The sequence below is a fragment of the Paenibacillus sp. P13VS genome (assembly GCF_015143645.1).
GTDB classification, from domain to species: domain Bacteria; phylum Bacillota; class Bacilli; order Paenibacillales; family Paenibacillaceae; genus Paenibacillus; species Paenibacillus xylanilyticus_A.
The window spans coordinates 1-115,343 of sequence record NZ_WYEV01000014.1 but is presented as its reverse complement, the minus strand read 5'-3'; the positions used below and the strand labels follow the sequence as shown (position 1 = coordinate 115,343).

Genomic DNA, 115,343 nt, shown 5'->3' with positions numbered 1-115,343 from the left:
TCCATTATACTGGGCACGAACGAAGGCATCGCTGTACCATACACCGTCTTTGACGTTGCTGAAGGTATCACTCGGGAGCGGTTGTTTGATAAAACGAATCGCATCCAGGTTCAGATCGAGACCATCGGTAATCAGCTGCACTCCTTGTGCGGTATTTAATTGCTGTTCCGGTTTGAACAAGCTGTCGCTCACTCCCTTGATCAATCCATCCTGATGCAGAGCTTCAATTTTGTCAGCACCTGCAATACCTTGAAGGTCAGTAAAATGGGCTTGAGCAGCGTTAATCGGGCCAGCACTCAGGGAGAGTGTGAGCAGTGCTCCGGCAGTAATAGTGGCTAGTATATTTTTTTTCATGTTGAAATCGCCTCACTTTTCTAGGGAGTCCCTTTGTATAAAAGCTATTTGCCCCTATAGACGACCCTTGTCTAAAAAAGGTTGCTGCATTTTTCCAACAGATGATTCGTTTTGTTTCAAGTAACAAGGGAATGCATAACTAACCCTTGGATTTGTTGCGATACTCCGTGGGTGAACGTCCCATCATTTTGCTGAACAGTCGTGAGAAATAATAAGGGTCCTTGAACCCCAGCTCAGTGCTGATCTGTTTGACGGTCCAGTCCGTAAAATCAAGATAGCGGCAGGAATGCTGGATTTTGAGTCGCAGGAAATAGTCTATGGGTGAATGTCCGGTTGCCTGCTTGAATAGTTGTGAATAATGGGGTGCCGATAGCTGGGCCTGTGCGGCGAGCTCCTTTAACGTCAAACCGCGCTCCAGATGTTCCAGCATATACTGGACCGATTGTTCTGCCGCTCGTTTGCTGCTGATCATGCTGACCCCTGTTCCCTGACCATAGGCCAGCATGCCGAGCATATAGCCTGTGATCTGCGAAGCGTATATCATGGCTTGAAGGGAGTACCCGGTTTCCAGTGCATCATAGCATTCATGGAACAGCTCCAGCCATTTGGGGGCTTTGGAAGGAGCGATGGCAGAGATTTTATTGGCCAGGAGCAGTTCAATATAGGTAGAAGCGTGTTCGCCGCGCAGATGAATCCAGTAGATGCTCCAGGGTTCTGCCGCATTAGCCCCGTAAACGTGGGCCATATATGCAGGCAAGATGACCAGGTCACCTGCATGTACAACTTGTGGTTTGCTGCCATCTAATTCGTACCATCCTGTTCCTTGTACGCAATACATGAGAATATGGGAGTCACATCCTTGAGGCCGATCCCGGTAATGATGCTCCGCTTCATGGAAATATCCGATATCCGTAACGTACAGCCCTGCAGTTACTGGGTATCGAGCTGCTTCTTCGAGCAGCGGATCAGGCAGTACAACGAGTTTTTGCATAGGGAATCCGGCAGATTTGCGCAGTGTGGTTGTACGGTTGTAAGGTCTCATACTTGTATTATGGTGAGGGAGAATGGGGGAGTCAATGTCGAATATGCAAGCGTTCACAGAAATATCATGATCTTGAGAACGTTGCGTCTGTTCCGATGAAGCAGAAGCCGTTGAATTGGGTAAGTACATTATAGTGGAAACATCAATCCAGAGCATGAACCGACTCATGAAGAGAGATAGACGTAGAATTGGAAAAGAGAAGGAGAGATGAGAGATATGGAACGAACAGCTGCGAATGAAACCTTTTTCTATACAGGAACTTATGCATCAGCGGATCAACCAGGGATTGTGCTGTGCGCACTGGATGCAGATACAGGTGAGATGAGAATCGTCAGTCACACAGAGGGTGTAGACAACCCATCCTATCTCGCATTATGTCCAGATGCTAACTGTCTGTACGTTGCGAGTGAAACCGATGAGGGAGAGGTGCTGGTATATCGCAGGGATACGGCAACGAGCGAACTGCATCTGATGGATCGCAAACTGACCAAAGGGGCTTCTCCTTGTTATGTGTCGGTCACCGAGGACGGCAAATGGGTTCTGACTTCGAACTACAGCAGTGGGAGTGTGAATGTATTCCCGGTAGGGGATCAAGGGACGCTTGAAGAGATGAGCGCACTGGTTGAACATACAGGCAGAGGGAAGAACGATGATCGTCAGGAAGGACCTCATGCTCATTCCATACAGCCGGACCCGTCCGGACAGTATGCGGTCGTATGTGATCTTGGGCTCGACCAGATTATTGTTTACCGTATGGAAGAAGGAAGGCTGGTCACACACCGCGAAACGAATCAGCCCCCTGGTTCTGGTCCAAGACATTTGGTTTTCCATCCGAGTGGGAAGTGGGCATATGTCATTAATGAGCTGAGCAACACGGTTACCGCATTCATGTATGATGAGCGGAGAGGTGAGTTCAATTCGCAGCAGCATATCTCCACACTGCCTGAGGGGCATTCGGGAGAAGGAACAGCTGCAGATATTCGTGTATCCCCTTGCGGCCGTTTCCTGTACGCTTCCAACCGCGGCGATGACAGCATCGTGCTGTATCATATTGATCAAGAATCCGGAAAATTGGAAGCCGTGGAATGGACGTCGACCATCGGTCAGACTCCTCGCAACTTCAATTTGCTGCCAGGCGGCATTCTGCTCGTGGCCAATCAGGATAGCAACAATATTGTTGCATTTCAAATGGATGGGGAAGACGGGCGCCTGACGCACAATGGATTCAAGCTCGAAGTGTCACGTCCGGTATGCATTACGCCTGTGGTATAAGCTGCAGTGCTGCAATAAGCAAATTCAAATCCAATGAACTCAAGACCATGCATGGGCCTAATCCAGCATGGTCTTTTTTTTTTATAATTCAACCTATCCGAAGAGTTCAACGTATCCCAAAGAATACAAAATCAAAGTCCTTACGACACGAAATTACTAATTTAGACCTATAGATGGAATTAAATGTTTAATTTAGAATGAAAATATTAAAGCGCTTACATAAAGATGACGCTAAAGGGACAACGGGCTTACCAATTCCATTTGGGGAGGCTATTATTCTATGTTGAATCGATTGTCTTGGAGAAGGACGCTGCGAATTGCCGGAATAGCCCTGCTAAGTTCAGCCATGCTGACGACTGCGTTTGGACTGGGGAACACACCGGTAACCGAGGCGGCGGGTACGCGTCAGATGGAGTTCCTGGACCGTGGGGTGGTTGCGGTAAAGACAGGTACGGGTGTGTTTGTCAGCTGGCGTCTTTTGGGTACGGAAGGATCCAATGTTTCATTCAATGTATATCGGGATGGAACCAAAGTGAACGCATCCCCCATAACCAATAGTACGAACCTTCAGGATGCCAGTGGGACAAGCAGTTCGAAATATACGGTTCGGGCCGTAGTGGGAGGAACCGAGCAGGCAGCTTCGGCAGCTGCGAGTGTATGGGGAAACAACTACCTGTCTGTGCCCCTCAGCATTCCGGCGGGCGGGACAACACCGGATGGGGTGGCTTACACGTATAGCGCCAATGATGCCAGTGCAGGTGATCTGGACGGCGACGGGGAGTATGAACTAATCGTGAAGTGGGACCCTTCCAACTCCAAGGATAACTCTCAGAGTGGATATACCGGTGAAGTATTTATCGATGCCTATAAATTGAACGGGACACGTTTATGGCGAATTAGCCTCGGCAAAAATATCCGCGCAGGTGCTCATTATACCCAGTTCATGGTGTATGACCTGGACGGCGACGGCAAAGCAGAGGTAGCGATGAAAACGGCTGATGGCAGCAAGGATGGCACCGGTACGGTCATTGGCGATGCCAGCAAGGATTACCGCAATTCCAGCGGATACGTTCTATCCGGACCGGAATTCCTGACCATCTTCAACGGGCAGACGGGCAAAGCCCTGTCCACAGTGAACTATGAACCGGCACGTGGCAACGTATCCGATTGGGGAGATAATTATGGCAACCGGGTTGATCGCTTTCTTGCAGCGATTGCCTATCTGGATGGAGAACGTCCAAGTCTGGTCATGGCACGTGGATACTACACGCGTACGGTGCTTGTAGCCTACAACTGGCGGAATGGGCAGCTGACGAAGCAGTGGGACATTCGATTCGAATACATCCGGCAATGCCGGGTATGCCGGTCAGGGAAATCATAATCTGAGCGTAGCGGACGTGGATGGCGACGGCAAGGATGAGATTATCTATGGTGCCATGGCGGTGGATGATAACGGAAAAGGGTTGTACACGACAGGGCTTCATCATGGCGACGCCATGCATCTAAGTGACCTGGACCCCGACCGTGCCGGGCTGGAGGTATTTCAGGTTCATGAGACCCCGTCCAATGCGGGAGTTGAATTCCGTGATGCACGTACAGGGCAGCTGATCTGGGGCATACCTACAACAAAGGATATCGGACGCGGCATGGCAGCGGATATCGACCCGAGATATAAGGGGGCTGAGGTTTGGGCAGACGGTGGTCTGTATACAGCCAAAGGACAGAAGATTGGAACAACCTTGCCTTCATCCACGAATTTTGGCATCTGGTGGGATGGAGATCTGCTGCGGGAACTGCTGGACAGCAACCGAATCGATAAGTGGGACTATGCCAACAGCAAAACGGTTAATTTGCTGACAGCTTCAGGTGTCTCCTCCAATAACGGTACAAAATCCACACCGAATCTGCAGGCTGACCTGTTCGGGGACTGGAGGGAAGAGGTGGTATGGCGGACAAGCGATAGCTCTGCGCTGCGGATTTACACCACAACTGCGGTCACGGACAAGCGGATTTATACCCTGATGCATGATCCGGTGTATCGTCTTGGTATCGCATGGCAAAATGTTGCCTATAATCAACCACCCCACACCGGTTTTTATTTGGGTGAAGGCATGAGCACGCCACCGGTACCCAATATTCATTACGCCGGAAAATAGGAGATAAGCATAAGCTGCGGCTACCATAGCAAGATTCAATGTTAATCCGTTATTCTGCCTGATCCGAGGACAACAGGGGCATCCTGTTGTCCATTTTTCATTCCATGTCAATCGAATAGAAATCCGGAACAAATCGGAAAAAACGTTTGACAGGCCAGAGGGCTGCCCTTATGATATGCATATAACTTACTAAACAGGTAGGAATAATAAAAATGATTGCTTTAACTATTGCGGCAGCAGTCATTACAGTCAGAGAAGAGTAATTTGAACAGAATAACGTTCTAACCGTATCGACGGAGGAACACCGCAGCACATCATTTCTGGATGAAGCATACACGGCCTTGGGTCGGCATGACTTTGTGAGGGAGAAGTGTGCTTGGTGGTTCCTCCGTCTTTTGTTCTTTTTCGGTGCGTTCCATACTGTTCAGCCTGCCTGAGGTAGTCATTGCAGAACCATTCTGGGGGGAGTGTTGTTTATGAAAAAGAGAATTCATAAGGGTATTCTGGTTGGTCTGGCATTGGTATTAACAGGGGTATTGGCAGCGTGCGGCGCGGAGAGCAGCGGTTCCAGTGCAGCAGGAACATCGGGAGAGCAGGATAGCGGTAAGGAAACGGCCAAAGCCATCGAGCTGCTGAATGTATCCTATGATCCGACGCGGGAGCTGTATGAGCAATATAACAAGGCGTTTGCAGCGTATTGGCAAAAAGAAAAAGGCCAGGAAGTGACGATCAAGCAGTCACACGGCGGTTCCGGTAAACAGAGTCGTTCCGTGATCGATGGCTTGGACGCAGATATCGTTACACTGGCATTGGGATATGATATCGACGCGATCGAGGATAAAGGGCTGATTAATGCGGGCTGGCAGGATAAATACGAGCACAACAGCTCCCCATATACCTCAACCATTGTATTTTTGGTACGCAAAGGCAATCCGAAAGGCATTAAGGACTGGGATGATCTGATCAAAGGGGATACCCAGGTGATTACCCCCAATCCGAAGACGTCCGGTGGAGCAAGATGGAATTACCTGGCGGCATGGGGATATGCACTGAAGAAAAACAACAATGATGAGGAGAAGGCGAAGGAATTCGTTAGTGAACTCTTCAAGCATGCACCTGTACTTGATTCCGGGGCTCGTGGCTCTACGACAACATTTGTTGAACGTGGTATCGGTGATGTGCTGCTGGCCTGGGAGAACGAAGCGTTCTTATCGGTAAAAGAGCTGGGTCCGGACAAATTCGATATCGTTGTTCCTTCCGTTAGTATCTTGGCTGAACCACCTGTAGCGATCGTGGATAAAAATGCAGACAAAAAAGGCAGCCGCGAGGTCGCAGACGCTTATCTGAAGTATCTGTATAGCGAAGAGGGGCAGACCATTGCCGCGGAAAATTACTATCGCCCGACGCTGGATAGCGTGAAGGAGAAATTCAAAGACCAATTCCCGGATGTTGAATTGTTTACCCTGAATGATGTATTTGGCACTTGGCGGGATACGCAGGCCAAACACTTTAACGACGGCGGGATCTTTGACCAGATCTACGTTCCAGGCAGCTAATGTTGGATACAAATAGAGCTCACCGCCATGTAAGCGGCCAACCAGCCCTACCGGCTGAAGGCAGAGAGGATGAACGTCCATGAGCAAGGTGATGGTGGCCCGGAGACGCACACTGCCGGGCTTCGGATTGACAATGGGGTACAGTGTGTTCTACCTGAGCCTGGTTGTACTTATTCCACTGACAGCGTTGATCTTTAACTCCACGGGCCTGACCTGGTCCACGTTAATTGAGACAGCAAGTAACCCCCGGGTGCTTGCTTCTTTCAAGGTTAGCTTCCTGACGGCAGGAGTCGCTGCTTTGATTAATCTGGTTCTTGGGCTGCTCCTGGCTTGGGTGCTGGTCCGATACGAATTCCCAGGCAAGCGCCTGTTTGATGCGGTCATTGATCTGCCATTCGCCCTGCCTACTGCAGTGGCAGGTGTTGCCCTTACGGCTCTGTATGCCGGAAATGGATGGATAGGGCAGCTGGTGGAGCCTTTGGGTATCAAGCTGGCGTATTCGCAGGCAGGCATTACCTTGGCACTGATGTTTATCGGCATTCCGTTTGTTGTACGTACGGTACAGCCGGTTCTGGAAGAGCTGGAGGCCGAAGTGGAAGAGGCAGCCGCGACGTTGGGAGCAGGGAGATGGGGCATTTTTCGGACGATATTGCTGCCGGACCTGATCCCGCCGCTGCTGACCGGGTTTGCACTTGCTTTTGCCAGAGGCATTGGGGAATATGGATCAGTCGTATTTATCTCAGGCAACATGCCGATGAAAACGGAGATTGCACCCCTGCTGATTATGGCGAAGCTGGAGCAGTTTGATTACGCAGGAGCTACGGCTGTAGCCTTGCTGCTGCTGCTGGTTTCTTTTGTCCTGCTGCTGGTAATCAACTCCCTTCAGCGCTGGAGCAGGAAGGCAGGCCGGGCTTAGGCGTAATAAGCCAACCTTAAACCAAAAGGAGGTACATATGATGGCGGGTTCTGTTCCAATAACGCCTGCTCCCCAAGTGCGAACCGGTCCGGGGCCAAACCGTGCAACGACGGAAGCTCCATGGGTCAAATGGCTGTTGATCGGACTGGCAAGTCTGGTACTGCTGTGGCTGCTTATTTTGCCACTAATCATTGTAATGATGGAAGCACTGAAGCAAGGGTGGGGTGTCTATATTGCAGCTCTTACCGAACCGGATGCCATGTCTGCCCTGAAGCTGACACTGCTGGTAGCGGCGATTACCGTACCGCTGAATACGATATTTGGTGTAGCTGCAGCCTGGGTCATCACCAAGTTCCAGTTCAAGGGAAAGGGAATCATGATCACGTTAATTGATCTTCCCTTCTCCATCTCGCCAGTGGTGGGCGGGTTGATCTTTGTACTGGTATTTGGCTCCAATGGCTGGTTTGGTCCGTGGCTGGCAGAGCATGATATCAAAATTATTTTTGCCTTGCCTGGTATCATCATCGCAACGCTGTTTATTACCTTTCCTTTTGTGGCACGAGAACTCATTCCATTAATGGAGGATCAGGGTACGAGGGAAGAGGAGGCAGCAGTTACGCTCGGCGCTTCGGGATGGCGCATCTTCTGGAATGTCACGCTGCCCAACATCAAGTGGGGGCTGCTGTACGGCATCATTCTGTGTAATGCCCGTGCGATGGGCGAGTTCGGAGCTGTATCGGTGGTGTCGGGACATATTCGCGGAGAGACGAATACACTGCCGCTGCATGTCGAGATTTTATACAACGAGTACCAGTTCTCGGCATCGTTCGCTGTCGCTTCCTTATTACTGATCCTGGCTCTGGCAACGCTGCTGCTCAAGAGCTGGCTGGGACACAGAACGGTTTCAGAGAAGTAGTTGAGGGTCCGAATTTCGGCCCTCTTTCCAGCCTTTTTGGAAGTTCTCACGAGTTCAATATCATTCATTTACATTTCTTAAAAATACAGATTGACAGCTAATGGAAGCCCTGCTAATGTATAAACCAAGTATATGGGTTGGATAAGAATGAATTATAAGTCGGACGGATGATCACGCGTCAATCATATAGCGGGCAGCAGCCCGGGAAGAGGAGGCGGCTCTATGGCTAAGCCGTTAAAAGTGGATGAGGTATGGATGGATCGAATTGCCGGACAGCTGAATGACATGGAGTTTGGCTCGCTTCACATCGTTGTACATGAAGGTCAGATTGTGCAGATGGAGCGGACTGAACGCAAACGATTTGAGAACACGCCCTCAGGCAGCACCTCCAAATCCGGCAGCACTGCACGAAGCAGCTCCCCCCGCTCATTGCGCGGATCGAACGCAAGTGCGAAGGGGTAGAGACTGAGGCGGCATCAGGAAGCACAGATTGAAGCATAGGCTTAGTGTGAGTTACCCATAAGTTTTCCAAAGAACACGTATTCTTTCGAAAACTCGTGGGTAGTTCATGCTTTTAAAGGGATAATGCGGCCAAACTATTTCTTGGAACTTTTCTCCATTCGCCCGTTATACCATTTATTGGCTTCAGTCAGTACCTGCTGCCCGCCTGCTTCCATAAATTCCTCCACGAAGGGTTCAAAGCTTTCAACAGGCTGATCCCCCGTAATGATGGAGATGTATGCCCTGTCCCTCATATGGATCAACTCAGATGAATATCGAATCAGGGCAGGGGTGGCCACCTCCAGTTGATTATAAATACCATTCTCCGTCAATCCCTCAGATGCAGCCCACTGCTCCCGTTTGCCGATGGATGCACCTGGAACAGCCATGCCAATGCTGGAGCCGATCATATTGGTGTAATTCTCCATACGGTTATATGGGGGCAGAATGTGAAATTCCCCTGAAGATGAAGAGCTCCAGTCCCAGTGCTTTCCTGGAAGGCCATATTCCATTTTGATCTGCTCTGCCGGATCGGAGTTTGCACTGACATAATCGAGAATTTCAAGGATTTTTTCCAGTTTGCCAGGCTCCTTGACCGCATCGGCCCCGATTGTAATGAAACTCATCAGCAGATTGTAACCTTTGGAGCCACGGAGTCCATCAGGCCCTGTAACAGGAGGACCGAATTCAACGTCTGCAGTTGCGTTCTTCTGCTGGAGTTCATGGACATTGAACATGGCTTCAACGGGAATTTCCTCGTCCTTTTCATTAAGGATGCTATAATCTCCGTCTTGAGTCCAATGATAATAATTGCCCATGGAGGTCATTCCAATTCTGCTATTAATAAACGCGTGGGACAAATGTTTATAGCCACCTTTATTTTCACCAGTTATGAATTCGGGATCGATAATCCCGTCCTGATACCACTTCTGCAGATAAGCCAAGGCATTCTTCATCTCTGGTTCCAATGCGCCGATCACGAGTTGGTCATTTTTTTGGTTAAAGTACAGCTGCTCGGTAAAAACGGACTGCCCAAAAGCACCAAAAACGACATTCATGCCCTCTTTGGATAACCCGTATGTATCCTGTTGCCCATTTCCGTCAGGGTCACCTTTGGCGAATGCATACATAACCTTCTCAAATTCCTCTAATGTCCGCGGAATATCGAGACCGAGTTTCTCCAGCCAGTCTTGCCGATATACAACAGGGGTCCGGTAGATATTAGTCTGATTGATGACCGGTATTCCATATAAGGCACCATTTATTTTTCCGTACTCCAAGTAACGTGAATCATAATCCCGGATTCGCTTCACAATATGAGGCGCATGTTCTTCTAGTACGTCCACGGGGATTTCTGCTAACACCCCTTGCATCTGATATTTAAGCAGGTCATGTGGCTGCCTGATCCGAAGAAGATCCGGTATGTTCCCTTGAGCGAGCTCCAAGTCCAGCAGGTCCTCATAGCGTCTGTTCTCCAGGTTCCACACCTCCAGATTCACATCAAAAAGATCCTCAATATAGGTAATCATCTCGGCATCCTCAGGAACAGGGGTATTCTGATGCATAGTCCAGGAAATCGTATACGGCGGCTCTGTATCCTTCTCTGACTCATAAGCAGGATTGTGCTGCTGCATTTGAGCGCGTTGTTCGCCCAAAACGGTGCAGCCGCTCAAGCATATGACAAGGATAACGGTTGTGATCGATAGACACAGAGCTCTTGAAAGGTTGAGGTTCATAGCAGCTCCTTTTCATCATTTGATAACTGGATCAATGTCCAAGGTTAGGAATAACCCTTCGGCCAATCAGTTCATCAGACTGCGCATGAAGGTTTTCGGTGTACAGCCGTGAATTTCTTTGAACTTCTTAATGAAGTAAGCAGAGGTACGGTATCCAACCGTGCTCGCAACCTGCTCAATAGTAAATTCCTGCTTGGCGATGAGTTCGCGTGCGCGTTCCATTCTCTGATTGGTGACATATTCTGAATAGGCCATGCCTGTCTCTTCCTTGAAGATCTTACTAAGGTATTTGGGACTGATAAACACTTGTTCGGCGACATGATCCAGCGTGAGATCGCCCGAAAGATGCTCGCGAACGTAAGCTTTAACAGCTGAAATGGTATCTGGACTCCTGACCTCGCTTCGTTTCTCCATATGTGTGATAAATTCGGTTACGAGATGAGTCAACCATTCCGAATACCGGTTGATATTGTAGAACGAGGAATATTGCTTGTATACATTCATGGAGCTCGCCTCGGCGGGCTGCCAGCGCACCTGACTAATGCAGTCAGCGTATATGGAAACCATTTTTAATAAAATTATGCGGCTGTATTCAGCTGAATAGGGACCTGCCTTGATGGTCGATACCACATCCTGAATGGCCTGAATCGTACCGTCCATATCACGGGATTGCAGCTTCTTCTCAAAATTCATGAGGTACGTGTCCGGAATCTCCAAACCGCTGGTTTCCCTTTGCAGAAGATCAAGGTCTTGAATGGCGGATAGAGCGGGAAAGAAATAGCTGTATTGAATCAAGGCGTTCGCCTCATGATAGCTTGTGTGAATCTTCGTGAAATGCTCTACCCAGCCGCCTAAGGACACAGCGAAATCCAGACTGAACCGGCTTCTCGCCTCGGAATGAATAAAGCTTACAATGTGATCCGAAACAGGCTCTTCGCATTGGTTCGTACAGATGATCACGGCTATTTTGTGATCCTGCAGTTCCTCCGCAAGCAGCTTGGTTTCAGCCATTTCTGCTGTCTCCAGCTGCTGAATCATCGTGTACAACGTATGCTGCAATTGTCGTGGCTGCAATTCCTTCCACTTCTCGCTGACGGGGTCAATGACGATGCAGCGATAGCGGGAATAGGCCATCGACACCCGAACAGATTGCAGCTGTTCCGTGAGTTCCTCGGTTGTAAATCGGTTATTTAACATATTCAGCATAATACTGTGTCTAATCATTTTGTGATTGGCCTGCAGCGTTTCTTCCAGACTATCAACTTTAATGGAAAGGTTGCTGATAGCCGAATCGATGAATCGATATTCATTCTGCTTCAGGCTGCTGGGGCTATCTACCCTGGCCTTGATATTATTCAGGATCCGCTTAAGAGGACTGTAGTTGGCTACGGTGAAGCCGAACGACATGGCTATCCCAACCGCTACAGCGATCAAACCCAGAAGCGCAGAGACCTCCTTTAGGCTATCCAGCTTATAATAGAAGCTTTTATTCGGGGTGGTTGTGTACATTCTCCATCCATTTTCTTCGAATTGCTCATGGGAAACAACATAAGCATCATGATTAAATATTGGCGTGAAGCTCTCGCCGGAAGAAGGACTGGAGAGCAGCGACTGAAGCAGATTCTCGCTCGTGGAGCTGCCTAACATTGATTTATCAGCGGCAGATATGACGACCCCACGCTGATCTACGATGTATGTATTTTCATAGTCTGCAGGAATCATATTACGAATCAGCTGACTGATCGTCGATTCTTTGATATCAATCGCAACCATGACCTTACTGTCTTGTCCAGAGGACTGAAATGGATAACTGTGAACATAGGAGATTAGAGGCATCGTGCTACTCTGTTCGGGTGATTCAATATAAGTGTCCTCGGGAACCATACGTGTCTGCATCCATAAGGAGCTTCTGTCACTCTTTTTCATCGCTTTAATCCAGTCGTAGGCAGTATCTTCGCTCGAAGGATTGACCTCATGGAGCTGCAGCCCATATACAGAAGAGATCATGAAATGATTCTCTGTATCGTACACATGAATGGCCTGAATCAGGTCGGAATAATTCTGCACCTGACTTTTGAGCAGCTGCTCGATGTCCAGAATTTTGCTGTGGTTTCCTTGCAGGCTATCGAGCTGAATGCTGACAGGGCTGCCCAGGGCAAGAGAAAGATAGACCTGATTCACCTTATCGATAACGGAGGTCTCAATATAATTGACGGCGCTTTGCAGCTGTAATTGTTTGTTGATCCGAATCTCTTTGCTGTATTGATGGGAGAAGAAGAGATATAAGATAGAGCCGAAAAGAAGCGCAATAACAAGGACGACAGCAAGATAGGAAAAAACCATCCTGGATCTCACCGACTGGAAGAGCTTGCGCATTCTTTTTTCCTCCTTCATCACTGGTTTCTAGACAACTTCATCATTATATAATAGCCCCGGCACTAGAAATCATGTTGATCGAAATTTAACAAACACCCCCTGAACAATTTACCTTCCGTTAATCTAAATTTACAAACAACAGCACTCTAGATGACGATTCTATGATTCAATCTATTTTTTGGAGAATGCACCGGCCAAAACGTACGAATTTGATATAAAACGGAATTTGTTCTATAGATGCCAGGCTCCCCCGAGTGCTAAAGTAACCCCAGATCAGACACGGAATGAATGGAGACGATCCTACACATTCGCTGATGAAATTGAAAATTACGATTATGGGAGCGTGTATTTGCAGGCCATGAGAAAACCACTAAAAAAATCACTGGCATTACTTCTAATGTTGTCTATGGTAAGCCCAACGTTTGCAGATCGGAGCTTTGCAGCCGATCAGAAGATTCAGTTTTCTGATATTAAGGGACACTGGGCGGAAGCGAACATTCAAGCATGGGGTGATGAAGGACTGATCCGGGGTTATCTGGATCGTTCATTCAAACCAAACAACGAGATTACGAGAGCAGAATTTATGAATCTGGTGAATGGTGCTTTTGGATATGCAGGACAAGCTGCCATTAACTTTAATGATGTTTCTGAGGATGCATGGTATTATCAGGCCGTTTCTACAGCTAGTGCGGCTGGATATATGGATGGTTATGCGGATCAAACGATGAAACCTCAACATCCGATCACACGTCAGGAAGCGGCCAAAATCATTGCTGGCATTCTGAATCTGGACCTGAATGAGGGAGCTGCGAATGCATTTAGCGATGCTTCGTCCATTGCGGATTGGAGCAAAGGAGCTGTAGGCGGAACTGCCGCAGCAAAAATTATTTCCGGATATTCGGATGGAAGCTTCAAACCCCTTCAATCCATCACACGTGCAGAAGCTGTAAGTGCACTTTTTAATGCCTTGGAAATAGACTCTAACGCAGATGCTAAACCATTCAAGCCAAAGGGCTCGGCTAATGTGCTGAATGTGGAACCCCCTGCCGAAGAAGCTCGTCTGTCTGCAGTGGAACATGGAGGCAATGCGGACGACGGCACGTTGAAAAATATTGCGGCAACGAATCCATTTATTGATATCTTGGACGGTTTCGAACAAGTCTGGTCCATGAACCAATCGGAATGGAGAGATGGGACAGCTGCGACGAAGCCGGGAGTTAAGGGAGAGGTTGCAAAGTATGGCGATGGACCGACCCCCTATTATGATGGCTTTAAAAATGATCAAAAGACAGCCGTCGCCGACCAAAAAACATTCGCAAACGAGGAAATTCGAAATCAAGCGACTTGGGTCGCTAACATCAAATATGTAGAAGATGTGACGCAAAATCGTACCGATGAAGAGGCGTTAGCAGCCTATTACGATGACCAGAGAGATAAGATCTACAGTATGATGGAAGCTTTTGGCCCACTGGCTAACACATATGTAGATATCGTTAAGCCAACGACAAGCGTCGAAAGAGATATCAAGGATATGGATGTTGTCTTGACAGAAGAAACGGCAGAAGACCAAAGCCAGGGAATGGGAAGTGATTGGGCTAAAACGGAGCTTGCAGACATGGTAGCTCTGGTGGATCTGGTTCGATTCAAAATTCCTTCCTCCTCCAACCCTTCGAAATACTTCTACTCTTCCCCAAGACCATGGAGAATGAATTCGAACGGAGAAGTGAAAGAGGTTGTTGATGAGAATGGTTTGGCTGTGTGGGAAACCTTAGGTAAGGGTGAAGTGACAGAAGAGCCTTTGGCTTCAGGAGGAACAAAAACAACGGGAGAAAAGCATTTCCAACAATACGAAAGCAACGTGGAAATTATCCCTGCATTAAGCTATGTACGAAGAATAGCGGAGGATGGACGAGGTAAGGATGGAGCATTCCCAAGCGGTCATACCAGTGCTTCGTATCTGTCTGTGCTTCCTTTTGCCTACGCCACGCCAGAACGATTCTCTGAATTTTTAACAAGAGCTGCTCAAATGGGTGAAAATCGCATTGTGACCGGGATGCACTCGCCGCTTGATGTGATAGGTGCAAGAATTCAAGCGACAGCTATGGCAGCATATGCATTCAACAAGGGAGAAAACCAGGAATTGATGGAAAAGGCATATACCAATGCAGGAGAAGTGTTCGGAGCATTGGCAGAAAAAGAAAATATGAGTTTGTACGAATATGCACACACGGTAACAGAGGATTATACCTTCAAAAGTGCATATGACGAAAAGAAATGGGAAGATCATGATGCCAATAAAGCCTTCTATCGCGATAAACTCACATATGGACTGCCACAAACAGGAATCAAAGGTTTGGCTCCTGAAGTGCCATTAGGAGCAGAGGCGCTATTGAAGACACGCCAGCCTTATTTGAACGATGAGCAGCGTAGAGAAGTGTTGTATACGACATCCATTGATTCCGGTTATCCGGTTCTGGACGAGTCTAACGGTTGGGGCAGATTGGACTTGGTGACGGCAGCGGATGGCTACGGTGCATTCATAAACAATGTAACTGTGGATATGGATGCTTCCAAAGGGCGCTTCAATGCAGAGGATTGGTGGAGAAATGATATCTCCGGCAGTGGGATGCTGACGAAAAAGGGAACAGGAACACTTACCATGACAGGCAATAACAGTTACACAGGCGGAACGCTGCTGCAGGCAGGAACGCTGGTGGCTGAATCTGCAACTGCCTTTGGTCTAGGTGATCTGTATGTGGAGAATGGAAAAGTCATCGTTCATGCGGATGGAGCACTAAAATTAAACAGAAACCTTACCATGGACAATGGAACGTTGGAATTGGTTATGGACGATGATAACAGTCAAGTTAATGTTGGCAAAAAGCTGTATCTGGATGGAGGAAACCTCAATCTGGACTTGTCCAACTATAAGATCGAAGGTTCCAAGAATATAACTTTAATGACGGCTGGCGTAATTAAAGGTGAATTCGACCAAGTCACTGCGGATGGTTATGACGTTCAGGTTACTTACGAAAAGGATCGCATCATTGCACATGTTGTAGCGAAATAAGCTAATTCATTTTACCAAAGCAATACTATTCTTATATGGAAAAGGACTGAACTACGTTGTAGTTCAGTCCTTTTTACATCTCGAGCAACACGCAGGATTCAGTCGTGAGAGTTCTGGTTTACCCATTTGATTATTATAGATTACATGAAAAAAGGGCATGGTCCTCACGATTCGCCCGTGTAGGCACCAGCTTTACGTGCTGCACTCACTTCGATTTCAGTAGGTGGCTCATTCGTTGGCTCCAGCTCGGTATGACCTACATAAGGGCGATCACTACGTGGGCGAGTTCCAGTAAACCCGAAACCTGAAACGAACAGGATCAGCTGTAATCCCAAGGCATAAGGAGCAGCAGCAGTCCCAATCAGATGGAGCAGCGAGCATAGCATGATCAGCAAGAAGAGTATTTTGTTCACTGTACCTGATGGTTCGCGGCGCAGGCTGGCCCAGAGCAGATAACCATACATTATGGCAATCATTAAGGAAACAGCACGCAACCACGGGAGGACGCTCTCCCATGAATCTACGGAAACGTCCAACAGTCGCTGGCGGAACACAAGATCAGCAACCAGAAACAGGGTAGCTGCCAGTGCAGCCGGTTCGGCCAGAGGCCGAAAGATTGTCCAGATGGCCTCGCCCCAATGATCTGTTCGGTTATCTTGACCGAGTTCATCTGATAATGCGGTGCATTCTCGTTCCAATGCTCTGTGCATCAGCGCGAGTCTGGCAGGATCATGCTCCTTGATGCAATCGCGGATCTGATCCTGTAACGTAGAGGAGAGGTCAGATGCCGATTTGCAGGCCAGCATGGCCATGAACAGATCCTGTTGTTCATTTTCAGAGAATGCATACTTTTTATGTTCCAGAATGGTGAGTTTTCCCAATAGGTTTGTGCTTATGTATAATGTATCTTGTATCCTTCGCATTCGCCTTTCGTGGCTGCGGCGGACTTCAGTGGCAGACCATATATATATCCAGAGCAGCAGAGCTATGACGCCAAACAGCACAGCCTCAGCGCCGGGGCGCGTTAGCAGCTCATCGATCCAGGGTTGAAACACACGTTTTCCTCCTTTGCATAAACTTGACGTATCTTGAAACACGCTTCACGTAAGCTTTCTCTCACTATTACACAGGAAGTAGATGAATTCAAGCAGAAAGGGGCACAATTCATGGACCAGATCAGCATTGAACACATTCCACCGACAGCAGCAGAGTATCTTGCCTTGCGACAAATTGCGGGTCTCAGTGCGATGAGCAAGGAGGGAGCAGAAATTGGACTGCCAAACAGTCTTTTTGCCGTATATTTACGCGATGGAGATGCACTCGTAGGTATGGGCAGGGTTATTGGGGATGGCGGTTGTTTCTTTCAGGTGGTGGATATTGCGGTTCACCCGGATGTTCAAGGCAGGGGATATGGCAAGTTGATTATGAGCGAGATCATGAAATACTTGCGTGAACATGTGCCTGCACGAGGCTTGGTGAGTCTTCTTGCGGATGTACCTGCAGATCGCCTGTACTCCCAATTTGGTTTCACCTATACCAGCCCGAAATCGGAAGGCATGTGGTGGAGGCAAGGGGAGGATGGACTTAAATAAGTAAACATCCCGGTTTTGAAGCCGCCATAGCGGCTTTCTTTGCTATGTAAAAGATGCATTGGATGCAGAAGATAGGTGCAGCGTTGCTTATTGGATGTGTGAATTCTTGTCGGTTTATTAACATTGGTTTACAAGTGAGTACAGACGGTTTAAGATGGCGTGAGCCGTTTAAGGTATATAACAATAGGATTAAGTATTACAATATAACGGTATGTTGACTAGATGATATCTAATGAATAGAGGGATAAGATATGAAAGTTGCGATTTTTGGAGCGACCGGAACGATTGGAAAGACGATACTGTGGGAGCTGATGGACCGCGGGCATGAAGTGACTGCGATTGTGCGTGATCCGTCCAAAGTGGAGATGGTTCATGAACGTCTGCGTGTGGAAAAGGGAGATTTGCTGAACCCGGATCAGGTAGCCGATTTTACAGCAGGCCAGGAAGCTGTCGTTAGTGCCTATGGTCCGAAATTCGGAGAAGAAGAGGAACTGCTGGAAGTTACACGTTCACTGATTGAGGGTGTTCGCCGCGGCAAAGCCAGCCGTCTGGTTGTTGTTGGCGGAGCTGGCAGCTTGCTGACCGATTCCGGTGAGATGCTTATGGATACCCCTGGATTTCCGGAGGAAGTTAGAACCCTGGCGAAGGCACATTTGGATGCGTATGGCTTAATCGAGGAATCGGATATCCACTGGACGTATATGAGCCCGGCGGCAACAATTACATCCGGACCGCGGACAGGCCATTTCCGGATCGGGATGAATCGTTTGGTGACCGATGATCTGGGAGAGAGCACGATCTCGGTTGGCGACTTTGCTGCGGCATTGGTGGATGAGCTTGATGATCCGCAGTTTATTGGTTCCCGTTTTACGGTAGCTTATTAAGGGAGAGTTTGCCCGGAGCTAGTAGAATCGAATAAAGATAAACGCAGAATGAGAAGTTACTCAAGTTACTCACCGGGGAGGGATGAACCTTGTTTATCGTCACCGCTGAACAGATGCGAGCTGTAGATGAGCATACCATCCACAAGCTGGGCATTCCTGCTGCCAGTCTGATGGAGAACGCGGGCAGAGCCATAGCGGAGGAAGTTATCGCCTTGTGCCGGGAAGAGGCTGTAGGCGGTAGAGTGGTGGAACAAAGGCGCCGGGAGCAGGGAGAGGCACAGCGGGCACACACCGGGCCCGGTGATCGCCAAGGCTCCGGGGGCGACATCATCGCCGATCCGGCGCTGGTGATGGCGCACCCCGCTGATCAGCATTGGTACATGCTGATCGGTAAGGGCAATAATGGCGGGGACGGGCTGGTTGCTGCCCGCCATCTGCTTGAGGCAGGGCTCGGCGTGACCTTGATCTACGCCGATGCGCCCGAGTCACTGCGGGGCGAAGCCGCAGTGCAGCGGGATGCCGCTGCGCAGCTCGGCATCCCTGCCCTTGTCCACGGCCGTGAAGCCGTGGACTTCAGCCGGTGCACAGGCATCGTGGATGCACTGCTGGGCACCGGCTCGCAGGGGGCGCCGCGGGGAGCCTACGCGGCGCTGATTGAGGCGGCGAACGACAGCGGTAAGCCTATCGTCTCCGCCGATGTGCCAAGCGGGCTGAATGCCGACACCGGGGAGGTATATGAGCCCTGCATTCAAGCCCGGGTGACTGTATGCCTCGCGCTGCTGAAGCGCGGGCTTGTACAGTATCCGGGCGCGACGGCCGCGGGGCGCATCGTGGTGCGCGCTATCGGCATTCCGGCATGGCTTGCGCCGGACCATGGTCCTTCCGTTCGTCTGTTGACGGAGGAAGTAATGCGCGGTGCCCTGAAGGTGGACACGGATCGTCTGCGGGCACCGGACGGGCACAAGGGTACCTACGGCCACGTATTGCTGGTCGCAGGCAGTCTGCCGATGAGCGGCGCAGGTCTGCTCTCGGCCAAGGCTGCGCTGCGCGCGGGCTGCGGACTTGCCACATGGGCACTGCCCGCGGCACTGCTGCCGCATGTCATCGGCAGTGTGCCTGAACTCATGCTCGCAGCCGCCGCAGATGGCGACAGCGGCGAGTGGAACGCGGCTTCCGCCGAAGCTGTGCTTCGTCTTGCGGAGAGCCGCGACGTGATTGCAACCGGGCCAGGCCTCGGCCGCTTCGAGGGCGACACTGGCTGGCTGCGCCGCCTGTGGCAGCAGACGGATCGCCCGCTCGTCATCGACGCGGACGCCCTCAACATGCTCGCAGACGCGGGCCCAAACGGGCCTCTCGACTGGGGCCGGCGCAGTGCGGCGACCATTCTGACGCCGCACCCCGGAGAGATGGGCCGCCTGCTGGGCATGCCGACCCCCGAAGTGCAGCGTGACCGAATTGGTCACGCTGCACGGTACGCCCGCGAGCAGGGCGTGACCCTGGTGCTCAAAGGAGCACGAACGGTCATCGCAACGCCTTCCGGCGAGGCGTACATTAACACCACCGGGCACGCCGGCATGGCAACGGGCGGCGCCGGGGACGTATTGACCGGCATTATCGCCGGTCTGCTCGCTCAAGGACTCAGCGCGGAGCAGGCAGCCGCTTTTGGTGTATACCTGCACGGCCAGGCCGCCGAGCAGGCTGCGCAGCTGCGCGGCGACCCGGCGTCTCTGCTGGCAGGAGACATCATTGATGCCCTGTGATGGTCTTCGCTGAGAGAGCCTTAACCTGCGTGAACTGAATAATAATCTGTGTAAACACAGGCTCATTAAAGAAACCTCCACTTCTCTCATACCAAGAGAAGTGGAGGTTTCTTGTTTAGACTAGTGAGCTGAGGCATACCTTTACAAGCGGAAACGCTGCAGCTCCTGATGCATTTCCTCACTGATGTCACGCAGCGATTTGACCTTGATGCTGGCCTCTTCAAACGAGCGCTGCTGTTCCGTCGTCGAAGCCGTAATCTCTTCACTGCTGGCAGCTGATTGCTGCGTAATCGCACTGATGTTTTCAATGGCCTGCTGTACCTGTGTACTTAGCTGACTGGACAGCTGCATATCTTCGGCCAGCTGGTTAATGCCCGTACTGATCTGTTCTACGCTGTCACGAATAGCGGAGAAGGAATCCCGGGTTTGTCCGGTCGCCTTTTCCTGTTCAGCGAAGAGCTGTATACTCTGCATCACAGAACCTTTCACCTTGTCCATAGCGCTTGTGATTTCACCCACAGCCGCATAGATATGCTGCACGGATTGTGCAGATTGCTCTGCGAGCTTGTTGACTTCTCCTGCAACCACGGCGAAACCACGACCGGCTTCGCCGGCACGAGCCGCTTCGATTGAAGCGTTCAGGGAGAGCAGCGTGGTCTGCTTGGCGATCTCGGACACATAGCCTGTCATCGTGGTAATGCGCGCTGCGCTTTCTTCCAGCTCCTGCACAGTCTGTTCAACCTCAGCCATGGCGATTCGGTTCATTTCAGCGAGGCGAAGCTGCTCCTCAATAGCCGTGTGTCCTTCCTCAACGGTGCTCATCACCTCGTTGCCATGGATCGCCGATTGGGAAGTGGCATGAAGGTTGCTGCCGAACGTGTGCTGCATCTTGTCCACGACCATTACCGTTTCACTCAGATCCTCCGCAATCTTCTGGCTGCCGATGGACAGCTCTTCCGTCGTACGGGAGACCTGCTGCACAATGGCCTGCATGGTGTCGTTGCCGCGGTCAATGTCCTGAGCCATGCCATCCACCCGTTTTCCGGCGGTATCAATCGATTGGATAATGTTTCGAATATTCTCAGTCATGAGACGGAAGGAGCGATTCAGCTCATCCAATTCATCCTTGCCCCGGGTTTCAGGCAGCTGCTGGGTAAGGTCGCCAGCTGCAATCTGTCCTGCGGCGTTCTTCAGCACTCCAATACGTTTGGCTAGCTTCCGGGAAGTATACATGTTGAACAGCATGGCAGCGACGAGCAGGAGAACAGCACCGCCCAATGCAATTTGCCAAGTTTGCTGTATGTCCTGCTCCAGATTAATCGTGTATTGATCATACCGTTCCTTGGTTATTTCATCGAGCATGTAAATATCATTTTGAATGCCCTGCACACGTGTGCTGTACCGTTTGGCTTCCGAGCTGTCCAAGGCTTGCATGGCTTCAGTTGCTCCCTGATCCAGTGCAGTCAGTTTCGTCTGAATGGACCCCATCAGTCGAAGTTGCTCGTCGGTTTCCAGTAATCCTTCGCTAAGTTCCTGAATCATCGTTTTACCTTCGTCCAACAAGCTGCGTACGGCATTCTGGTTGCCGGCTGTCATCGAAAAAGAGAATACATCCAACGCCTGCTGGGTCTGAATCTGATTGGCTTTAAGCTCACTGACCTTGAGCATGGCAGGCACCAGATTTTGATTTTTGGCGTTGATGCCCAGTAACTGAAAAATGATATAGGCTACCAACACAAGACATAAAAGTAATGAAATTAACGCATTAATAATCAGTTTGCCTTGCAATTTCATAAGCGTATCTCCTCTAATCCGTCGATTTAGGGTTCAAGCGTAATTTTGGTTTTGCCGGATATGATTTCAGCTTTCCGATCTTCGAAGATTTGCTGCTGTTCCGCACTGAGTGTGATGTTATGTAATGCGGTCAGGCCTACGGCATCTTCTGCCAGCCCCTCAACCATGTTCTGCTCCGGGAAGGAGTGATTGTTTTTCGTAAACGTGTTAACAGCGTTGTAGATGGAGACATTGACATTTTTCAGCATCGAGGTGAGGACAGCCTTTTCCGCCAAAAAGAATTGATCCGTATCCACACCGATGGCGTATTTCCCCAACTTCTGAATTTCGGTTAGTGAGCCTACGCCGGTGAGGCCTGCTGCGACATAAATAACATCGACGTCTTGCTCCTGGATCATCCTCGCTGCGAGCTCCTCACCAAGCTTCGAATTGCCGAAGTCTCCTGCATAAACGACCTGAACTGTAGCCTCCGGATTAACCGCCTGCACCCCTTGCTCGAAACCCTGTTGAAAATCGCGGAGAAGAGGGATCTCCATTCCGCCCAAAAAGCCTACGTGATTCTCGGTTGTCGCGAAGCCAGCGATCATGCCGGCAAGATAACTGCCTTCTTCACTGCGGAATGACATGGAGGTCACATTTGGCAATTCGGAGTGTCCGTCGACAATAAGAAACTGCTGCTCCGGATATTGCTCAGCGACCTTTTCGAGATCAGGCAGAAGAGTGTCGCTAAGTCCGATAATCAAGTCCACACCATCCTGAGCGAATTGCTCAAATGCGGTTTCTGTGGTTAGATCTTTTCCGGGCTCTTTATAATCAAACCGAATCGTGTTTTCATTTCTGGCCTGAACCAGTCCTTCAAAAGCAGCATCATTGAATGAACGATCGCCAAGGCCAACTTCAGTAAGGACAATACCTACTTTGGTCCGCTCGTCCGCTGCCGTTTCATTTTCTGTGGAAGAACATGCCCCCAGCATCAAAACCATGACAATCAAAATCATGCTCCATAAAGCCCGGGTGACCCTTTTTGTTTTCATGTTATACCCTCGTTTCTATAGATGTGTGATGTGAGAGGTGAGTCTTTTGCCCTATATGTATATCGGCCAGGAGGAGGTTGGGGATTATGGTTGATGCTGAAAATTTACGAAAATCTTAATTGATTTCATGATTTATTCATTTCTGTTACAAAATCTGGCAGGGTTGATTAACATACCGTACCTCCATGCCGATGATCTAATCCAAAAAGGCAAAGAAAAGATCAGTGAATGATCTCTTCTTTGCCTTTTTGATCTGGAATATCTAGTGATGGGAGGATGATAGCGATTCATGAATGGTCCGCCATCCTCTATATATCAACGGTTTCTCCTGCCGCCGAAGCAAATGGTCAGCTTAAGGTTGCTTCTGCCTACGATACTGCTCACTAAAAATTCTGTTTTATGCTGAGCTGTATTACCATGCAGCCACCGATCCATCTGTCCGGCTTTCGGTGCCAGCGCATAGTACCCCGCTGCCCGGGTCACGCCATATAATCTGGCCGCGTCCAAACATGGAAGGGTCGAGAGCAACCTGAATATCATGCCCTTTACGGGCAAGTGCTTGTGCAATATGCTGCGGAAAGCCGGTCTCCACCAGTATCGTTTTGCCTTTGGTCCACTGCCACCTTGGAGAATCCAGTGCTGCCTGCGGATTCAAGTGGAAGTCTACGGTGTTCATGACAACCTGCACATGGCCCTGAGGCTGCATGAAACCGCCCATGACCCCGAATGGGCCAACTGCTTCATCACCGCGCGTAAGGAATCCTGGAATGATCGTATGATAGGTGCGTTTGCCTGGTTCCAGGGCGTTTGCATGATTCGGATCGAGAGAGAAATTGTGGCCCCGATTTTGCAGGGCGATACCTGTTCCCGGTACGACCAGCCCGGAGCCGAAGCCCATATAATTGCTCTGAATGAAGGAAACCATGTTGCCTTCACCGTCAGCCGCAGCGAGGTATACCGTACCGCTTCCCTTTGGATCGCCTGCTTCAGGCAGGCGTGCCACGTCCCCAATGAGTTTGCGCCGCTCTTCCGCGTACGCTTCGGATAGGAGCTCCTTCACCGTCACGCCCATCTTCCGTTCTTCGGTTATATATTTCTCTCCATCGGCGAATGCGAGTTTCATCGCTTCGAGCTGTCTGTGATACCCGATCACGGATTCTTTTTCATCAAAGTCGAATCCTTTGAGCAGATTGAGCGCTGCGAGGGCAATCAGTCCCTGACCGTTTGGCGGGATCTCCCAGACATCGTAGCCACGATAGGAAACCGAGATGGGATCGACCCATTCAGGCTGAAAGGCCGCCAGGTCCTCTTTGGTCAGGTAGCCGCCATGCTCTGCCATAAACGAATGAATGCGCTCTGCCAGTTCTCCTTCGTAAAAGTCACGTGCGCCGCTCTCGCCGATTCGGCGAAGCGTATTCGCGTGATCCGGCGAACGCCACATCTCGCCCGCGGCCGGAACACGCCCGCCTGGAGCGAATGTCTCAAGCCAGGCACGCCCTGCTGCCGCATCACCCTGGCGTGCATAAATGTCCGCTGCCCGTGCCCAGTGGCGCGCCAGCCCAGGCGCAAGCGGGTAACCTTCCTCCGCGTATCGGATAGCCGGTTCCAGCGCTTCCGCCAGCGTGAGCCGCCCGAAGCGGCGGCTCAGCTCAGCCCAGCCTGCCGGTGCGCCAGGCACCGTCACCGGTATGACCCCAAGCTTCGGCATCTCCGAATGGCCTGCCGCCTTGAGCGCCTCAATGGATATGCCCTGAGGCGCAGGACCGCTGGCATTCAGGCCGTGCAGCTTGCCCTCGGTCCAGACGAGGGCAAAGGCATCGCCCCCAATGCCATTGGACGTTGGCTCCAGCACGGTGAGCGCAGCAGCCGTTGCGATCGCGGCATCAATGGCGTTGCCGCCTTTTTTTAACACATCCAGACCTGCTTGTGCTGCAAGAGGCTGCGAAGTGGCGACCATGCCTTTGTTGGCATAGACGGGCACACGATAAGAGGGGTACGGTTGATAGAGTGGATCGTAGTTCATCAGACGGTTCAGCTCCTTGTCCCAAGATGTCAGGTTCCGGTATACCGGATGCTTTAACTCCTAACCCACTTCGGAACAAGATCCTGATTCTCCTGCTGAACTTGCCAAATTCAACCTGACATGGACGATAGATCGATTAAGTAAATACACCATATTTTTGCTTCATACCTATTGGTTTTCACCACGCCTGACCTTAGGTGGTCACCATATCGCCGCCATTGATATGAATGCATTCACCGGTTACGTACGACGAATCACGCGATCCGAGATAAACATAGGCCGCTGCCAGCTCATATGGTTGGCCTGCACGACCCATTGGCGTTTCGGTTCCAAATACCTGCACATCTTCAGCAGAGAAGCTGGAGGGAATGAGAGGGGTCCAGATTGGACCAGGAGCTACACAATTAACCCGAATTCCCTGAGAAGCCAGTGATTTGGCGAGTACGCGTGTCAGCGAGACAACAGCCCCTTTGGTTGAGGAGTAGTCAATCAGCTGCACATTGCCCTTATAGGCTGTAATGGAAGCCGTGTTGATGATGGAAGCTCCTTTGCACATATGCGGGAGAGCAGCCTGAATCAGAAAAAAATAGGAAAACACATTCGTCTGGAACGTATGATAGAGCTGTTCCTCCGTAATGTCGACAATACTCGGCTGCACATACTGCACCGCATGATTGTTGACCAGAATATCTATTTTCCCGAAAGTTTCCATTGTAGAACGAATGACCGCATCACAGTTTTTCTTCAGCCGAAGGTCGATCTCAATGAGCAGACAGCGCTGGCCCAGCTCTACAATACGATCCCGAGTCCACTCGGCATCCGTCCGTTCATACAGGTAAGCAATGACAATATCGGCACCTTCCTTGGCATAAGCAATGGCTGCGGCTCTGCCGATTCCACTGTCCCCACCCGTAATGATGGCTACTTTGCCATCCAGTTTGCAGCTGCCAATGTAAGCCGGATCCTCGCTAATGGGTTCAGGTACCATGAGTGTTTCCAGACCTGGCTGCCGATCCTGGTGCTGGGGTGGAAATGCCAGTTTTTGCTCTTTGCAGACCGTCTTCTCACCATAAAAAGGGTAGACAGGATTCATTCGTTTTGCATCCTCCTCGAGCATTCATTGATATGCCTAAGCTATGCGTTCGCCCAGAAGAAGGTGCGGTGAGAGAAGAAGTCATTTGTTTTTTGAAGGAGAAATATACCATAATAAGGATGTGAGTAATCAAAATAGTGGAGGTGTCAGGAGCGAGTGAATATACAGGGAATTAATCATCTGTGCTTTTCCGTATCCAATCTGGAACGATCCATTACCTTCTATGAGCAGGCTCTCGGTGCCCGGATTCAAGTGAAGGGCCGCAAGCTGGCGTATTTTGAACTGGCTGGTCTCTGGATCGCTTTGAATCAGGAGGATGTTATCCGCAATTATACGGAACGAACCTATACACATATTGCCTTCACCGTGAAGGAAGAGGAGTTTGATACCTCTGTGCAAGAGCTAAAGGCAGCAGGGGCCGATATTCTTCCTGGCAGAGCGCGCAATCCCAGAGATGCAAGGTCTGTTTATTTTACCGATCCCGATGGTCATCTGTTCGAACTGCACACAGGCACCATGAAACAAAGACTGGATTATTATCGTGAAGATAAACCACATATGACTTTTTATACATGATAACGCAATGTAAATGGAGGTAAATGGGGATTAACGTATTTAAAGTCACTGCAATTATCCGTAAAATACGTCTTAGGTTCGCCGAGTATATACGATATGGTCTGCTGCCAAATCATACACAAGGAGAGATGGACGTGGAGAGTAAAGGATTCAAGCTGCAAGGAATTGCAAGTGGACTCTGTATGGCAACGGTTGTGGTCATTTCATTCTTTACAGGGCAGCTTCAAGCTTCAGGAGGAGTTCTGCAGCCTCAGGGAGACTTGAGCCATGTATATAAACATATTCAGGAAGAGGTAACTCCACTCGATTTGAATGATCCTGTCCCAGATTTTAAATCCGTTTAGAAATAATGGAAAACGGGTCTCCAGTTCCGAGAGCCCGTTTCCGAAAGTGGATCTGACTTACAACTGTGAGTTGTTAGGTGAAGATCAGGATCACATTTATCTGATATATGACTTGTAGTCATCAAATTCCATTTTTTGTTTTTGCTTGCTTAACTGAAGTATCTGGTGGCTGATGTCAGCCTCACGTTCGGCATGAATACGTTTTAGGAGATCGTGGCTCATCCGAAGAAAATAATATCCTTCATCAGAGTTGTCCTTCTCATGGAATACCAAGCCGAGGAGACGATATAATTTTGCCCGTAGGACCCCTTCATCTCGCAGCTCCAGCAACTGTAGAGCTTCTTTGATGACAGTCTCTGCTTGCTGTAGTTCGCGCTCTTCCAAATAAATTTTACTGATTTCCTCCAATATGGAAGCCTTCTTGTGGGGCAGATTGCGTTCGTCGTAAATTCCGGCGCATTCACCCAGCAAGGGAAGGGCTTCTTTTTTTTGCCCCATATGAAGCTGTATGACCGCAAGGTTATGGAGCGCCAGGACATAGGACTCACTTCTTGCCAGTTTATATGAATCTACCGATTTTTTGGTCCAATCGTAACTTAACTGCATGTGATCGTCTTGTTCAGACATATAATAGGCTTTTCCCAAACCAAGCGTAATCTCACCATAGAGCTCCGGCTGGCCTGCCATGCGGGCTTCTTTCTCTGCCTTGAGATAGAACTCCAATCCCTGATCAACGTTTCCTAGACGCAAATGGGTAGTTCCAAGATAGATCAGCGCGCGTATATGTTCATCCTGTAGGTATTTTAGTCGGCTGCTGTAGGTATACGCCTGTTCATAAAATTTGCGGGCAGCATGGAACAACTCAGAATGAAAAGCTGCGCGTCCCATTTCCAAATAGTACTGGACAATTCGCTCTCTATCTCCGGTGCGAGTTACGATAAATGCTGCGGCTTCACCATTGTCCAAGGCCTGACGGTATTCTCCCAGTCGATTATAGCTTCGCATGATGAGAAGATAGGCTTCAGTCTGGTCGAGTACATCTTTGGTCAGTGTGAGCACATTATGGGCCATCCGGATGCAGGCACGATCGTTGCGCTCCTTATAATACAACTTTGCCTTATCCAGTACGGCTTCTCCAATATCGGTATCTGTCGCTGTACTTTCCCCCAAAAAATACTCCATGGGTGTATTCAATCGTCTGGCTATGATTTTCAACATTCGCTGAGAGGGGACGGCTCTACCTTTTTCAATGAGACTGATATAAGAGCGTGTCATATCCTCGCCTGCCAGTTGTTTTTGGGATAGTCCAAGCTGCTCCCGGATTTCCCGGATTTTAGGTCCGAGCATGATCATTTCACCGTCCCTTAAATAAAGATTGAGATATTACTAGCATTGTGATTTGTATGTTGATCATGTGGTGGGCAGAAGCAGGGGTAAGGAGTGTAAGAGGTCCATTTACCTCCATTTACAGTTTAAATACGATTTGGAAGATTATAGAATGATAGTATCTTAGATGAAAGGAGGAATACCAATGGTCATTAAAGCGACTCCAATTACATTGGAACAATTGAAAAACAAAGAACTGGAAGCGACCCAATCGGATGTGAACGTGCTGGATGAAACACGTGAAGTCAGTGCTCGTGCGGCAGCAGCTCGTGCAGCGGCGGCTCGTGCGGCGGCAGCCCGTGCAGCAGCGGCCCGTGCAGCAGCAGCCCGTGCAGCAGCAGCCCGTGCATAATCTCCTATACTTATTATTACATGATGGTTAGATCAATAGATGAGAGCTTCTGAACGAAGCTCTCTCCCTGTATTCAGAGCGCTCCGTATGAAGGGTATAACGAGGTGTCCGAAACCGATGCATATCAACCAAATCTGGTCTTACATTCCGGAGTTCGCTGTTCCTGTCCGGGAGTTAAATGAACATCTCGGACTCAAAAATGCTCAGACCAAAGTCATGGAGAAAATTCATGGTCTGAAACAGGTCCGGCAAGATAAGGGCGGTGATCTGACTTCACTTCTCGGGCGAGTGCTCGCCCAGGTGGTCAACAGTCCGGTGGTCGTTCCGTCTTCCATTAAGTATATCATTTATTGTCATACAATTCAGGAAAATTTCCCCTTTCCTATGAAGGTGCTTCAAGGCTTGAAACAAGCGTACGGATTGCAGCATGCAATTGCTTTTTCGCTGACGCAGCAAAATTGCGCTTCGGGTCTAATTGCATTGGATGTCGCAGCCACGTTGTTGCCTTCACTGGAAGAGGATGATCATATTTTAATCTTGACGGGTGAGAAAACATTCAGTCCGATTGTGCAGCTTATTCCCAATACAACGGTTATGGGAGAGGCTGCCGCGGCTGTTCTGATTGGAAATTCCAAAAGCGGAAGCCGGATGATCGGACTAAGGAATGTGACCTTGGGGCAATTTTGCAATGTGCTGACAGGGGATCCGGAGACGTTAAAAGAATTCCAGGAAATTTATACACCACAGTTATGTGAAGTCATTGTCCAGGCAGTCAACCGAACCGGGCTCACGATGCAGGATATACGTTATATTGTTCCGCATAATGTGAATCTCTCTTCATGGAAAAAGGTTGCTGCAGCGTTGTCTTTTCCGTTGGAACGTGTATACACCTCCAATGTGCCAGAGATCGGACACTGTTTCTGTTCCGATCCATATATCAATCTGAAAGAAATTTCAGATTTGCAACTTCTACAGAGGGATGACTACTATTTGCTCGTCACCGTTGGTCTTGGAGCTACATTTAGCGTGGCAGTAATGCAGTATGCAGGAATGGGAGGTGGCGTAGTTGACCACGCTGTTATCTGACTTTTCGATCAAGCTGAAGCGTGCACTCACAGGTAGAGAGGATGCGGTATTGGTTTATCTGAACAATTTCGAAGTCGAGGAATACTGGAATGAGCAAGGGGTACTGAAGCTGCCTTCTCTAAGTATTGGATCTGCTTCAGACGTAGTGAACCGGATGGAGGAGCTGGGTGTCTTTCTCGCAGGAGAACAGGACGTTGTTCTGCTGAAGAGTTTGCCAGATCCCGGTTTTGTGGCAGATGCCCGCGCGGTTGGATTCGGGCGTTCCCGATTTATTGCAACAGCGTCTAATGAACCGGGGATGAACATTACTGCCAGCATCCTGCATTGTCCGCGTACGTTGAAGGAACTGCGCGAACTGGCTCATGATCGTAGCATTCAGACGTATCTGGTTCCGTTCGGGGTCTCAGATCAGGAAGAGGAATTATCCCGTCAGACAGGCATTCCCCTTGCAGTGCCCCCAGCGAATGTATTTCGTAAGGTCAATGACAAGGGTTATGCCCGGCGTCTTAATGCCGAACTTGGCATACGCCAGATTCCCGGCTGTGAATGTTCTTCACTGGAAGAGCTGTCCTCGGGATTTGAACATTTGAAGTCTGTATTGGAACAAGGCGGCAGACTGGTATTGAAAGATTCGATGGGTGTATCCGGGAAAGGCATTACCGTTATTGCTGAGGAGTCCCGCTTCCGCAAATGCATGAGTTTGCTCGAAAAGCAGGCTAGCAAAAATGGGACAAGAACAGTCAATTATGTGTTGGAACAATGGATCAACAAGACCTGTGACTTGAACTACCAGATTTTAATTGACCGAACTGGTGAGATTGAGTTTCTCGGTGTTAAGGAATCCTTGGTTGAACAGGGAGTGCATCAAGGGCATTTAATGCCGCCGCGCCTGGATAATAACCAGATTGCAGTTATTCAGGATGCTGCATTCCGTATTGGAGCAGCACTTCATAGAGACGGATATTATGGCATAGCCGGTATTGATGCCATTCTCGATGAAGACGGAAGTGTGTGGCCGAACCTGGAAATCAATGCAAGGTTTAATATGTCTACCTATCAGATCAATATCCAGAACCGCTGGATTTCGGACGGCATGTTCGGACTGGCTAAGAAATATGCACTCCGGCTGAAAGAGCCGCTGGAGTACGAGGACTTACGGTCCGTGCTTGGACAGCTGCTATTTGATCCATTAAAAGGCGAAGGCTTGCTGATTAACAACTTTGCTACCGTTAATGCTGCATTCAAAAGCACAGGCAGCCTATTCTCAGGCCGTCTGTATGGCGTAATTATTGCGCATTCGGAGGAACAGTTGCGAGCAACTGATATTGCAGTGGAAGCAGCACTAACTACCATAAACGAGGTGAAATAAATGTCAGGGGAATACCATATTCAGCAAGTTGCCATCTCCGAAATTGCTGAGCGCTTCGGCACACCATTGTATGTATATGATGGCGATGTATTGGAGCAAGTCTATCAGGAACTTCGAGGATTGCTTACGCCAAAAGTAGAGCTGTTCTATTCCCTTAAAGCCAATCCCAATATCTCCATTGTTCATTTGTTGCACGAGCTTGGAGCTCGGGCTGAGGTTTGTTCCATGACCGAGTTACATACGGCGCTTGAAGCGGGTGTGAAGCCTGAGCAGATTATTTTTCTAGGACCAGGTAAGAGTGCTGCTGAGATTATCGCATGTGTAAGGCAGGGCATTTACGCCATCGTATGCGAATCATTTCAGGAGCTTGAGCGCATTGAAGCAATTGCAGCGGAAGAAGGGCGAATTGTGCAGGTCGCACTGAGAATCAATCCTTCGTTTGCCGTAAAAGGATCCCGTCTGACCATGGGCGGCAAACCGCGCCAGTTTGGTATCGACGAGAACCATGTGATTCAAGGAAAGGAAAAGTTTGAACGTTGCTCACATGTGGATATTATGGGACTGCATGTCTATATGGGAACTCGCATGCTTGAAGTGGAGCCCATTGTGCAAAACACACGCCACATTTTGGAACTGGCCGAACGGATTGAGCAGCATTTGGGCATCAAACTGCGCATGGTCGATGTGGGTGGGGGCTTGGGAGTTCCGTATCATGAAGGGGAAGAGCCGCTCTCCGTAGGTTCGTTAACGGAGCAATTGAATCCGTTGTTTGATGAGTATAAAGCGAATCATCCTGACACCCGTTTGTTTATGGAGCTGGGTCGTTATCTGGTGGGCAAAAGCGGTATGCTTGTGAGCCGTGCACTGTATGTCAAACAATCGTACGGAGAAACCTTTATCGTTACGGATGGAGGGACGAACTGCCATATGGCAGCAGTCGGTATCGGATCGTTTGTGAAGCGGAATTTTCCGATGGCTTCTCTGACACGTTATGGTGAATCCCCGGTAGCGGAGTACAACATCACGGGACCACTCTGTACCCCAAACGATGTGATTGGTAAACGAGTGAATCTGCCTTATGTTGCTCAAGGAGATCTGATTGGAGTATTTCATTCTGGTGCTTACGGTCCTACAGCTTCTCCGACCCATTTCCTGAGCCATGGCAGCCCTGCAGAAGTGATGGTCAGCGGGGGAGAGGTGCATCTGATTCGGGAGAGAGATACACCTCAGGATATGCTGGGCAAACAACGTTTAATCCATGTTTCACCGTCAGCAGTAACTAACCTATGAGGAGAGATGATAATCATGACCACTGCATTATTGCTTGAAGAGATTAAGGGAGCCCTTGCCGAAGTGTTGAATATGGAAGCGGACCAGGCTATTAACCTAAATACGTCTTTATTTGACGAGCTTCATCTGGACTCTACATCCGTTCTAGAGCTGTTGATGACATTGGAAGATCGGATTGATGGTTTGGAAATCGACCCGGACGAATTGGAACCCGATGTTTTTGATACAGTGGGTTCACTGGCTGCATACATTGAGAAGCAGCTTGTAGCTGTCTGATGGCGGCGCCTGTTGCCATCCGGGACATGAAAGTCAGGCTTTTTGCAGACAAGCAGCCTCCGTTTGAGCACCCGGAGTTATTGCGATTCCATCAGGATATGCTAGCGAATTCACCTGTAGAGGCTCGCTTCGAACTACTGAAGGAGCACAATAACAATGCTTATCATGACATGAGCACAGAACTTCTCGAAGAAACCGGGATTGATCAGATCATGAAGGAGGTCGATATTCTCCTACTGGCCTACAATTTCCCAAACATACGTCCCGATATTTCAATTGTAAATTATCTAATGGACCGCTACCAAGCCCGTTTCCTCAGCTTTGCTGTGAATGATCTGGGTTTTGGTGCTCCTTTTGCCGCACTGCATATGCTTCAGCATTATTTGAGCAATGGCGGCTATAAAAAAGGCATACTGCTGGTCTTGGACCAAACGGCACTTCCTTATGAAACGGATGAAATCAGTGAGGCTCCAGGTCCAGATACAGCCGCGGTCATGGTTCTGGATCAGTTGTCAGGAACAGGTCTTTCACTTCTGGGCGTAGAGATGAGGTATGCAGAGGAATCAATTGAGAAGACGGCAGCACGGGTGCTGGATGGATTATGCAGTCAGGTTTCAGTTGACCCGAAACAGATCGCTTTATTGGTCCATCCATTACTGGAGCAGCAAGTGAAGGAAGCCTCATGGTTCCATGAAACAGGCCGGAGAGGAAGTTATGACCCTTCGCGCTGGAGTGCTGCCCCGTTCTTTGCTCTCGAAGAACTTCTCCAGGAGAGAGACAGGGATCAATATGTATGTCTGATGCATCTGGAGCAGGCGGATTCATTTGTCTATGCACTCCTCATTCGTACAGGCGAGGCAGAAGAGATGCAGTTGTAATCCGGAGGAGGCAATGAATATGGGATTCGGCATTGTGGATATCGGCGTATATTTGCCCGATCAGATCGAGGAACCTGAAGTCATACTGGAAAAGATGGGGCTGGGTAAGGGGGAACTTCAGTTACTGCGTAAGTATCATCAACTGAAGGGTGTCCCTATTACTGATCCGAATCGATTCCTGGATGACTCGATGATTCAGGCCATCCGTCACCTTGAGGATAGGCACCCCCTGCCTGCGATAGACCTTGTCCTCTATGCCCACTCTGCACATGTGCAGGCACCTGGAGATTATTTGCCTTTACAGCGGGCTCTTCGTCAGTTCGCCCTGGAACATGTGCCGTTCTATAGCATCTCACATATGAACTGTGCTTCATCGATAGCCGCTCTTCAATGGCTTGAACGAATATCCCTTACGCAGCCGGAGATTGGCCATGTACTGTTGGTTTGTGCCGATCAGTTCAATTTTTTGCCATCTGAATGGAGATATATCCGCAAATCGACGATATTGGGTGACTCTGCTGTAGCGGTCCTGCTAAGTAGAGATGAGGGGAAGCATGTTATACAGGCTACTCACATGCTAAGAGATACGCGGTTCCATAACGGATATTATGCCGAGGCAGAAGAGATGGCGTCGTTTAACAAGTTGTATGTGGATCATATCATTCAAGGCATGGAAGAGCTGCTGTCAGCGGAGGGATTGACACTTCGGGACGTGGATCATATCTTCCCTCATAATGTGAATTTCACGACCTGGAAGGAGTTCTCCAAACGTACGGGTATTGAGCAAGAACGGATCTATCTGGACAATATTCCCCGGATCGGGCATACGTTCTCAACTGATGCGTTCATTAATCTGAGTTCAGGGCTGGAGAGTAATTGGGTATGCCATGAGGGACGGTCCGTACTGGTCAGCATTGGGCTGGGCAGCTTTTTTGGATTTGCACTGATTGAGCATGGAAGGGCAGATAATGAGCATGGAGGAGGAGTGTAAATGTCAGTCGTGGATTCACATATGGCAGGTACTGCGCCCGGTGGAGTCAATTCAGCGGGACGTGCAGTTCCTCCTATTGCAAAACTGTTGGAAAGTGCAACAATACGATACCAGGGGCATCCGGTATTCCTTTCCCGAGGGACGTATGTATTGGTTACCCGCGAGCTCGTTGAAGAGCTGCCTTTCGTCTGGCATGAAGGAACTGACCGCATGTATGAATGGAATCAGATCCAGGTTAGTCAGGTGGACGATCCAATGTTGGAACCATCTCTTCAGCTGTATCACATTCAGGTGCCCATTGGAACAGAACAGGATGAGACCCTGCTTAAGGAGCAGGTATTCGATACGACTGGTCTGACGAAGCAGATGCTCCAGTTCCGCGTGGAACTGTGCAGGGCAGGATTGGAGCAAGTACGATTACATTTGTCCAGTCGCACATCAGGGGGGCAGTCCACTCTTCAGCATCAGTTAGTGAAGGGCATGATAGCCGACATTCTGACGGTACTATACATGGCTGAGACTGTGCCTTCAGGACCATTCGCCATGGATCAAGCTCATATTTCACCTGATCGGACAATTACCTGGGTACATCGAGAGCTTGATGAGGCTTTCCGTCTTGTCCAGCGTCTTGGTGGTGGATTCGGTTACCTGAGGCAGGGGATATCAGCCTATGTGTACACCGGTCAACTGGTCAAAAATATAATGCTGGATGCCAAGGAGGACTGCTAATGATAAAACCATCCACAATTGCTGTGTTTGAACAGGAAATGAGGAAGTATGCAGCCGAATTGCGCGAAATCGGCCTTGTAATAGATCGTGAGCCTGAGCGGATCACTGAATTCACGAATCTGGAATCCATACGAACCATTAATCGCATGATGATCCCCCCGGAATATGGAGGTGAGCCCATCGTGACTGTAGGCCAAGAGCGATATTATGGACTTTCCTGCCTGGAGAGGGTGATCGCCATTGAGCAGCTTTCGGCAGGTGACGCAGGTGTTTTTCTGGGAAGTCCAGGTCCGTCCATGTCCAGCGTGATTATTTCGGCTCTGGCGGATCCACAGCAGAAGGAACGGTATTATTCTCATTTTCTTAAAGGAACAGCATGGTCTTTCTTTGCTCTGACAGAACCTGAAAAAGGTTCAGATGCCACCGAAATTGGCACACGCATTTCACGTAATGGAGAAGGCAGGCTGGAGCTGAACGGACAAAAGTTTTATATCGGAAATGGGCACCGTGCCAGCATTGGACTGGTATTTGCCCAGACGAACCGAACGCCGCTGGGAATACAGATTGCGCTGGTAGACAAGTCAATCCGTGGTTTTACTGCTAAGCCGCTCGATACGATGGGTGTAAGAGGGGTACAGCTAAGTCACCTGACGTTTGATGCTTGTCAGCTGGAGGAGCACGATATAATTGGACGTCATCTAAGTCCGACCAAACGCGGATTGTGGGGGGCTCTTCAAACCTTTCACCGGATGCGGCCGGGCGTAGCAGCACTCGCTTTAGGTGTGGCTCAAGCAGCGTTTGATTACGTCAGAGAGCAGAGATCCTTCTTCAAGGAAAGGGAGAAGCTGGAGCTGGAGCAGATTGAAATGCGATTGCATGCACTTCGCAGCATGATTCGCAGTGCAGCAGCAGAGATTGATGCAGATGTGCAGAAAGGGTATCTGGCTTCCCTTAGCAAAATCCGGGCCGGAGCCCTTGCCGAGGAGGCAACAGAGCTTGCACTGGATCTAATGGGCCCGGGTTCCATGCATGAGCATCCGTTATTGAATAAGTGGTATCGCGATGCAAGGGCTTTTGAGTTCATGGAGGGCACCACCTCCATCCAGAAGATCAACGTCTTCCAGGCCTACGCTAACGGAAAAATGAAGCATGCCTGATGTTCATAGCCTCAACCGCCGGACGTCTGTATTTGTAAATCATATCTGTTGGATTACTGCTGAAGATCACTTGTATACCTTGGATAAACCGGATGTGGAAGATTACTATTACCTATCTCCACATATATATATGGAGGAACACTATTATGGAAAATCCACTTTGCGTACCCGATCCCTGTTATCCGCTGGAAGGCGTTTAACTGCAGGGGATCTTGCGCTCATTGCCATGGAATCCTTATCTGAAAATGCAGAACAGTGGGATGTGTTGATATTGGCGCAGACTTATCCTGATCGTTATGCGATGAATCCACCACTGGCTCGTATCCTGGAATCGACTTCATGGAAGGTGGATTATCCGCTTGCTTTTTCCCATCTGGGAGCACTGGCGGGTTTGGAAGGAATTCAGGCAGCCCGGTGGACCTTGATGGGAGATCAAAGGGGAGCACTGGTTCTAACGGAGCAGCGTGTACTGGAGAGTGGACGTGGATTTTTAACGAGGCAGGGATGCTCGCAAACGGGTGTACCCGGAGAACGATCGGATATGGCTGTTGCTTTGGACTTAAGCAAGGAGACGGGAGCACTGGAAGTGGACTACATGGGGAAGGTATTCATGAATTCAGCTGAAGGAAGGAGTATCTCCGAAAAGGTCAGCTCTATTCTTGAAGAGCTGATGAATTCCTGTCAGGCAAATCACGTGATTGTCCAGTCTAGCCTGGCATCACGCATTTGTATAGACGGAGAACAGCAGCTTCATCCAGTAAAAACTTTTGGAATACCCCATAGAGATTATCAAAGTGGTGATGTATGGATACAGCTTGGAGAACAACTTCAGAATGGAAGCATCCGTCCAGGTGAACGTGTTCTGCTTGTCGCTTGGGATGGAGGCTGTTTGTTGTCTGCGTCCTGCGCATTTGTTACAAGGCAACCCAACCTCTCGAAGCTCCCGCTTCACTCGGAAGTCGGAACAACATGACATGAGGAGGTGCTTGACCGTGCAAGGCCTGGATTATACTTCTGGATCCGTGAACAGATTGTTGATTCGCACCGCAATACCAATGCTTCTCGCTTCTTTGGTCAATGTCACAACGCAGCTAGTTAACGTATTCTTCATGGGCCATACAAGCCAGACCGTACTGTACGTGTTATCGCTCTATATCCCCATTTCCTTCGTTATGATTGCCATTGTGGAAGCAACACAGCTGTCTGTTCAGGTTGCTGTATCCCGCAGCCGAGCAGAGGGTTCCCCATACTTTACGCAGTTGTTTGCCCACATGATGGGCAGTGCCGGAGTGTTGGCCATTGTAATGGGGGGGCTGGTGATGCTGCTATCACCCTTGCTGTCCTGGTTTTATGCCGTTCCGAGTGATGTCCGGCCGCTGTTTGCATTCTATGTAGCTGGCATGATGGCTGCAGGTGTGCCTGCTGTACTCGCAGCAGCCAGCGGGGCTGCCTTGAGAGGACTTGGCAGGGCACAAGCCGCATCGTGGAATGCTGTTGGTACGGCGTTACTGAATATTCTGCTTGTGTATTGGTTTGTCTCCGTAGTTGGTTTCGATCTAAAGGGGATTATCTATGCCAATCTCATCTCTTCCACGTTGTCCCTGTTTATCTCTATTCTAATTTTATTTGTGCGGAAAGAACTGGTTTCTGTAAGGCTTGCGTTTGTACAGAGGCACCTTATTGTGCTCCGGCAGGTCGGCATTCCGGTATTTATCTCATACTGTCTAATTTTTGTAAGTACATTTTTTTTCAATAAAATTGTTAGCCATTTTGGTGAAGGGGTCGTGGCTGGATTCGGTGTGGGTTACCGCATACAGACCATGGCAATCTTGCCTGGCATAGTCATCGGGTCCGCCATTGGAATCCTGATTAATCATAACCTTCAACAGGCACATCGGCCGAGAGCATATGAAAGTTACCGCAGGGGCCTTATGCAGTCATTTATCATTTATGCCGTAATCTCTGTAGTGATCTGGATCTGGCGGGAGCCTCTTACCGCTCTTCTGATCGCGGATCCCGTATCGCGTACTGAAGCTGCACGGTATCTTGCGATCGTTGCCCTTTCCTATCTCACCATGGGTCCCATGATGACCACTTTGCTTACCATGGAACAGAGTGGAAGGGGGTATCAGGCTCTCTTATTAAACGCGGTGTATTTCCTGCTAATCATTACGGCAGGTTGGGTGTTAACGCGAGTATTTAATCAGGTTGTCTATTTTTATAGTGTGATAGCTTCCGTTAACGCGGCCAGTCTATTCTGCCTCATACCCGTACTTCGGATGTTCAAGCGTGAGTACGCAGAACAGTCTGTACCCGGAGGGGTAGGTCTGGAAGGGCAGGAGGTCATAAACGGCCAGAGTTATTCAACACAGTCATGAAATAAATTATTAAATAACAGGGGGCCCTCTTATGAAAGATCTGGAACCTGTATATCTGGTGCGTCGCCTCGGGGATGCATTAATCGCTGCTGATAACTCGTTCAGCCAGTTTTATCAGATCGAGCAAGCTGAAGAACTGGAACCGCGCCTTGTACCGCAGCTCGCAGGTATTGCACCGCCAGTGGTCCCCTTTTTTTCACTGGAGCCACTTGTTAGCCACGTTTCTCCTTGTCTGTATATTCTGGGTATACCTTATGCTGGAGGTACGAGCATGGAGGAATCCAAGGTTGGGGAGTTTGAACAAAGTCTGCGGGCTGAATCCTGGAAAAAGGTATTATACCCGGCCCTGACGGAGTCCCGGTTATCGGGGTTAACTGATATTGGCAATGGTCAGCGATTGCTAGAATTCATAAGCATGCAGGATCTGGGATCCTGCGTACCTTGTGAACATGAGGGAGATTACTTCTATATGGAAGGACTCCGATCAGCACTGCATTACACTCAAGCAGAAAAGGCTTTATTGTGCTGTATTGGTGGCGATCATTCCATCACGTATTCCATTCTGAAATCCATGCTCAGCCAAACGAGCGGGAAGATCATTTTGGTTCAGTTTGATGCTCACCATGACTGCGGGGTAGATGCCATTCATCAGGAGCAGGTGAACCATTCCAATTTTGTTAGGCATTTGCTTGAAGAGGATAACATTGCTGCGATTGTACAAATTGGCCTGCGTGGCCTGCGCTCTTTGGATCAGATGTACAGCCATCCTAAGTTGATCCAGATTTCGGCGGAGCAGATGACTCCAGAGAGAGTGCGTACAGTTCTGGCTGAGACTCAGCAGACACATCAGGCAGAAGCGGCGTATTTATCGTTTGATCTCGATTGCCTTGATCCAGGAAGTTTTCCTTATGTCGATTTTCCCATTAGCGGAGGACCCACCTGGTTTAATACCCGAGATTGTGTTGTCTCTGCATTGGAGTCTCCTTTGCCCTTTGTCGGATTTGATATGGTGGAGGGACAAGGAGTGGAACATGAGGTGCAGATTCCTGGTCAATATGAAATAGCTTTGAGGATGCTCACCTACATGATGGATGGAATGTACCGGAATTGGGAACGCCACAGGAACGATACCCATGAAGCCGTTGGCGTGTCATTAGCAGGGAGTTCAGTTTCAATCTCACAATTTTCGAAGGAGACAAGCCGATGATGGATTTCAAATCATTGTACACCCTGCATCATGAACAGGTCGAAGACGAGCTGCATAAGGAACGGGAGGGGGGAATCCATTTGGGTTCCTTCTATGCCTTGATGAACATTGTTAAGGAGTTCAAGCCGTTACAACCAAAGGTGGCTGCTGAATCGATCTGGATTGATTATCTTGCCTTCTTGCGTACCATTGACGAACACAAAAAAAGTCCTTACTCCTTTCTGGAATGGGATGAGGTGGAGGGACGTGAACATCTGCGGGCCACCTTACAGGAAGGTGGTGCACTTTTAACCTGGCATTATGGGTTTGTCAGACACAATATGATTACGATTGGACAAGAGATTCGTGCGGGTCACATGTCGGCCAAACTTCCATTTTACCTCATCGCAGAGCGGGAAACGGTAGAACAGGAGAAGAAGCTGTCCGGCTGGGATGCCATCCGAAAGTATGCGGGAGCAGAACTGCTTAATGCAGAGGATGAGATGATCGGGATCAGGCTGTATTCCCACCTGCGCAAGGGAGGATCCTTTAGTCTTTTTGTGGATGGACAGACCGGATACAATACGGATAATCATGCGGCAAACATTCCTTTTCTCAGTTCAAGGATTCGTACCAGAAGTGGAATTTTCCGTATTCTGGCCAAGACGAAGAAGCCGGTATGCCCTTATTTTATGACGTTAACCGAAGACTTTCGCTCCAAAATTGTGTTCCTTCCACCTGTCATTCTGGATGAGGATGTCCCATTTGCTGCCGACCGAATTTACGAACCATTTCGCAAACAGCTGCTGGCACAGCCGGCTTTATGGCGTTTTTGGGACAGGCATCATCAGCAGGTTGTTCAGTGGGGAGATGAAGAAAGGCCTGATACAACTGACACAGCTAGTCAAGTCGATTGGATATCCAGGCCGCTAGAAGGTTTTGGTCAACTTGGCCTGAATACAGCTAGCGGTACAGTCTACAGTCTGGACTCATAGCTGGAATGAAAGGGGGAGCAGGGATGCAGTCTTTTATGACAGAGGAACGTAACAACTTGTCAGCGCACATTTTGTCCACGCACAAATATGCCAATCACTATGTACATATCAGTCTGATCAATCCACAGAACAGCATACCCGCAGCGGCATTTGTTGTAATTGTCCGTCTTTTGATGAATCATTCCCGAAGGTTTCCGTCCAGATCTTTGATTCAAAGACAGCTATGGTCGCTGAATGGTGCTGAATTCAGATATCAATTTGAGTACAAAGGGAACAATCAGATAGCAACTTTGATGCTTCGTGTGCCTGATGTATCTGGTTCCATGCCTGAAACAAACCTAAAGCATGCGCTAGAATTCCTTGCAGCTCTACTTTATGAACCAGCTTTTGGAGATGAAGGAAAGTTCAATGAGAGTAAGGTACAGGAAGCGATTGCATGGGCTCAGCAGCATAGGGATTATGATTCATCCGAATGGGACAAGGTTGTGCAGGGGCGTTGTCTAGAATGGCTGGGGTATGAGGATATAAGCCGGCTGCAGCAGCTTGAACCAACGGAACTGTTTGCTGATGGAGTGGAATGGGTTCAGTGGTACCGGATGTTAATCCGTAACCCCATTCATATTCATGTGGTTGGCAATGTGCAACGTGATCGGATTGCAAACCACATTTGGGATCAATTTATAATTCGGGACCCCGATGCGTATACCGTGCGATTCGCCGAACAAAATCAGACAGGGATTGATGCCCGGCTGCCGAAGGTGCAATCACTGGCTGGAATTCAGCAGATGCCGGAGAACCAGGAGCATCCAGAGGTTAAACAGGAGGCAGGATCCATGATGATGGAACGGATGGATATCCACCAGTGCAAAATCAATGTTGCCTACAGCACAGGCATTCGGTTCGGATCGCCTTTATATCCTGCTTTGTTTGTATTCCACACATTATTTGGTGCCACGCCTGCCTCCCGTCTTCAGATTGAATTGCGAGAACGGCAGCAGAGGGTGTATCAGATCAGCAGCCAACTTGATGATTACCGGGAAACCCTGCATATTACGACGGGGACCAGCAGCGCTCATGTGGCTGAAGTTCTGGAAGGCATCGACTCCGAGTGGAGCAGGCTCTGTGATGGGGAGATTTCTGTGAAGGAGCTGTATACAACGGTTCAGAATGTGATGCATTTTGTGCAGGTTGGTTTCGATATGCCGCAGCAGATCATTGCCAATCATATAGATTTTATTCTGACCGGAAGTGAAATGACTACGGCTCAATTCTTACAGGGGATTGCTGAAGTTACCCCCGAATCTGTGGTATCCGTTGCCTCTGGACTGAAGAAGCAGGTCACCTGGATTCTTTACCCCGAGAATGAATGAATATTCCGCATAGTCACAAGGAGGTGAAAGGATGAATATTACCGTGCCTCATGCCCCTTTTCGTCGTCGTTTATCCAATGGGCTGTTTGTAAATATCTTTCCGCAGCCGGATTATCGGCACACGTTTGTTTCATGGTCTGTGCCTTATGGTTCGATTCATGATATCGACGCAGCGGGTACTGCCCATTTTCTGGAGCACATGATGTTCTATAATCCGGATAAACAGGATCTAAAGGCATTGTTTCACGCTGAAGGTGCTTCAACCTCTGCATTAACACGTTACGATGTAACGACATTTCAGTTGGCATGTACAGGCAATTTGATTAGCAGTTTGGAACTGTTAATGAGTACGCTTGCGACTCCGTACTTTACCCGAGAGGATGTGGAGCGTGAAAGGGCGGCCATTCACCAGGAGCTGGCGATGTACGAAGATCAGCCGTCTTGGCTGGCTTTGCAGCAGATGCTGTTGATGATGTATGGCGCAGGGCACCCAATTGCTAAGGATGTTGCGGGTACAACAGAGAGTGTCGACGCTATAACCATAGAAGGATTGACCGCAGCGTATAACACACAATACCAAACTTCCCGTATGGCCGTTTCTGTGGCAGGGCCGGTAAATCCTTTTGAAATCATGGATCTATTGGAGAGATATCCGGCAGATGTACAACAGAAGGCGTTCCACGCTCCGTTCAGTCAGCCTGCTCAGAATCAGGAGGGGAATGATAATTATCGGGAAATCCATTACGGATTGCCCGTGCCGCTTGTACGCTTCGGTTTTCGGGCAGGGAGCCCGCCTACGCGGTTGGAGGATCAGGCAGCATTGATGATTGGTTTGGAAGCATTGCTGGGTGAGACATCAACTTTTTTTGCAGATTGTGTGTCATCAGGTTTACTTGGCAACGGAACCGAATGGGATCACTACTACAGGCAGGATTTTGCCTTTTCCAATGCTTGTGGTTACTCTGTGGCTCCGTACGAATTGTATCATAAGGTTGCCGAGCAATGCCGCCGTGTTACTGTTGAATCCTTCTCCCTGGATAATCTTGAACATGCCCGTATGAAGTGGATGAGCAGCTATTATGCAGATATGGATTCATTAAAAAAGCGCTGCATGCACATTTCCGAATATGAAGTGATCGGACTGAATTACATGCAATTGGGAGAGTGTGCGATGGCTTTGACGGATGAGGAGGTTCGGGTTCAACTGAAACGTATGGTGAATCCCGAGGATCTTCAAATGTCGGTTGTTCGTTAGCTATACAGTTGTGAAGGAGGCGGATTATCCTGATGCAGAGTGTATGCTTAAGAACGCAGGATTTTATGCTAGACATGGGTTTCTTCCCATCAGGTGCTAGGTCCACAAGTTTTCGGGCAGATGAAGTACACATCTGGACATGTCCTCTTCCTGATCAGGAGGAGGACTCTTTGTCGACATTGGATATGGACATGTTTCTATTAAGTCCGGATGAAAAGGAACGCGTACATAGCAAAAAGAAGACATCTTTACTTGCAGCCCATAGTTTGGCGATCTCTAGGACTTTTCTGAGATATGTACTAGCACACTACATGCGTGAGAAAGCTTCGAATATTTTGATCAAATATGGTTCAGCAGGCAAGCCATATGTTAAGGGAGGACCACAGTTCAACCTGTCTCATACTCAGGGAGTATCTGTGCTTGCAGTAACTGCACACAACGCGCTTGGCGTTGATGTGGAATATGTACGTCCACTGCTACACAAGGATGCCATCATCAAGCGATTTTTGACCGAAGATGAGAGACAATATGTACTGGAAAATAGGAGTGATGAGCATGAAACTAGAAGGCGGCTATGGCATGTGCTTACGAGAAAAGAGGCTTGGATTAAGGCTTGTGGTCAGTCGTTGTGTGGACGATGGCGATCACTAAACACATGGTGTGCCAAGAAGGATGATCGGGATGTGAGGGCGCTTGAGGGACAGCAGTATGTGTTGCAGTCACTGGATGTAGGTCAGGACTACTCCGCCTCCCTTTGCGTGACAGGAAACAGAAAAGCCTCTGTACGTTGGATGAATACAACGGAGGGCATAAGACGTTAGCAACAATGATAAAGGAATATGACATGAGTATTGTGTAAACAATGGAATTTCCTGTAATATGGACAAATATACCTTAATTCACCACCGTTAAATACTTTTGTTCATTCCTAAGGAGGTTTGTCATGCTTCAGTTTCCCAAACCGGATGTAGAGCAGTATTTCCAGACGTATCGCATTTCGCACTTTGCCGTATCGGCTGACGAGAAACGTTTGTTTTTTGACAGCAATCTGAACGGTGAACCGAATATTTGGGCGATGGATCTGCCGGGTGGCTACCCGTATCCCTTGACGTATTTGAACCAGAGCAGTCAGTTTATTAAGCCTGATCCGCTTGGGCGTCATATTCTCACGGGGTTTGATCGGGACGGCGATGAGAACTACCATCTATATGCGCTTAAACCGGAGGGTGGCGTGCCGCTGCCCATTGTGCCTGCTGAGCCGAATGACCGCTGTTATTTCTCGGAATTGTCCGAGGATGGACAGCGACTGTATTACGTGACGAGTGCGGGTAACCCGAATTATCTCAATTCACGTCGACGCGATCTGGAAACAGGTGAGGATGTGCTATTGTACAGCGGGGAAGAGGCTACAAGCTACTTGGTTGCGGTAAGTCCTGACGAGAAGAGCTTCGTTATTGTGAAAATGTATTCCAATACGTATCAGACAGCCCACCTGCACTTGGAAGGGGAGATGATATCCATTCTGCCCGATTCGGAGAGACAGAGCCAGGTATCTGAAATTCTATTTGCAGATGACCATCGCCTTTTGCTCGTCACCAATGATAAGGAAGAATACTCTTATGTGGCTGAATATAGACTGGATACCCGCGAGTTCCGACCTTTGTGCAAAATTGAAGGGGAGGACGTGGAGATGATTCGCTGGCATAAGGCATCGGAGACATTGTATTTCTGGACGCTTACAGGTACGGAAAACCGAATGTACATCCTGGGCAAAGATGCTGCACAGCCGCGTCGTCTCGACATGCCTTTGGATACGGTAGAACAGACGCGCGTAACCAAAGCGGGCAATGTGTACATTCTTGGGCGGGGTGCGATTCAGCCGCATAATATCTACCGATTGACTGCGGGGAGTGATTCTTGGGAATCACTCACGGCCAACCGGGTGACAGGGCTTGATCCGGATGATCTGGTCTATCCTGACCTGGTTCGGTACAACTCCTATGATGGGCTGGAAATCGAGGCACTTTTCTTTAAAGCCAAGCCGGAGCAGGCCAACGGTTACACGGTGTTCTGGCCGCATGGTGGACCACAGGCCTCCGAGGCCAAGTTTTTCCGGCCGATGTTCCAGCTGATGCTGGCACAGGGCTATCATATTTTTGCGCCAAACTTCCGTGGAAGCACCGGATATGGTGCCGAGTTTGTGAAGATGGTAGAGAGAGATTGGGGCGAGGGGCCAAGGCTTGACTGTGTTGCCGGCATACATTGGCTGTTTGACCAAGGCATCTCCTCACCGGATCGCCTGTTTGTGGTTGGAGGCAGTTATGGCGGGTACATGACGCTGCTGCTTGCGGGTCGCCATCCCGAGCTGTTCCGGGCAGCAGTCGATATCTTTGGGCCAAGCAACCTGTTTACGTTCCTGGAATCGGTCCCTGAGGATTGGAAACCGATGATGGATAACTGGCTCGGTGACCCCGTCCGTGACCGTGAGCGGCTAACGAAGGACTCGCCCATCACTTATCTTGACCAGATGGTGAATCCGATGCTGGTCATTCAAGGCGCGAATGATCCAAGGGTTGTGAAGGCCGAATCGGATCAGATCGTGGCGGCACTTCAGGATAAGGGCGTAGACGTGGAGTATATCGTATTGGACGATGAGGGTCACGGCTTCTCCAGAAAGGCGAATGAGATTCTTGTGTATCGGCGGATGCTGGAGTTTCTGCAGAAGCATCAGGAAGCGCCTGTAACGCAAGCCCAAGCTTAACTTATCGTCTAACAATGTAGATAGCAAGACACGATAAAAAAACGACCGAAGCAGGGGCAGTCCCTGATTTCGGCCGTTTTTTGGTTTATTCTTTTTCGTTGCATACAGATCGGCTGCTCTAATCAATTAATGCAAGCGCAGAATCGATATAGCGCTGTGCCCAGACTGCAAAAGGCAGATCCGCCTCCCATGTGACCCGATTGGTTGCTTTGGCTTCGCCCCATACGAGAATACGCTGATAGAGCAGATGGATCCCTAAACGAACGGCGAAGTGTTTGCATCGCTCTTCATCGTTAGCGCAGACAAGTTCCCGGTAAGTGTGCAGAAAACGTTTGGCGAGCTCGGGCTGATTTTTATGTATATACATGGCTGTCATTTTGGTCAGATCTGCCGTACCGTCCCCGAAATAAGAAGTAGTAAAATCGAACAGGCCGCTAATGCGCCAGTCGGAAGCATGGCTGCCAACCTTCTGGATGACAAAGTTCTCCACCTTGAAATCGCCCATGACAAATCCCGGAACGGGCATGGCCTCAAATGCAGCCTCTGCAAGCCTAAGCTGTTCGTCCACCCAAGCTATATCTGCATCCGTAATGACAGAGTACTTCTGGGCATCCAGCAGCCAGTGACGGATGGTTCCATACAGCCAGTCGAGATAAGTACCCGCAAAAGGAACGATTCGTTCTGCTATGGGGTCATACTCGCCTGCATCCGGTACTTTCCATCGATGCAGTTCGACCAGGCTATGGGCGAGCATGGAGGCAATCTCTTCTTGCTCATCCTGCCCGAGGGCGGCCTGGAGCGAAGAATCATACAGGTGTTTTCCCGGTAAACGGGGCATGATCGCGTAACTCCAGCCCAGCAAGTCCGTGTTTTTTTGCAGCAGGTAGGGGACGGGTACAGGAATAGCGGCGTGCTCAGCTAACTGCTGTGCAAAAAATTGTTCTTCCTGCAGCTGCCCAACATACAGCGGGTTGCCCTTCAAAATATACTCCCCTTGAGAGGTACGGATGAGCAGTGTCTGGCCCATGACTCCCTTTTCGGTTTGTTTATATTCTTCAAGGATTCCCAGGTCGAATTCATGGAGTGCTTCTTGAAGTGAAGAGAATGAAACATCGCCAATTTGGTTGGTAGCAAAATAAATTCGGGTTGTCATAAGGGCCTCCTGCCGGTTTAGTCCTCGTCCTCTTCATCCAGATCAAATGTTTCCTCATCCACCAGTCCACGAACAAATGCTTCAAAGTTGGGTGCCAGGTAAGTGATCTCATAGTCATCTTCCTGATCTACATGGACAACGCAGGGCTCCCCCTGCGGGCCACAGAAACGATAATCCAGCATCACGACGTCATGACCGGCAGATGGACAGTCACAGATCACAATGCCCAGATCAGGGTATCCCCAGTCCTCAATCATGAAGCGACTTCCCATTTCTCCGGCAAGGGAATAGGACTTGATATGCCCAATGCCCATGATGCCGGAAATGGCGATATGATCTTCCGCCCAGGATGTAGCTTCTTCTGTAGGGAAAACGGTGCGTGCAGGAACTCCACCATTTTGAGTGTTCATTAATTGAATATAGGAAGCAGGCAGTTTGTACCCCAGTTCCTGCTCGGTAGAGATGATTTGGCTTTCATCAAAAGGAGAAGAAACATAGCTGCTCTGTGCATAGTCACTCTGCTCCCAAAATGTGGAGGGATCATAGGAGCCTGAAGCTGCTCTAAGATGGTTCTGCATTCCACTTTGGTCCCATTCAGCCAGCTTCTCTAGATGATGCTGCCGGTCTCGCTGCATTTTGATAAGTTTGGAACGGGTTGAACTCAAAAACTCGAGTGTTGATTCGTCATAGGGCTGAAGCCGGTCAGCCTGTTCAAATGCTTGTAATGCCTGATCGTATAAGGCCATATGGTAATAGGCATAACCCAGACGAAATTGCCAGAGTGGATCCCATTTGCCTTGTTCTTCAACAGACTTAAGCTGCTGAATGGCTTCACGGTGCCGTGCACTATTGTTATATGCTCTCGCTAGATGACCTGTCAGGTCATAATTCCGATCGGGTACAGGGATCTGTTCAATGCGTTTGATAATGAGACCAAACAGGTCCTGTTCGTGCCAGGTGTTCAATTGATCAAGCAGTTCTCGTTCCATCCTTTAGCCTCATTTCAATAGGAGATTCAAACCTTCTCCATTATATCCCAGAATTTTCATCCATGGGGAGAAGGGTACAAAACGTAACAAAAACACTCCCACCCAGGGAGTGTTTTATGGATATATTGTGTCTTCTGTTCGCGATATCTGAACTTACAAATCGTCGAATCCGTTGTCGTCGCCGACTTTACCATAGTTACGGGATTTCGCCTCGAAGAAGTCTGTTTTTGTTGCATTGAGTGCTTCATCAGAGAAAGGCTTGATCCAAGGCATGCAGTTTACATCGACGCCTTCGTATGCTTTATCCATGCCCATAAGACGCAGACGTTTGTTGGCGATGTATTTGATGTAATCTTCCAACTCGTTCAGGTCAATTCCACGAACATTGCTGAGCGTGTAGTGTGCCCAGTTGGTTTCCAGCTCGACAGCACGGTCGATTGTTTTATAGATATAGTCCATGTTCTCAGGTGTGTTCAGTTCAGGGAAATCAACAAGCAGCTGTTTGAACACTTCAGCGAAGAAGTAGCAGTGCTGATTCTCATCACGCTGAATGTAAGAGATCATCTGGCTGGTTGCCATCATCTTCTGGTCACGAGCCAAATTGTAGAAGAAGGCGAATGTACTGTAGAAGAAAATACCTTCAAGTACGAGGTCGGCTACCATGGCTTGGAAGAATGTCTGTGGAGACGGCTCGTCCCGGAAGCTTTGATAGATATCGGCGATAAACCGGTTGCGGTCAAGCAGTACGGGATCATTTTTCCAATATTCAAAAATCTCTTTTTGCTCCCGCTCAGATACGATGGAAGACAGAACGTAGGAGTACGATTGGTTATGAACGACTTCCTGTTGTCCGATAATGGCCGAGATCGCTTCGAGGGAAGAATCGGTGAAGTAGCGTTTAACATCACCTACAAACATCGTTTGCATGGAATCGAGTACAGCCAGCAGGGAAATGTTGATTTTGAATGTACGCTGTTCTTCCGGATCCAGTTGGGCGAATTGGGAAGCATCCTTCGACATTGGAATTTCGTCAGCGATCCAGTGGTTGAGCAGCAGTACTTTGTACAGCTTGTACATATGAGGCATACGAATGTCGTTCCAGTTCAGAATCCCGGAGCATTCACCTTCAATAATTCGAGTCGATTGGTTAGGTGCTTCTGTATTGAAAATTTTCTGTACTTGCATAATCCGTTCACTCCTCAATTCAAACTTTTAGTTCAGGCATCTATATCAACATCGCTGGGATGCTGTGATCGTAATTTGGGCAAAAAAGTACCAGGGCAGCGCCATTTTGCAATCAAAACAGGATGCCCTGGGGTCATCGTGAATCTAGTATTCTATCGATCAGCTTGCGCAGGAGTCACATTCTTCAATCGTCAATGCACGGCTGCGAACATAATAGGTCGATTTCAGACCCGCTCTCCAGGCATGCAGATGCAGTTCAAGGAACTCCGTTGCTTTGATATCAGGACGGACATACAGGTTGAAGCTTTGTCCCTGATCGACGTGACGTTGACGGGCAGAAGCCATGTTGATGGAAGCATGCTGATCCACCAGGAAGGCCGTTTTATAGTACCAGATGGTTTTGTCCGACAGGTCTGGTGCCGGGTTGGCAATCTTGTACGTTGTTTTCTCTTCATAGGACAACAGCTCATAGAGCGGGTCGATACTTGCAGTAGATCCGGCAATGATGGATGTTGAACCGTTAGGTGCGATCGCGAACATCCATGCGTTACGTACACCGTTTTGCTGAACTTCAGCCTGCAGCTCTTTCCACTGTTCGGTCGTTACGAATTCGCCTACGCGCTCACCCGTTGTGTAATCACGCTGCTCGAAGTATTTGCCGCTCTCCCAGTCGGAACCTTTGAATTTCGGATAGTGTCCTTTTTCCTTGGACAGTTCCATGCTGGCTTTGACGAGCAGGTAGTTGATTTTTTCGTACAGGTTATCGTTATAGGTTACAGCCTCATCGGATTCCCAACGGATGCCCTCAAGAGCAAGCAGGTGGTGAAGTCCGAATGTACCCAAACCTACGGCACGGTATTGGCTGTTGGTATATTGGGCTTGCAGTACTTCAATGTTGTTAATGTCAATAACGTTATCCAGCATGCGAACCTGAATCGGTACCAGACGCTCCAGTACGTTATGAGGCACGGCACGTGCCAAATGAATGGAGTTCAGGTTGCAGACGACGAAGTCGCCAGGCACTTTGGAAATTACGATGCGTGTTTGACCATCCTTGGTTACAAGCTCTTCTTTTTCTACTACCGTTGCAGATTGGTTCTGCATGATTTCGGTACAGAGGTTGGAAGAGTACACCATGCCGTGGGCACTGTTCGGGTTGGAACGGTTAACCGTATCGCGATAGAACATATAAGGCGTACCTGTTTCAAGCTGAGATTTCATGACACGTTTCATAATATCGATGGCTTGTACCGTAATACGGGACAACAGCGGGTGGTTTACCGCTTCTTCATACTTTTCGCGGAATGTGCCTGCGCCGAAGGACTCGTCATAGAAATCTTCCAAGCCAAGTGCGCGGCCATTTTCGTCTTTCCAGCCCATGATCTTTTTCGTTTCATGCGGGCAGAAGAGGCTCCACTCACCGCGGCTGGCTACACGTTCCATGAACAGGTCAGGCAGACATACGCCGTGGAATACGTCATGTGCACGCATCCGCTCGTCCCCGTTGTTCAGCTTCAGATCCAGGAACGCCAAAATGTCTTTGTGGAAGACGTCCAGGTAAACGGCAATTGCCCCTTTGCGTGTTCCGAGCTGATCTACGCTAACAGCTGTATTATTCAATTGGCGAATCCAAGGGATTACGCCGGAGCTTGTGTTTTTGTGACCACGGATGTCCGAACCACGGGCTCTGACTTTACCGAGGTACACACCAATACCGCCGCCCATTTTGCTAAGTCTGGCTACATCGGTATTGGAATCGAAGATGCCTTCAAGGGAATCGTCCACAGTATCGATAAAGCAGCTGGAGAGTTGTCCGGCCACTTTTTTACCTGCATTGGACATGGTAGGTGTGGCAGCCGTCATATACATGTTGCTCATCGCCCAATAAGCTTCCTTAACCAGATGCATGCGGTTCTCTGCAGGCTCCTGGTGCATCAGGTACATGGCGATAACCATGTAGCGCTCTTGAGGCAGCTCCATTACTTTGCCGTCAAAGTCATTTGCGAGATAGCGTTCTGCCAGCGTGAGCAAGCCGATGTAGTCAAAGAGCAAATCGTTGCGGTAATCAATGCATTCCGCCAGTTCATCAATTTGTTCTTTGGTGTAGCACTCCAAAAGTTCTTCACGGTAGATGCCTTTTTTCACAAGGTCTACAAGGAGAGGGTAGAATGCACCATAAGGCTCGTCCGGATAAGATTTGTATCTACGGTTGGTAGCCGCTTTTTTGTATAGGGAAGTAAGCAGTGAGCGTGCCGCTGCAAATTTCCAGTTCGGCTCCTCTTTGGTTACCAGTTCCAGTGCGCTCATCATAAAAGCGTTACTGATCTCGTCTCCGGTGACTTCGTCACGACGAAGTTTGCTGTTAACCCCGCGTACCAAACGTTCCTTGTCCAGCATGTCCAGTCCTTCCAGAATACGGTCGGCATATACCGAGATACGCATATCGTCAAAGGCAAGCTGGCGGTTGTTCGGCTTGATCACAACTTGTGGCATGAATATTCCTCGCTTTCGCATGATTAAGAGATAAATTGGAGAAATTCTTATATTAAGAATTGAGTGTCTTCTTACGGTGAGAAAAAAATAGGTACATCAGGGTGGACTGTTGTGGTGACAGTTTGCGCATGCAAAGACCCCATAACATAGGAGCAGCTTCAGAACATGATCATATAAAAAGCACTCCCCGCCTGACGGCCTGAAAATGCCCATGATTGCACTGGCTTCCTGACAGTCGCAAATATATGTCGACCGCAAGGTGCTATTATGTAAGGTTATGTCCATATCTAGTTGCGACTGTCATAGAGGCAACCGGGTGCAGTCCAAACAGCCCCGTTAACCTCGGCGTCAGTTCTGTTTCGAGAAAGCGATTTTCACCTACAGGGACGTGCCTTTGAAGGTGATTCCATCCTGTTTTTCGCGAAATTGCAGAAGATGACTTTCAGAAGTGGGGAAACGCTTTGTCACTACATTTTGTTGCTGTTATCCTACTCTAACCCAACATCTTGTGTTTGTAAACAGGTTCAGCACACTAAAACGTAATTCCGAGTATACCATTTACGGCATGAATCCGCAAAGGAAAAGGACTGGAAGATTTGAAGATTATTCAAAAAAAATTTTTGTTCAAATGGAATGACGTCTTCACGTCAGTTTGAATTGTGACGCCTTCAACTGGTAAAATAAAAATAGTCAAAATTGCGCTAAATATAGCGACAACGGTAATTAACGAAGCTAAGGGAGGCGGAGCAGGATGGCAATAGCAGAAGTGACCGTAATTCCAATTGGAACAGGAACGACCAGTCTAAGCAGTTATGTGGCCGACATGCAGGCCGTATTGGAAAACCAGCGTGGCATTACATATCAGTTGACTTCAATGAGCACTATTATCGAAGGACCGCTGAACGAGGTCTTCACAGCCATAGCGGCTTTGCATGAAGCTCCGTTTCTATCGGGTGCCGAGCGGGTCTCTACATCCGTTAAGATTGACGATCGGCGGGATAAACCGGATGCCTCCAGCATACAGAAGCTGCAATCCGTTCAGGACAAGCTGGCATCCCGTGAGGTACGTCCGAATTAGGGGTTAGGATGGGAATTGGGTTGAAATGGGACTGATTTAATACTTCACCAAATGCAAGCACCTCAGGTGTTTGCATTTTTTGTGTTTATACAACGGAAACTTCCATGGAGAATGTAGTTAAACCAAGAGGGCACTTCGCTCTCCTTTGGGGACACTAGCCCATTTTTATCTAGAGCCCGGTCTGGGAAAGGACTTCTGCATATAGTGAACTGTACCTCAAATCAAAGGAGGGTTTTACATGAGTGGAGTTGTAGGTGGATACGGCGGAGCATGGACATCGACTGGTGCCATTTTGGTTCTCTTCATCCTGTTGGTCATCATCACTAAATCTTTCTGGGTATAATAGCATTTATTAGCCCCACACACGAATTCTCTGGTAAAGGGGGGTTCTCCATGAGCGAAGTCGGAGGCGTAGGATACGGCGGCTGGACATCGACTGGAGCCATCTTGGTTCTGTTCATTCTCCTCGTCATCATCACTAAATCTTTCTGGGTGTAATATAGCGAACTCTGCCGGTCACCCGGCAGGGTTTTTTTGGGCTGTGGACAAGCTGGACGGGTGGCTGGGATAGAAGAAGCATACAGAAATCAGATGAAAAAAACACAGGTAAATTCCACGCCAGTCCAAGGCGAAAAGTGCCCATTTTATGCAAATGAGGGCCATAGCCCGGTCCAGCCGTAGGCAAAATACATAGCTTAGGGGTGTAGGCAAATGCTAAGGAGGAATGAACAATGAGCGAAGTTAAACTGAATTCACCGAACGGACAGGGACACGTATACGGACATATGGGAGGTTATGAAAACATGCAGGGTTACCCATACACAGGTCACGAAATGTACGGTTACGGCTGCGGAACAATGCCGCATGGATACGGATATGGATACGGGTACGGGTACGGACACCATGCGAACCAGGCTCCAATCGTGCACGGTTATGGTTACAGCAAAGGCTGTGGAACTTCTTATGGTCACGGTGGGGGAAGCTGGGGATCCATGGGTACCATTTTGGTGCTGTTCATCCTGCTGGTCATTATCTCCAAAACCATGTTCATCTAAGTAAGAACTTTTCGACAAAGATCGGATAATTAAATTTAAATAATATGTAATCAGACATGGAAAAGCACCCGGAACCCAATTCCGGGTGCTTGGTTTGTGTATGTTTTCAATCTTCTCAAGAATAAGTGACTTCCAAAACAACAAAAGCCCTACCTCTCTTTTGTCCTTGCGGCTCCGATGACCGCGCCAGTGTGAATGGGAAAATCTTGTGAAACTCTGTTATACCGGGTTAATGTGATTCAGGTTCTTCAATCTCCATAGGTTGGTTGTACATATTCGCTGCGGTCGCAGCATGAAGAAAATATTCCGGGGTTAAAAGAAGATAGAAAATCAGTTGAGGTTTAATTCCAACTTTAAGAGTATACCACAGTCTGTAATTTTTTGCAAGATAAAGGAAGGATGGAGTGTTTCGCGAGGAGAAAATCATGAAAAGTTTTCAGATTTTTTCTTCCATAAGGTAATCCTCTTCAAATGTTTTTTCGTAGGTTATAATGTTGAGGGAGATCAAGAAAGGGGCCCTCGCATGACTGAATCAATGGAGGACAGCAGGTTAATGCAACAGATCGCAGAGAGGGATGCATCTGCACTGGAGCTTTTATATGACCGCTATGAGCGGGCAGTGTATTCGTTTGCCTATCGGATCGTAGGTGATCCCATGACGGCAGAAGAAACGGTACAGGAACTGTTCCTGCGAGTCTGGAATAACGCAGAACGATACGAGGCCTCCCAGGGGAAGCTAACCACATGGATGTTTGCCATCACACGGAACATTGCAGTGGATATGCTGAGGCGCAAATCGAAAGGTGCCGCGACTACGGCGGTAGAGAACGAATCTCTGGCAGCGTATGCCGATGAACAAACCAATACAGAACAAGAAGTGGAACGGAAGTGGGAAGGGACCCGAATCAGGGAAGCCTTATCCCAATTGAATCGCGATCAACAGCAAGTTATTGAATCCATATATTACGGGGGATTAACGCAGCAGGAAGTATCCAGCCGATTCGGGATACCGCTGGGTACGGTCAAGAGCCGGGTCAGGCTGGCAATGAAGCAGCTTCAGAAGCTGCTAGCCGATGCTGAATTGCAGCCAGACGCGGGAAGGGAGGGCATACATCCATGATAGAACGACATGAAAAGTGGTCTGATCTGGCACCGATGTATGTGCTGGGCGGACTGGAAGCCGAGGAAGTGGAAGCATTTGAGGCACACATGGCTACATGCGAAGCATGCCGCCAGGAAGTGAAGGAATTGCAGGAAGTAGCCGGCTTCCTGCCACACGCGGCGGAACCCGTTGCCCCGCCGCCGGGCATGCGAGCACGTGTGCTGGGCAACGTGCTCGGCAGCACGCAGGAGAGCGCCGAGGCGAAGCTGGCGGCTGCTCCTGCGGAGCCTGAAGCACCCGAGGTGCTTCAGGCAACCCCGGCGCCGCAGCACACAGATGCGGCGCAGCCCGGGCCAGGTATGCCGCCGAACACGGCTGTGCCTGCAGCCCGGGCAGAAGAGGCTGCACAGGCACAGCCGTGGCAGCCGCAAGGGCGCGCGCGTGCACGCAGCAGCCGCGCCTGGCGTGCAGCCAGCGCCGGCCTTGCTGCGGCGGCGCTGGTGCTCGGCATCTACGCTGCGCAGCTGCAGAGCCGAATCGATGCACTCACGCAGCAAGCGGCCGGCTCAACAGCTGCACAGGAGCAGCTCGCACAGGCACAGGCGCAGAATGAAAAGCTGCAGCAGCAGCTTGCGGCTGTGCAGGAGCCATCGCGCTCCGTGCGCATGGGCGAAGCCGTGAAGCTTAGCCCTGCAGCACAGGACATCGTGGCGAATGGACTGGCGACCATCGTCATTGATGATAAGGGTACACATCTGGTTGTGCAGGCAGAGAACCTGCCTGATCTGGAAGGGAACGAAGCATTCCAGGTCTGGCTGATCAAGGGAGATAAGCCTCAGAATGCCGGAACGTTCCTAAGCCATGATGGCATGGGTGCCGTGTACTATACTTTGGATTCAGTGAATGACTATGACACAGTTGCCATTACTCTGGAACCGGACGCGATGGGTGACCAGCCTCGGGGGACGATGATTCTGGCTGCCAAGATTGAAGGATAGATAGAACAAGTGATGATACGAGGCTGTTTCCTGCGGGAAACAGTCTTTTTTTGGCTTGGAGCAAGACTACAGATGGGGATATGCACATAGTGTAATATGCCGGAGATGAATGATTGTGAAGATCATTAATTTTTTGGTGCAGATTAACCGATAAAAAATAAAGGCAATACCCTGAATCTCCCCCTTACATTAATCGGGAGAACTGGTTGCACATAGAGAGTGAGGGGTTTGGGTGGAGATATACCGTTCATTTATCTTTCGTCTGGTGCGCAATTATCTGGTAGGCTCACTCGGAGCCGTGTTTGTTGTCGGTACTGTGGTGATGGTCTCTACCCTGCAAATACCAAATATTGAATTTGCACGTTTGATTCTGGTTGTGTTCATTTCCCTTTTGTTTATGCTTGCTGCTGAAGGGATTGCCTTACGGATTCAGCTTAGACCGATTAGGCAATTTTTCGCTGAGGAGCATCACGAGCGGGCTGAATTGAGCAGGATGTATGAGGTGATCCACCATTTCCCTGTAAGAACCATTTACCGTATCATGGGACCGCATTTACTGGGATTTTCATTGCCGGCTGCAGGATTAACTCTATGGATGCTTACAGTAGGGTGGTTGGACTTCCCAACAAACTATGTTGCTGTGGCAGCGGCTTGTGCCATTCTGATTGCCATCATGCATGCGTTAATTGAATATTTCCTGACGGTTCGGGCGATTAGACCGCTTCTGATGGAAGCCCGCCGCCGAGGTAAACAGCAATATGGCACCGAGCCGTCATTGGGAGGACGTGTACTCGTATCCATTCAGCGGAAATTTCAGCTGAGCACGACCCTCATTGGACTATTTCCGCTATTTCTGTTTTTCCTGGCTACATTTATCAGGCTTCAGTATATGGATCAGGAGTTTGCGAAAGAGTATATCCTGTGGGGAATCATCGTTGTTGTGCTTGGGTCTGGCTTTGCCTTGGTAGGCAGCTGGCTGCTGATTCGGGATGTCCGTGATCCTGTCGCAGAATTAACAAAAGAGATGAATCGAATCCAGGAAGGGGATCTGGGCAGAAGAGCGCCTGACCTCTATGCAGATGAATTTTCGGCTCTTATTTCCGGGTTTAATATGATGATTAATCGGCTGGAGATGAGGCAGGAACGTAACCGGCAGCTGCTGCAGAGCTATTTTTCCACGCTGGCTGCTGCACTGGATGCGAGGGATAAGTATACGGCAGGACATTCCATGCGGGTGGCTGAGTATTCACTCATGATCGGCAAATTGAGTGGTATGAGTGAGGAGCAAGCCGATTTGCTGTACAAATCCGCGCTTCTTCATGATATTGGTAAAATCGGAGTGCCAGATGAGGTTTTGCTTAAGGACGGGAAACTGAGTGAGGAAGAATTCGCCATTATTCAGACCCACCCGGTACTGGGCGAGAGCATTTTATTACAGATCGAACCGATGGATGCAATGGCTGATTTTTTGCCGGGTGTGCGCTCTCACCATGAACGTTACGATGGAAAAGGGTATCCAGATGGCAAAGCTGGCCTCGACATTCCGCTCTTTGGGCGGATTATTGCCGTTGCGGATGCCTTTGATGCCATGACCTCGGATCGTCCATATCGAAACGGCATGAGTCATGAGAAAGCGCTATCTATTCTGGAAGAAGGAAAAGGGACCCAATGGGACCCTTATTTTGCAGGCTTGTTTATAGAAGAGTGGAGAAGGAAAGAGCATCTCCATGGTTCGTCGGAGCGAGGGGTCAGTTGATCCCCTCGGTCCACTTCGAATCTTTCCGGCGCCGCCGGTGTAAGGACAGCCCGGTGATAATGGTGAAGATGCACTCACCAAGGACAATTGCACCCAGAGCATCATAGATCACATGCTGCTTAATCAGCAGGGTGGAGAGCACAATCAGCGCTGCGCCAGCGGCTACCAGCAGTTTGACATAACGCCGAATACTCGGTACCGAGAGCACCGCTCGCATAACGAGATAGGAATGAAGTGCATGAATGCTCGGGAAGCAATTATAAGGGCGATCCTGGCTATAGAGCCATCCCAGGACGGATGCACCTAGACCTGTACCTGTAATTTCTGGTCTGGGAACACTGGTCTGAAAGTTGAAATAAATGAGATAACAGATCCAGACACAGATGTTCATGGACAGCAGTACGCGATAATAGGTAAGTCTGTCTTTGGCACAGAGATACGCCAATACACCGAACACAAACGGGTACCAGCCCAGATAAGGAAGGGACATTCCGGGTACGAAAGGAATGAGCCGATCGATCGGTGAGTTGAGCACGGCGAATCCGCGCTCAGGGCTGTTAAGAACATCATATAACAGTCCCATGACAGCCAGAGAAAGCATCAAGCTTAATGACAGCCAGTAGGATTTGCTTTTTAACGTTTGCACTACAACGTTTCTCCTTTCAATCCATTTCGTCAAGGAAGTGGATCACAGCGATAAATTAAACAACACTATATTCTACTATGTTTCGAGCACAAATTGAATCCGGATTTGTGTATTTTTGTGTATTTTTTTGATGTGCCAGGAATGTCGAAGGCTGTATGGGCATGATATGATAGAAATACATACGGACAAATGGTGTGTCTACGAACAAAATCGGGGCAACAGGAGTGAGTGAATGCAATTTTCTAAGATGTTCGTATTAAATATGGGGATGCTCATCACTATAGCCTATCTGGCTAGTGTGTTCTATAAATACATTGTGATACGTACATCCTCCAGATTTAAACAATGGAGCTCCGTACTGGTTCTTATTTTTGCGGGTTGGATTAGTACGGTATTTGGCTTTCAGTTAAGCGATGAAGTGGTTTTTGACCTCCGGTTTGTTCCATTAATCATTGCTGTTCTGACCTTCAGGCAGTCCTATAGTTTAATTATTATCGGTGTTGGAATCGGCTTGAGCCGATTGACCTTTGGTATTAATGAAGCTACGCTCGCGGCTCTGGGTATCATGACCATCCTTGGAGTGGTATGTGCTGGGTTAAATATATGGATGAGACGCAGTGATTACAGACTCATTATCAAGGGTGTGCTGGTTATTGTCATCGTCAATGTCGTCAACAGCATCAATATTGCCCTGCTTGGCGTCGTTCCTCCAACGTATTTTTTCTCCAATATTATGCCCTACACGCTTCCTACCGGTATTTTACTTAGTCTTATTTTTGCTTTTATCCTGCGGGACTTCCAGAATGAACAGAATCGGATTTTGCTTATTCAAAGTACCAACCGCTTATTGTCTGTGCAGAAGGAAGAGCTGCAGAGGGCCAAAATTGTACTGGAAGAGCGAGCCAAGCAGTTGACGCTGGCTTCGCAGTACAAGTCCGAATTTCTCGCCAACATGTCGCATGAACTGCGCACACCCCTCAACAGTGTGATTAACTTTGCACAGATGATTAGTGAAAACAGCGATACGATGGACCCGGAGGATATTGCTCGGTTTGCAGCGATGATCGACCAATCCGGCCAGGAGTTACTTACGTTGATTAACGATATTCTGGATTTGTCAAAAGTGGAGGCTGGGCGCCTGGATATCGTATATGAGGATATTAGTGTGTCGCAGCTCGTTGAAGATGTAATGAGTCACTTCCAGTTGGTGGCTGAGAAAAAAGGAATTCAGCTGCTGATGGAGAAATCTCCAGACGCACCGGAGACCATGTGGTCTGACCCACAGCGTGTGCAGCAAATTCTGCGTAATCTGATGTCCAACGCCATCAAGTTTACGCATAAGGGAGCCGTACAATTGACGGTAAGCACCGAACAAGTGGACGAGCCTGAACGTTCGGGAAAATGGCTGGTTTTCTCGGTCAAAGACACCGGAATCGGCATTCCTGCAGATAAGCACCATTCCATTTTTGAAGCTTTCCAACAAGCCGATGGATCGATCAGCCGCAAATTTGGCGGCACAGGACTTGGCCTGTCCATCAGCCGGGATTTGGCGCGTTTGCTGGACGGTTCAATTCAGCTTGAAAGTGTTGAAGGCGAGGGAAGTACCTTCCGGCTTTACCTTCCCTTAAACCATGAAAAAATGAGTTGACAACCATCTTGCTGTGAGTAGAATTTGTGGTGATAACTAGCATCGACCGGTCGTCACAGCCCGGTCTAAGGAGTGTATCCCCATACAGAAGATGGTCAAGGTTAACCCTCCCTCGTTTGCAGGCAAACGTCGCAAGGGTTCGACACAACGTATCAACTTATCGATCGCAACATGGGAGGGTGTACCGGCAATTATATTGCAAACATTGCTGGGTGGACCATTCTTAACGGGATTTCTGCTGTACCTTGGGGCCGGGTCAAGACACATCGGTTTTGTACTCGCCATCACCACGTTTGTGAATATCGCCCAGATTGGGGCAGCCTTCTGGATGCAGCGTATTCGCAGCCGGAAACGCATGCTGCTGTTATTCGTTGGGTTACATCGCATCTTGTGGAGCGCTACCGGACTAATTCCCTTCCTCTTCCCCAAAGAGTGGTGGGTAGGCGTTTATATTGGAATGTACACGGTTGCATTCATAGCCAATACCATCGGGGGCATGATCTGGACCTCTCTGATTGGGGACATCGTACATGCCAAAGTGAGGGGACGTTATTTCGGCATTCGGAATACAATCCTGAATGCACTTGGAAGCGTATGCTTGTTTGTGGGGGGTATCGTTTTGGACCGTTTCCCGGGCGAGACGGGCTTCCTGATTCTGTTTATTCCGGTATGGATCTGTGCGATAGCGAATATCTTTATCTATTTCTTTTATCCGGATGTTCCTTTTGAACGTTCGACCGAGACGGTTTTCTGGCGGATGCTGAAGAAGCCATTTCAGGATCGGTCTTTTCTGAAGGCTGCCCTATTTCTGGCGGTTTGGTTATGGATTCAGACTCTGATCGTTCCGCTGTATTCGTATGTAATGCTGGACTTGCTTAACATTAATTATCAGATGGTTTCTCTCATTACGGTGGTACAGACCATCGTCATGATGGCCGGATTCTATATTTGGGGTAATCTGAACGCACGATTCAGCAACAAAACCTTATTATTTTGGACTTTGCCAATCATCGCATTCTCTTGTCTGTCCTGGGGTTTGATGTCATTTATGCCTGTTTTGATCGCGCTCTTTTTGTCTCATATCTTTCTTGGTATCGGGGTCGGAGGATTTAACCAGCTGGCCTTCAACTTCACGATCGGAGATACACCCAAAAGTGAAAGACCGATGTTCGTCGCTGTTTACTCAGCCTTAACAGGGGTAACGTCGTTCCTAGGACCGCTGATCGGCGGTTGGTTGTATGAGAAAATGGAAGAATGGCCGGAGGCGCTAACCTGGATGGCTACCTATGGGTTTCAGGTAGGTATTGGTGTTACCATGCTGATTCTTGCTTTTACACTGGGACGCCGGGTACTTCTGAGATCGTAATCACAGATGAAATGGAGGGATGAGTATGGAAACTAGCGGGCGAAAGGCACTTGTGATCGGGGCCACAGGTCTGGTGGGCAGCCTGCTCGTACATCGCTTGCTTCGGCAACCGGAATATGGATTAGTTCGTATTCTGGTCAGGAAGCGACTGGACCTTGATCATCCCAAGCTAGAACAGTATGTGGTGGATTGGGATCAACTGGGAGACGCCAGGAATTTGTTTTACCCTATGGATGACTTATACTGCTGTCTGGGAACGACGATCAAAAAAGCAGGCAGTCAGGAACAATTTCGCAAGGTCGATCTTCACTATCCGATAGAGGCGGCCAAACTTGCGCATGAACAAGGGGTGTCCCAGATGCTGGTGATTTCCTCCATGGGGGCGAATGCGGGCTCGCGAGTGTTTTATAGTCGAACCAAAGGGGAGATGGAGGAAGCTCTATCCTCGGTTGGTTTCCGATCTCTGCATATCTTTAGACCCTCTCTGATTCTGGGTGACCGCGGAGAAAAGCGTGTTGGAGAACAGCTTGCCGCACGCCTGATGACGTTCATGGATCGCTGGATGAAGGGGAAAGCTGCCAAGTACCGGGCAATACATGCTTCAACCATCGCCAGGGCTATGATTAATATTGCGCTTGTCAGAGCCAAAGGCAACCATGTCTACTCCAATGAAGTGATTCATGCACTTGGAACAGAGAATTTCTGAGATGTTTCTTGGCAGGAGAGGATCATGGTATAATAAGCTTCAAAACTTGAGAACATGAAGGAGAACCAGCCCATGAAAAAACCAATTTCTACAGATCAGGCTCCAGGTGCGATCGGTCCATATAGCCAGGCTGTTGCTTCAGGCGATTTCGTCTACACATCCGGTCAGCTTGGCCTGAATCCCCAAACGGGAGAGTTCGGCGCAGATGTTCAGGAACAGACCCGCTTGTCCTTAAGTAATGTAAAAGCAATATTGGAAGCGGCAGGCACAAGCATGGATAAAGTCGTAAAAACGACTGTATTCCTGAAAGACATGAATGATTTTGTTCCTGTGAATGAGGTATACAGCACATTTTTCGAACAGCCTTACCCGGCACGCAGTGCAGTGGAAGTAGCTCGTTTGCCGAAGGATGCTCTTGTGGAGATCGAAGTTATCGCCCTGAAATAGAACAGGAGCCTTTTCCGAGGGTTAGAATACATAAAAAGCCGATTCCGAATGAGTTGACCGGAATCGGCTTTTTTCAACGACGTTTACAATGGACTCTTTTCACTTAATCACGGTCTTGGTTACGGGCAAAGAAGAGATATACGGCATAGATCGCAAGCAAGATTGCAAGGATAATCGCCGTATAATAAACGGAGGAAACGTCTTTCTGCTTAAGTGCGATGGCAATGTATGCCCACGTAAATACAAGCGGGTAGATGCTGTCCCGATAAGGGAAGCTCACGACTACAGCCAGCACAAGACCTACAATCAGCATGATGATCGTCCAGGTAGGTTCGCTGATACCGAAACCGTCCCAGCCAATTTTGTATAATAAAACAGCTGCATTAATAATGGTCGCCACGCTGACCCATCCAAGATAGATGCTGAATGGCAGTTTAACCAGCCAAATCTCCGCTGTTGTTGGGAGGGTGATGGCACGCGTTTTGAGATACAGCATGATCAGGCACAAGAGAAGCAGTACAATAATAAGCAGGGCGAGGCCTGTCTGAAGATTTTGAAAAGCGAAGATCCAAGCTACGTTAAAGACGCAGCTTGCCAGAAACCAGTAACCAAGCCGGGTGATGGAATCCCTTTTCCACGATGAAGGAAGAAACTGATAAACTACGAAGCCAGCAAGCAAAAGATAGATCAATCCCCAGATGGAGAAGGCGTACCCTGAAGGTGTAAGCAGCACGGGATACATATCGGATACTTCCTTGTTGGTCCTCCCGCCGATGGGTAGAGAATTCGACAGGTAGTTTACAACAATAACTGCGATAAAGCCAATCGCATTTAACCATTTGTACGGATTGTTACGAGACATTGTACATCCTCCTTGGTTTACAAAAGAATAAATGAACCGCGGGTCAGTCTACAATGAATATACCCAATTCTTCCACATTCTAATAAGAGGCCGCAAAAAATTCACAGGATGCATGATGGATGACCTATATTTGCTGCTCCCTGATCCATGCACTGTCCAATGTACGCGTAATGAAAGAAGAATATGCCCCAAATAAGGAGGATGAAGTGTGCTTACAAGAGAAACCATGGAGAAGCAGCAAACCTGGTTCTATATCGTTGCACTGCTTGTTGGTGCAGCCATTGGCCTGGGAAACGCTGAATGGGGATCGGCTTTGCATCACACAGTTTCACCCGTGCTGGCCATTTTGCTGTACAGCATGTTTACACAGATTCCTTTTTTGCAGTTGAAACAATCGTTATCCAATCTTAGGTTTATCGGTGCTGTTCTAACAGCCAATTTTGTCGTTGTACCTGTGATCGTATCGCTGCTGACGTGGATATTCCCACAATCGCCTGCGGTTCTCATCGGCGTGTACCTGGTGCTGCTAACCCCATGTATCGATTATGTCATTGTTTTTACCCAGCTTGGACGTGGGAATGAAAAGCTTATGCTGGCTGTAACGCCAATCTTGTTCGTGGTGCAAATGATATTACTGCCATTGTATTTGTGGTTACTGACCGGGGAAGAGGTAGCCCAGCTGATGAAAGTGGGGCCGTTCATAGAGGCATTCCTGGTTCTTATTGTTATACCATTAATCCTGGCAATCCTTACTCAAGTGTGGTCGAGGGGGAGAGCGGTTGGGGAAAAGCTGATGGATGCAGCTGCCTGGCTGCCAGTTCCGATGATGGCACTGGCGTTAATTGTGGTGGTTGCGTCGCAGATTGGCAAGGTGTACTCAGACTTTGCAATGGTCGTGAATGCCATACCTGTATATGTATCTTTTTTAATATTGATGCCATTTCTGTCCCGCTTGGTGGCCATTCTGTTCCGATTGGACATCGGTGCCGGACGTGCGCTGATCTTCAGCTCGGCGACCCGGAATTCACTCGTCGTGCTGCCGCTGGCGCTTGCACTCCCGGAAGAATGGGCTACAATAGCTGCTGCGGCCATCGTAACCCAAACCATTGTCGAATTAGCGGGAGAGTTAATCTACATCCGTTTGGTGCCCTCATTTTTCATAAGAGATAGATGAGATAATCATTTAGGTGATGCTTCGCTTACAAGGTGAGGCAGCTATACGTTCAAGCTCTTCGGTCACTTCCTCAATGGATTTGCGCGTGTCGATCTCAAACGTAGATCCGGCACGCAGCAGTGGCTCTACCGTATGCACATAATGAATGATCTCTTCTCGTTCAGCCATGGTCTTCCCGTAAGGATTATTCTCACGGGAAGATATTCGTTCCAAGATAACTTCAAGTGGTGCACTTAATAAGACAACTGCATCAAACAGGGGGTAAAATTTGCCCTGGTTAGAAACGGTACCTGAAATAAATAGCGCTCCTTCGTTATGCCCTGTAAGAAGTGCCGTGATCCGTTCTTCGTTCCATAACCAACCCGTGCTATGTGTGTGCTCGCTCCATTCCCCATAATCGGTGTCCACTACACGATACCCTTTTCTGGCCAGTTCGGCCAAAGCTGTTGACTTTCCCGTACCTGACATTCCTGTAATCAAAATCAGCCTTTTCATTTTGCTAGGTATTCGCCTCCGTTAACGTTTTACGATATTCTCCGGGGGTTAAGCCTTCCATCTTTTTAAACACTTTGCTGAAGTACTTCTCGTCCTGGTATCCCACCATTTCTGAAATTTTTACGATTCGTAGTGAAGGATTCTGGAGGAGCAGTTTGGCATTGTTGATTCGCAGTCTCCCCAGATATTCGGACCAGTTCAAACCGAACTGCTGTTTGAATTTGCGAGATATATACTCTCGGCTGAGATAGAACCGTGCAGCGATCTGCTGCAGGGACAGATCCTCTTGATAATGGGCATCGGTGTAGCGCGCAATATCGGTCATCGGATCAGAAAGGGTATTAGGTTGAAAAGTAAGAGCTTTTCCCGCTGCCAGCAGTCGCTGTTCCAGCAGTGACCGAAGCAGAGGCAAGGACAGCAGCCCTTCGGAGTCCAGTGGTAATTCCGCAAAGGGGATAGACTGTTCCTCCACTGCATCCTCATCGCTTGCCGGCGGAGAGTCTGCCGCATCATCAAGCCAATGCCCAAGGATCCATTCCAGCTCTTCCATCCACTGATGAACCTGTTCGGCGGAGATGATCTGAAGCTGCGTTATGGGCTCGATCCACTCTGCCACAGCAGTGGCTACACTGGAAGCACGCCCACTCATCGAGGCAAGCCGCATGGATTCTTCATAAGTATTTAAACGTAACCCTTTACTATTCCCTGAAGAAGTCTCCAGAGAATCATGGAATCTTTGAGCGTTCTGGAGCGTATTGCGCCTCCATAACCGGAGGCTTGCTTCCTGATAGGCAGCTGCGATTCCGGAAGGATAGGATTCGCAAGCGGAGACACCAAAGTGAAGCCGGCGCTGGATGGTTTGCTGCAATCCATCGTTTATCTTCTCAAGCAAGGGGCGAAGAGCAGTACAGCTTCCCCAGTGCAATATGACGATCTCATCAGGCTGATCCAAGTGGCGGAATGCTACGCCTTCCTCAGGTGTGGATGACATCTCTGCGCAAATATTCAGAACGGAGAATACAAGCAGATCGGGACGACTGCGGTATTTGGCCAGACATTCTGCGTCCAGATGGGACAGGCTGGTGACAGCAATATTGCAATTTCCAGCCTTCACAGGAAGATTCAGTTCATCCCGCAGCCGCTGAATCTGAGCTTGACCATTGCCGCGTCCAGCCACAAGCTCTGTCAGCAGCCTGTCATGATAGTGGGGTCGCATGCGGTTAACCACAATGGACTGGCGTGCTGCCTGCATACGGGCGGACTCTTCTTCCTGCCAGGCGCTCACGGCTTTGGATAGGGAAGCATTCAGCTCATCGGCTTCCACGGGCTTGAGCAGATAATCCATGCCCCCGTAGCGAATCGCATGCCGGACAAGCTCAAAATCGTCATACCCACTGATAACCAGTACCTTGCTCTGCGGAGCGTGAATCGATATCCATTCCAGCAGGGCCATGCCATCCTGACCGGGCATGCGCATGTCACTAAGAACAATCTCCGGTTGGTGGGCAGAGATCGCTGCTGCCGCTTCATGGCCGTCTGCGGCTTCTAGGAGGGTATCTATCCCCAGGTTATCCCAATGCCCAAGCAGCCGGATCGCGTCTCGGACGTGCTTTTCATCATCAACAATAAGTGCTTTCATGCTGTTCACTCCCCCGCGTAAATGTTGAGCTTAATCTTGACACCGTTTGGTTCCAGGTTGCTGATCTCCAGCGTAGCCGTATGCTCCGGCGGTGAGTTTAGTTGGAGCCTGCGCATCACATTCCGTAGGCCGATGGATTCCGATAGGTCGGAATCCTGAGCGGCAAGTCCGGAAGAGGTGTGAATCAGACTTAGCCATCCCTGAATCTCGGACAACTTCTCGTCTGGTATGGGAGGTCCGTTATTCTCCAGTTGAATTTCAATCCAGTGGTCAGATGTCCTGCGACTGCTTATGCGAATGAATCCTTTACCCGGCTGAACATCCGCACCATGCTTGAAATAATTCTCAATCAATGGCTGCAGGGTCATTCTCGGCAGCTCGGTGCGTAACGTATCTTCGGCAAAATCAAGCTGTACCTCAAGGCGGTCGCCAAACCGCTCCTGTTGAAGCTCCAGATACAACCTTGCATGCTCGGCTTCCTCTCGCAAGGTGACACGAGTTTGGTCCCGCATGCTGTAGCGCAGCATTTTGGAGAGGGAAGAGAGGAGCACGTACACCCGCTGCCCTTGATGCTGGAGGGCGAGTGTGCCTATGGATTGCAGCGTATTGTATAGAAAATGTGGATGGATCTGCGCCTGCAATGCTTTGAGCTGGTTGGTTTTGTTGGCAATCTCCAGTCGGTATTCTCGCAAAATCAGATTGTTCACCGTATCCATCATATCCCGGAAATGACGTGCCAGTACTCCAATCTCATCCTGGCTCTTAAGCCGAATGTCCACATGCAGACGTCCCGCCTGAATCTGATTCATGTACCGCATTAATTGCTTGAGTGGTCCAGTAATGCGGATCGAGATGAACAGGGTAGCCACGATAACGAGTAGAAGCGCAGCAATGGCAATCATGGCATTATTCCATGTCAGGGTGGTAGCCCTGGCATATAGCGTCTCATTCGGAATTTGTTTGATGATGGTCCAGTCGGCAAAGGTGCTGCCCATTTGTTGATAGACATACATGGAATGCTCTTGTTCAAAATGTCCTGCTGCGGTGCTGCCTGTTCCCGTTCCGGTCCGTGCTGCATCCAGCTCCCTGGATGCTTCCTGCCTTAATTGATCTGTTCCACTGATCTCAGAACGACCTTGGTATATGATCTGGTTCTGACCATCCACGACATAGATTTGTTCCTTCTCCGGATCGTACAGCCTGCTGCAGATGGCCGCAATGGTATTCATGTTCAGGTCTATAGCGAGCACCCCCAGACGTTCTGTCGATGGAACATCCTTGATTACACGATGTAATGTAATTACTGTTCGTGCAGGATCATCGGCGGAAGCTGCCTTAAAGCCGTAAGTATGACTCATATGTGCCGATTCTACCCATATATCGGGGCTCTCACCACCTGTTTTTCCATGGAGGGCGTCGGAATAGGCCTGTTTGCGTTCCTCCCGCTTTGGAAAAGGGCTCATAATTAAGGTGGATTGATTGGCGGCAAACGAGTGCAAATAGAGCTGGAATACATCCGGTACAGCTGAACGAATGGTCTGCAGCGTTGTATACACCTCGGCTACAGCGCGATAATCCCCAGGGATTTTTGCCAGATTACGTAGAAAATTAGGGTCACTGTATACCGCAAGTGATGCTCGGGCCACATTATCCACATAGTTGTTGAGGTTGGTGGATGCCTGATAGATGAGACGTTTGTTCTCGGCAACGGCCTGCTCGCGCAGGGCTGTTTTGGTCTGAATGAATGTCATGCTGATGGAAGCCAGCAGGGGAAGTGTGGTGGCTATGAGCATGAAAGCGATTAACTTGGTGCGAATGCTGTAGTATTTTGACATTGGGACACCCCTTCTGGCTGCAGGATAAGAGAGGACAATATTTTACACCCAACTGTTCACGAGGGTCAGTGTTTCCAACCGGAATATTGGGGTTTAATAGAAAAAGAGACCAATTCCATCCATCTATAGAAGGGGAGAACGATATGAAGCATCGCAAATCTTCGCAGCTGTTACAGCAGCTGGTGTTCGTGGGTCCCTCCATCGTGTTCTTTATTCTCATCATCGTGGTCCCTTTCCTGCTGGGAATGTATTACTCCTTTACAGATTGGAACGGGGTGTCAGAGAATATCAATTGGGTAGGGTTCGACAACTTTATTCATATTTTTGCGAATGATCCCAAGTTCCAAACAGCGTTCTGGTTCACGGTACGTTTTACGGTGGTCGGTGTAGTATTAACCAATATCATCGGTTTTTTCCTGGCGTACTTCCTGACCAAACCGCTTAAGACGAGAAACATTCTACGCACGATCTTTTTTATGCCTAACGTGATCGGTGGACTGTTGCTCGGCTTTATCTGGCAGTTCATATTTGTGAAAGGGTTTTCAGCAGTTGGTGACGTAACCGGCTGGTCCTTCTTCAACCTCCCTTGGCTGGGAGACGAGCCGACCGCCTTCTGGGGAATCGTCATTGTATTTGTCTGGCAGACCGCAGGCTATCTGATGGTCATCTACATCTCGTCCCTGACCAATGTGTCGCCGGATCTGCTGGAAGCTGCTGAAATTGATGGAGCAAGCCGCTGGCAGGTACTGCGGAGCATCATTCTACCGCTCATTATGCCTGGGGTAACGATCTGTCTCTTCCTGGCGATCTCCTGGTCATTCAAAATGTTTGATCTCAATCTGTCACTGACCAAAGGTGGACCGTTTGGATCAACGGAGTCCGTTGCACTCAACATTTACAACGAGGCATTCGTGAATAACCGTTACGGCATTGGTACGGCAAAAGCACTCATTTTCTTCGTAATCGTTGCGATCATTACAATGATTCAAGTCCGTCTGACGAAGAGCAAGGAGGTAGAGGCATAGATGGAAACGACGAAAAACTACCGCTTCAGTACGATCATAACCGAGATCATCATGGTACTGATTGGACTGCTGTTCCTGGTTCCGTTCTACTTCCTGTTTGTCAATTCGGTCAAAACATTCGGTGACCTGCTTACCAATTCGGCAGCATGGCCTGAAGTCTTTCAATGGGGCAACTATGCAAACGCCTGGGAGAAAATCAAATTCCCTTCGGCACTGATGAACTCGCTTATCGTTACAGTGATCAGCAACCTGCTGCTTGTACTGATCAGCTCCATGGCTGCATACCGGATGGTCCGCAGTGATACCCGCTTCAACCGGATTCTGTTCGGCATGTTCATTGCCGCCATGGTGATTCCGTTCCAGTCTATCATGATTCCGCTCGTTACGGTAACCAGTAATCTTGGGCTGATCGACAGTCTGGGTGGTTTAATCATCTGTTATCTCGGATTTGGTGCACCCATGTCGGTGTTCCTGTTCCACGGGTTCGTTAAATCGGTCCCGGTTGAGATTGAAGAAGCCGCCCGGGTGGATGGCAGCTCCGTATACGGGGTATTCTTCCGGATTGTATTCCCGCTGATGAAGCCGATGTATGTCACGGTTATTATCCTGAACACACTCTGGATCTGGAATGACTATCTGCTTCCGTCCCTAATCTTGCAAAGCTCTAACCTGCGTACGATCCCGATTGCGACCTTTGCGCTATTCGGTCAATATACGAAGCAATGGGATCTGGCACTGCCTGCCCTGGTGCTGGGCATCATGCCAATCATTATCTTCTTCCTGCTGATGCAGAAGTACATTATTCAAGGCATTACCGCTGGATCAGTTAAGGGGTAGGTGCGAGAGTAGGTCGCTCCGGGATCATGTAGCGCCTTCGATCGCTGTTGCTCCCCGGTGGCCAGGATGAATTGAGACAAGGAAGCCACCGGGTATCAAAGGCGAACGCTTCGCTTCTCCGTCGCATCATGCTCCCTCCGCTCCACCTCGCATGGAGGTGGAGCGGAGGAGAAGGCGCCCGCATGGCTTGGGCACCTTCTCGGAGGCAAGCGTAAGTAAGAAAAGCTAGAAAGACAAGGGTCGAGAAGAGAAGATTATGAAATGAAGAGTAAGGAAGCTGCCAAACAGAAACTACTATAGGGAGAGTGTATGTATGAAAAGAATGACAAAGTTGACGTTGCTCATGCTGATTGCTTTTTCGGTAATGCTCGCAGGTTGTGGCAACGGGGACAAAAGCGGCAGTCCGGTCAATACGGATGCTCAAACGGGCGGAGGAGACGCTGCCGCAGGGGACAAAACCATCAAAATCTTTCAATTCAAAGTCGAAATTGCGGAAGCGCTTAACCGCCTTAAGGCAGAGTATGAATCCTCGCATCCAGGCATCAAGCTGGACATTCAGACAGTTGGTGGCGGCAGTGACTACGGTGCAGCACTGAAAGCCAAGTTTGCTGCAGGCGAACAACCGGACATTTTCAACGTGGGCGGATACCGCGAATTGGACACTTGGCTTGAGTATCTGGAAGACCTGTCAGGTGAAGCTTGGACAAAGGACGTGCTTGAAGTAGCCAAAGAGCCAATGACCAAAGACGGTAAACTCTATGGACAGCCGCTGGCACTGGAAGGATACGGATTCATTTATAACAAAGACCTTTTTGAAAAGGCAGGCATTACTGAAATTCCAACAACATTGGAACAGTTGGATCAGGCAGCTCAGAAACTTCAGGCAGCCGGCATTACACCATTTTCGAACGGATATCAGGAGTGGTGGGTGCTTGGCAATCATAACGTAAACGTTGCATTTGCGAATCAGGCAGATCCGGTAAAATTCATTCAAGGCCTTAACGAAGGTACAGAGAAAATCCCGGGCAACCAAGTGTTCACAGACTGGATGAACCTGCTCGATTTAACGCTGAAATACAGCAACAAAAACCCGCTTACTACCGACTACAATACACAGGTAACCCTGTTTGCAAGCGGGGAAGCAGCGATGATGCAGCAAGGGAACTGGACTCAAGTGCAGATTGATGGAATCAATCCCGACCTGAATCTCGGTATGCTGCCAATGCCAATTACGAATGAACCGAATGACAAATTGTTTGTAGGCGTACCTAACTATTGGGTTGTAAACAAAAACTCGCAAGTGAAGCCGGAAGCGAAGGAATTCCTGGAATGGCTCGTAACATCCGATATCGGGAAACAGTACATGACCAAAGAGTTCAAATTTATCCCGGCGTTCAGCTCCATTCAGGCCTCGGAAGAGGATCTGGGCGATCTGGCAACAGAGATTATGAAGTACAGTCAGGAAAACAAAACGTTAAGCTGGAACTTCAACCGCTTCCCGGAAGGTGTTCCACAGGAATACGGCAGCACCATCCAGGCATATGTGGCAGGCAAATCGGATAAAGCCGGATTGCTTGATGCCCTGCAGCAAAACTGGGATAGTCTGAAAAAGTAAAAATCCCAGAATGACGTTTATACGTAAGTGCAGATAAGAGATGGACCAGTATCACTAAATGTTATCCACAGAAAACAATATCCACAGGCCATCTAATCCTGTTCGACAATCCATTACCATGACTCATTCAATAGGTCAGCCAGAATATCGTTCTGGTTGGCCTATTTTTTATTTTGAGAACCATTCGGAAAGGATAACATGGCTATCTATCTTTCGAATTGTGGATAACAACAATGATTACCATACGTTAAACTAAAACTCTTACCCAGCACTGAATACTATATGTGGATATCCTTTGTGCATAAGTGTCTACATATGGATGAGACCTGTGTATAAGTCATAGCTCGTGTCCTATTCTGCAAAAAGAAATTTGCAATGAATTAGTTAGTACTATATAGTTCTAAATATGACAAATCAAAGATCAAGTTCAGGTTCTGCCAAACCGAGAAGTGCCAATCCGGTCAACCGGACCAAGGCGGTCGAAGTGGCAGCGCAGTTATTTTTGCGTCAGGGATACAGCTATGTCAGCATGGATGAAGTTGTGCGGGCGAGCGGGGTGTCCAAGTCCAATATTTATTATCATTTTAAAAATAAGGAGGAACTGCTTCAGGCAGTGGTACAATACTGGATCGCCCAGTATGAGTCACAAGTATATATATTGCTCAGTCAGCGGGAAAGAAGCGTGGAAGAGCGCGTTAACTCGTTTATAGCCACGTTATCGGCAGGCATTGAAGGGCGCAATTTTGAAGGGAGCTGTCCTTTTATAACGCTCTATATGCAGACACCCGCTAGTGCGCCCGACGTGAAGGCCAGTATCTCCCGATTCTTCCGGGAATTGCAGCCGATGATCGAGAAGCTGTTTCAGCAGGGCGTGGACAGTGGAGAATTCCGTGAAGGCATGGATGCAGGGGCGGTTTCTTCGCTGTTTGTCGCCGCACTGGAAGGATCTCTGGTTCTGTCTGAGACCGCGCGGGATACCGGGATTATAGAACAATCCGTACGTACATTTTGTCAGATGCTTCGTTAAACGAAGCTCTTTTTTTGGATTTCACTAGTACTATGTAGTTCTAATTAGGAGGAGAGAATAATGAACGTAAATTCTACATACTTAAAAACAATGGACCAGATGCATACCCATAAGGTGGACTCAGGGGCAGCATCCATTATTTTTATGACAGGCAGCACCGGATTTATCGGCAAGGAGGCAGTGAAGCAGCTAATCGATGAAAATCTGGAATTGCTGCTGCTTGTCCGTTCAGAATCCAAAGCCAGGCAAGGCCTGACTTCATACGGAATATCGGATTTCAGCAGAATTACGTTTGTACAAGGAGACTTATCGGTGGAGGGACTCGGTCTTAGTGCAGAAGATCGCAGGCGCGTGCTGGAAGCCGACGTCATTATTCATGCAGGAGGAACGATGGATGTTACCCTGGGGCGCAAAGTGGCGGAACAGATATTCATGAATGGAGCGCGAGAGGTTGCCGGGCTAGCTGAAGAGATTCAGCAGACTAAAGGTCTGAGACATTTCATTCACGTCGTTGGATTCATGAGTCCCTATGGCTTGCGTGATGAGAAAGGTGAAGATATACCCACTGGCAAGGTGGCCCCGAATGAAAGTGCATATGAAGAAATGAAGTTCCACGCCGATCTGTATCTCCGTGAGCATGCTGTAAAAAATCAATATCCACTTTCTGTTGTAAACCCAAGCACAGTCGTTGGACCGCGCCCCACAGGTGAGACCGAGCAAACAGGCGGTATCGGGCTGCTCATCCAGGCGATGCAAAAAAGACTTATGCCTGTTGTACCTGGAGGTTCGTCTTATTGGTTACCGTTAGTGGAGAATGATGTGGTTGGGCGGACTCTGGTCTTCCTGACCAAAGAGGCGTTCCCAACAGGCGGGACCTATCCACTTCTGGCACGCAAGGAAACCAGTCCCAATATGAAGGAACTTCTTCATCTTCTTGCGAAGCAGCTGGACGTACCGAAGCCCAAATGGGCTGTACCCTTATCCTGGATGCAATTCGCAATGAGATCAGGAGGGGCGCGGATCAGCGGTGTCCCTGCGGAATCGGTTTCCTTTATTACAGACAGAATATGGCATGTGGAAGAGACGGAAGATTTATTTAAACGCATGGGTCAAACATGGCCCGACATCCGGGAGCAACTTCCGTTCGTTACGGCGGATCTGGATTATCGACTGAGCCTTCAACCTTACGAAAATCTCTCTTCCGGTTGGAACCGAACCCGGATAGGAAACCTGGCAGCGCTTGGCTGGGAGGGTGAAGGTGAACCGTGGCTTATCGTGCATGGCATGCTGAATTGTGCGGATGAAATGCTTCCTATGGGCGAAGAGCTCCATCAGCTGACTGGAAATCCGGTTTGGATCGTCGACCTGGCAGGGTTCGGACGTTCGGCTGTACATCAAGGGGAGGAGGCCTTTGACGGTCAGGTGGATGAGTTGGTTACGGCCATTGGCAGGTTTGAAGGTCCGATGAAGCTTGTTGGTCATTCCATAGGTGCTGCGATTGCATCCGCGGCGTTGCAGCGCAGCGGACGAACGGATATCCGTCTTGGCTTGCTTCAGCCCGTTGCTCACAATACGAATCCAAACATGCTGCGATGGATTTCCCGCTTGCCAAGAGGAATAGTGCGTACCCTCCTCAACCGAAGGTCGGAAAAAAGCTGGCGGCACATGTTAAACACACATAGCACTGAATCAGAAGGAAGCATTGCGGCACCTGAACTGGCAGGAAGAATTAGGTCCAGTTTGCAGTCCCCCAGAATAGCGGTAGCACATGCCGACTTGCTACGATGGATTTACTCCGGCAAAATAAAAGGAAGCACCTTCACTTCTGGGGGGAGCATGTGGAATCGGGCAGACATTGCCAATAGTACATTGGTGGTATGGGCTGGCGAAGATACGGACTATCACTACCCTGAGGAGTTGAATCCACAGTGTAAACGAATCGACGTCCCTTATGGACACTACTTTCCGGTCTTTCAATACCAGGAAACGGCAGCAATTCTCGTCAAATGGGCGGATCCGAAACATTGATTTCAACTTCTAGTCCGAAGTGAGAATGTGCAGGATTCCCCTACAGACTGCCAGATTGCCAAAGGCTTCATTCAAGCGTCTAGACTATAAAGGGTTTTACCAATGACAGGAGAGATTAGTGAAATGAATCAGCAGCGTGTGGAAATCAGTAAAAATGTATTAATCGAATGCTTGGGACTGCGTGAGGGAGAGAATCTCGTGGTTGTGGCAGACGATGCCAAAAGGGAACTTGCAGAATCCATTTATGAAGCGGGGAAAGCACTTGGAGCGGAATCCGTGCTGATGATTATGGCGGAACGCAGCAGATCCGGGGAAGAACCGCCCGCACCAATTGCACAAGCCATGATCCAAGCCGATGTAGCCGTATGTGTGACAAGATACTCCTTAACCCATACACAGGCCCGGAAACAGGCCGCTGCATCAGGTACACGTGTCGCCACCATGCCCGGCATGACAGAGGATATGTTCATGAATGGTGCCATTACAGCCGAATATCCACAGGTGAAGGCACTGACCGAGAAGGTTACGGCTTTATTAACTGAGGGCAGCCAGGTACGGATTGAAAAGGAAGGGCACAGTCTGTCTTTCTCCATCAAGGATCGAAGCGGAGTACCCAGCACAGGGATGTATTTGAACCCTGGTGAATCGGGCAATTTGCCTTCAGGGGAGGCCTACATTGCACCGGTTGAAGGAATAGGTGAAGGCAGCATTATCGTAGATGGATCTGTTGCGGGAATTGGAGCACTCCGTGAACCGATGACTTTGAAGGTGGAAGAAGGCCGGTTGGTTTCGGCGGAGGGTCCGGATGGACAACAGCTGCTGACGATGCTGGGCGAGGGGGATGGCCGTTATCTCGGTGAATTTGGTATTGGCACCAACAATAAGGCGCGAATTACGGGAGTCGTTCTGGAAGATGAGAAGGTGTATGGAACGATCCACGTTGCCTTTGGCAGTAACAACACCTTCGGAGGCACGATTGCGGCAGGCGTGCATATCGATGCAGTAGTGCAGAAGCCGGATGTCTATATTGATGACAAGTTGATTATGAGACAAGGCGAACTGGTTAATTAATTGGATAAAGACTTCTACAATCCACAGTGTGTCCACAAAAAGGGATAAATGAAATCAGTGTTTAAGGTTTTACGTGAGATTTACAAACAAGTACACAACATGTCCACATCAAATTGTTGTATATCCACATCCTTATGCCTGTTTATCCACAAACTGTGTGCAATATGTGCACAACTTATCCACATATAGGGTATAACTTGATCTTTTTCATGTTAATTTCACGCTCTTTAACCAAAATGGATAGTTATCCACAGTGTCTCGTGCAAAAAAGACCAGAGATTTGGCATATAGCCAATCTCTGGTCTTTTTGATGTAGTTTACATTTGTTAGCTTACTTTATATCGAGCTTATTTATCTTCCGTATTGAAACGACTGACTTCACGCAGCAATCGATCTGCATGATCGGATAACGCCTTGGCTGCTTCCGAGATATTACTGATCGACAGGGATTGTTCCATTGTGGAAGATGCGGCTTCTTCGGTAGAAGCAGCACTCTCCTCAGCGACAGCGGCGAGCCCTGTAATCACGTCAGATACTTGGGCAGCACCTGTTTTGATCTCATTCATACCCGAAGTAATCGAGCTGATTTTGTGTATGATTTCATCTACGGACCCACGAATCAGATCAAAGGAAGCTGATGTTTCTGCCATGGAATCCGATTGAGCCGAGCTATTCAGGCGGAACTGCTCCAGTTCGGCTGCGCTTTGCTGGCCTGCTGCATTCAGGTCGTTCAATAGCTGGTCGATCTCAGCAACGGAGTGGGAAGATTGTTCGGCAAGCTTACGCACTTCCCCTGCAACAACGGCGAATCCTCTGCCATGTTCTCCTGCACGTGCAGCTTCAATGGATGCATTCAGAGCAAGCAGATTGGTCTGTGCTGCAATGTTCTGAATACTGCCTGTAATGGCGGATATTTCACCAATTTTGCTAAGCAGCAGCTCATTGGATGTTTCGACCCGACTGGTGGATTCCTGTCCTGCCTGGGATAGATCTGACTGACGAGCGATTGCACTTTGGCCGCTCTCCATCGCGTGATTAACGTCCAATATCGTTTCGGAAGCCTGCCGGGCTTCGTCTGTTATCTGATCAATGATTCCGTTAATTCCGGACACCATTTCTGCTCCGGCTTGAATCGATTCAGCTTGTTCTCCTGCACCGTTGGCAATCTCCTCGATTACTGTCGAGATCTGCCCGGCAATTTCGTTACTGCCGGAAGCATCTTTGAACATGGTTTGGGAAGAGGCCTGAACCTGCTGTGCCGATTGATCGACCTGTCCGATCAAACTGCGTAGTGAAGCAGACATTTCATTAAATGACGAACCCAGTTGTGCGATTTCGTCTTTTCCCTTCACGGCAACTTGCACGGTAAGATCTCCGGCTGCCAGCTGCTTGGCACTGTTTTTCATGGCAAGCAGGGGCTTGATCGTTTTTAAAGCAAAGAAATAAGCGAGAGCTGCCAAGATCAAAGTGAATACAACGATAAAGGCCAGATACAACGTTCTTGTCTTCGTAAACTCAGCCAGGGCAGCTGCCTTGGAAATGGATGTGGCAACAATCCAATTGGTATTCGGAATTTTCTCATAATAGATTAATTGGCGATCATTATTGTAGGTATATTCGGATAATCCGCTTGGCTCCTTAAGCATCGTGCCCACAATATCGGTATAGTCACTTTGATCCGCAAGTGGGGTATTTAGCAACTCCTGATTGGGGTGGGAGAGCACTACACCGGCCTGGTCCAGCAAAAAGGTGAATCCGTTCTCCGTCTGAATGGAGTTAATCTCATCCTTGATGGAATCCAGTGCAATATTTTCAGCGATTGCACCTTGGAAATTCCCGTCTGCATCATGGAGAGGCACCCCAATGAATATGGACTGTACACCGGCTTTGGTCACGTAAGCATCACTGTATGTAAGCTCGTTAGAAGCTTTGGTTTGCACGTACCAGGGACGTTCGCGAGCGTCGAAAGTTGCATCGGGAATAAAGCCTGCTCCATCCATATAGGTTCCGTCCTCAAGGCCGAAATAGATGGTGGCGATATCCTTTTTATTGGAAGGCAGTTGGAAAGCCTGCAGATGATCCATTCCGATCTCATTCAAGGGAACTGTATCTTCAATAACCTTCCCAAGTGTCTCTATCACTTTAGCTTGGGCAATGGCCCATCCGTTAACTTCAGCTGCAGCATATTGAACTGTGCTCTGCAGTTGGTTATCCACAGACTCCGTAGCTTGTTTTTCAATGACGAGAAGGGCGATGTAACTTAGCGGGGCTGCAAGCAAAATACAAATGGCGGTGACGATGACAATGACTTTGGCTTTAAGCGTCATGTTATTCCTCTTTTCTTAAGTAAGGTTGTTGTTACAGCAGATAGTTTCAAAAAGAACTTATAAGGGTATATCGACATTTTTCGAGTTTTTATAGAGTTTTTATAGGAAAATTGAACTATATAATAGAAAGTCATATTTCTTCAGTTGAATGACCTTTCCGTGAAATCTCCAACCCTTGTGTCGGGGGATTCAGAAAGAATGAAGCAGCTTGTTAAATTAAGTGAAGCTCTAAATATTTCGTGGAAAATAGCCGATACACCAAGTAACCTTTAAAAGTGAGAGGGTATGGGGACAACTATGAATGAGGAAGCTCAAGTTCAATACATTAATTTTACGGTTCGAGATCAGTTTTTCGCGCTTCGCATTGAGGAAGTACATGAAATTATCAGGATGATTCCCGTGACCACTGTTCCATTCGGCAGTCCGGAGATCAGAGGCTTTGGGTCTTTGTATGGCAAGGTGGTTTCCGTTGTTAGTCTGCGGGTTCTGCTGGGCATGCCCGATAAAGATGACGATGCTTCTACACGTATTATTGTCGTGCCGTATAAAGGAGGGTATGTGCCTCTAATTGTGGACACGGTGGATTCTGTGGTGACCTACGATCGGTTTGAAGAACCTGCAGAAGAGCATAAGCGTTTCATGACAGGTGTATTCAAAGAGATTGGACATGCCCCGGATCATACGGCGGGAATTTTGAACCTGGAAGTCATGCTGGGCCTGCTGACAAGCTTAGGTGAATAAATCGTTTGGTGTCATTTTAGCAGCAGGTGAAGACCTGCACACAATCTTAATGTTCCTAATCCCATCCAGGGGAGAAGGAACATTTTTTTATGCGGATTGAAGTGATCAGGAACGTACTAGGAGTGTATCAAGAGACGACTAGAGCAATTTTTTGTGCGTAAAGGTTTTTAAATCCGGGCATTTTCGTATATGATGGAGAGTAACAATGCGAAGGGATGACGGGAGACTGTAATGATGCAATCGCTGTATGGAGTATGGCTTGGTGACGTATTTTTTTGTTTTTCCGGTGAAACATCGGAGCCGCGTGTGGATGCATGGACCCACGTGGTAAGGAGGCTGAATTTTGGCGACGGAGGTCGTCTGTTTCAGCCTGCCGCTCTTCGCCTTGCGGAGCTGCGCTGGCCCAATCCGATGCGTAATGCTGCGGAAGCCAAGAGTACGAAGCGGCGCCAATTGCTTGGACGGACGCTGGAAGGGCTTGCGATCTCGCCCAAAGATACATTTAAACTGCTGCTTCATTGGGATGACAGCATATTGAAAGCCGCAGGGATTCAGGCAGGTGAGGAGATTCGCTACTGGATAAAAGCAGCACAGTTCACACAGGAGCTGCTGCTGCGCGGAGAGATTGCGCCTTCTGCCGAATTTGCCGCCAAGACTGGGGCGCGGCGACGGACGGGACAAGAAACGCTGACAGGGGTATGGCGACCTCGTCTGTCTCAGGAAGCAGATGTGGAGCGTTTCCGTGAACTGGCGGAAGCCATGCCGCCAATCGGCTTGTCTGCACCGGGTGCATACGCTTCCTCCGAGCCGGAATCACGGGAGGAGGCAGGTGCTGCTGTCCTGTTTTCATTCATGAGCGGCATGATTCATGCTGTCGTAACAGGAGAACTGGAAGGGATGGACAGTGACTTGTCAAGATACCGCACCCCGTTTCGGCGCGGTTCTTCTCCAGCAGCCGAACTGTGGTGGAACAGCCTGATCTCGATGTTCCGTCCCGTGACTGTACAGGGCCCAACGGAGGAAATGGCAGAGCTGATCGAGACATTGCGAGAAGCAGGGGGCACAGGGATGCCCGTAATCGGCAGTGAGGAAACTGCCCCTGCGGAAGGGGAACTGAAGCTGGTGCTTCGGCTTGAACCGCCTCTTGGCGAGCATGAAACGTTGTGGGGCATCACCTTTTGGGTAGATAGTGCACAGGAGGCTGGTCTGAGATTGCCTTCACGAACCATCTGGGCTCATCCGGATCGGGACCTGGATCGGGGGAAGGTGCGCTACGTATCCGCAGCGGAGCAGCTGCTCATGGCCCTCGGTCAGGCCAGTGAATTGGCACCTGAACTGGAAATAGCCCTGCTTCAACCTCGCCCGGAAGGGATAAAATTGGAGCAGCAGTCCTTTTTTGAGTTTTTGACTCACGCGGTGCCGCGTTTGCAGAAGGCAGGAATAACCGTGCTTATGCCATCCCGCTGGAGTCGTGCAGGTCGGCGTAGAGCCGGGCTGCGTTTGCAGATGCTCAATCGTGGTACGGAACGGGCGCCTGGCGCTCCGAATGCACTGGGGATGGAACAACTGGTTGCCTTCAAGGCGGAACCGATGCTGGACGGCAAACCTGTTACTGCAGAGGAGCTTGCTGCGTTAGCCGAAGCTTCGGTACCTTATGTGATGTTCCGCGGCGAATGGATCGAAGTTGACACGAAGGAGATTCGCCAGGTTCTGCGTTATATGAAAAAAGAAGAAGAACAATATATGCCGTTATCCGAATGGCTTCATCTGGCTGCAGAGGAAGGCGAGGATGCAGCCTGGAAGGGATTATCCGTCTTTGGTGCGGAATCCGAAGGTCTGCTCTCCTTCCTGCTGGACGGACAGGTGCTTCGCAGTATCGAACCGCGGCAAGTACCTGCGGAGCTGCATGGAGAACTCCGGCCATATCAGGAGCGCGGCTATCAATGGTTGTCTGCGATGCGTGAGCTTGGCTTCGGAGTTTGCCTCGCGGATGATATGGGTCTCGGGAAGACGGTTCAGGTGATCACGTGTCTGTTGGACCTGAAACATGAGGAACAGCAGGCAGCGGCGGAAGAAGCACGTGAAAATGAAATGTATGGCTCGGGTGATCCATCGGAGTCTGGCGAGATTGTACCTGCAGAGGCTGTCAACTTGCCAGCACTCATCGTCTGCCCGACTTCTCTGCTTGGCAACTGGCAGCGTGAGCTCAAGCGATTCGCGCCAAATCTGTCTCTGTACATCCATCATGGGGGACAGCGGCTTCATGGCACTGCGTTTCAGGCTGAGGCACAGGCACATGATATCGTGCTGACGACCTATCATCTGGCTGGCCGGGACGGACCTGACCTTGCCTCATTGCACTGGTCAACCGTGGTGCTTGATGAAGCGCAGTATATCAAAAATTATCGTACCAAGCAGGCACAAAGTGTGATGCGCTTATCGGCACCTCACCGGATAGCGATGACTGGTACACCGGTCGAAAACCGTTTGAGCGAGCTGTGGTCGATTTTCCAATTCCTTAATCCCGGATATCTTGGAACGGCTTCATCGTTCCGCCAGCGATACACCGGAATGGGGACCTCCGAAGAAAACAGCACGTCCCTGCGGGAGCTTCACCGGCTTGTTTCGCCGTTCATGCTGCGCAGGCTCAAAAGCGATCCGGATATCCGCAAGGATCTGCCGGAGAAGCTGGAGCTAAAATCTTACTGCTCACTGACACCGGAGCAGACGATTCTGTATCAACGTGTGGTGGATGACCTGATGGGTGGACTGGATGGCCGAAACGGCATTGCCCGCAAAGGGATTGTATTGTCGTCACTCACCAAACTGAAGCAAATTTGCGACCATCCGGTACTGGCAGACAGCAGCCGCAAGGATCATGCGAAAGTCGAGGCATCCGGCAAAATGGAACGCTTGCTGGAATTGGTTGATGCGATCCGTGACAACGGAGAATCGGCACTCATTTTCACTCAATATGTGGCAATGGGCGAGCTGTTGGTATCGCGCCTGACGCAGCGTTATGAGGAAGAACCGTATTTCCTGCACGGCGGCGTGTCCAAGGCACAGAGGGACGAGATGGTGGAGACATTCCAAAAGGGCGAGGGCCCTTCACTATTCGTTCTATCCCTCCGGGCTGGTGGGGTAGGTCTGAATCTGACGCGTGCCAGCCATGTCATCCACTATGATCGCTGGTGGAATCCCGCAGTGGAGAATCAGGCAACGGATCGGGTGTTCCGAATTGGGCAGAATCGCAACGTGCAGGTTCACAAGCTGATCTGCCAGGGTACGCTCGAGGAACGCATAGATGAGTTAATTGAGAGCAAGAAGGCACTTTCCGAACAGGTGGTTGGTTCCGGGGAGAACTGGCTGACCGAAATGTCGGATGATGAATTGCGCGGACTGATCTCACTACAGGGTGAGACGTGGTTATAAGCCTGACCAATATACTAGTCGGTGATCATATGAGAAGGGGGAAGGTTATGAGCGAAAAGTGGAATGTGGAGCTGCATACGTCCCCCGGTGGATGGACAGCAGAGGTAAGTCATGCTGCTGAAGCGCGTCAGAACGCATCAGCAGCCGCGGAGCAGGCAGGAACAGCTGCCAGCCTGTTCACGGTAACAGGTACGCTGCCGCAGCTCAGCGAAGAGGCTCGCGAGGCCGTGCTGGCCCAGCTGCGCAAACGGCCGCTGGCCCTGTACGCGCTGCTGCGCGGCGGCCCTGCCCCGGCGGAGCTCGCGGGGCTGCTGCCCGCTGCGCCGGCCGCTGCGGCCTGCACCTGCGGCCGCGCAGACTGCGCGCATGCTGCGGCTGCGGAGCGCGCCATCGCTGCGCGCTTCGCGGCCGAGCCGCTGCTGCAGCTCGCGCACGCTGGCCTGCCGCGCGAAGCGCTGCTTGCCGGCGTGCTTGGATCATGGGCAGAGGAACTGGCCCATGATCCAAGCAGCGCGGGCCGCGCAGCGGAAACGGCGGGCCGCCCGCAGGCGCGGGGCGGCGAAGGCGGCGCTGCCGTCGGCGAGTGGATCGCCGAGGCTGCCGCAGACGGCGCCATGCACCAGCCAGGCCCCGGCTTCGGCGCGGTGCAGGTGGAGCTGGCGCAGCCGGGCAAGCCCCCGGCAACGCCGGAACTGGCCGCGCTGCTTCCGGGAGTACCCGTAGCAGCAGGTCTGACCATGATCCGCGAGCGTGTAGCAGCGCGGATCTGGCAGGCTGTCCAGAAGAAGAAGGACAGCCCGGCCACCAAATCATAACAGGCATGAAGCGGGGGGAGATCTTGGATCACCCTCGCTTATTTGTCTGTGTAAGATGGCCTTATGGCGGCAAGATTGGAAAGGATATCAATCCGGGCTTTAATCTGGATCTGCTGCTTAAACGTTGGGATGATGCCCTAAAAGTCCGAAAAATGGCCCTATAAGCCGTGAGACCCTTTTCACATGAAGGCTATTCCCTGCCAGTAAGCTTGGTGCGGTGGAGCTTCACTGCAATTTGATGTATACTGTCGCAGGGGATGAAATGCCCCGGAGCGTATTTTATTTTTTTCATACTTTATATTGCGATAGGAGTTTTTTTAGATGAAATCACGAACAGGAAGACAGCGCCATATCGCGGTATTGCTGTCCTCGCTTATGATATGCGGAGCATTGCTGTCCGCCTGCCAGGATGGCTCTGGATCTGAGGAAATTAAGGATCTGAACGCAGCAGGCAATACGCAGCAGGAAACGGACGGAACGACCGTTCATTTAACCGAGGACACAGGGGATGACGGCGACAAGACAAACGGCAGTGAGACAGATCAGCCATCATCTGGTGAGAACGGGGATTCCGGCAATGCTTCTGCGGATGAAGAGCAGGACTCTTCAGATGCTGGCAATGGGACAGCTGCGGGTGACCCTCTGATGGAGAAGCGAAGCATCAGTGCGATGCAAAATACGATTGACAGCCAATCCGTTGTTACCAATGCAGAGTCCATGACGGTCATCGTGAACAAGCAGCGAAGCCTGCCGGAAGGCTATGAGCCAGACGATTTGGTAGAGCCGAATGTACCGTTTTCCTTCGATGGTCCTCACGAGAAGCGCCACATGCGGAAGGAAGCTGCAGAAGCGCTGGAGAAGCTGTTTGCGGGAGCTGAGGCTGACGGCATCGAACTGCGCGCGGTGTCTGGCTACCGTTCATATGAACGCCAGGTTTCAATCTATAACAACAATGTGCAGACCAAAGGACAAGAATATACAGATCGTGTGAGCTCTAAGCCGGGCAGAAGTGAACATCAGACGGGTCTTGCGATCGACGTATCCAGCCCGAGTGTAGGTAATGCCCTGGAAGAAGTGTTTGGCACCTCCAAGGAAGGCGAGTGGCTGGCAGAACATGCTGCAGACTATGGCTTCGTTATCCGCTATCTTAAGGGTGAGGAAGACATTACGGGTTACGTCTACGAGCCTTGGCACATCCGATATGTCGGAACCGATCTGGCACCCGATATTGCGAAAAGCGGATTGACCCTTGAAGAATACTTTGATGAGGCCAATATTAAACTGTAAGTCGGACGTACAGCGTATTTAGATTTGTACATGAATGCCTTAATAAAACAAAAGTCCTGTAAACGTGGCTGGTTGCATAGCGGCTAGTTACGTACACGGGACTTTTTTCGTGCATTTATAACTTCGGATTACCTAATTTTTGGTATTCAGATTGAGCCCGGCCTGTTATAATGCAGAGATTATCGAGGAAAATGACAAGCAGAGTGAGGGAGGACACAATGAGTAAACAGCAGGTATTTACCGGTTCACCATGGGAACCACTTGTGGGTTATTGCCGGGCCATCCGGGTAGGAAACCGAATAGAGGTGGCAGGAACGACAGCCATGCAGGACGGTGTTGTAGTGGGAGCGGGTGATCCATACGCTCAGACCAGATTTGTTTTGCAGACGATTGAGAAGGCGCTCAATGAACTAGGTGCAGACTTGTCGGACGTGATTAGAACCCGCATGTTCGTGACGGATATCTCCCGCTGGGAGGAAGTAGGCAAGGCCCATGGCGAATTCTTTGGGCAAATCCAGCCTGTAGCCACCATGGTTGAGGTGAGTGCACTCATTGATCCCCTGTTAATGGTTGAGATTGAAGCAGAAGCCATAATAGAAAGTGATCCAGAAGCCGAATAAACAAAGGCTACATAGCAAGAACGAAAAATAACCTTATCCCATGTCTGTAAAAGAACAGACCGGGTAAGGTTATTTTTTCAATTGGAACGTTACAGGTTTAATCGGTCTAATTTAATAAACCTGTGACAACTCCTGCTTATTGAAACGGTACAATCTCTGCACCCGAAGTATCCACGACCACTTTCCAGGCATTCCCGATTGGAGGCAGGCTGCGAGTCAGCATCGGACTATAGAATCCAATGACTTTTGCGTCTTTCGTCAGTTCCTCTGCTTTGATGGCCTCACCTTTTTGATTGACCAGCTTGGTATCTTCCGAAATGTTGAGGATGACATGGTCAGGCGATGTTTCGGTTAGGCGGGAGCCAGTGATCTCGATCTGGGTCCCTTGATCCTTGGTAGTTCTTACATTTTCAATGGTACCTGAAGTGCCCAGAACATCTTCCGATTTCGTAACGGATTCCTCTGCAACAGTATCCACAACAGTTACGGCATAGGTCGGTGTTTGCGGTGGAAGGCTCATGGTCATGATTGGTGCGTGTACAGCTTCTACAGTCATGCCAATCGTCAGATCGGTAAGTGCAATCTCCTTGCCGTCAGCAGATTTGATAACGGTATCCTCACCCAGATTAAGCACCAGACCTTCAGTGCCCGTGCCACCAATATGAATGGATGGATATTTGGTATCCGGGTTAATTCCTGTAATGACGCCGCGCTCAGTAACGTTTTTCACGTCCTCTTCACTGGAAATTGTAACTTGATTGCCGGTTGTTGTTACCTGGGTATGTAGCACCTGTTCTGCAAATGAAGCTGGTACGAACAACTTGCCATCGGTGATTTGAGGTGCTGTTCCCAAGGTAATCAGCATTTTATTGAACGAATATTGATCTTTGTCTGCCATAACTAGTGTCCAGAAGTTTCCTTTGGTTAGCTCGGCCGACTTATTCTCCTTATTCCACTTCAGCTCAATGCCGAGTGCATCCGTAAGATCGCGCAGTGCGATCATGGCTTCCTTGCCGTCTTTGTTCCAATAGCCATCCGTGATCGCTGTGCCGTTGACAGTTACGTTTACGGATTTAGACAATGCACTATCTACAGCTACGGAGGTTGGACTGCTGGACTGGGTAGTATCCAGTGTCGCAGCGTATGCCGCTCCTCCACTTAGGGCCATGGACAGGACCATTAGGGCACTTACTTTTTTCATGTTGTTGTTCATTGTTGATCTTCCCTTCTAATCTTGGATAGTTCGCGGTAAACTCCTAATTAGGGCCGCGTTCAATCTTATAGACGGAACAAACCGTCCAAGTGTTGCAGCTGAACGATGAGTCATGTAAATGGCGTGTCAGATTATTATTTGTCCATTGTGAGAATTTCCGGGTTACAGGCAGCGGGATACGGTTAATTTCAGATGAGTGGTACAACCTTTGCTCTGTTCTGTTCGCTTGGAAGTTTGAAAAAAACGCCATAACATTCAATGTGGAGAGGAATGGATCAGATGAGTGATATGTTGGTAGCGCTCTATAATTTGCCGGAGCAGGAGAGTGGATTGAAAAGACTGGAGCAGTCCTCAATCGTAATCCGAAGAGCCATTGCCCCGGAGAAACAGCTTGTGCTGGATTGGGTTAGATCGCATTTTAGCCAGCCTTGGGTGGATGAATGTGATGTCTCCTTTGCACGCCAGCCCATATCCTGTTATATTGCCCTCGAACACGGGAAAATAATAGGATTCGCCTGTTATGAAGCGACATGCCGCAACTTCTTCGGTCCAACAGGAGTGAGCCAGGAGGCGCGGGGCAAAGGTGTAGGTACAGCTCTATTGCTCGCTTGCATGCACGCCATGAAGGCAGATGGATATGGCTATGCGATCATTGGATCGGCAGGACCAGTAGATTTTTATGCCCAGACGCTGGGTGCCGTGAAGATCGAAAATTCTACACCGGGTATTTACAGAGGCATGCTGCGGGCAGACTAGAGAGATCATGAAGCTTCCGGAAAAAGGAAGGGAGGACGAAGATGAGTACAAGTAAAATGCTGCACATCGGAATGATCGGCACCGGATCCATCTCGGATCTGCATATGAGGTGTTATGCCAAAAACGAGAACGCTATCATTTATGCCATCTGTGATCTGAACGAACAGCGCGCAACAGCCGCAGCTCAGAAATATGATGCACAGTCGGTCTACACCGATTACAGGGAAATGCTAAAGGACCCTCATGTGGATGCAGTCAGCATCTGTACATGGAACAATACGCATGCTGAATTTGCCATTGCAGCCCTGGAGGCGGGCAAGCATGTGCTGCTGGAGAAGCCTGTGGCAACGAATGTGGAAGATGCATTACGAATTGAGGAGGCCGTGAAAAAAAGCGGCTGTACCTTCATCGTTGGATTTGTGCGGCGCTACGACAACAATATGCAGATGCTGCGGAAATTTATCGATGCAGGGGAGTTTGGTCAATTGTATTATGCCAAGGCATCCATACTTCGCCGACTGGGCAATCCCGGAGGCTGGTTCGCGGACAAGAACCGCTCTGGTGGAGGTCCTCTGATTGATCTGGGCGTACATATCATCGACCAATGCTGGTATCTCATGGGCCGGCCGAAACCTGTAACGGTAAGTGGGAACACCTATCGGAAGCTGGGTAATCGTGCTCATATCGAAGACCTCTCGTTCTACAAAGCAGCGGATTACAGTTCTGCGGTGAATAACGTAGAAGATATGGCTAACGCACTGATTCGCTTCGAGAATGGAGCTTCGCTTGCTGTGGATGTAAGTTTTACTTTGCATGCTCGCGGGGAGGAGTCCTATGTCAAATTGTACGGTGAACGCGGCGGCTTCGAGCTCGAACCTGAGACATTGATTGTTACGGAAAAACACAACACCATCCTGAATATCGAGCCGCAGACAGATCATACGGGGCTGCATATTCATAGTGCATTCCAGAATCAGATTGATCACTTTGTAGACTGCTGCTTAAACGGAACCGGACCAATCAGCCCGATTGCAGACGGGGTAGCTTCAACCAAGATGTTATGCGCAATCTATGAATCTGCTGAGAAAGGTCAGGAGATTCGTCTGGATTAATTTGATCACAGCGTTTGATGGAGGGTTCCGATCACACAAAAGCATGCGGGTCCGCATCGTGCGGCATCGCATGCTTTTGACTGTGTCATTTGTTCATTGGAGAGTTCTCATACCCGGGGTCATCGTAGTCCGTATCCTGCAGCCTTGGCAGCACATTCATGCTCTCAATCGCTTGCTGGGTATCAGGAGTTCCGTGGTCGTACAGGAAACTGTACAGCAAGGTCATACCGTCCGAAAACTGTTCAGTTGCTTCGTCATGATCTGCTGATTTGTAGGGTACAGGCGCGCGCTGCAGCGTATAGGCATCGTCGTCCTCCAGCACTTTCATCAAGTCTTTCAGCCGATTTAACTGTTCATCATCCACCACGACTTCAAATGGTGTTGATTCATTCTGAGTCTGTTCAATGAGGTTATGGGTTACGGATACAAAATAATGCGTTTTACTGTCCTGCATAATCCAACCTCCATTCTAAAATGGAAAAAAGACGCTTCTACTGTTAATAAACAGCAGTAAGCGCCCTGAAACGAGCACAGCCGTTCAACCGTGCCTATTCATAAGAGTGCTCGATTACGATCCCCCATCCATTGCCTTTGCCTTCCAACCGCCCCTGTTCGAAAAAATCAATCCCGTCTACAGTAATGCAAACGGCAACCTGTTCAGGTTCATGGTTTACGGGGGTGGCAACAATGTACCCTTTGTCCAAGAGATAAGTAATGGCCCTGTGTTTCTCGATGTGATCTTGTTGATAGAATCTTTCTTTAGGTGCAATATAGGCAGGGTTGTCTGTGAACCAGATATCATAAAGCTCATGTAAAATATCATAGCGCTCTTGGATCCGCTCTCTAATTGCCATCTCCAATTCCATAAGACACCTCTTTCGTTTCGATTAATCAGTATCATTTAACTGAAGTGTATATAGTAACAACACGGATTGAATCAAGATTGTTTCCATCCAGAAATTTATCATGACATAAAAAAGCCTATCCACCAATAAACCATGGTGGATAGGCTTTGCTGCCGATCTGGCATTCTATCTAGATTTCATGCCGTTTAAGTAGCAACTTATCGCCCTGCCCGTCCAGTTACAGGCACCTCGCGTGTTCCAGCTTCCATGGATCCTGAACACAGGGGGCATGGCGGCGGTCCGGCTGCAGCCCGTTTAGCTGCTTTTGCAGTAGGTACAGCGGGTTTCTGACGAAGCCATGCCTTACAGGTAGATGAACTGCATTTCCAGATCGCTACCGTCTCTGTGCGTTCAGAACGTCCTGAGGACGATGATCCTGAACCGGATGAAGCTGAGGCAACCTGACTTCCCTGACGAATACCTGTCGTGCTGAAGGCCTTATGGTTGCGAATCTGTCCGCTGCCACGACGTTCACTGAGTCGATCCTCGTCACGTTCGTTGTGAACGTCATGGTCACGATCGCTGTAACTGATTGCACGACGATGTACCACATCCCGGCCCTCGGCACGAGTAACAGAGCGGGCAGATTGTCCACTGCCTTTGCCATACGAAGCTGAATGACCTGTTCGGCTATCGTCGCGCTCTTTACGTTTGTCTGGAACCTCAAGCCCGAAGGCTTCGAGCAAAAAGCGGGATACGTCTGCCGGTTTCCCATGATGACTGGCAGGAGAAGTGACGTACAAGTACTTTTTCGCCCTTGTAATCGCAACATAAGCGAGCCGTCGTTCTTCTTCTAGAGCCATATCCAGCTCCGTATCGGTCTGTTGAACTGCAAGAGCTGCCTTTTGATCTTCAGGGATATCCTGCCGCAGGGCTGTACTGTGAGGCACAATGCCCTCGCTGGCACCGATCCAGTATACGCAAGGGAATTCAAGTCCCTTGGCCCGGTGGATAGTCATCAGCTGCACTGCATCGCTGTCCTGGGAGCGGCGCAGGGATTCCATTTCACGGTGTCTGCGGGAGAGCTCATCGGCAAACTCTATAAACGCTTCTACCGTTTCGAACTTTTTGGCTGCAGCTTCGAATTCGTCCAGTGTCTCCAGCATCGTTTCCTTATAGTGGGTGAAGATGCTGGGATCGCCGCTTTCCATATATTTGTCGTAGAACTGGCGGCGCATCTCCTGGATGGCGATGACCGGTTTCATTTTGTGCAGCGACTTGATCAGTTTGATTCGTTCCTTGACCTGTTCCTGCTGGAAAGGTTTGAGCTTGTCCCATTTGGCCAGATGGATCAGCGGATACTTTTTGGCTTGCTGCTGTTCGCTGCGCTGAATCCACTCGAGCCCGGCATCACGGGATACGTAGAGTGGTCCAAGTGCACTTGGGAGAGCATCTACAGCGCGTGGGTTCAGGGAGAGGCGCATATGATCCATCAGGGGCCTGATGAGAGACTGGTCGTAGAATACCGGGGAAGCCCCGTGCTGAACAAACGGCACATCTTTTAATACCAGCTGCTCAAACACGGCCCGGCTGCTGCTGGCTGTACGGTGCAGGATCGTAATATCGCGATAGGTGTGCAACCCTTCCTCAACCTGCTGACAGATTTGGTTCACGACCCAGGCAGCTTCCTCCTCTGCGTTTGAAGGCGTGGCGAAGCGTGGTGCGTCTCCGCGATGACCGGCTGCACGCAGCCTTTTATCCCGTCTCCGCTTGTTGCGGGCAACCAGTTCACTGCCAAGTCCGAGGATGCGTGCATCACTGCGGTAATTGATGTCCAGCGTCACGATACGTGCTCCGGGGTAAACTTTATCGAATTCAAGAATGGATTCCTGGCGTGCTCCATTGAACGTATAGATCGTCTGGTCATCGTCACCCACAACCATCAGGTTGCGGTGGGCCGAAGCGAGCTTTTGCACAATTTCATACTGCAGTTTATTCGTATCCTGGAACTCATCGACCATAATGTACTGAAAACGCTGCTGAAGCGGCTTCAGCACGGCGGGATCACGAAGCAGGGCTGCAGCCCGCAGCAAGATATCGTCGAAATCCATCTTGTTACGCTCTCGTTTCCAGTTCTCGTAACCGAGGAGGACCCGTTTGGCATCACGTTCCTCCTGCGATTTTTCGGGGAGGTCGGTCGTTTCGGAGCCCTGCATCTTCCATGCAGACAGCATGGACAGCAGACTTTCGGGTTGGAAGGCCTCACTCATGCCGTATTGCCGCAGAAGCATTTTGATAACGGTATGCTGGGCACGTGGTTCCCCAAAGATCTCTTCCTGTACGCCGTAATGACGCAGCAGTGTCAGGGCGAAGGAATGGAATGTGCGAGCCTGTACCGCTCGTGCAGCTGCAGGACGAATACCTGGCAATGATGCGATCCGGTCTTTCATCTCGGCAGCGGCCTTGTTGGTAAATGTCACGAGCAGGATACTGCCTGCATGAACGCCGCTGACTTCCATGAGATAACCGGCTCTGGCCGCCAGTACGGTCGTTTTGCCGCACCCGGCTCCGGCGAGTGTAAGCAGGGGACCTTTGCCGTGACGTACGGCTGATATTTGTGGCCCGTTCAGACGGATGCCTGCCTCTTCCAGTGAGCGGAAATAAGGCGCATCCTGATGGTCATCGCCCACGAGCTGCCGGCTGGTCTCCAGCGGAGCAGACGGGGACTGGGGCAGGGATGCCGCCGGAGTGACACCGAGCGGACGGGCGTAGAACGTTGAGTTCGGACTTAACATGTTTCATCCACCTCTGTATGCATTCAGGGATAGGACTATCCCGCTTAAAAGTAAACCATTTGCCCTTTTCACAATCACAATGTAAATTGGTATGATAGAGTTAGTCGCCTACATCGGCGGTTATGTCGGGCCAAAGCTTCATTATACCCGAACGTATGGTCCTGACGAAAGCCCCCGAATTCATCCAGCATCGGCAGAAAACGGGCACTCACGGGCGTATGCGCAACTTTTTGGCATGATATCGTATAAGTTATATACTATGAAAATTGAAAATTTAAAGAACAAATTGCAGTTGAACCCGAAGGGTTCAACGTCTGACGGGACAGAGGAGGAGATGTCATGAAATTGCTTCAACGAATCAAGAACGGAGCGAACAAAGCAACAGAGCGTGCACAGCATGCTGTTGAGATTGGGAAATTAAACAATCAAATCGTGGGCTTGCAGCAGGAACAGGAAGTCCATTTTACAGATATGGGTCGCATCTTCTATGAGGGTTACCGTGCACAGGATATGACGCGCGCCGAAAAAGAAATGGTTGATCTGTCACACCTGTGCGATGAACTGCAGGATGAGATTGATGGTTTGCGCAGCAAAATTGCCGAACTCAAAAATGAGCGGCTGTGTGAATGCGGCCACGTTGCTTCACTGGATGCCAACTTCTGTCCGAAATGTGGACGTAAACTGGGTGAATTCAGATCCACTTCATCAAGTACAGGTCCGGCATCTGTGCGGCAAGAAGCGGCTGTGGCTCAAAGTGCGGAACGCCCTTTCTATGAGGAAACGACAACAATGGAAGACGAAGTGGATGAAACTGAACCCTATCATACGGTAATCCCGTCCATCGCAGATCTGGAGACCGAATCGGAATTCAACAGTGCCGAATTCACGCAGGAGGAGAAGGAGGCGTTTGATGCAGAATGGGAACGCCGCCGGGAAGAAGAGATGCTGCGCGAACGGGAAAGGCAGCAGGAACTCGATGAACGTATCCGTTACTGGAAAGAGAATAATCCGATCGTCAACACGGTTGACGTACAGACTGAAGTACCACGGGAGATGGTGAAATGCCAGATTTGTGCATCCGAGCTGCCCAAAGGCTCCAAATGGTGCCCACGCTGTGGTGCGGAACAGATCTGATGCAGTAGGACCACTGCCGCAGTAAGATAGGGCAGTGTGGTTGCTGACAGCATGGGGGGACGGGAATATGGACCAACTGCTGCATCATCTGAATCATCTTGGGTTTACCGAGATGGAATCCAAAATTATGGTGGAACTCGCGCGCCAAGGTTCAGCCTCCGGCTATGAGGTTGCGAAGCGCCTGGGCGTGTCCCGTTCCAATGTGTATTCCACCTTGCAGCGGCTCTCTCAGCGCGGATTTCTGCGCTGCAGTGCCGGAGAACCTGCGAAGTACAGTGTACTGAAGCCTGAGGAGATGACTCAAATGATCTCCGGGCAGATGCGTGCTTCTCTTGAGTATGTACAGAGCAGCATGCCACAGCATGAACCTGAGAAGCCAGTCTTTTACAATATCGAAGGTGATAAAAACGTATTCGATAACCTTAGCCGTGAACTGGCAGATGCCAAGCATGAGATTGTCGTGGACATTTGGCGTGAGGAAGCCGAATTGCTGCATGATCTCCTGAAAAAGGCAGAGGATCGGGGAGTTAGGCTGTTATGGTCATGTGATGGTGGCGAGGGGATATTGGATCAGCCTGCACCATGGCCCGGGATTCCTCTGTACGGTAAAGGAAATGGGAGAAAGTTCTCCATTGTCGTTGATCGGCGCTGGTGCATGCTGGGGATGCGCGGGGAATCCTGTGCAACTCAAGCTGTTGTAACAGAACATCCCGTCATGACAGGATTGCTGCTCAATCATTTTGCACAGGAATTGGTACTATACGAGCTGGAACAGGATATGGGTGAGGAGCTGGAGTCCCGTTATGGACGCCGCTTTGAACAGCTGTCCGCACGTTATTGGTCTGTTCCTGCGGCAGAAGATCAGGGCTGAGCAAAGGATGCTGAGGATCTCACCTGGTTCGCTGGAACAGAGCAAATATCAGTACAATCGAAGACTATAACAGAGCAGGCGCTGCCATGAAGGCAGACGCCTGTTTTGTGTTTTGAAGTAAGTCAGTGATGTTCATCACGGCACCGCTGTCCTATTGAGTTAGAGTTAAGGTATGAAGTCATACCAATTTTGAGAAACTGGAGTTATAAGTACAGGACTCGATTTTGAATAAATGATGAATCAGCCTTTGGGAACATCATATAGAGCTTCGAGTACGCCAGTGTAATACTCTGTCCCATGGGGCACGAACTCCGAAGCATGGATTGTGCGAGTATGACGTTCCGGAGCGGGAAGCGAAGAATCCAGGGTTGAAGTCTGTTCCGCATGTACTCCAGTGGCCTGAATCATATCCGTTTCACCACGAAACAAGGCGAGCAGATCATGCAGTGGTGCTTCATATAGGCTGTGCACTTCACTGACCTGCAGGGTGTAAGCCTCGAGTGGCTGGTTGAGACATAGGCCGAATACCGAGCTGAATTCCCGGTCCATAAATGGTACACCTCGAACCTCGCCTTGCAGCTGCTGCTTGGCAGTGAACAGGTAAGACAGGGATTCAAATGGAGCATGTACGCCCAGTTCTTCCTCCAGTTCACGACTTGCCTCCTCAAGCTGCTCACCCGCAGTGAGATGTCCCGCTGCTGTAATGTCGTAACAACCCGGGAAGGTATCCTTGATATCACGGCGACGCTGAAAAAGAACCATCCGCTGGTGAGCATCGTCACGCACGATCCAGCAGTGGAATGATCGGTGCCAATATCCTTTGGCATGCACCACACTGCGGAGCTCTGTGCCGATCCAATTTTGCTGATCATCATAAATGTCGAAACGTTCTGGGGTCATGATACGTATCTCCTTATATAGCAAGTTTTAAAGTTCAAAATTTCACAAAGTATGTTTTTAAATGAAAGGGGAACGAACGTATGGAATGCATTGTACACTTTCAGGTTATCTATCCGCAACCACAGGAACGTAAAAGTCTAAGAGGACTTATTTTTGTCGGGCAAGGTCAGGAACCGGCCAACAACCAGCTGACGACCATGTTTAAGGATATGGGATTCAACGTACGTCTCGAAGATGAAGCGCAATTGCTGTTTAAACCCGTAGATGCTTCGGCCAACTTTGAATATATTCGGGTAACTGAACTTGATACCGGGGAAGAAGTATACAAGGAAGATAAGGATCTGAAGTCGATTCTGGAGCATCTTCTGCCGCGCCGATTCTAGTCCATAAGGAATGTAATAAGAGAGTATACGTTTCTGCAGCCTTCATTTGCTCTTGGTCATAATAAAAAAAGGCCCCACCTCTAAGGTGAGACCTTTCATGTCGGAGCGGTTTCCTTACATAATAAGGGTCTGAACAGGAGTAAACCTGTTGATTATGCGGGAGCGCCGCTGCCTTCTGCCTCCAGCTCTGAAGTACAGTGTGAACAGCGGGTCGCTGCAGCCGGTATTTCGGATAGACAGTACTTGCAAGCCTTGGTTGTTTTTTTCGGCTCGGGCTTTTTGTGCTCTTTGCTTTTAATATAATTGACGCCCTTGACGAGCATGAAAATGCAAAATGCAACAATGAGGAAATCAATGAGGATGTTGATAAATTGCCCGTAGGCGATGACTGTAGCGCCTGCCTCATTGGCTTGAGCCAATGTTGTAATTTCCTGACCGCTCGCAGTAGTCATATCCCGATCGAGATTAATGATTTTCTGACTGAAATCAATGCCTCCAAGCAGCTTTCCGACAGGGGGCATGATGATATCATTCACGAGGGATGTGACGATTTTACCAAAAGCAGCCCCGATGATGACACCGACTGCCAGGTCAATCACGTTGCCGCGTACGGCGAATTCCTTAAATTCCTTAAGTATGCCTTTCATCTCTGCAATCTCCTTTAACCAATAAATTCATAGTGTAGGCCGCGCATCCGTTATCATATTGTACAAAAAAAACACGCTCCAATCACCCCCCTGTCTACAGATTAAGACATGTTTTCACAATTTCCATGAAAATACTTCTTTATTTCACGCCGCTGATTCGGTATACTTCTAACATTGTCAGTTACGTTTACACTTTTATATTCAGGTTCGCGATCATATATTGTAACGAATCTTGGAGTCAAAAATGAATTGAATATGCCGTTACTCGTATATGTGCAGGAATAGGCCTGCATGTCTCTACCCGATCACCGGAATGATCGGACTACGGGAAAGATCTGCATGATCGCTATGGTTGGGCAACCTCTTCAGTTGGTGACAAAAGAAGATGTAAGCCTAGGGTGGTTCCCCATATGGATGTTCATTATATCCATGCGCACATGCAGCATTTTATACGGCTTGTCCTGATAAGTACAAGTCCGTCTTTTCCCGTCTCCGGTTTTTCCGCAGCGTGTGAAAAGGCGGGCTTTTTGCTTTTATCGTCGTAGATGGACATGCTGGCTGCCTGTATAGAGGGCACACAGGGGGAAGAATCTCAATGCAATTGTTAAAAGACAAAGTAAGACAGGAAGGAATTGTCCTGTCTGAGCAAGTACTCAAAGTGGATTCATTCCTGAATCACCAGATGGACCCGGTTCTCATGAAGGAAGTGGGCAAGGAATTCATCCGCCGGTTCGACGGAGAGAACATTACGCGGGTGCTTACCATTGAATCGTCCGGCATTGCACCGGGCATCATGACTGCACTGGAACTGAATGTGCCGCTGATTTTTGCACGGAAGCAGAAGTCGCTCACACTCACAGAAGACATTCTGGTTGAGAAGGTGTACTCATTTACGAAGCAGGAAACGAATGAAATTACGGTAGCCAAGAAATTCATGCAGCCTGGGGATCGTGTGCTGATCATTGATGATTTTCTGGCGAATGGTGAGGCGGCCTTTGGTCTGGCGCGCATCGTTGAGCAGGTCGGAGCAGAAGTGGTCGGTATCGGAATCGTCATTGAGAAGGCATTCCAGCCGGGAGGCCGCTTGCTGCAAGAAGCAGGATACCGCGTGGAATCGCTGGTTCGCATTGGGGCCCTATCAGATGGACAGGTCACATTTGCGGATGAGGAGGGCTTGAACTAATATGGCACGCGAGCGCATTTTCCAGCGGCACCGGCATCCTATCAAAACGTTCTCGCTTGGTCTGCAGCACGTCCTTGCGATGTACGCGGGTGCGGTAGTTGTACCACTTATCGTTAGTAATGCATTGGGCTTCACTCAGGAACAGCTGACGTATCTGATTGCAATTGACCTGCTTGCCTGTGGTGTGGCAACACTCCTCCAAGTATGGGGGAATCGTTATTTTGGGGTTGGGCTGCCCGTTATGCTCGGCTGTGCGTTCCAGGCGGTATCTCCAATGATCCTGATTGGTCTGAACAGCGGGGTGTCTGCCATTTACGGGGCGGTCATTGCGTCAGGGATTTTTGTAGTGTTATTCTCAGGGCTGTTCGGCAAACTGATCCGTCTGTTTCCGCCGGTTGTGACAGGCTCGGTCGTGACCATTATTGGTCTGACGCTGATTCCTGTAGCATTCAGAGATCTCGGGGGCGGTCAGGGATCGGAAGACTTCGGAAGCGGGACGAATCTGCTACTCGGCTTCGGTGTATTGGTGTTTATTATTCTTATGACTCGTTTCACGAAAGGATTTATCCGTTCGATCGCCGTTCTGGTCGGTCTTCTTGCTGGTACGGTAGCAGCCGGGTTTATGGGTGAGGTTAATTTTGCCCCGATTCGTGAAGCAAGCTGGTTCCATATGGTGAAGCCATTTTACTTTGGTACGCCAACGTTTGAGATTGTTCCTATTCTGACGATGATCCTGGTAGCAATTGTGAGCGTTGCTGAATCGACAGGTGTATTTATGGCTCTCGGCAAAATATTGGATAAGGATCTGTCCTCCAAGGATTTGGCCCGGGGGTATCGAGCGGAAGGGCTCGCAATCGTACTTGGTGGGATTTTTAACTCGTTTCCATATACCACCTATTCACAAAATGTAGGGCTTGTACAGATGACCCGTGTTAAAACTCGGGATGTCATCGTAGTAGCAGGCGGCTTGCTGGTCGTGATCGGATTCGTACCGAAAATTGCAGCACTTGCACAGCTTGTACCCGGTTCTGTATTGGGCGGAGCGATGGTTGCACTGTTCGGGATGGTGGTTTCATCCGGTATTCGCATCATTGGCAGCCAGGTCGATCTGAATCGGCATGAGAACCTGTTTATTATCGCTTGTTCCGTAGGCATGGGCTTGGGAGTTACCGTTGTGCCTGAACTGTTCGCGGGTGCGCCTGACTGGGCACAAATTATGCTGGGTAACGGAATCATTGCCGGCAGCTTTACCGCGATCTTCATGAATTTGCTGTTTAATGGTCTCGGAACCAAGGCGACAGCTGCGAAAATGGCTGAGAAGCAGGCAGATGCGATTCTTGGAGAGACGGAGAAAACAGCATAAATATGTAGATCTGGTTAGGTAGTATCCGGAATGGATGCTATGTTAACTCACAAGATGAATAAGTTATGTGATGAATGAATGAAGTTAATGACATGATTAATTCACGGAATAAATGATATACCATCTTAACATCCGGATCGCTGCACGAGTGCAGTGATTCGGATGTTTTTGTTTTATTTTAGGAGTAAATGCTACAGATGTCTCATCTGTTTCTCAGCAAAGTCCCCTACCCAAGGCAGTTTCAGCCATTTTCCCTGCAAGCTGGTGACGACCATGATAATCCAAACGACTACGCCCAGCAGTGATAACAAGGATGCGACCAGAGGTCCGAATAGAGGCAGAAATGCCGACAAAACATGGCCGATCATAATCATGCCAAAGACCGTAACGGATTGAAGAGCGTGAAACAGTACAAACCGGCTGCGTTTCTCCACTGCCAGGAAGACGATTCCACCTATAAAGGTAAACAGATAACAGAGCATGCCGGCGATATTCTCATCCAGACCGCTTGAGGATTTCATGGGGGACATCCGGTCCAGCCTCCTTTGTCCTTTTTCTATACGTTATGAAGAAGGTGGACAGAACTGAACCGGGTTTAATGATGAATGTTACGAGATAGAGAATAAGACACGGAAACTTATGGGGACTATAGGAGGAAAAGCGGGTTGGACCGTGCATTCAACTTATATGGAAAACAAGGGCGCACCAGCCATAGGTAATGGCGTGATGAGCCCCGGTCATGTTTGTGAGATATTCAACAGGCTTAAATGAATCTACAGATCTTTTCGTTGAAAGTTTCTGCGTGGAGAAGTAACTTTTCCTATTTTATCGGTATCGTTCTCTTTGGGTACCAGACGTTCGTCCGTGCGGCCTTCGTGATGATTCTCAAACATGAACTCGGTCAGCTTCCATTCCGATTTGCCCAGAACCGGATCAGCCGGGAAATGTTGACCACGGTGCAGATGTTCCTCGCGACCCGCTTCATTGATGTAGACTCCGTCGACTTCCACCTTTTCATGCGAAAGGGGCAGCATATCCTGTTCTTTGCGGTCCATGAAACAGCGCCTCCTTTGATACCAGTAATTTAACTGTATGAGTTGTCCGTGATAATATCCCCCGAATAGTTCCGTGTTATGCTGGATAGAATTAATTCCGTACAGAAGGGACATATTCATAAAATATGATTCGGGATTAAACTTTTTGGGCGTAAAAACCGTTATAAATAATAAGCAAAATCGTCAAGTCGTAACATACTCCCGAATATGCTACAATAAGATTATGATTCAAACCGAATCATATCGGGTATTTATAGTGTCAGGTACTTGCTTTCAGCGAGGTTCCCGACCTAAAGCTTGCTTTAAGCCGCGCACACAACTTCATGGATGGCATTTAAGACTTATTCGGCGTTCTCTAAACGGAGCATTCACTTTCAACGTTTTGGGAGGGAATTACAATGGCAACGAAAGGTCACAATGAGGTCAAAGAAAGTTTGAGGGAAATGACTCGGATTTTCCGTCCTAAGGATCCAAAAAAATTCGTGAAGGAGTACGTGAGAAAATACCGGATTACGGGTGGATATGAGGAAGAATTGACTTCTGTGGTCGAGCATGAGCTTGTCAAGATGGATTCTTCCGTGTCCTGAAACACATCATTGAATTATACTGTTCCGATATGAATAGAACCGTCTCCCGGGCGATACGCTCCGGCAGACGGTTTTTTTTGCTGTCCAGAGATTTACTCGTGAAATGAAAGGACATGAAGCATTGCGTCACTTTTGGGCTGTGTGGCATTTCTTCTGCATATACATGGAAGTACACATAGGCAGGAAGGATGAATGCATGTGGACCCTATTTTGAAAACGAGAGAAGAGATTGGCTACATGCGGGAAGCAGGCCGGATTCTGCGAAGCTGCCACGAGCATATTGAACAATGGCTTACCCCTGGCATAACCACAGGTGAGATCGACAGACGGGTAGAGGCATTTTTGGCCGAACGAGGGGCCACTCCGGAGCAAAAGGGGTATAAGGGCTATCCGTATGCGACTTGTGCTTCAGTGAATGAAGTTGTCTGTCACGGCTTCCCGGATGAACGGGAATTGGCTCAGGGGATGTTGTGACCATTGATATGGTGGTAAACAAGGATGGCTGGCTTGCTGACTCGGCATGGACTTACGGAATTGGCGAACAACGCAGATCCATACGCAAGCTGATGAAACGCACAGAAAGGGCCCTCCACCGGGCTATAGCACAGGCAGTACCAGGAAATACGCTGGGGGATATCGGCAACGCCATTGAACGTACTGCGAGATTGTACCGCTATGGCATTGTTAAGCCGCTCATCGGTCATGGGATTGGTCAGTATATTCATGAACCACCCAACGTACTGCCTTATGGTAAACGCAGGACCGGTATGATGCTTACGGAAGGCATGGTTATTACAATTGAGCCCATATTTACGAGAGGCAGTTCAGGAGCCGTGTTCTGGGATGAAGATGGATGGACGGTCCGGACGGTCGACGGAACATGGGGAGTCCAGTATGAACATACAATTGCGATAACCCGAGATGGACCGCTTATACTAACCGATGGATCGTAAGTCCTTTGACTAGGCAGGTTAGGTTTGTTCAGATGGTCGTTTAGGAGTGAAGCCAACATACAGGGTCAGACGCCAAAGCCAGTTCATCGATGTGAATTCGAACAGAGTGCAGGATTTGGCCCTGTAGAAGCTGGGAAAAAAGAAAGCTGAGAAAAGCGATTATTCTTTTGCATAATACTGCATGTTTTTCGCGTGAGATAAGTCACTGAAAATTCACGATAAATCGCCGAAATATGGCAAATATTTTCAAATTAAGAGGTTTACATTTATAACTGAAATCGTTTGCAAACTAAGTTGTGGTGCGGTTTTTATACATAAGTGAACAATTTGTGAACATGTGTCCAAAGATTGACAAAATCATACCCTCAACTTATATTTAATAAGTGATTGAACCATATAGAATGAATTGGAAGAATGCGCAGACATGCCCTTTGGAGGAAATGAAGGGGGGTTCTGGAAGCGTTATTTTTGGAAGCCATTCTGTATGACGGACAGGATTATGCGGATCGGGCTGAAGTGACCTTATCAGGCCAGACTTCGAACGATAACGGTAATCTACGAAAATGTTAAAAAAGTGGGGTAGATCAATGATGAAACAGTGGCAGGTTGCAAAGCGAATTCTCCCCTTGCTGGCGGTGTTCTCTTTGCTGCTATCCGCATGCGGGCGGGAAGACTTGTCGGTAATGAAACCTCAGGGTCCTGTGGCACAAGGCCAATATGATCTGATGAAGCTGTCCATTACGATTATGATCGTAGTGCTCATCATTGTATTTGCCATTGCTGCGTACGTGCTGATCCGGTTTCGCAGACGTGCCGGGCAGAATGAAGTTCCCGAACAGGTTGAAGGCAATTTCAAGCTGGAAGTGATTTGGACAGCCATTCCGCTATTGCTGGTTATTGTACTGGCCGTACCGACAGTTCAGACGATCTTTGCCCAAGGCGAAGATTTGTCCAAGGACAAAAATGCAATACAGGTCAAAGTTACCTCACATCAGTATTGGTGGGAATTCACTTATCCTCAATATGATGTTACCACCTCTCAAGATCTTATCATCCCGACCGGCAAAAAAATCGCATTCGAATTGAAAACCGCAGACGTGCTTCACTCCTTCTGGGTGCCGTCACTTGCGGGCAAAATGGACACAAACCCGGATGGAACCGTGAACAGATTTAGTTTCTCGGCACCTAATGAAGGCGTTTACCGCGGAAAATGTGCGGAGCTATGCGGAAGGTCGCATGCCTTTATGGAATTCAAAGTAAAAGCAGTCAGCCAGGAATCCTTTGACAGATGGGTCAATGAGATGAAGGCACCGGCAGTGCTGCCGGAAGATACACAGCTTGCTGAAAAGTTCAAAACGAACTGCCTGTCTTGCCACGCCGTTGGCGATCAGGGCGGACCTGTTGCCCCGAATCTCACAGGGATCGGCGGCAAGGAAGCTGTCGCAGGTATTTTGCTGAACCAGCGTGAGGGACAGGAAGAAGGTAATCCGGTGCTGGATAACATGAAACAATGGCTCCATGATCCACAATCCGTGAAGCCAGGCAATACGATGCCGAATCCAAAAGATCTTGGACTTACGGATGAAGAAATCGACGGAATTGCCGAATATCTAGCCAACTACAAATTGGACTATGAATAGAACAGCAAGGACGAAGAAGGGGGTACACTACCTTGGCTCATGCTCATAGCGTCAAGCGGTACAGGGGCTTGATGGATTGGATCACCACCGTCGATCACAAAAAGATTGCCATTCTCTATTTAATTGCAGGTGGATTATTCTTCGGGATTGGCGGTATTGAAGCCATCCTGATCCGGATTCAGCTGATGAAGCCGATGAATAATTTTGTATCGGCTCAGGTCTTCAACGAATTGATTACGATGCACGGAACAACGATGATCTTCCTTGGTGTCATGCCAATCATATTTGCCATTATGAATGCTGTTGTTCCTTTGCAGATTGGTGCCCGGGACGTCGCCTTTCCATTTATTAATGCACTAGGATTCTGGACGTTCCTGTTTGGCGGACTGCTCCTGAACCTGAGCTGGATCATGGGCGGAGCGCCTGATGCAGGCTGGACGTCATACACGCCGCTCTCCAGTAGTGAGTACAGCGGAACCCATGGTGTGGACTTCTATACGATTGGTCTACAGATAGCTGGTCTCGGAACACTCATCGGCGGCATTAACTTTCTCGCCACGATCATTACGATGCGTGCACCCGGCATGTCCTATATGCGGATGCCGATGTTTACATGGACAACATTTATTACTTCAGCCATTATCCTTTTTGCATTCCCTGCCATCACGGTGGGATTAGTACTGTTGACGTTTGACCGTATTCTGGGAGCCAACTTTTTCGATGTCGCAAATGGTGGTAACCCTGTACTCTGGCAGCACATTTTCTGGATCTTCGGACACCCGGAAGTGTACATACTCATCTTGCCGGCGTTTGGAATTATCTCGGAAGTTATTCCGACCTTTGCACGCAAGAGATTGTTTGGTTACAGCTCCATGGTGTTTGCAACCATCCTGATTGCCTTCTTGGGATTCATGGTATGGGCACACCACATGTTTACAACGGGCCTCGGCAATGTGGCTAACGCACTCTTTTCAATCTCAACCATGCTTATTGCCGTACCGACAGGGATCAAAATCTTTAACTGGCTCTTTACGATGTGGGGTGGACAGATCCGCTTTACGGCTGCGAACCTGTTTGCTGTAGGATTCGTTCCAACCTTCGTCATGGGTGGTGTCACAGGTGTCATGCTTGCATCTGCACCAGCTGATTTCCAGTTCCATGATACGTACTTTGTCGTAGCCCACTTCCACTATGTAATCGTTGGTGGCTTGGTTCTTGGATTGTTCTCGGGCCTGCATTACTGGTGGCCGAAGATGTTCGGTCGCGTTTTGAGCGAAACACTTGGGAAATGGACATTCTGGACATTCATGATCGGTTTCCAATTAACGTTCTTCGTTCAGCATTTCCTCGGTCTAATGGGGATGCAGCGCCGGATCGTTACATACTTGCCGAATCAGGACTTTGACCTGCTTAACCTGGTCAGCTCCATTGGAGCATTCCTGATGGGTGTAGGTGTGATCATGTTCCTCGTGAACATTGTCATTACAACGAGAAAACCGGTGAATGCACCAAATGATCCGTGGGAAGATGGCCGTACGTTGGAATGGTCCATCCCGTCTCCACCGCCGGAATATAACTTCAAGCAGACTCCGCTTGTTCGCGGAATCGACGCATATTGGAAGGAAAAGATGGCAGGACAAACGGAGATGACTCCTGCTGAACCGGTAGGTTCGATTCATATGCCATCTGCAACACCGCTGCCATTTATCATGTCTGTCGGTATTTTCATTGCCGGACTGGGCCTGATGTTCAGCAAAGACGATTTTGGCAATGCCTTTATGAATGGACTTTTCAATAATTATATTGTGGTTATTATCGGCCTTCTGATTACATTCGGAGCGATGGCCATGCGTTCACTTTATGATGACCATGGCTGGCATATCGAGCCCGAGGATCAGGATGAGAAGGGGGTTAGAACATGACAACTTCACATGCCGAACCGGTAAGTGGCCAACTGCCGCATGAACCGGAGAAAGCAACGCTGGAGGGACGCAACAAGCTCATTGGCTTCTGGTTGTTCCTTGGCGGCGAGACGGTATTGTTCGGTACACTCTTCGCAACCTTCCTGGCGCTTCGTGGCCAGACCAATGAAGGGCCATCGGCGAATGAACTGTTCCATCTGCCGCTTGTGGCAGCAGCGACCTTCATACTCCTCGTCAGCAGTCTGACAAGTGTATTTGCGATCCAAGCCATGCATCGGGGTAACCGAAGTGCATTGGCACTTTGGCTCGGAATTACGGTAGTGCTGGGCCTTGGATTCCTTGGTATCGAAATTTATGAGTTCTATGAATATGTGGTGCACAAAGAGTTCGGGATGACCACCAGTGCATTCAGCTCCGCTTTTTACACGCTGGTTGGATTCCATGGAGCCCACGTTGCATTCGGTATTCTGTGGATCGGACTTATTATCGGGCAGCTGTTCAGAAAAGGATTAACGGTCGTAACTGCACCAAAGGTATACGTCTCCGCAATGTACTGGCACTTTATTGACGTGGTCTGGGTGTTTATCTTTACGGTCGTCTACCTGCTCGGAAAGGTGGGTTAACACATGTCGGTACAGGATAAGAGTGATCAACAGCCTGTGAAACATCGTCACCGGACAGAAGGACCGCAGAAGCATGTCGTTGTGTTTATATTCTCCATCATCCTGACACTCATTGCGTTTGCAGCCGTTAAGGCAGGGGGCGTCAATACATCCTTTACCATCATTCTTTTGGTGGTTATGGCCATTCTTCAGGTATTTGTGCAGCTGGGATACTGGATGCACATGAAGGATAAAGGCCATCTGATGCCAATCCTGTTTATGGCTTTCGGATTTTTCGTAGCATTCACGTGCATCATCATGGCACTCTATTGGGTTTGGTGGTAAATGAGATGGCGGCGGCGCAGTGCCGCCGTCTTTTCCCCTTTTAGGCGATGGAATGAAAAAGATGGTTTAAGGCTACAACCAAATCAGGTCACCGGGAGGTTTCCCGTATGCTCGGGTTGCAATACTTCAGTTTCAACGATTTATGGAGCCCCTTCATTCTTGCATTATTTTTACTCATTGCAGCTGTATATCTGTTTGTCGTAGGTCCGTTAAGTGAAAGGGTTACGGATGCAGAACCTGCTACCGCTGCACAGAAAATCATGTTTATTATCGGTCTGGCCGTGTTTTATCTTGCCCAGGCTGGACCATTTAATTTGCTGGGGCATGTCATGTTCAGCTTTCACATGGTAAGCATGGCTCTGTCTTATCTGGTTGCTCCACCTTTGTTGATGAAAGGGCTGCCCCTCTGGGTGTGGCGAAAGATCATTCAGTGGCTGCCAGCGCGGCAGTTATCCTTTTTAGCTCATCCAATTGTCGCGGCATTACTCTTTAATGGTTTATTTTCGCTGTATCATCTGCCCGTCGTCCATGACTATGTCATGCTGAATTTTACGGTTCACCGACTGTATTACTTGGTTCTCTTTATTACCTCTATGCTCATGTGGTGGACACTTCTTAATCCGCTGCCGGAGGCAAGACAGGCGTCAGGACTGTCGAAGATTGGATTTATCTTTCTTAATATGGTGCTGTTAACACCAGCCTGCGGCCTGATCATTTTTGCGTCCGAGCCGTTATATGCAACGTATAGCAATCCTGCCGTATGGGCGGAAGCGATGAGATATTGCGTGTCAGGGGACTCCTCGGCATTATTGCGTACATTTGGGGGTCCAGGTTTCTTTAACTTCCTGTCTTCTGCCAAAGAGGATCAGCAGGTGGGTGGTATTTTGATGAAGTTTATTCAGGAGGGTATCTTCGTATCCATGCTGGCATATGTTTTCTTTCAATGGTACCGCAAGGAAAAACGCGAAGATGATGTTGATCCGTATCCTGTAGAACGTTCAGGTGGACCGCTTAATCCTGCGAAATAAGCCTTAGTTATGTTTAGACAAGAGGGGGAACACACGATGGATATGCATTTTTTGCTACCTACGATCAGTACTTCTTTCATTGTGATTAGCGCTGTACTGGTTGGGATCGGCTGGGTGTTAATCGTTCGCGGCAAAAAGGAGGCTCATCAGTCCATGATGATAGCTGGAGCTGTCGCAGCTCTGCTATTCTTTATCATCTACATGTCCCGAACGATATTTGTAGGAAATACCGCTTGGGGCGGTGATCCGGAGATGGAGATTTTCTATCGAATCTTTCTGATCTTTCATATTATTCTCGCCACAGCAGCTGCGGTCTTCGGTATCTCTACCCTGGTGCTGGGATTTAAGAAGAAATTTGCTACACATCGTCGCTGGGGACGGTTTACTTCCATGATCTGGTTCAGCAGTGCACTGACAGGCGTTGTTGTATATGTCCTGTTATATCTCCTTTATCCTGGCGGGCATACGCGCCCTGTATGGGAAGTCATCCTCGGCGTGTAGAACAGTAAACAGATTCTTTGAAAATATGAAAATGGATGAATGGATTCGTTCAATCGTCCATACCTTCTCTCTCATCCTTACATAGAATGAGATCGAGAGGGGGAAACAACAAGTGAAAAAAACAGTCCAAGTCAGTCAAACGTATCCACGTCTCACGGTGTATTCAGAAGAGAACTACAGAGGGAGAAGCCGGATTTACCGTGGTAACACGAGTCTGCGCAATCTGGATAACATTCTGGATGGGGTAGAGAGCCTGCGCTTTTTCTCGACAAGTTCCAATGCAACGCTGGTTGTGTTTACGAGACCAAACTTTCAGGGTGGATTCCGCGTTTATCGTGGCAATACCAATCTTAGAGATTTGGATGATCTGATTCGGGGAAATGATGTAGAATCCCTGATCTCCACCAATCAACGGCTGACACTAGCCGAAATTCGTGCCATCCGCAGTAATCGCAGTTTGCCAAGCGGCTACAATTTGGTGTAAAAGTTTGACCTCTTCTGCATACAGGTGCCGGAAAATTGAAAGAGTTGATTCCGTTTTGTGTTCGCACAATATCGGAGTCAGCTCTCTTTTTTTTTGCCTGCTTTTTGTATACACACCTTTAGTCCGAAGCAGTTGTTAAACGTATATGGTGGTAACTGCCCTGAGCCAGCCTTTCATACTGCATCATTTCAATGTCCAAGGGAATAAATTTCTGCTATATTCCTGATTCAGGAAAAAAAGGGGTTGACGGTACGAGGTGGAGGTCTGTATACTGTGTATATTGATATATACAGTAAACACAGTGAACACAGCTTGCATAGTAAAAGTGTGAGATGGAAAGGCAGGCAATGTTATGAATGATTGGAAGCAAGCTTGGTGGCTAACCCGCAGCGAATGGAGCAAGGACCGATATCAATGGTTATGGTCCGCAATGTTTATGATCTATGTTGGAGCTATGGGAGGTGTCATGTTATATGGACAGAGGGAGGAAAGTGCACTTAACACGATTTCGGATTCCTACTTCTTGCTTATGATTCCATTTCAGGGATTTATCTTCTCCAGACGCTCTTTCCGCTACATACAGGAAGATTCGTATACACAGATGCTGACCTACTATCGCAGACTTCCCATTTCGGCTGAGACCGTCATGTGGGGACGCATTCAGCAGGCTTTGCTCGCCTTCATCTTTAATGGCATATTCTACTATGGCGCGTTGTATGTCTCGGTGATGCATCTGGAAGGGTTTCGATGGGATCAGTATCTAGCCTTTGCCCTAACGTGTACAGGATATGGGTTACTGATTACAGGGTTTTATATCTTTGGGGAATTTCTGCACACAGGCAAAAAGTATTTGTTAATCAGCATGCTGTTTATACCTGTAATTGTCCTCATTGCGCTCTTCATTCGAATCATGGGTGGAAACGGATTGCAATATGCCGTAGAAATCAGCAAAACCTTCGGATTGTTATCACCATTTATGTGGGGCTCGCTAATATTGGGATTTGCGGTGTTATGGTTGCTTAGTCGCTTAACACTAAGGAAGTTATCGAAGCGGGATTTAAGTTAAAGGTAAGTCAAATATAGAACGACATCGAGGATAACCGGCACTATCGTGCAAGTGAACTGAAGTGTACGGGAGGGTGAGGTGCAGGACTTGAATATACCGATTCAAATTAATGAAAATAGTGCTGAACCTTTATATCACCAAATTGAAAACCAGCTAAGATCTTTAATTATAACGGGTCAATTGGGGGAGGGAACGCATTTGCCATCCATTCGCGAATTTGCAGGTTCGTTGAATTGCAGCGTGATTACTGTTCGCCGGGTTTATCAGGATCTGGAGAATGAAGGCTTGCTTCGAACGAAGCAGGGTACGGGCACGTTTGTAGCCAAGGTTGATGCAGGAGATCGGGAGAACTACAAATTGACAGCAGCAAGAGAAGCGTTGCAGGCAGCCGTGCAGTCCGGTAAATCCGTTGGATGCAGTGAAGAGGAAATGGCGGGATTGTTTCAAGAGATTTTACAGTCGATCTATTATCCGAATAAGGGGTGACGAAACATGGAACCAATTGCGGTTCAGCTAAACGGTGTATCCAAAATGCGCAAGCGTAGAATCATTGGCCCTATCGATCTCGTCATTCCCGAGGGATACGTGGTCGCCATATTGGGTCATAACGGTTCGGGAAAAAGCACGCTGCTGAATATGCTTCAGCGGGTAGTACTACCGGATTCCGGTCAGATTATGTGGTTCGGACAGCACTACGAAGGTGAACTTCCTACAGAGCTGAGAGAGCATATTGGTTTTGTTGCAGACGGTGGAGGTTCGGAAGAGGACAATATAACCGCTGTTGAAGCTGCCAGATTCCGGGCACATTGGTATACCCGTTGGGATGATAATCTGTTCAACCAGCTAATGAATGATATGGATGTTCCCTATGATGTAAAACTGAAGAAGTTGTCCAAAGGAGAGCGTCGCAAATTCGAAATAGCGGCTGCGCTCGCTGCACGACCGAGATTGCTCCTGCTGGATGAGCCTTCTTCTGGGCTTGATCCATTTGCCTGGAAGGTCATGGTCGAGCAGTTCCGCAATTTCATGGCGGATGGGGATACCACCATTTTAATAGCAACACATATAGCAGATGAAGTGAAGCGTCTGGCGGATTACATTGTACTGATGCACCGGGGCCAATCACTTGGAATGGCAGAAAAGGATGTTGTGCTCGATCAATGGAGAGAAATCTGGTACGAAGGCGATCTAAGACCGGAGAGTATACCAGGGGCTGTTGAGTCGAAGCAGGAGGCTGGAGCCATACGGGTGATTACGACCCGCGTAGTTGAAGCACAGGAGAGGCTGGAGCTTGCGGGCAACCGCATCATGAAAATCCGAAACCTGGAGCTGGACGAAGTGCTGCAATACTGGATTGCAGGTTACGCTCCGACACTGTGGAGATAAACGAAGGAGGATGATAGATGATGAACAGATTGGAACTGAAGCAGGTTGTGAAGCAATATGCAGATAAGACGGCTGTTAACGGTGTTACGCTTAATGTGGAAGAAGGAGAAATCTATGGATTGCTGGGTGCCAATGGTGCTGGTAAAACAACAACGATGCGCATGGTGCTTGGTCTGATTCATCCGGATGGTGGAGAGATACGATATAACGGCAAGCCTTATAGTACCGAGCTTCAGCAGATCATGGGTTATCTTCCGGAAGAACGCGGACTGTATCCCAAGGTGAAGGTCAGTGACCAGATCAATTATTTGGCCCGTCTTCGCGGCATGAATGGCAAGGATGCAGACAGAAGCCTAAGATACTGGCTGGATCGATTCGAGGTCCCTGAGTATTATGACAAAAAGATTGAGGAGTTATCGAAGGGTAACCAGCAAAAGATGGGCTTTATCGCTGCGGTGGTGCACCGTCCTCAGATTCTTATTCTTGACGAGGCATTTAGCGGCTTAGATCCAGTAAACGTAGAATTACTCAAATCCACTGTTAAGGAATTGCGTGATGAAGGAACAGCTATCCTGTTCTCGACACATCGCATGGAGCATGTTGAAGAACTTTGCCGTCAGATAACAATTCTACATCGCTCCAATACCGTAGTTCAGGGAGAGATCAAGGAGATCAAGAACCGCTATCCGCGGGAACAGGTGTCCCTGAATACCACTGGCAATGTGGATGGTTTGGATCAATTGGCTGGTGTAAGTAAGGTGGAGCGGAATGAGCGTGGATATCTAATTCATATTGCTCAGGTTGAGGCAGCCCAGGAGATATTGAAGCACGCAATGAATCAGACGACTGTAGAGCATTTTGAGATCAAAGAACCAACGCTTAACCAAATCTTTATTCGTGAGGTGGGTGAGTCGAATGAATAAAATGGGAACGATCACCGGATTTACGTTCAAAAACAAAGTCAAAACAAAATCATTTGTAGTTACGACCATTGTGCTCGCACTATTAATTTCAATCGGACTTAATGTACCTTATTTCATTACCTTGTTTAACGGTGGATCTATCGGTGGTGGAGCTGCAGGGGACCACCCTGTGAATATTGGGCTTCTAAGCGCGGGACAGCCTGAAGTATCGGAGAAGCTGGAGAAGTTCTCGTCAGCACAGGGAGACCAGGCGTACCGATTCATTGCTGATGGTACTAAAGATGAAGCTGCGCTGAAAGCAGACGCGGAATCCGGACTTACGGATGGGTATCTGAAATTTGAAACGACCCAAGGACAGGAGTTCCCGCAGCCGATCCTGTATTCAACAGAAGAGGTGTCCCCTCAGATTATTGCTTCTATAGAAGCAGCGCTGCAAAGTGTGAAGCTGGATGTCGTTGTGAAGGACGTACTCACGGCTGAGCAAAAGGAATTGATTAATACTCCTGTTAAGGTTAGTGAGCAAAGCTTGAGTGCTGACGAAGCAGGAGCTGAGGCAGGGTCAGAGAATGGCATGAGCCCGATTAACTACATTGTGGTATACCTGCTGATCATCCTTCTGTTCACATCTACTATGATGACAGGTAATATGATCGCATCCGAAATCACAGCGGAGAAGAGTTCGCGCATTATGGAGATTTTGATTACCAGCGTGTCTCCACTGAGTCAGATGTTTGGTAAAATCATCGGGATATTTATGGTAGGTATGCTTCAGATCGGTATCTTCGGTGCGGTGGTTGCAGGGAATGTGCTGCTTCCTCATAACCGTGATGTTCTGAGTGATTTCAGTTTGAACCTGAGTGATGTAAACATTGCCGTTATTGTATACGGACTAATCTTCTATATCCTGGGTTACTTCCTGTATGCAGTGATGTTTGCTGCAATTGGTTCAATGGTTAGCCGTACAGAAGAACTGGGTCAAGCGGTGCTGCCGATTACGATGCTTTCACTCGTTTCCTTCTATATTGCAATCTTCAGTATCGCAACACCGAACATTCTGCTGTTAAAAGTGGCCAGCTTCATACCGTTCACCTCACCTACGGCCATCTTGGTGCGAATCGGGGCAGGGGTTGCTCCAACATGGGAGATACTAGTGTCTTTGGCCATTCTGGTTGTATCGATCTTTATCTTCGGCTGGTTGGCTGCCAAAATCTATCGCACGGGTGTGTTGATGTATGGTAAGCGTCCAACCTTCAAGGAACTGTTTAAGGCAATGAAAGCTTACAAAATATAAATGAATACGATGAATAATAATTCTATTCTTCAATCTTTCTTTCTTCTGTTCACTAGGCTGCTGCTTTAGAAAAGAAATGTTCCAACTTCACAATAAATCATTGGAGGCGTTGAGTATGATCAAAAGCATTAATTCAAAATCATTCATGATGTTAAGTGTTGGTGCAGCCATACTTTTGCTAGGATCGCTAGTAAGTGCAGAAGGGTCTTCCATAAAGGATGCTGTGCAGGGATTTCTGATGGGTGCTGGAGCTGTTATTGCTGTTGCAGGGCTGTGGATGGCTGGAAGTAAGAAGTAATTATCATAAGGGAGAAGGGGACTATCTCAGGAAAAAGGTGGAACCCTTCTCAGTCTAGTATCGTAAAAATGATGGATGTTCATTCTTTGAACGAATAGATTGCCCTACTATATATCTAAAGGAGATACATAATATGAAAAACTGGAAACGCATGCTCTTATCTCTCACCATCTCGGTTGGTTTGCTCGCTTCAGCGGTACCGGCCATGGCTGCACCTCAAGAGACTTCCGTTAAAGTCAATGACCAGACAGTAGAGTACACTCTAGGGGCACCAATGAATAACAAGGGAACAACATTGGTTCCGCTTCGCTCCACGCTTGAAGCAATGGACGTGAAGCTGACGACTGCGACAGATGATACAATTACGGCTGTGGTGGACGGCAAAACGATTACACTCAAAAGCAAGCTTACACGCATTAATGGCGTAACCTATGCACCAATTCGTATTGTTGGGGACGCTGCAGGCTATGAAGTGAACTGGGATGCGAAGACGCGTACCGTTTTGCTTGTCTCCAAGGGAGCGGAAACAGCTGTACAAACGGGTGGCCGCGGCTTCATGTGGGAAGTGGAGAGCAACGGGAATACGGTATATCTGGTAGGCTCCATGCATATTGCTGATGATAGCTTCTACCCATTGCGCGAGGAATTTGAAGAAGCTTTTGCTGAAGCGGATTACCTAGGTGTTGAGATCGACATCAGTAAAGCGGCTGATGAGGCACAACAGAAGTTGATTCTCGATCTGGGATCTTACCAGGATGGAACTACACTGAAGGATCATGTGTCAAGCGAGACTTATACCAAGCTGGGGGATATCCTGAAGAAAAACGGACTGGAGCCTAATGCACTGGACGCATTCAAGCCTTGGGTTGCGGAGAGTACGCTTGCTAGTCTGAAGTCTACGACGGCTGGATATGAAGCATCGGCAGGCGTGGATTTGTATTTCATTCAAAAGGCCATTGAGAGCAAACTGCCTATTATCGAGCTAGAATCGTACGAGTCCCAACTGGGCATGTTTAACGACTTCTCCAAAGAACTGCAAGAGGAAACATTGAAAGCTACATTAGACAACTTCGATGTTCTTGATGATAGTGTAAACCAAATGGCAGAGATGTGGAAAACGGGTAATGATGAGCAGTTGCTTGAACTGACCAATAGCTTCTCTGATAACGAGGAGTACAACAAGGCAATGCTGATCGACCGTAACATTGGCATGGCTGACAAGATTGATGGATATCTGAAGAGTGATAAGAAAGAGGAGTACTTTATCGTTGTAGGTGCTGCCCACTACCTGGGTGAGCACGGCATCGTGAAGCTGCTTGAAGATAAGGGTTATACTGTAGAACGTAAGTAACATTATATCATTACAGATACAACCCTCTCACTTCGGAGTAGAAGTGGGAGGGTTATTATCTTTATATAGAATGAAGACAAGATATATGGAGGGCTGATATATGCTCGTGTCCCAAGTTATTAGAAGATGTGGAACTTTGAATAACAACTGGATATCTAATATACAAATTATTTTTATAAAAACACTTTACAAGATGTTTTGATATATGATATATTAATTTTCCGGCCAAGAAAACACGAGAAACACGGTGCGGTAAGCCAACTGAAAGCTTCGAAAGAAACTTAAAAAAAAGTGCTTGCTAAATTGGTTGGAACATGATAATATATAAGAGTTGCTGAAGAGAACAAAACTCGGATGCAAACAACGTTTGATCTTTGAAAACTGAACAACGAGTGAGTAAATGATCTTGCTTGCAAGATCAAAAAATGAGATTTTTAATCTCGTCAGATTCAAAATGAGCTAATCGCTCTTTTCAATACTTTATTGGAGAGTTTGATCCTGGCTCAGGACGAACGCTGGCGGCATGCCTAATACATGCAAGTCGAGCGGAGTTGATAGGAAGCTTGCTTCCTTGATACTTAGCGGCGGACGGGTGAGTAACACGTAGGCAACCTGCCCTCAAGCTTGGGACAACTACCGGAAACGGTAGCTAATACCGAATACTTGCTTCCTTCGCCTGAAGGAAGCTGGAAAGACGGAGCAATCTGTCACTTGAGGATGGGCCTGCGGCGCATTAGCTAGTTGGTGAGGTAACGGCTCACCAAGGCGACGATGCGTAGCCGACCTGAGAGGGTGATCGGCCA

The 115,343-nt window shown here is 48.9% G+C and carries 102 protein-coding genes, 1 rRNA gene, 2 pseudogenes and 1 riboswitch (1 of these 106 running past the window's edge); of the genes and pseudogenes, 77 read left to right on the top strand and 28 right to left on the bottom strand.

Features of this window, described 5'->3' with window-relative positions; genetic code table 11:
• Together GUA98_RS25670 and GUA98_RS25665 are read right to left on the bottom strand one after the other, a co-directional pair.
• Window positions 1-354 carry the 5' portion of an S-layer homology domain-containing protein gene (locus tag GUA98_RS25670; RefSeq protein ID WP_193724821.1) on the bottom strand. The gene continues 330 nt to the left of window position 1, outside the view, so the window shows 354 of its 684 coding nt (coding positions 1-354); it begins with the start codon at window positions 352-354; its stop codon lies beyond the left edge, outside the window.
• Window positions 355-493: 139 nt separating this feature from the next.
• A complete protein-coding gene (locus GUA98_RS25665; RefSeq protein WP_193724820.1) occupies window positions 494-1,396 on the bottom strand; it encodes an AraC family transcriptional regulator in 903 nt (300 codons plus the stop codon).
• 216 nt (window positions 1,397-1,612) lie between these two features.
• On the opposite strand from GUA98_RS25665, the gene GUA98_RS25660 reads away from it, so the two are divergent.
• The 6 genes and pseudogenes from GUA98_RS25660 to GUA98_RS25635 all read left to right on the top strand — a co-directional run bounded on the left by GUA98_RS25660 (window position 1,613) and on the right by GUA98_RS25635 (window position 8,674).
• Window positions 1,613-2,668, top strand: coding sequence for a lactonase family protein (locus GUA98_RS25660; RefSeq protein WP_193724819.1), 1,056 nt, complete (start codon window positions 1,613-1,615; stop codon window positions 2,666-2,668).
• A 346-nt stretch (window positions 2,669-3,014) separates the two neighbouring features.
• Window positions 3,015-4,824 (top strand): annotated as a pseudogene (locus GUA98_RS25655) (rhamnogalacturonan lyase).
• 476 nt (window positions 4,825-5,300) lie between these two features.
• Complete coding sequence (locus GUA98_RS25650; RefSeq protein WP_193724818.1) at window positions 5,301-6,380, top strand: sulfate ABC transporter substrate-binding protein; 1,080 nt, start codon at window positions 5,301-5,303, stop codon at window positions 6,378-6,380.
• 79 nt (window positions 6,381-6,459) lie between these two features.
• Complete coding sequence (gene cysT / locus GUA98_RS25645) at window positions 6,460-7,296, top strand: sulfate ABC transporter permease subunit CysT (protein WP_193724817.1); 837 nt, start codon at window positions 6,460-6,462, stop codon at window positions 7,294-7,296.
• A 40-nt stretch (window positions 7,297-7,336) separates the two neighbouring features.
• Window positions 7,337-8,212, top strand: coding sequence for a sulfate ABC transporter permease subunit CysW (gene cysW / locus GUA98_RS25640; protein WP_193724816.1), 876 nt, complete (start codon window positions 7,337-7,339; stop codon window positions 8,210-8,212).
• A gap of 222 nt (window positions 8,213-8,434) precedes the next feature.
• Complete coding sequence (locus GUA98_RS25635; RefSeq protein WP_095291770.1) at window positions 8,435-8,674, top strand: YezD family protein; 240 nt, start codon at window positions 8,435-8,437, stop codon at window positions 8,672-8,674.
• A 134-nt stretch (window positions 8,675-8,808) separates the two neighbouring features.
• On the opposite strand, the gene GUA98_RS25630 is transcribed toward GUA98_RS25635, so the two are convergent.
• Both GUA98_RS25630 and GUA98_RS25625 read right to left on the bottom strand, forming a co-directional pair.
• Window positions 8,809-10,368 (bottom strand): extracellular solute-binding protein, encoded by a 1,560-nt coding sequence (locus tag GUA98_RS25630; RefSeq protein ID WP_321573915.1) that lies wholly within the window; start codon window positions 10,366-10,368, stop codon window positions 8,809-8,811.
• 147 nt (window positions 10,369-10,515) lie between these two features.
• Entirely contained in the window at window positions 10,516-12,825 is a 2,310-nt protein-coding gene (locus tag GUA98_RS25625) for an AraC family transcriptional regulator (RefSeq protein ID WP_193724814.1), read from the bottom strand.
• Between the two features lie 358 nt (window positions 12,826-13,183).
• Between GUA98_RS25625 and GUA98_RS30220 the strand changes: the two genes are divergently transcribed.
• Window positions 13,184-15,895 carry an S-layer homology domain-containing protein gene (locus tag GUA98_RS30220; protein ID WP_193724830.1) on the top strand — a complete coding sequence of 904 codons (2,712 nt, stop codon included), beginning with the start codon at window positions 13,184-13,186 and terminating at the stop codon, window positions 15,893-15,895.
• Window positions 15,896-16,059: 164 nt separating this feature from the next.
• Here GUA98_RS30220 and GUA98_RS25615 read toward each other — a convergent pair whose 3' ends face one another.
• Window positions 16,060-16,950: a hypothetical protein gene (locus GUA98_RS25615; RefSeq protein ID WP_193724813.1), complete on the bottom strand. Its 891-nt coding sequence runs from the start codon at window positions 16,948-16,950 to the stop codon at window positions 16,060-16,062.
• A gap of 111 nt (window positions 16,951-17,061) precedes the next feature.
• On the opposite strand from GUA98_RS25615, the gene GUA98_RS25610 reads away from it, so the two are divergent.
• The 3 genes from GUA98_RS25610 to GUA98_RS25600 all read left to right on the top strand — a co-directional run bounded on the left by GUA98_RS25610 (window position 17,062) and on the right by GUA98_RS25600 (window position 20,131).
• Window positions 17,062-17,487 carry a GNAT family N-acetyltransferase gene (locus GUA98_RS25610; protein ID WP_193724812.1) on the top strand — a complete coding sequence of 142 codons (426 nt, stop codon included), beginning with the start codon at window positions 17,062-17,064 and terminating at the stop codon, window positions 17,485-17,487.
• Between the two features lie 251 nt (window positions 17,488-17,738).
• Complete coding sequence (locus GUA98_RS25605) at window positions 17,739-18,371, top strand: NAD(P)-dependent oxidoreductase (protein ID WP_153976714.1); 633 nt, start codon at window positions 17,739-17,741, stop codon at window positions 18,369-18,371.
• Window positions 18,372-18,460: 89 nt separating this feature from the next.
• Window positions 18,461-20,131, top strand: a complete 1,671-nt coding sequence (locus GUA98_RS25600) for an NAD(P)H-hydrate dehydratase (protein WP_193724811.1) — start codon at window positions 18,461-18,463, stop codon at window positions 20,129-20,131.
• A gap of 141 nt (window positions 20,132-20,272) precedes the next feature.
• Here GUA98_RS25600 and GUA98_RS25595 read toward each other — a convergent pair whose 3' ends face one another.
• The 4 genes from GUA98_RS25595 to GUA98_RS25580 all read right to left on the bottom strand — a co-directional run bounded on the left by GUA98_RS25595 (window position 20,273) and on the right by GUA98_RS25580 (window position 26,075).
• Window positions 20,273-21,925 carry a methyl-accepting chemotaxis protein gene (locus GUA98_RS25595; RefSeq protein ID WP_193724810.1) on the bottom strand — a complete coding sequence of 551 codons (1,653 nt, stop codon included), beginning with the start codon at window positions 21,923-21,925 and terminating at the stop codon, window positions 20,273-20,275.
• A gap of 26 nt (window positions 21,926-21,951) precedes the next feature.
• Complete coding sequence (locus tag GUA98_RS25590; protein ID WP_193724809.1) at window positions 21,952-22,959, bottom strand: BMP family lipoprotein; 1,008 nt, start codon at window positions 22,957-22,959, stop codon at window positions 21,952-21,954.
• 412 nt (window positions 22,960-23,371) lie between these two features.
• Window positions 23,372-24,982, bottom strand: a complete 1,611-nt coding sequence (locus GUA98_RS25585) for a gamma-glutamyltransferase family protein (RefSeq protein ID WP_227780121.1) — start codon at window positions 24,980-24,982, stop codon at window positions 23,372-23,374.
• Between the two features lie 193 nt (window positions 24,983-25,175).
• Window positions 25,176-26,075, bottom strand: coding sequence for an SDR family oxidoreductase (locus GUA98_RS25580; RefSeq protein ID WP_153976719.1), 900 nt, complete (start codon window positions 26,073-26,075; stop codon window positions 25,176-25,178).
• Between the two features lie 156 nt (window positions 26,076-26,231).
• On the opposite strand from GUA98_RS25580, the gene fosB reads away from it, so the two are divergent.
• Together fosB and GUA98_RS25570 are read left to right on the top strand one after the other, a co-directional pair.
• Window positions 26,232-26,651 (top strand): metallothiol transferase FosB, encoded by a 420-nt coding sequence (gene fosB / locus GUA98_RS25575; protein ID WP_153976720.1) that lies wholly within the window; start codon window positions 26,232-26,234, stop codon window positions 26,649-26,651.
• A gap of 23 nt (window positions 26,652-26,674) precedes the next feature.
• The gene (locus GUA98_RS25570; RefSeq protein ID WP_162009877.1) at window positions 26,675-26,995 is read left to right on the top strand and encodes a hypothetical protein; all 321 of its coding nucleotides are present in this window, start codon (window positions 26,675-26,677) and stop codon (window positions 26,993-26,995) included.
• 96 nt (window positions 26,996-27,091) lie between these two features.
• Here GUA98_RS25570 and GUA98_RS25565 read toward each other — a convergent pair whose 3' ends face one another.
• Window positions 27,092-28,342, bottom strand: a complete 1,251-nt coding sequence (locus GUA98_RS25565) for a helix-turn-helix domain-containing protein (protein WP_193724808.1) — start codon at window positions 28,340-28,342, stop codon at window positions 27,092-27,094.
• 184 nt (window positions 28,343-28,526) lie between these two features.
• On the opposite strand from GUA98_RS25565, the gene GUA98_RS25560 reads away from it, so the two are divergent.
• The 17 genes from GUA98_RS25560 (at window position 28,527) to GUA98_RS25480 (ending at window position 46,454) form a co-directional block, all read left to right on the top strand.
• Window positions 28,527-28,733, top strand: a complete 207-nt coding sequence (locus GUA98_RS25560; protein ID WP_193724807.1) for a hypothetical protein — start codon at window positions 28,527-28,529, stop codon at window positions 28,731-28,733.
• A gap of 117 nt (window positions 28,734-28,850) precedes the next feature.
• Window positions 28,851-29,819, top strand: a complete 969-nt coding sequence (locus GUA98_RS25555; RefSeq protein ID WP_193724806.1) for a 3-oxoacyl-[acyl-carrier-protein] synthase III C-terminal domain-containing protein — start codon at window positions 28,851-28,853, stop codon at window positions 29,817-29,819.
• Window positions 29,800-31,188, top strand: a complete 1,389-nt coding sequence (locus GUA98_RS25550; protein WP_193724805.1) for an ATP-grasp domain-containing protein — start codon at window positions 29,800-29,802, stop codon at window positions 31,186-31,188. The genes GUA98_RS25555 and GUA98_RS25550 overlap by 20 nt, the downstream gene beginning before the upstream one ends.
• Window positions 31,189-32,478: a diaminopimelate decarboxylase gene (lysA, locus tag GUA98_RS25545; RefSeq protein WP_193724804.1), complete on the top strand. Its 1,290-nt coding sequence runs from the start codon at window positions 31,189-31,191 to the stop codon at window positions 32,476-32,478.
• A 15-nt stretch (window positions 32,479-32,493) separates the two neighbouring features.
• Window positions 32,494-32,754: an acyl carrier protein gene (locus GUA98_RS25540; RefSeq protein WP_153976727.1), complete on the top strand. Its 261-nt coding sequence runs from the start codon at window positions 32,494-32,496 to the stop codon at window positions 32,752-32,754.
• On the top strand, window positions 32,754-33,632 hold the full coding sequence (locus GUA98_RS25535) for a hypothetical protein (protein ID WP_193724803.1): 879 nt from the start codon (window positions 32,754-32,756) through the stop codon (window positions 33,630-33,632). The genes GUA98_RS25540 and GUA98_RS25535 overlap by 1 nt, the downstream gene beginning before the upstream one ends.
• 19 nt (window positions 33,633-33,651) lie before the next feature.
• A complete protein-coding gene (locus GUA98_RS25530) occupies window positions 33,652-34,623 on the top strand; it encodes a 3-oxoacyl-[acyl-carrier-protein] synthase III C-terminal domain-containing protein (RefSeq protein ID WP_193724802.1) in 972 nt (323 codons plus the stop codon).
• Complete coding sequence (locus GUA98_RS25525; protein ID WP_193724801.1) at window positions 34,624-35,352, top strand: hypothetical protein; 729 nt, start codon at window positions 34,624-34,626, stop codon at window positions 35,350-35,352. It abuts the gene before it with no gap.
• Window positions 35,352-36,509, top strand: coding sequence for an acyl-CoA dehydrogenase family protein (locus GUA98_RS25520; RefSeq protein ID WP_193724800.1), 1,158 nt, complete (start codon window positions 35,352-35,354; stop codon window positions 36,507-36,509). The genes GUA98_RS25525 and GUA98_RS25520 overlap by 1 nt, the downstream gene beginning before the upstream one ends.
• The gene (locus tag GUA98_RS25515; RefSeq protein WP_193724799.1) at window positions 36,502-37,482 is read left to right on the top strand and encodes a hypothetical protein; all 981 of its coding nucleotides are present in this window, start codon (window positions 36,502-36,504) and stop codon (window positions 37,480-37,482) included. Before GUA98_RS25520 ends, GUA98_RS25515 begins: the two co-directional genes overlap by 8 nt.
• Before the next feature lie 19 nt (window positions 37,483-37,501).
• Window positions 37,502-38,887: an MATE family efflux transporter gene (locus tag GUA98_RS25510; RefSeq protein WP_193724798.1), complete on the top strand. Its 1,386-nt coding sequence runs from the start codon at window positions 37,502-37,504 to the stop codon at window positions 38,885-38,887.
• Window positions 38,888-38,918: 31 nt separating this feature from the next.
• Window positions 38,919-40,094, top strand: coding sequence for an arginase family protein (locus tag GUA98_RS25505; RefSeq protein WP_193724797.1), 1,176 nt, complete (start codon window positions 38,919-38,921; stop codon window positions 40,092-40,094).
• On the top strand, window positions 40,091-41,068 hold the full coding sequence (locus GUA98_RS25500; protein ID WP_193724796.1) for a hypothetical protein: 978 nt from the start codon (window positions 40,091-40,093) through the stop codon (window positions 41,066-41,068). Before GUA98_RS25505 ends, GUA98_RS25500 begins: the two co-directional genes overlap by 4 nt.
• A gap of 23 nt (window positions 41,069-41,091) precedes the next feature.
• Complete coding sequence (locus tag GUA98_RS25495) at window positions 41,092-42,438, top strand: insulinase family protein (RefSeq protein WP_193724795.1); 1,347 nt, start codon at window positions 41,092-41,094, stop codon at window positions 42,436-42,438.
• Between the two features lie 31 nt (window positions 42,439-42,469).
• Window positions 42,470-43,693 (top strand): M16 family metallopeptidase, encoded by a 1,224-nt coding sequence (locus GUA98_RS25490; protein ID WP_193724794.1) that lies wholly within the window; start codon window positions 42,470-42,472, stop codon window positions 43,691-43,693.
• A 170-nt stretch (window positions 43,694-43,863) separates the two neighbouring features.
• Entirely contained in the window at window positions 43,864-44,514 is a 651-nt protein-coding gene (locus tag GUA98_RS25485) for a 4'-phosphopantetheinyl transferase family protein (RefSeq protein ID WP_193724793.1), read from the top strand.
• A gap of 122 nt (window positions 44,515-44,636) precedes the next feature.
• Window positions 44,637-46,454, top strand: a complete 1,818-nt coding sequence (locus GUA98_RS25480; protein ID WP_153976738.1) for a S9 family peptidase — start codon at window positions 44,637-44,639, stop codon at window positions 46,452-46,454.
• A 118-nt stretch (window positions 46,455-46,572) separates the two neighbouring features.
• Here GUA98_RS25480 and GUA98_RS25475 read toward each other — a convergent pair whose 3' ends face one another.
• The 4 genes from GUA98_RS25475 to GUA98_RS25460 all read right to left on the bottom strand — a co-directional run bounded on the left by GUA98_RS25475 (window position 46,573) and on the right by GUA98_RS25460 (window position 52,274).
• Window positions 46,573-47,607, bottom strand: a complete 1,035-nt coding sequence (locus GUA98_RS25475) for an aminoglycoside phosphotransferase family protein (RefSeq protein WP_193724792.1) — start codon at window positions 47,605-47,607, stop codon at window positions 46,573-46,575.
• Window positions 47,608-47,624: 17 nt separating this feature from the next.
• On the bottom strand, window positions 47,625-48,596 hold the full coding sequence (locus GUA98_RS25470) for an SMI1/KNR4 family protein (RefSeq protein WP_153976740.1): 972 nt from the start codon (window positions 48,594-48,596) through the stop codon (window positions 47,625-47,627).
• Window positions 48,597-48,749: 153 nt separating this feature from the next.
• Window positions 48,750-49,781, bottom strand: coding sequence for a ribonucleotide-diphosphate reductase subunit beta (locus GUA98_RS25465; protein WP_153976741.1), 1,032 nt, complete (start codon window positions 49,779-49,781; stop codon window positions 48,750-48,752).
• A 159-nt stretch (window positions 49,782-49,940) separates the two neighbouring features.
• Complete coding sequence (locus GUA98_RS25460; protein WP_153976742.1) at window positions 49,941-52,274, bottom strand: ribonucleoside-diphosphate reductase subunit alpha; 2,334 nt, start codon at window positions 52,272-52,274, stop codon at window positions 49,941-49,943.
• A gap of 751 nt (window positions 52,275-53,025) precedes the next feature.
• Between GUA98_RS25460 and GUA98_RS25455 the strand changes: the two genes are divergently transcribed.
• The 7 genes from GUA98_RS25455 to GUA98_RS25430 all read left to right on the top strand — a co-directional run bounded on the left by GUA98_RS25455 (window position 53,026) and on the right by GUA98_RS25430 (window position 58,263).
• Window positions 53,026-53,352, top strand: coding sequence for an MTH1187 family thiamine-binding protein (locus GUA98_RS25455; protein ID WP_153976743.1), 327 nt, complete (start codon window positions 53,026-53,028; stop codon window positions 53,350-53,352).
• 238 nt (window positions 53,353-53,590) lie between these two features.
• Window positions 53,591-53,695 (top strand): sporulation protein YjcZ, encoded by a 105-nt coding sequence (locus GUA98_RS25450; RefSeq protein WP_192262833.1) that lies wholly within the window; start codon window positions 53,591-53,593, stop codon window positions 53,693-53,695.
• A 50-nt stretch (window positions 53,696-53,745) separates the two neighbouring features.
• Window positions 53,746-53,850: a YjcZ family sporulation protein gene (locus GUA98_RS29820; protein WP_212677023.1), complete on the top strand. Its 105-nt coding sequence runs from the start codon at window positions 53,746-53,748 to the stop codon at window positions 53,848-53,850.
• Window positions 53,851-54,083: 233 nt separating this feature from the next.
• The gene (locus tag GUA98_RS29815) at window positions 54,084-54,407 is read left to right on the top strand and encodes a hypothetical protein (RefSeq protein ID WP_227780120.1); all 324 of its coding nucleotides are present in this window, start codon (window positions 54,084-54,086) and stop codon (window positions 54,405-54,407) included.
• 523 nt (window positions 54,408-54,930) lie between these two features.
• Complete coding sequence (locus GUA98_RS25440) at window positions 54,931-55,527, top strand: RNA polymerase sigma factor (protein ID WP_095291804.1); 597 nt, start codon at window positions 54,931-54,933, stop codon at window positions 55,525-55,527.
• Window positions 55,524-56,507 (top strand): anti-sigma factor, encoded by a 984-nt coding sequence (locus tag GUA98_RS25435; RefSeq protein WP_193724828.1) that lies wholly within the window; start codon window positions 55,524-55,526, stop codon window positions 56,505-56,507. The genes GUA98_RS25440 and GUA98_RS25435 overlap by 4 nt, the downstream gene beginning before the upstream one ends.
• 232 nt (window positions 56,508-56,739) lie before the next feature.
• Complete coding sequence (locus GUA98_RS25430) at window positions 56,740-58,263, top strand: HD domain-containing phosphohydrolase (protein WP_193724791.1); 1,524 nt, start codon at window positions 56,740-56,742, stop codon at window positions 58,261-58,263.
• Here GUA98_RS25430 and GUA98_RS25425 read toward each other — a convergent pair.
• A complete protein-coding gene (locus tag GUA98_RS25425; RefSeq protein WP_153976746.1) occupies window positions 58,256-58,909 on the bottom strand; it encodes a phosphatase PAP2 family protein in 654 nt (217 codons plus the stop codon). The two genes, GUA98_RS25430 and GUA98_RS25425, sit on opposite strands and share 8 nt — an antisense overlap.
• Window positions 58,910-59,141: 232 nt before the next feature.
• Between GUA98_RS25425 and GUA98_RS25420 the strand changes: the two genes are divergently transcribed.
• The 4 genes from GUA98_RS25420 (at window position 59,142) to GUA98_RS25405 (ending at window position 63,076) form a co-directional block, all read left to right on the top strand.
• Entirely contained in the window at window positions 59,142-60,557 is a 1,416-nt protein-coding gene (locus GUA98_RS25420; RefSeq protein ID WP_193724790.1) for a sensor histidine kinase, read from the top strand.
• A gap of 91 nt (window positions 60,558-60,648) precedes the next feature.
• Window positions 60,649-61,923: an MFS transporter gene (locus tag GUA98_RS25415; RefSeq protein ID WP_193724789.1), complete on the top strand. Its 1,275-nt coding sequence runs from the start codon at window positions 60,649-60,651 to the stop codon at window positions 61,921-61,923.
• Between the two features lie 25 nt (window positions 61,924-61,948).
• Window positions 61,949-62,629, top strand: a complete 681-nt coding sequence (locus GUA98_RS25410) for an oxidoreductase (protein WP_193724788.1) — start codon at window positions 61,949-61,951, stop codon at window positions 62,627-62,629.
• Between the two features lie 72 nt (window positions 62,630-62,701).
• The gene (locus tag GUA98_RS25405) at window positions 62,702-63,076 is read left to right on the top strand and encodes a RidA family protein (RefSeq protein WP_193724787.1); all 375 of its coding nucleotides are present in this window, start codon (window positions 62,702-62,704) and stop codon (window positions 63,074-63,076) included.
• Window positions 63,077-63,179: 103 nt separating this feature from the next.
• Here the strand turns inward: GUA98_RS25405 and GUA98_RS25400 are convergent, their stop codons facing one another.
• Complete coding sequence (locus tag GUA98_RS25400) at window positions 63,180-63,938, bottom strand: tryptophan-rich sensory protein (protein ID WP_193724786.1); 759 nt, start codon at window positions 63,936-63,938, stop codon at window positions 63,180-63,182.
• Window positions 63,939-64,164: 226 nt separating this feature from the next.
• Here GUA98_RS25400 and GUA98_RS25395 point away from each other — a divergent pair, with 226 nt between their 5' ends.
• Window positions 64,165-65,112, top strand: a complete 948-nt coding sequence (locus tag GUA98_RS25395; RefSeq protein WP_193724827.1) for an arsenic resistance protein — start codon at window positions 64,165-64,167, stop codon at window positions 65,110-65,112.
• A gap of 9 nt (window positions 65,113-65,121) precedes the next feature.
• On the opposite strand, the gene GUA98_RS25390 is transcribed toward GUA98_RS25395, so the two are convergent.
• Genes GUA98_RS25390 through GUA98_RS25380 form a run of 3 tightly spaced genes read right to left on the bottom strand, consistent with a single transcriptional unit; the run spans window position 65,122 to window position 69,081 of the window.
• Window positions 65,122-65,607, bottom strand: coding sequence for an AAA family ATPase (locus GUA98_RS25390; RefSeq protein ID WP_227780119.1), 486 nt, complete (start codon window positions 65,605-65,607; stop codon window positions 65,122-65,124).
• Window positions 65,608-65,611: 4 nt separating this feature from the next.
• On the bottom strand, window positions 65,612-67,246 hold the full coding sequence (locus GUA98_RS25385) for a response regulator (RefSeq protein ID WP_193724785.1): 1,635 nt from the start codon (window positions 67,244-67,246) through the stop codon (window positions 65,612-65,614).
• 5 nt (window positions 67,247-67,251) lie between these two features.
• A complete protein-coding gene (locus GUA98_RS25380) occupies window positions 67,252-69,081 on the bottom strand; it encodes a sensor histidine kinase (protein WP_193724784.1) in 1,830 nt (609 codons plus the stop codon).
• Window positions 69,082-69,224: 143 nt separating this feature from the next.
• On the opposite strand from GUA98_RS25380, the gene GUA98_RS25375 reads away from it, so the two are divergent.
• The 6 genes from GUA98_RS25375 to GUA98_RS25350 all read left to right on the top strand — a co-directional run bounded on the left by GUA98_RS25375 (window position 69,225) and on the right by GUA98_RS25350 (window position 76,684).
• Window positions 69,225-70,106, top strand: a complete 882-nt coding sequence (locus tag GUA98_RS25375; RefSeq protein ID WP_095291842.1) for a carbohydrate ABC transporter permease — start codon at window positions 69,225-69,227, stop codon at window positions 70,104-70,106.
• Window positions 70,107-70,943, top strand: coding sequence for a carbohydrate ABC transporter permease (locus tag GUA98_RS25370; protein ID WP_153976754.1), 837 nt, complete (start codon window positions 70,107-70,109; stop codon window positions 70,941-70,943).
• 313 nt (window positions 70,944-71,256) lie between these two features.
• Window positions 71,257-72,558 carry an ABC transporter substrate-binding protein gene (locus GUA98_RS25365; RefSeq protein ID WP_153976755.1) on the top strand — a complete coding sequence of 434 codons (1,302 nt, stop codon included), beginning with the start codon at window positions 71,257-71,259 and terminating at the stop codon, window positions 72,556-72,558.
• Window positions 72,559-72,964: 406 nt separating this feature from the next.
• Window positions 72,965-73,585: a TetR/AcrR family transcriptional regulator gene (locus GUA98_RS25360; RefSeq protein WP_193724783.1), complete on the top strand. Its 621-nt coding sequence runs from the start codon at window positions 72,965-72,967 to the stop codon at window positions 73,583-73,585.
• Window positions 73,586-73,645: 60 nt separating this feature from the next.
• Window positions 73,646-75,613, top strand: coding sequence for an alpha/beta fold hydrolase (locus tag GUA98_RS25355; protein WP_193724782.1), 1,968 nt, complete (start codon window positions 73,646-73,648; stop codon window positions 75,611-75,613).
• Window positions 75,614-75,736: 123 nt separating this feature from the next.
• The gene (locus tag GUA98_RS25350; protein ID WP_153976758.1) at window positions 75,737-76,684 is read left to right on the top strand and encodes an aminopeptidase; all 948 of its coding nucleotides are present in this window, start codon (window positions 75,737-75,739) and stop codon (window positions 76,682-76,684) included.
• A gap of 347 nt (window positions 76,685-77,031) precedes the next feature.
• Here the strand turns inward: GUA98_RS25350 and GUA98_RS25345 are convergent, their stop codons facing one another.
• Window positions 77,032-79,011, bottom strand: coding sequence for a methyl-accepting chemotaxis protein (locus GUA98_RS25345; protein WP_153976759.1), 1,980 nt, complete (start codon window positions 79,009-79,011; stop codon window positions 77,032-77,034).
• Between the two features lie 297 nt (window positions 79,012-79,308).
• Here GUA98_RS25345 and GUA98_RS25340 point away from each other — a divergent pair, with 297 nt between their 5' ends.
• The 6 genes from GUA98_RS25340 (at window position 79,309) to GUA98_RS25315 (ending at window position 85,906) form a co-directional block, all read left to right on the top strand.
• Window positions 79,309-79,752 (top strand): chemotaxis protein CheW, encoded by a 444-nt coding sequence (locus GUA98_RS25340; RefSeq protein WP_193724781.1) that lies wholly within the window; start codon window positions 79,309-79,311, stop codon window positions 79,750-79,752.
• Between the two features lie 231 nt (window positions 79,753-79,983).
• On the top strand, window positions 79,984-83,184 hold the full coding sequence (locus GUA98_RS25335) for a DEAD/DEAH box helicase (protein ID WP_193724780.1): 3,201 nt from the start codon (window positions 79,984-79,986) through the stop codon (window positions 83,182-83,184).
• Window positions 83,185-83,231: 47 nt separating this feature from the next.
• Window positions 83,232-83,999, top strand: coding sequence for a hypothetical protein (locus GUA98_RS25330; protein WP_193724779.1), 768 nt, complete (start codon window positions 83,232-83,234; stop codon window positions 83,997-83,999).
• 23 nt (window positions 84,000-84,022) lie between these two features.
• Window positions 84,023-84,163, top strand: a complete 141-nt coding sequence (locus GUA98_RS25325) for a hypothetical protein (RefSeq protein WP_193724778.1) — start codon at window positions 84,023-84,025, stop codon at window positions 84,161-84,163.
• 157 nt (window positions 84,164-84,320) lie between these two features.
• On the top strand, window positions 84,321-85,286 hold the full coding sequence (locus tag GUA98_RS25320) for a D-alanyl-D-alanine carboxypeptidase family protein (RefSeq protein ID WP_193724777.1): 966 nt from the start codon (window positions 84,321-84,323) through the stop codon (window positions 85,284-85,286).
• A gap of 218 nt (window positions 85,287-85,504) precedes the next feature.
• Entirely contained in the window at window positions 85,505-85,906 is a 402-nt protein-coding gene (locus tag GUA98_RS25315; RefSeq protein ID WP_095291863.1) for a RidA family protein, read from the top strand.
• Between the two features lie 136 nt (window positions 85,907-86,042).
• On the opposite strand, the gene GUA98_RS25310 is transcribed toward GUA98_RS25315, so the two are convergent.
• The gene (locus tag GUA98_RS25310) at window positions 86,043-87,119 is read right to left on the bottom strand and encodes a copper amine oxidase N-terminal domain-containing protein (RefSeq protein ID WP_193724776.1); all 1,077 of its coding nucleotides are present in this window, start codon (window positions 87,117-87,119) and stop codon (window positions 86,043-86,045) included.
• A gap of 279 nt (window positions 87,120-87,398) precedes the next feature.
• On the opposite strand from GUA98_RS25310, the gene GUA98_RS25305 reads away from it, so the two are divergent.
• Window positions 87,399-87,875 carry a GNAT family N-acetyltransferase gene (locus tag GUA98_RS25305; protein WP_193724775.1) on the top strand — a complete coding sequence of 159 codons (477 nt, stop codon included), beginning with the start codon at window positions 87,399-87,401 and terminating at the stop codon, window positions 87,873-87,875.
• 41 nt (window positions 87,876-87,916) lie between these two features.
• Window positions 87,917-88,987: a Gfo/Idh/MocA family protein gene (locus tag GUA98_RS25300; RefSeq protein WP_153976768.1), complete on the top strand. Its 1,071-nt coding sequence runs from the start codon at window positions 87,917-87,919 to the stop codon at window positions 88,985-88,987.
• Between the two features lie 85 nt (window positions 88,988-89,072).
• Here GUA98_RS25300 and GUA98_RS25295 read toward each other — a convergent pair whose 3' ends face one another.
• From GUA98_RS25295 to GUA98_RS25285, 3 genes are all read right to left on the bottom strand, one after another.
• Window positions 89,073-89,441 carry a hypothetical protein gene (locus GUA98_RS25295; RefSeq protein WP_095361496.1) on the bottom strand — a complete coding sequence of 123 codons (369 nt, stop codon included), beginning with the start codon at window positions 89,439-89,441 and terminating at the stop codon, window positions 89,073-89,075.
• A 94-nt stretch (window positions 89,442-89,535) separates the two neighbouring features.
• Window positions 89,536-89,853 carry a hypothetical protein gene (locus tag GUA98_RS25290; protein ID WP_193724774.1) on the bottom strand — a complete coding sequence of 106 codons (318 nt, stop codon included), beginning with the start codon at window positions 89,851-89,853 and terminating at the stop codon, window positions 89,536-89,538.
• A 197-nt stretch (window positions 89,854-90,050) separates the two neighbouring features.
• Window positions 90,051-92,627, bottom strand: coding sequence for a UvrD-helicase domain-containing protein (locus GUA98_RS25285; RefSeq protein ID WP_193724773.1), 2,577 nt, complete (start codon window positions 92,625-92,627; stop codon window positions 90,051-90,053).
• A 339-nt stretch (window positions 92,628-92,966) separates the two neighbouring features.
• Here GUA98_RS25285 and GUA98_RS25280 point away from each other — a divergent pair, with 339 nt between their 5' ends.
• Window positions 92,967-93,761 carry a zinc ribbon domain-containing protein gene (locus GUA98_RS25280; protein ID WP_193724772.1) on the top strand — a complete coding sequence of 265 codons (795 nt, stop codon included), beginning with the start codon at window positions 92,967-92,969 and terminating at the stop codon, window positions 93,759-93,761.
• 67 nt (window positions 93,762-93,828) lie between these two features.
• On the top strand, window positions 93,829-94,632 hold the full coding sequence (locus GUA98_RS25275; protein ID WP_193724771.1) for a TrmB family transcriptional regulator: 804 nt from the start codon (window positions 93,829-93,831) through the stop codon (window positions 94,630-94,632).
• A gap of 240 nt (window positions 94,633-94,872) precedes the next feature.
• Here GUA98_RS25275 and GUA98_RS25270 read toward each other — a convergent pair whose 3' ends face one another.
• Window positions 94,873-95,532, bottom strand: coding sequence for an NUDIX hydrolase (locus GUA98_RS25270; protein WP_193724770.1), 660 nt, complete (start codon window positions 95,530-95,532; stop codon window positions 94,873-94,875).
• Between the two features lie 80 nt (window positions 95,533-95,612).
• On the opposite strand from GUA98_RS25270, the gene GUA98_RS25265 reads away from it, so the two are divergent.
• The gene (locus tag GUA98_RS25265) at window positions 95,613-95,915 is read left to right on the top strand and encodes a hypothetical protein (RefSeq protein WP_095291879.1); all 303 of its coding nucleotides are present in this window, start codon (window positions 95,613-95,615) and stop codon (window positions 95,913-95,915) included.
• Between the two features lie 152 nt (window positions 95,916-96,067).
• Here GUA98_RS25265 and mscL read toward each other — a convergent pair whose 3' ends face one another.
• Window positions 96,068-96,562, bottom strand: a complete 495-nt coding sequence (gene mscL, locus GUA98_RS25260; RefSeq protein ID WP_095291881.1) for a large conductance mechanosensitive channel protein MscL — start codon at window positions 96,560-96,562, stop codon at window positions 96,068-96,070.
• Between the two features lie 245 nt (window positions 96,563-96,807).
• A riboswitch (purine riboswitch) is annotated at window positions 96,808-96,907 on the top strand.
• Between the two features lie 250 nt (window positions 96,908-97,157).
• On the opposite strand from mscL, the gene GUA98_RS25255 reads away from it, so the two are divergent.
• A complete protein-coding gene (locus GUA98_RS25255) occupies window positions 97,158-97,745 on the top strand; it encodes a xanthine phosphoribosyltransferase (protein ID WP_153976774.1) in 588 nt (195 codons plus the stop codon).
• Window position 97,746: 1 nt separating this feature from the next.
• Window positions 97,747-99,108 (top strand): nucleobase:cation symporter-2 family protein, encoded by a 1,362-nt coding sequence (locus GUA98_RS25250; protein WP_193724769.1) that lies wholly within the window; start codon window positions 97,747-97,749, stop codon window positions 99,106-99,108.
• 191 nt (window positions 99,109-99,299) lie between these two features.
• Here the strand turns inward: GUA98_RS25250 and GUA98_RS25245 are convergent, their stop codons facing one another.
• The gene (locus tag GUA98_RS25245; protein ID WP_193724768.1) at window positions 99,300-99,638 is read right to left on the bottom strand and encodes a DUF4870 domain-containing protein; all 339 of its coding nucleotides are present in this window, start codon (window positions 99,636-99,638) and stop codon (window positions 99,300-99,302) included.
• Window positions 99,639-99,881: 243 nt separating this feature from the next.
• Window positions 99,882-100,163: a transposase gene (locus GUA98_RS25240; RefSeq protein WP_095291887.1), complete on the bottom strand. Its 282-nt coding sequence runs from the start codon at window positions 100,161-100,163 to the stop codon at window positions 99,882-99,884.
• 398 nt (window positions 100,164-100,561) lie between these two features.
• On the opposite strand from GUA98_RS25240, the gene GUA98_RS25235 reads away from it, so the two are divergent.
• The 17 genes and pseudogenes from GUA98_RS25235 to GUA98_RS25155 form a co-directional block, all read left to right on the top strand.
• Entirely contained in the window at window positions 100,562-100,750 is a 189-nt protein-coding gene (locus tag GUA98_RS25235) for a hypothetical protein (protein ID WP_017690840.1), read from the top strand.
• Window positions 100,751-100,942: 192 nt separating this feature from the next.
• A pseudogene (map, locus tag GUA98_RS25230) lies at window positions 100,943-101,703 on the top strand (type I methionyl aminopeptidase).
• Between the two features lie 587 nt (window positions 101,704-102,290).
• Window positions 102,291-103,343, top strand: coding sequence for a cytochrome c oxidase subunit II (coxB, locus tag GUA98_RS25225; RefSeq protein ID WP_153976779.1), 1,053 nt, complete (start codon window positions 102,291-102,293; stop codon window positions 103,341-103,343).
• 71 nt (window positions 103,344-103,414) lie between these two features.
• A complete protein-coding gene (gene ctaD, locus GUA98_RS25220; protein WP_415753060.1) occupies window positions 103,415-105,265 on the top strand; it encodes a cytochrome c oxidase subunit I in 1,851 nt (616 codons plus the stop codon).
• The gene (locus GUA98_RS25215; protein WP_095291892.1) at window positions 105,262-105,888 is read left to right on the top strand and encodes a cytochrome (ubi)quinol oxidase subunit III; all 627 of its coding nucleotides are present in this window, start codon (window positions 105,262-105,264) and stop codon (window positions 105,886-105,888) included. The genes ctaD and GUA98_RS25215 overlap by 4 nt, the downstream gene beginning before the upstream one ends.
• A 3-nt stretch (window positions 105,889-105,891) precedes the next feature.
• Window positions 105,892-106,212 carry a cytochrome C oxidase subunit IV family protein gene (locus GUA98_RS25210; RefSeq protein WP_095291893.1) on the top strand — a complete coding sequence of 107 codons (321 nt, stop codon included), beginning with the start codon at window positions 105,892-105,894 and terminating at the stop codon, window positions 106,210-106,212.
• A 107-nt stretch (window positions 106,213-106,319) separates the two neighbouring features.
• Window positions 106,320-107,240: a cytochrome c oxidase assembly factor CtaG gene (gene ctaG, locus GUA98_RS25205; protein ID WP_193724766.1), complete on the top strand. Its 921-nt coding sequence runs from the start codon at window positions 106,320-106,322 to the stop codon at window positions 107,238-107,240.
• 36 nt (window positions 107,241-107,276) lie between these two features.
• Window positions 107,277-107,741: a DUF420 domain-containing protein gene (locus GUA98_RS25200; RefSeq protein WP_153976782.1), complete on the top strand. Its 465-nt coding sequence runs from the start codon at window positions 107,277-107,279 to the stop codon at window positions 107,739-107,741.
• Between the two features lie 112 nt (window positions 107,742-107,853).
• On the top strand, window positions 107,854-108,225 hold the full coding sequence (locus GUA98_RS25195) for a hypothetical protein (RefSeq protein ID WP_193724765.1): 372 nt from the start codon (window positions 107,854-107,856) through the stop codon (window positions 108,223-108,225).
• Window positions 108,226-108,577: 352 nt separating this feature from the next.
• Window positions 108,578-109,291, top strand: coding sequence for a hypothetical protein (locus GUA98_RS25190; protein ID WP_193724764.1), 714 nt, complete (start codon window positions 108,578-108,580; stop codon window positions 109,289-109,291).
• Window positions 109,292-109,378: 87 nt separating this feature from the next.
• On the top strand, window positions 109,379-109,777 hold the full coding sequence (locus GUA98_RS25185; RefSeq protein WP_153980537.1) for a GntR family transcriptional regulator: 399 nt from the start codon (window positions 109,379-109,381) through the stop codon (window positions 109,775-109,777).
• Window positions 109,778-109,783: 6 nt separating this feature from the next.
• Window positions 109,784-110,677 carry an ATP-binding cassette domain-containing protein gene (locus tag GUA98_RS25180; RefSeq protein ID WP_193724763.1) on the top strand — a complete coding sequence of 298 codons (894 nt, stop codon included), beginning with the start codon at window positions 109,784-109,786 and terminating at the stop codon, window positions 110,675-110,677.
• A 20-nt stretch (window positions 110,678-110,697) separates the two neighbouring features.
• Window positions 110,698-111,600 carry an ABC transporter ATP-binding protein gene (locus GUA98_RS25175; RefSeq protein WP_193724825.1) on the top strand — a complete coding sequence of 301 codons (903 nt, stop codon included), beginning with the start codon at window positions 110,698-110,700 and terminating at the stop codon, window positions 111,598-111,600.
• A complete protein-coding gene (locus tag GUA98_RS25170) occupies window positions 111,593-112,891 on the top strand; it encodes an ABC transporter permease (RefSeq protein ID WP_153976786.1) in 1,299 nt (432 codons plus the stop codon). Before GUA98_RS25175 ends, GUA98_RS25170 begins: the two co-directional genes overlap by 8 nt.
• 115 nt (window positions 112,892-113,006) lie before the next feature.
• Window positions 113,007-113,189, top strand: coding sequence for a hypothetical protein (locus tag GUA98_RS25165; protein WP_193724762.1), 183 nt, complete (start codon window positions 113,007-113,009; stop codon window positions 113,187-113,189).
• A gap of 133 nt (window positions 113,190-113,322) precedes the next feature.
• Window positions 113,323-114,540, top strand: a complete 1,218-nt coding sequence (locus GUA98_RS25160; RefSeq protein WP_193724761.1) for a TraB/GumN family protein — start codon at window positions 113,323-113,325, stop codon at window positions 114,538-114,540.
• A gap of 480 nt (window positions 114,541-115,020) precedes the next feature.
• A 16S ribosomal RNA gene (locus tag GUA98_RS25155) occupies window positions 115,021-115,343 on the top strand; the annotation flags it as partial.

Bases quoted from the DNA above. Each gene is read 5' to 3' on its own strand.
- GUA98_RS25285 (WP_193724773.1), bottom strand. From the start codon at position 92,627: ATGTTAAGTCCGAACTCAACGTTCTACGCCCGTCCGCTCGGTGTCACT.
- GUA98_RS25540 (WP_153976727.1), top strand. From the start codon at position 32,494: ATGACCACTGCATTATTGCTTGAAGAGATTAAGGGAGCCCTTGCCGAA.
- GUA98_RS25235 (WP_017690840.1), top strand. From the start codon at position 100,562: ATGGCAACGAAAGGTCACAATGAGGTCAAAGAAAGTTTGAGGGAAATG.
- GUA98_RS25270 (WP_193724770.1), bottom strand. From the start codon at position 95,532: ATGACCCCAGAACGTTTCGACATTTATGATGATCAGCAAAATTGGATC.
- GUA98_RS25345 (WP_153976759.1), bottom strand. From the start codon at position 79,011: ATGACGCTTAAAGCCAAAGTCATTGTCATCGTCACCGCCATTTGTATT.
- GUA98_RS25400 (WP_193724786.1), bottom strand. From the start codon at position 63,938: ATGTCTCGTAACAATCCGTACAAATGGTTAAATGCGATTGGCTTTATC.
- GUA98_RS25525 (WP_193724801.1), top strand. From the start codon at position 34,624: ATGTCAGTCGTGGATTCACATATGGCAGGTACTGCGCCCGGTGGAGTC.
- GUA98_RS25530 (WP_193724802.1), top strand. From the start codon at position 33,652: ATGGGATTCGGCATTGTGGATATCGGCGTATATTTGCCCGATCAGATC.
- GUA98_RS25240 (WP_095291887.1), bottom strand. From the start codon at position 100,163: ATGGACCGCAAAGAACAGGATATGCTGCCCCTTTCGCATGAAAAGGTG.
- GUA98_RS25315 (WP_095291863.1), top strand. From the start codon at position 85,505: ATGAGTAAACAGCAGGTATTTACCGGTTCACCATGGGAACCACTTGTG.
- GUA98_RS25190 (WP_193724764.1), top strand. From the start codon at position 108,578: ATGAATGATTGGAAGCAAGCTTGGTGGCTAACCCGCAGCGAATGGAGC.
- coxB (WP_153976779.1), top strand. From the start codon at position 102,291: ATGATGAAACAGTGGCAGGTTGCAAAGCGAATTCTCCCCTTGCTGGCG.
- GUA98_RS25245 (WP_193724768.1), bottom strand. From the start codon at position 99,638: ATGTCCCCCATGAAATCCTCAAGCGGTCTGGATGAGAATATCGCCGGC.
- GUA98_RS25160 (WP_193724761.1), top strand. From the start codon at position 113,323: ATGAAAAACTGGAAACGCATGCTCTTATCTCTCACCATCTCGGTTGGT.
- GUA98_RS25635 (WP_095291770.1), top strand. From the start codon at position 8,435: ATGGCTAAGCCGTTAAAAGTGGATGAGGTATGGATGGATCGAATTGCC.
- GUA98_RS25335 (WP_193724780.1), top strand. From the start codon at position 79,984: ATGATGCAATCGCTGTATGGAGTATGGCTTGGTGACGTATTTTTTTGT.
- mscL (WP_095291881.1), bottom strand. From the start codon at position 96,562: ATGAAAGGCATACTTAAGGAATTTAAGGAATTCGCCGTACGCGGCAAC.
- GUA98_RS25320 (WP_193724777.1), top strand. From the start codon at position 84,321: ATGAAATCACGAACAGGAAGACAGCGCCATATCGCGGTATTGCTGTCC.
- GUA98_RS25505 (WP_193724797.1), top strand. From the start codon at position 38,919: ATGAAAGATCTGGAACCTGTATATCTGGTGCGTCGCCTCGGGGATGCA.
- GUA98_RS25665 (WP_193724820.1), bottom strand. From the start codon at position 1,396: ATGAGACCTTACAACCGTACAACCACACTGCGCAAATCTGCCGGATTC.
- GUA98_RS25340 (WP_193724781.1), top strand. From the start codon at position 79,309: ATGAATGAGGAAGCTCAAGTTCAATACATTAATTTTACGGTTCGAGAT.
- GUA98_RS25395 (WP_193724827.1), top strand. From the start codon at position 64,165: ATGGAGAAGCAGCAAACCTGGTTCTATATCGTTGCACTGCTTGTTGGT.
- GUA98_RS25360 (WP_193724783.1), top strand. From the start codon at position 72,965: ATGACAAATCAAAGATCAAGTTCAGGTTCTGCCAAACCGAGAAGTGCC.
- GUA98_RS29820 (WP_212677023.1), top strand. From the start codon at position 53,746: ATGAGCGAAGTCGGAGGCGTAGGATACGGCGGCTGGACATCGACTGGA.
- GUA98_RS25380 (WP_193724784.1), bottom strand. From the start codon at position 69,081: ATGTCAAAATACTACAGCATTCGCACCAAGTTAATCGCTTTCATGCTC.
- GUA98_RS25175 (WP_193724825.1), top strand. From the start codon at position 110,698: ATGAACAGATTGGAACTGAAGCAGGTTGTGAAGCAATATGCAGATAAG.
- GUA98_RS25310 (WP_193724776.1), bottom strand. From the start codon at position 87,119: ATGAACAACAACATGAAAAAAGTAAGTGCCCTAATGGTCCTGTCCATG.
- GUA98_RS25390 (WP_227780119.1), bottom strand. From the start codon at position 65,607: ATGAAAAGGCTGATTTTGATTACAGGAATGTCAGGTACGGGAAAGTCA.
- GUA98_RS25560 (WP_193724807.1), top strand. From the start codon at position 28,527: ATGGTCATTAAAGCGACTCCAATTACATTGGAACAATTGAAAAACAAA.
- cysW (WP_193724816.1), top strand. From the start codon at position 7,337: ATGGCGGGTTCTGTTCCAATAACGCCTGCTCCCCAAGTGCGAACCGGT.
- GUA98_RS25305 (WP_193724775.1), top strand. From the start codon at position 87,399: ATGAGTGATATGTTGGTAGCGCTCTATAATTTGCCGGAGCAGGAGAGT.
- GUA98_RS25295 (WP_095361496.1), bottom strand. From the start codon at position 89,441: ATGCAGGACAGTAAAACGCATTATTTTGTATCCGTAACCCATAACCTC.
- GUA98_RS25650 (WP_193724818.1), top strand. From the start codon at position 5,301: ATGAAAAAGAGAATTCATAAGGGTATTCTGGTTGGTCTGGCATTGGTA.
- GUA98_RS25275 (WP_193724771.1), top strand. From the start codon at position 93,829: ATGGACCAACTGCTGCATCATCTGAATCATCTTGGGTTTACCGAGATG.
- GUA98_RS25480 (WP_153976738.1), top strand. From the start codon at position 44,637: ATGCTTCAGTTTCCCAAACCGGATGTAGAGCAGTATTTCCAGACGTAT.
- cysT (WP_193724817.1), top strand. From the start codon at position 6,460: ATGAGCAAGGTGATGGTGGCCCGGAGACGCACACTGCCGGGCTTCGGA.
- GUA98_RS25610 (WP_193724812.1), top strand. From the start codon at position 17,062: ATGGACCAGATCAGCATTGAACACATTCCACCGACAGCAGCAGAGTAT.
- GUA98_RS25280 (WP_193724772.1), top strand. From the start codon at position 92,967: ATGAAATTGCTTCAACGAATCAAGAACGGAGCGAACAAAGCAACAGAG.
- GUA98_RS25590 (WP_193724809.1), bottom strand. From the start codon at position 22,959: ATGAAAACAAAAAGGGTCACCCGGGCTTTATGGAGCATGATTTTGATT.
- GUA98_RS25265 (WP_095291879.1), top strand. From the start codon at position 95,613: ATGGAATGCATTGTACACTTTCAGGTTATCTATCCGCAACCACAGGAA.
- GUA98_RS25290 (WP_193724774.1), bottom strand. From the start codon at position 89,853: ATGGAATTGGAGATGGCAATTAGAGAGCGGATCCAAGAGCGCTATGAT.
- GUA98_RS25495 (WP_193724795.1), top strand. From the start codon at position 41,092: ATGCAGTCTTTTATGACAGAGGAACGTAACAACTTGTCAGCGCACATT.
- GUA98_RS25180 (WP_193724763.1), top strand. From the start codon at position 109,784: ATGGAACCAATTGCGGTTCAGCTAAACGGTGTATCCAAAATGCGCAAG.
- GUA98_RS25595 (WP_193724810.1), bottom strand. From the start codon at position 21,925: ATGAAATTGCAAGGCAAACTGATTATTAATGCGTTAATTTCATTACTT.
- GUA98_RS25515 (WP_193724799.1), top strand. From the start codon at position 36,502: ATGCCTGATGTTCATAGCCTCAACCGCCGGACGTCTGTATTTGTAAAT.
- GUA98_RS25420 (WP_193724790.1), top strand. From the start codon at position 59,142: ATGCAATTTTCTAAGATGTTCGTATTAAATATGGGGATGCTCATCACT.
- GUA98_RS25475 (WP_193724792.1), bottom strand. From the start codon at position 47,607: ATGACAACCCGAATTTATTTTGCTACCAACCAAATTGGCGATGTTTCA.
- GUA98_RS25250 (WP_193724769.1), top strand. From the start codon at position 97,747: ATGGCACGCGAGCGCATTTTCCAGCGGCACCGGCATCCTATCAAAACG.
- GUA98_RS25375 (WP_095291842.1), top strand. From the start codon at position 69,225: ATGAAGCATCGCAAATCTTCGCAGCTGTTACAGCAGCTGGTGTTCGTG.
- GUA98_RS25355 (WP_193724782.1), top strand. From the start codon at position 73,646: ATGAACGTAAATTCTACATACTTAAAAACAATGGACCAGATGCATACC.
- GUA98_RS25200 (WP_153976782.1), top strand. From the start codon at position 107,277: ATGGATATGCATTTTTTGCTACCTACGATCAGTACTTCTTTCATTGTG.
- GUA98_RS25455 (WP_153976743.1), top strand. From the start codon at position 53,026: ATGGCAATAGCAGAAGTGACCGTAATTCCAATTGGAACAGGAACGACC.
- GUA98_RS25365 (WP_153976755.1), top strand. From the start codon at position 71,257: ATGAAAAGAATGACAAAGTTGACGTTGCTCATGCTGATTGCTTTTTCG.
- GUA98_RS25255 (WP_153976774.1), top strand. From the start codon at position 97,158: ATGCAATTGTTAAAAGACAAAGTAAGACAGGAAGGAATTGTCCTGTCT.
- GUA98_RS25415 (WP_193724789.1), top strand. From the start codon at position 60,649: ATGGTCAAGGTTAACCCTCCCTCGTTTGCAGGCAAACGTCGCAAGGGT.
- GUA98_RS25440 (WP_095291804.1), top strand. From the start codon at position 54,931: ATGACTGAATCAATGGAGGACAGCAGGTTAATGCAACAGATCGCAGAG.
- GUA98_RS25605 (WP_153976714.1), top strand. From the start codon at position 17,739: ATGAAAGTTGCGATTTTTGGAGCGACCGGAACGATTGGAAAGACGATA.
- GUA98_RS25210 (WP_095291893.1), top strand. From the start codon at position 105,892: ATGTCGGTACAGGATAAGAGTGATCAACAGCCTGTGAAACATCGTCAC.
- GUA98_RS25660 (WP_193724819.1), top strand. From the start codon at position 1,613: ATGGAACGAACAGCTGCGAATGAAACCTTTTTCTATACAGGAACTTAT.
- GUA98_RS25350 (WP_153976758.1), top strand. From the start codon at position 75,737: ATGAATCAGCAGCGTGTGGAAATCAGTAAAAATGTATTAATCGAATGC.
- GUA98_RS25520 (WP_193724800.1), top strand. From the start codon at position 35,352: ATGATAAAACCATCCACAATTGCTGTGTTTGAACAGGAAATGAGGAAG.
- GUA98_RS25490 (WP_193724794.1), top strand. From the start codon at position 42,470: ATGAATATTACCGTGCCTCATGCCCCTTTTCGTCGTCGTTTATCCAAT.
- GUA98_RS25565 (WP_193724808.1), bottom strand. From the start codon at position 28,342: ATGCTCGGACCTAAAATCCGGGAAATCCGGGAGCAGCTTGGACTATCC.
- GUA98_RS25215 (WP_095291892.1), top strand. From the start codon at position 105,262: ATGACAACTTCACATGCCGAACCGGTAAGTGGCCAACTGCCGCATGAA.
- GUA98_RS25535 (WP_193724803.1), top strand. From the start codon at position 32,754: ATGGCGGCGCCTGTTGCCATCCGGGACATGAAAGTCAGGCTTTTTGCA.
- GUA98_RS30220 (WP_193724830.1), top strand. From the start codon at position 13,184: ATGAGAAAACCACTAAAAAAATCACTGGCATTACTTCTAATGTTGTCT.
- GUA98_RS25580 (WP_153976719.1), bottom strand. From the start codon at position 26,075: ATGAATCCTGTCTACCCTTTTTATGGTGAGAAGACGGTCTGCAAAGAG.
- GUA98_RS25330 (WP_193724779.1), top strand. From the start codon at position 83,232: ATGAGCGAAAAGTGGAATGTGGAGCTGCATACGTCCCCCGGTGGATGG.
- GUA98_RS25625 (WP_193724814.1), bottom strand. From the start codon at position 12,825: ATGCGCAAGCTCTTCCAGTCGGTGAGATCCAGGATGGTTTTTTCCTAT.
- GUA98_RS25460 (WP_153976742.1), bottom strand. From the start codon at position 52,274: ATGCCACAAGTTGTGATCAAGCCGAACAACCGCCAGCTTGCCTTTGAC.
- GUA98_RS25165 (WP_193724762.1), top strand. From the start codon at position 113,007: ATGATCAAAAGCATTAATTCAAAATCATTCATGATGTTAAGTGTTGGT.
- GUA98_RS25170 (WP_153976786.1), top strand. From the start codon at position 111,593: ATGAATAAAATGGGAACGATCACCGGATTTACGTTCAAAAACAAAGTC.
- ctaG (WP_193724766.1), top strand. From the start codon at position 106,320: ATGCTCGGGTTGCAATACTTCAGTTTCAACGATTTATGGAGCCCCTTC.
- ctaD (WP_415753060.1), top strand. From the start codon at position 103,415: ATGGATTGGATCACCACCGTCGATCACAAAAAGATTGCCATTCTCTAT.
- GUA98_RS25555 (WP_193724806.1), top strand. From the start codon at position 28,851: ATGCATATCAACCAAATCTGGTCTTACATTCCGGAGTTCGCTGTTCCT.
- GUA98_RS25435 (WP_193724828.1), top strand. From the start codon at position 55,524: ATGATAGAACGACATGAAAAGTGGTCTGATCTGGCACCGATGTATGTG.
- GUA98_RS25450 (WP_192262833.1), top strand. From the start codon at position 53,591: ATGAGTGGAGTTGTAGGTGGATACGGCGGAGCATGGACATCGACTGGT.
- GUA98_RS25405 (WP_193724787.1), top strand. From the start codon at position 62,702: ATGAAAAAACCAATTTCTACAGATCAGGCTCCAGGTGCGATCGGTCCA.
- GUA98_RS25370 (WP_153976754.1), top strand. From the start codon at position 70,107: ATGGAAACGACGAAAAACTACCGCTTCAGTACGATCATAACCGAGATC.
- GUA98_RS29815 (WP_227780120.1), top strand. From the start codon at position 54,084: ATGAGCGAAGTTAAACTGAATTCACCGAACGGACAGGGACACGTATAC.
- lysA (WP_193724804.1), top strand. From the start codon at position 31,189: ATGTCAGGGGAATACCATATTCAGCAAGTTGCCATCTCCGAAATTGCT.
- GUA98_RS25465 (WP_153976741.1), bottom strand. From the start codon at position 49,781: ATGCAAGTACAGAAAATTTTCAATACAGAAGCACCTAACCAATCGACT.
- GUA98_RS25585 (WP_227780121.1), bottom strand. From the start codon at position 24,982: ATGAACTACGATCCACTCTATCAACCGTACCCCTCTTATCGTGTGCCC.
- GUA98_RS25410 (WP_193724788.1), top strand. From the start codon at position 61,949: ATGGAAACTAGCGGGCGAAAGGCACTTGTGATCGGGGCCACAGGTCTG.
- GUA98_RS25570 (WP_162009877.1), top strand. From the start codon at position 26,675: ATGGGGATTAACGTATTTAAAGTCACTGCAATTATCCGTAAAATACGT.
- GUA98_RS25470 (WP_153976740.1), bottom strand. From the start codon at position 48,596: ATGGAACGAGAACTGCTTGATCAATTGAACACCTGGCACGAACAGGAC.
- GUA98_RS25500 (WP_193724796.1), top strand. From the start codon at position 40,091: ATGATGGATTTCAAATCATTGTACACCCTGCATCATGAACAGGTCGAA.
- GUA98_RS25300 (WP_153976768.1), top strand. From the start codon at position 87,917: ATGAGTACAAGTAAAATGCTGCACATCGGAATGATCGGCACCGGATCC.
- GUA98_RS25385 (WP_193724785.1), bottom strand. From the start codon at position 67,246: ATGAAAGCACTTATTGTTGATGATGAAAAGCACGTCCGAGACGCGATC.